The 89,653-nt window shown below is 65.6% G+C and carries 87 protein-coding genes, 2 tRNA genes and 1 riboswitch; of the genes, 56 read left to right on the forward strand and 33 right to left on the reverse strand.

The genetic code is table 11. The annotated features are described in order from the left end of the window. Positions 1–23 precede the first annotated feature (23 nt). From kynB to kynA, 3 genes are read left to right on the forward strand one after another with little or no spacing between them, the layout of a single operon-like run. Positions 24–674 (forward strand): arylformamidase, encoded by a 651-nt coding sequence (kynB, locus tag AC3WQZ_RS14280; RefSeq protein WP_010813723.1) that lies wholly within the window; start codon positions 24–26, stop codon positions 672–674. 35 nt (positions 675–709) lie between these two features. After that, positions 710–1,966, forward strand: a complete 1,257-nt coding sequence (kynU, locus tag AC3WQZ_RS14285) for a kynureninase (RefSeq protein ID WP_492300759.1) — start codon at positions 710–712, stop codon at positions 1,964–1,966. A 13-nt stretch (positions 1,967–1,979) separates the two neighbouring features. After that, positions 1,980–2,864 carry a tryptophan 2,3-dioxygenase gene (gene kynA, locus AC3WQZ_RS14290; protein WP_439670859.1) on the forward strand — a complete coding sequence of 295 codons (885 nt, stop codon included), beginning with the start codon at positions 1,980–1,982 and terminating at the stop codon, positions 2,862–2,864. Positions 2,865–2,889: 25 nt separating this feature from the next. Here the strand turns inward: kynA and AC3WQZ_RS14295 are convergent, their stop codons facing one another. Continuing rightward, entirely contained in the window at positions 2,890–3,699 is an 810-nt protein-coding gene (locus AC3WQZ_RS14295) for an IclR family transcriptional regulator (RefSeq protein WP_010813726.1), read from the reverse strand. Between the two features lie 248 nt (positions 3,700–3,947). Between AC3WQZ_RS14295 and AC3WQZ_RS14300 the strand changes: the two genes are divergently transcribed. After that, entirely contained in the window at positions 3,948–5,141 is a 1,194-nt protein-coding gene (locus AC3WQZ_RS14300) for an acyl-CoA dehydrogenase (protein ID WP_010813727.1), read from the forward strand. 151 nt (positions 5,142–5,292) lie between these two features. On the opposite strand, the gene AC3WQZ_RS14305 is transcribed toward AC3WQZ_RS14300, so the two are convergent. Next, complete coding sequence (locus AC3WQZ_RS14305; protein ID WP_010813728.1) at positions 5,293–5,931, reverse strand: peroxiredoxin; 639 nt, start codon at positions 5,929–5,931, stop codon at positions 5,293–5,295. A 256-nt stretch (positions 5,932–6,187) separates the two neighbouring features. On the opposite strand from AC3WQZ_RS14305, the gene AC3WQZ_RS14310 reads away from it, so the two are divergent. The 3 genes from AC3WQZ_RS14310 to AC3WQZ_RS14320 all read left to right on the forward strand — a co-directional run bounded on the left by AC3WQZ_RS14310 (position 6,188) and on the right by AC3WQZ_RS14320 (position 7,566). Then, the gene (locus tag AC3WQZ_RS14310; protein WP_010813729.1) at positions 6,188–6,514 is read left to right on the forward strand and encodes an ElaB/YgaM/YqjD family protein; all 327 of its coding nucleotides are present in this window, start codon (positions 6,188–6,190) and stop codon (positions 6,512–6,514) included. A 168-nt stretch (positions 6,515–6,682) separates the two neighbouring features. Further along, entirely contained in the window at positions 6,683–7,063 is a 381-nt protein-coding gene (locus AC3WQZ_RS14315) for a phage holin family protein (protein ID WP_010813730.1), read from the forward strand. Further along, positions 7,060–7,566: a DUF3318 domain-containing protein gene (locus AC3WQZ_RS14320; RefSeq protein WP_492294865.1), complete on the forward strand. Its 507-nt coding sequence runs from the start codon at positions 7,060–7,062 to the stop codon at positions 7,564–7,566. Before AC3WQZ_RS14315 ends, AC3WQZ_RS14320 begins: the two co-directional genes overlap by 4 nt. A gap of 21 nt (positions 7,567–7,587) precedes the next feature. Here the strand turns inward: AC3WQZ_RS14320 and AC3WQZ_RS14325 are convergent, their stop codons facing one another. From AC3WQZ_RS14325 to ybgC, 11 genes are all read right to left on the reverse strand, one after another. Next, the gene (locus AC3WQZ_RS14325) at positions 7,588–10,488 is read right to left on the reverse strand and encodes an EAL domain-containing protein (RefSeq protein ID WP_492298351.1); all 2,901 of its coding nucleotides are present in this window, start codon (positions 10,486–10,488) and stop codon (positions 7,588–7,590) included. 119 nt (positions 10,489–10,607) lie between these two features. Further along, positions 10,608–10,683 (reverse strand) — tRNA-Lys (locus AC3WQZ_RS14330). Between the two features lie 56 nt (positions 10,684–10,739). Then, positions 10,740–11,855, reverse strand: a complete 1,116-nt coding sequence (locus AC3WQZ_RS14335; protein WP_010813733.1) for a YeeE/YedE family protein — start codon at positions 11,853–11,855, stop codon at positions 10,740–10,742. Between the two features lie 26 nt (positions 11,856–11,881). Next, entirely contained in the window at positions 11,882–12,565 is a 684-nt protein-coding gene (gene queC, locus AC3WQZ_RS14340) for a 7-cyano-7-deazaguanine synthase QueC (protein ID WP_011615849.1), read from the reverse strand. 127 nt (positions 12,566–12,692) lie between these two features. Beyond that, a complete protein-coding gene (ybgF, locus tag AC3WQZ_RS14345) occupies positions 12,693–13,451 on the reverse strand; it encodes a tol-pal system protein YbgF (RefSeq protein WP_010813735.1) in 759 nt (252 codons plus the stop codon). Between the two features lie 31 nt (positions 13,452–13,482). Continuing rightward, positions 13,483–13,989: a peptidoglycan-associated lipoprotein Pal gene (gene pal / locus AC3WQZ_RS14350; RefSeq protein WP_010813736.1), complete on the reverse strand. Its 507-nt coding sequence runs from the start codon at positions 13,987–13,989 to the stop codon at positions 13,483–13,485. A gap of 15 nt (positions 13,990–14,004) precedes the next feature. Then, positions 14,005–15,378, reverse strand: coding sequence for a Tol-Pal system beta propeller repeat protein TolB (gene tolB, locus AC3WQZ_RS14355; protein ID WP_010813737.1), 1,374 nt, complete (start codon positions 15,376–15,378; stop codon positions 14,005–14,007). Between the two features lie 208 nt (positions 15,379–15,586). Then, complete coding sequence (gene tolA / locus AC3WQZ_RS14360; protein WP_052181592.1) at positions 15,587–16,603, reverse strand: cell envelope integrity protein TolA; 1,017 nt, start codon at positions 16,601–16,603, stop codon at positions 15,587–15,589. Positions 16,604–16,639: 36 nt separating this feature from the next. Next, entirely contained in the window at positions 16,640–17,083 is a 444-nt protein-coding gene (tolR, locus tag AC3WQZ_RS14365; RefSeq protein WP_010813739.1) for a protein TolR, read from the reverse strand. Between the two features lie 71 nt (positions 17,084–17,154). After that, positions 17,155–17,838 carry a protein TolQ gene (gene tolQ / locus AC3WQZ_RS14370; RefSeq protein ID WP_011615851.1) on the reverse strand — a complete coding sequence of 228 codons (684 nt, stop codon included), beginning with the start codon at positions 17,836–17,838 and terminating at the stop codon, positions 17,155–17,157. Further along, the gene (ybgC, locus tag AC3WQZ_RS14375; protein WP_010813741.1) at positions 17,835–18,239 is read right to left on the reverse strand and encodes a tol-pal system-associated acyl-CoA thioesterase; all 405 of its coding nucleotides are present in this window, start codon (positions 18,237–18,239) and stop codon (positions 17,835–17,837) included. The genes tolQ and ybgC overlap by 4 nt, the downstream gene beginning before the upstream one ends. 155 nt (positions 18,240–18,394) lie before the next feature. Beyond that, positions 18,395–18,540: riboswitch (ZMP/ZTP riboswitch) on the forward strand. A 124-nt stretch (positions 18,541–18,664) separates the two neighbouring features. Between ybgC and glyA the strand changes: the two genes are divergently transcribed. The 16 genes from glyA (at position 18,665) to AC3WQZ_RS14455 (ending at position 34,530) form a co-directional block, all read left to right on the forward strand. Continuing rightward, positions 18,665–19,912, forward strand: coding sequence for a serine hydroxymethyltransferase (gene glyA, locus AC3WQZ_RS14380; RefSeq protein WP_010813742.1), 1,248 nt, complete (start codon positions 18,665–18,667; stop codon positions 19,910–19,912). 156 nt (positions 19,913–20,068) lie between these two features. After that, positions 20,069–20,536, forward strand: coding sequence for a transcriptional regulator NrdR (nrdR, locus tag AC3WQZ_RS14385; RefSeq protein WP_010813743.1), 468 nt, complete (start codon positions 20,069–20,071; stop codon positions 20,534–20,536). 132 nt (positions 20,537–20,668) lie between these two features. Further along, on the forward strand, positions 20,669–21,298 hold the full coding sequence (gene pilV, locus AC3WQZ_RS14390) for a type IV pilus modification protein PilV (RefSeq protein ID WP_011615852.1): 630 nt from the start codon (positions 20,669–20,671) through the stop codon (positions 21,296–21,298). A 1-nt stretch (position 21,299) separates the two neighbouring features. Then, entirely contained in the window at positions 21,300–22,334 is a 1,035-nt protein-coding gene (locus tag AC3WQZ_RS14395) for a PilW family protein (protein WP_492300762.1), read from the forward strand. Next, positions 22,331–22,939, forward strand: a complete 609-nt coding sequence (locus AC3WQZ_RS14400; protein ID WP_492300764.1) for a pilus assembly PilX family protein — start codon at positions 22,331–22,333, stop codon at positions 22,937–22,939. The genes AC3WQZ_RS14395 and AC3WQZ_RS14400 overlap by 4 nt, the downstream gene beginning before the upstream one ends. Before the next feature lie 35 nt (positions 22,940–22,974). Next, positions 22,975–26,832 carry a pilus assembly protein gene (locus AC3WQZ_RS14405; protein ID WP_492300765.1) on the forward strand — a complete coding sequence of 1,286 codons (3,858 nt, stop codon included), beginning with the start codon at positions 22,975–22,977 and terminating at the stop codon, positions 26,830–26,832. Next, complete coding sequence (locus AC3WQZ_RS14410) at positions 26,813–27,268, forward strand: type IV pilin protein (protein WP_492300766.1); 456 nt, start codon at positions 26,813–26,815, stop codon at positions 27,266–27,268. The genes AC3WQZ_RS14405 and AC3WQZ_RS14410 overlap by 20 nt, the downstream gene beginning before the upstream one ends. Continuing rightward, positions 27,259–27,801: a GspH/FimT family pseudopilin gene (locus tag AC3WQZ_RS14415; protein ID WP_010813749.1), complete on the forward strand. Its 543-nt coding sequence runs from the start codon at positions 27,259–27,261 to the stop codon at positions 27,799–27,801. The genes AC3WQZ_RS14410 and AC3WQZ_RS14415 overlap by 10 nt, the downstream gene beginning before the upstream one ends. Positions 27,802–27,929: 128 nt before the next feature. Further along, the gene (locus AC3WQZ_RS14420; protein WP_144062240.1) at positions 27,930–28,322 is read left to right on the forward strand and encodes a type IV pilus modification PilV family protein; all 393 of its coding nucleotides are present in this window, start codon (positions 27,930–27,932) and stop codon (positions 28,320–28,322) included. Further along, complete coding sequence (locus AC3WQZ_RS14425) at positions 28,319–29,224, forward strand: PilW family protein (protein ID WP_010813751.1); 906 nt, start codon at positions 28,319–28,321, stop codon at positions 29,222–29,224. The genes AC3WQZ_RS14420 and AC3WQZ_RS14425 overlap by 4 nt, the downstream gene beginning before the upstream one ends. Beyond that, positions 29,218–29,823, forward strand: coding sequence for a pilus assembly protein (locus tag AC3WQZ_RS14430; protein ID WP_439668128.1), 606 nt, complete (start codon positions 29,218–29,220; stop codon positions 29,821–29,823). The genes AC3WQZ_RS14425 and AC3WQZ_RS14430 overlap by 7 nt, the downstream gene beginning before the upstream one ends. A 323-nt stretch (positions 29,824–30,146) precedes the next feature. Continuing rightward, a complete protein-coding gene (locus AC3WQZ_RS14435) occupies positions 30,147–31,670 on the forward strand; it encodes a pilus assembly protein (RefSeq protein ID WP_492300768.1) in 1,524 nt (507 codons plus the stop codon). Further along, positions 31,667–32,125 carry a type IV pilin protein gene (locus tag AC3WQZ_RS14440; RefSeq protein WP_492300769.1) on the forward strand — a complete coding sequence of 153 codons (459 nt, stop codon included), beginning with the start codon at positions 31,667–31,669 and terminating at the stop codon, positions 32,123–32,125. The genes AC3WQZ_RS14435 and AC3WQZ_RS14440 overlap by 4 nt, the downstream gene beginning before the upstream one ends. Positions 32,126–32,132: 7 nt before the next feature. Beyond that, positions 32,133–32,681 carry a GspH/FimT family pseudopilin gene (locus AC3WQZ_RS14445; RefSeq protein WP_454751179.1) on the forward strand — a complete coding sequence of 183 codons (549 nt, stop codon included), beginning with the start codon at positions 32,133–32,135 and terminating at the stop codon, positions 32,679–32,681. A 52-nt stretch (positions 32,682–32,733) separates the two neighbouring features. Then, complete coding sequence (gene ribD / locus AC3WQZ_RS14450) at positions 32,734–33,849, forward strand: bifunctional diaminohydroxyphosphoribosylaminopyrimidine deaminase/5-amino-6-(5-phosphoribosylamino)uracil reductase RibD (RefSeq protein ID WP_010813756.1); 1,116 nt, start codon at positions 32,734–32,736, stop codon at positions 33,847–33,849. 60 nt (positions 33,850–33,909) lie between these two features. Further along, positions 33,910–34,530 (forward strand): riboflavin synthase, encoded by a 621-nt coding sequence (locus tag AC3WQZ_RS14455; RefSeq protein WP_010813757.1) that lies wholly within the window; start codon positions 33,910–33,912, stop codon positions 34,528–34,530. A 9-nt stretch (positions 34,531–34,539) separates the two neighbouring features. Here AC3WQZ_RS14455 and AC3WQZ_RS14460 read toward each other — a convergent pair whose 3' ends face one another. Further along, the gene (locus AC3WQZ_RS14460) at positions 34,540–34,782 is read right to left on the reverse strand and encodes a hypothetical protein (RefSeq protein ID WP_010813758.1); all 243 of its coding nucleotides are present in this window, start codon (positions 34,780–34,782) and stop codon (positions 34,540–34,542) included. A 468-nt stretch (positions 34,783–35,250) separates the two neighbouring features. Here AC3WQZ_RS14460 and AC3WQZ_RS14465 point away from each other — a divergent pair, with 468 nt between their 5' ends. The 7 genes from AC3WQZ_RS14465 (at position 35,251) to AC3WQZ_RS14495 (ending at position 40,224) form a co-directional block, all read left to right on the forward strand. Beyond that, entirely contained in the window at positions 35,251–35,547 is a 297-nt protein-coding gene (locus tag AC3WQZ_RS14465) for a hypothetical protein (protein WP_010813759.1), read from the forward strand. Between the two features lie 13 nt (positions 35,548–35,560). Further along, complete coding sequence (locus AC3WQZ_RS14470; protein WP_492300770.1) at positions 35,561–36,154, forward strand: hypothetical protein; 594 nt, start codon at positions 35,561–35,563, stop codon at positions 36,152–36,154. Continuing rightward, complete coding sequence (locus AC3WQZ_RS14475) at positions 36,151–36,396, forward strand: hypothetical protein (protein ID WP_010813761.1); 246 nt, start codon at positions 36,151–36,153, stop codon at positions 36,394–36,396. The genes AC3WQZ_RS14470 and AC3WQZ_RS14475 overlap by 4 nt, the downstream gene beginning before the upstream one ends. Before the next feature lie 294 nt (positions 36,397–36,690). Continuing rightward, on the forward strand, positions 36,691–37,800 hold the full coding sequence (gene ribBA, locus AC3WQZ_RS14480; protein ID WP_010813762.1) for a bifunctional 3,4-dihydroxy-2-butanone-4-phosphate synthase/GTP cyclohydrolase II: 1,110 nt from the start codon (positions 36,691–36,693) through the stop codon (positions 37,798–37,800). Positions 37,801–37,872: 72 nt separating this feature from the next. Beyond that, on the forward strand, positions 37,873–38,373 hold the full coding sequence (gene ribH / locus AC3WQZ_RS14485) for a 6,7-dimethyl-8-ribityllumazine synthase (protein WP_010813763.1): 501 nt from the start codon (positions 37,873–37,875) through the stop codon (positions 38,371–38,373). Beyond that, a complete protein-coding gene (nusB, locus tag AC3WQZ_RS14490) occupies positions 38,366–38,884 on the forward strand; it encodes a transcription antitermination factor NusB (RefSeq protein WP_010813764.1) in 519 nt (172 codons plus the stop codon). Before ribH ends, nusB begins: the two co-directional genes overlap by 8 nt. A gap of 158 nt (positions 38,885–39,042) precedes the next feature. Next, positions 39,043–40,224 carry a pyridoxal phosphate-dependent aminotransferase gene (locus AC3WQZ_RS14495; RefSeq protein WP_492300771.1) on the forward strand — a complete coding sequence of 394 codons (1,182 nt, stop codon included), beginning with the start codon at positions 39,043–39,045 and terminating at the stop codon, positions 40,222–40,224. Positions 40,225–40,304: 80 nt separating this feature from the next. Here AC3WQZ_RS14495 and AC3WQZ_RS14500 read toward each other — a convergent pair whose 3' ends face one another. Next, positions 40,305–41,363: a lytic transglycosylase domain-containing protein gene (locus AC3WQZ_RS14500; protein WP_011615864.1), complete on the reverse strand. Its 1,059-nt coding sequence runs from the start codon at positions 41,361–41,363 to the stop codon at positions 40,305–40,307. A 337-nt stretch (positions 41,364–41,700) separates the two neighbouring features. Here AC3WQZ_RS14500 and AC3WQZ_RS14505 point away from each other — a divergent pair, with 337 nt between their 5' ends. From AC3WQZ_RS14505 to AC3WQZ_RS14515, 3 genes are all read left to right on the forward strand, one after another. Next, positions 41,701–41,937: a hypothetical protein gene (locus tag AC3WQZ_RS14505; RefSeq protein WP_143010644.1), complete on the forward strand. Its 237-nt coding sequence runs from the start codon at positions 41,701–41,703 to the stop codon at positions 41,935–41,937. Between the two features lie 74 nt (positions 41,938–42,011). Next, the gene (ubiD, locus tag AC3WQZ_RS14510) at positions 42,012–43,541 is read left to right on the forward strand and encodes a 4-hydroxy-3-polyprenylbenzoate decarboxylase (RefSeq protein WP_010813767.1); all 1,530 of its coding nucleotides are present in this window, start codon (positions 42,012–42,014) and stop codon (positions 43,539–43,541) included. Between the two features lie 108 nt (positions 43,542–43,649). Next, on the forward strand, positions 43,650–45,674 hold the full coding sequence (locus tag AC3WQZ_RS14515; protein WP_492300773.1) for an acetoacetate--CoA ligase: 2,025 nt from the start codon (positions 43,650–43,652) through the stop codon (positions 45,672–45,674). Positions 45,675–45,695: 21 nt separating this feature from the next. Here AC3WQZ_RS14515 and AC3WQZ_RS14520 read toward each other — a convergent pair whose 3' ends face one another. After that, positions 45,696–46,349 carry a glutathione S-transferase family protein gene (locus AC3WQZ_RS14520; RefSeq protein WP_010813769.1) on the reverse strand — a complete coding sequence of 218 codons (654 nt, stop codon included), beginning with the start codon at positions 46,347–46,349 and terminating at the stop codon, positions 45,696–45,698. Between the two features lie 250 nt (positions 46,350–46,599). Here AC3WQZ_RS14520 and AC3WQZ_RS14525 point away from each other — a divergent pair, with 250 nt between their 5' ends. Continuing rightward, positions 46,600–47,814 (forward strand): polyhydroxyalkanoate depolymerase, encoded by a 1,215-nt coding sequence (locus AC3WQZ_RS14525; RefSeq protein WP_010813770.1) that lies wholly within the window; start codon positions 46,600–46,602, stop codon positions 47,812–47,814. An 84-nt stretch (positions 47,815–47,898) separates the two neighbouring features. Then, the gene (locus AC3WQZ_RS14530) at positions 47,899–48,801 is read left to right on the forward strand and encodes an aldose epimerase family protein (RefSeq protein ID WP_492300774.1); all 903 of its coding nucleotides are present in this window, start codon (positions 47,899–47,901) and stop codon (positions 48,799–48,801) included. Positions 48,802–48,816: 15 nt separating this feature from the next. Here the strand turns inward: AC3WQZ_RS14530 and AC3WQZ_RS14535 are convergent, their stop codons facing one another. The 3 genes from AC3WQZ_RS14535 to AC3WQZ_RS14545 form a co-directional block, all read right to left on the reverse strand. Then, a complete protein-coding gene (locus AC3WQZ_RS14535; RefSeq protein WP_492300775.1) occupies positions 48,817–49,194 on the reverse strand; it encodes a DUF5594 family protein in 378 nt (125 codons plus the stop codon). A gap of 86 nt (positions 49,195–49,280) precedes the next feature. Further along, positions 49,281–50,393: a CoA transferase gene (locus AC3WQZ_RS14540; RefSeq protein ID WP_454751184.1), complete on the reverse strand. Its 1,113-nt coding sequence runs from the start codon at positions 50,391–50,393 to the stop codon at positions 49,281–49,283. A gap of 8 nt (positions 50,394–50,401) precedes the next feature. Then, entirely contained in the window at positions 50,402–51,391 is a 990-nt protein-coding gene (locus AC3WQZ_RS14545) for a tripartite tricarboxylate transporter substrate binding protein (RefSeq protein WP_011615869.1), read from the reverse strand. A 90-nt stretch (positions 51,392–51,481) separates the two neighbouring features. Here AC3WQZ_RS14545 and AC3WQZ_RS14550 point away from each other — a divergent pair, with 90 nt between their 5' ends. The 4 genes from AC3WQZ_RS14550 to trmB all read left to right on the forward strand — a co-directional run bounded on the left by AC3WQZ_RS14550 (position 51,482) and on the right by trmB (position 54,476). Then, positions 51,482–52,480 carry a LysR family transcriptional regulator gene (locus AC3WQZ_RS14550; protein ID WP_454751186.1) on the forward strand — a complete coding sequence of 333 codons (999 nt, stop codon included), beginning with the start codon at positions 51,482–51,484 and terminating at the stop codon, positions 52,478–52,480. Between the two features lie 107 nt (positions 52,481–52,587). Beyond that, entirely contained in the window at positions 52,588–53,448 is an 861-nt protein-coding gene (locus AC3WQZ_RS14555; protein ID WP_492300777.1) for a transglutaminase-like domain-containing protein, read from the forward strand. A gap of 98 nt (positions 53,449–53,546) precedes the next feature. Then, positions 53,547–53,621, forward strand: a tRNA-Gly gene (locus tag AC3WQZ_RS14560). A gap of 66 nt (positions 53,622–53,687) precedes the next feature. After that, positions 53,688–54,476: a tRNA (guanosine(46)-N7)-methyltransferase TrmB gene (gene trmB, locus AC3WQZ_RS14565; protein WP_439670902.1), complete on the forward strand. Its 789-nt coding sequence runs from the start codon at positions 53,688–53,690 to the stop codon at positions 54,474–54,476. Positions 54,477–54,545: 69 nt separating this feature from the next. Here the strand turns inward: trmB and AC3WQZ_RS14570 are convergent, their stop codons facing one another. From AC3WQZ_RS14570 to AC3WQZ_RS14580, 3 genes are all read right to left on the reverse strand, one after another. Then, positions 54,546–55,427, reverse strand: coding sequence for an undecaprenyl-diphosphate phosphatase (locus tag AC3WQZ_RS14570; protein ID WP_010813778.1), 882 nt, complete (start codon positions 55,425–55,427; stop codon positions 54,546–54,548). Between the two features lie 78 nt (positions 55,428–55,505). Further along, positions 55,506–56,066 (reverse strand): DUF1439 domain-containing protein, encoded by a 561-nt coding sequence (locus AC3WQZ_RS14575; protein WP_010813779.1) that lies wholly within the window; start codon positions 56,064–56,066, stop codon positions 55,506–55,508. A gap of 41 nt (positions 56,067–56,107) precedes the next feature. After that, a complete protein-coding gene (locus AC3WQZ_RS14580) occupies positions 56,108–56,413 on the reverse strand; it encodes a hypothetical protein (RefSeq protein WP_037023570.1) in 306 nt (101 codons plus the stop codon). A gap of 276 nt (positions 56,414–56,689) precedes the next feature. Between AC3WQZ_RS14580 and AC3WQZ_RS14585 the strand changes: the two genes are divergently transcribed. The 6 genes from AC3WQZ_RS14585 (at position 56,690) to AC3WQZ_RS14610 (ending at position 64,574) form a co-directional block, all read left to right on the forward strand. Beyond that, a complete protein-coding gene (locus AC3WQZ_RS14585) occupies positions 56,690–57,505 on the forward strand; it encodes a TetR/AcrR family transcriptional regulator (protein ID WP_010813781.1) in 816 nt (271 codons plus the stop codon). A 2-nt stretch (positions 57,506–57,507) separates the two neighbouring features. Next, a complete protein-coding gene (locus AC3WQZ_RS14590) occupies positions 57,508–58,620 on the forward strand; it encodes an efflux RND transporter periplasmic adaptor subunit (RefSeq protein WP_010813782.1) in 1,113 nt (370 codons plus the stop codon). Positions 58,621–58,631: 11 nt separating this feature from the next. Next, entirely contained in the window at positions 58,632–61,877 is a 3,246-nt protein-coding gene (locus tag AC3WQZ_RS14595; protein WP_492300779.1) for an efflux RND transporter permease subunit, read from the forward strand. A 113-nt stretch (positions 61,878–61,990) separates the two neighbouring features. Then, positions 61,991–62,644 carry a protein-L-isoaspartate O-methyltransferase family protein gene (locus AC3WQZ_RS14600; protein WP_010813784.1) on the forward strand — a complete coding sequence of 218 codons (654 nt, stop codon included), beginning with the start codon at positions 61,991–61,993 and terminating at the stop codon, positions 62,642–62,644. A gap of 13 nt (positions 62,645–62,657) precedes the next feature. Beyond that, the gene (locus AC3WQZ_RS14605) at positions 62,658–62,981 is read left to right on the forward strand and encodes a rhodanese-like domain-containing protein (RefSeq protein WP_492292790.1); all 324 of its coding nucleotides are present in this window, start codon (positions 62,658–62,660) and stop codon (positions 62,979–62,981) included. Positions 62,982–63,056: 75 nt separating this feature from the next. Then, a complete protein-coding gene (locus AC3WQZ_RS14610) occupies positions 63,057–64,574 on the forward strand; it encodes a TolC family outer membrane protein (RefSeq protein ID WP_492300781.1) in 1,518 nt (505 codons plus the stop codon). A gap of 67 nt (positions 64,575–64,641) precedes the next feature. Here AC3WQZ_RS14610 and AC3WQZ_RS14615 read toward each other — a convergent pair whose 3' ends face one another. After that, positions 64,642–65,466 (reverse strand): META and DUF4377 domain-containing protein, encoded by an 825-nt coding sequence (locus AC3WQZ_RS14615; RefSeq protein WP_492300782.1) that lies wholly within the window; start codon positions 65,464–65,466, stop codon positions 64,642–64,644. A 356-nt stretch (positions 65,467–65,822) separates the two neighbouring features. Here AC3WQZ_RS14615 and AC3WQZ_RS14620 point away from each other — a divergent pair, with 356 nt between their 5' ends. Beyond that, a complete protein-coding gene (locus AC3WQZ_RS14620) occupies positions 65,823–67,112 on the forward strand; it encodes an O-antigen ligase family protein (protein ID WP_492300784.1) in 1,290 nt (429 codons plus the stop codon). Next, a complete protein-coding gene (locus AC3WQZ_RS14625; RefSeq protein WP_037023568.1) occupies positions 67,109–68,200 on the forward strand; it encodes a glycosyltransferase family 4 protein in 1,092 nt (363 codons plus the stop codon). Before AC3WQZ_RS14620 ends, AC3WQZ_RS14625 begins: the two co-directional genes overlap by 4 nt. A gap of 8 nt (positions 68,201–68,208) precedes the next feature. Here AC3WQZ_RS14625 and waaA read toward each other — a convergent pair whose 3' ends face one another. From waaA to AC3WQZ_RS14640, 3 genes are read right to left on the reverse strand one after another with little or no spacing between them, the layout of a single operon-like run. Further along, positions 68,209–69,498 carry a lipid IV(A) 3-deoxy-D-manno-octulosonic acid transferase gene (gene waaA / locus AC3WQZ_RS14630; RefSeq protein WP_010813790.1) on the reverse strand — a complete coding sequence of 430 codons (1,290 nt, stop codon included), beginning with the start codon at positions 69,496–69,498 and terminating at the stop codon, positions 68,209–68,211. Beyond that, the gene (waaC, locus tag AC3WQZ_RS14635; protein WP_010813791.1) at positions 69,498–70,604 is read right to left on the reverse strand and encodes a lipopolysaccharide heptosyltransferase I; all 1,107 of its coding nucleotides are present in this window, start codon (positions 70,602–70,604) and stop codon (positions 69,498–69,500) included. Before waaC ends, waaA begins: the two co-directional genes overlap by 1 nt. After that, positions 70,585–71,970, reverse strand: a complete 1,386-nt coding sequence (locus AC3WQZ_RS14640) for a phosphomannomutase/phosphoglucomutase (RefSeq protein ID WP_010813792.1) — start codon at positions 71,968–71,970, stop codon at positions 70,585–70,587. Before AC3WQZ_RS14640 ends, waaC begins: the two co-directional genes overlap by 20 nt. A gap of 413 nt (positions 71,971–72,383) precedes the next feature. On the opposite strand from AC3WQZ_RS14640, the gene AC3WQZ_RS14645 reads away from it, so the two are divergent. Genes AC3WQZ_RS14645 through AC3WQZ_RS14655 form a run of 3 tightly spaced genes read left to right on the forward strand, consistent with a single transcriptional unit; the run spans position 72,384 to position 76,086 of the window. Continuing rightward, on the forward strand, positions 72,384–73,700 hold the full coding sequence (locus AC3WQZ_RS14645; RefSeq protein WP_035816666.1) for a sugar transferase: 1,317 nt from the start codon (positions 72,384–72,386) through the stop codon (positions 73,698–73,700). Positions 73,701–73,732: 32 nt separating this feature from the next. After that, a complete protein-coding gene (locus tag AC3WQZ_RS14650; RefSeq protein WP_037023649.1) occupies positions 73,733–74,866 on the forward strand; it encodes a glycosyltransferase in 1,134 nt (377 codons plus the stop codon). Beyond that, positions 74,851–76,086: an oligosaccharide flippase family protein gene (locus AC3WQZ_RS14655; RefSeq protein WP_037023566.1), complete on the forward strand. Its 1,236-nt coding sequence runs from the start codon at positions 74,851–74,853 to the stop codon at positions 76,084–76,086. Before AC3WQZ_RS14650 ends, AC3WQZ_RS14655 begins: the two co-directional genes overlap by 16 nt. Positions 76,087–76,257: 171 nt before the next feature. Here the strand turns inward: AC3WQZ_RS14655 and AC3WQZ_RS14660 are convergent, their stop codons facing one another. After that, entirely contained in the window at positions 76,258–77,325 is a 1,068-nt protein-coding gene (locus tag AC3WQZ_RS14660; protein WP_010813796.1) for a glycosyl transferase, read from the reverse strand. Positions 77,326–77,523: 198 nt separating this feature from the next. On the opposite strand from AC3WQZ_RS14660, the gene AC3WQZ_RS14665 reads away from it, so the two are divergent. The 6 genes from AC3WQZ_RS14665 to AC3WQZ_RS14690 are packed head-to-tail and all read left to right on the forward strand — an operon-like array spanning position 77,524 to position 83,999. Next, positions 77,524–78,573 (forward strand): glycosyltransferase family 4 protein, encoded by a 1,050-nt coding sequence (locus AC3WQZ_RS14665; RefSeq protein WP_168163306.1) that lies wholly within the window; start codon positions 77,524–77,526, stop codon positions 78,571–78,573. Beyond that, positions 78,570–79,730 carry a glycosyltransferase gene (locus AC3WQZ_RS14670; protein WP_010813798.1) on the forward strand — a complete coding sequence of 387 codons (1,161 nt, stop codon included), beginning with the start codon at positions 78,570–78,572 and terminating at the stop codon, positions 79,728–79,730. The genes AC3WQZ_RS14665 and AC3WQZ_RS14670 overlap by 4 nt, the downstream gene beginning before the upstream one ends. Then, positions 79,727–80,551 (forward strand): glycosyltransferase family 2 protein, encoded by an 825-nt coding sequence (locus tag AC3WQZ_RS14675; RefSeq protein ID WP_081645101.1) that lies wholly within the window; start codon positions 79,727–79,729, stop codon positions 80,549–80,551. Before AC3WQZ_RS14670 ends, AC3WQZ_RS14675 begins: the two co-directional genes overlap by 4 nt. After that, on the forward strand, positions 80,542–81,777 hold the full coding sequence (locus AC3WQZ_RS14680) for an oligosaccharide flippase family protein (RefSeq protein WP_010813800.1): 1,236 nt from the start codon (positions 80,542–80,544) through the stop codon (positions 81,775–81,777). Before AC3WQZ_RS14675 ends, AC3WQZ_RS14680 begins: the two co-directional genes overlap by 10 nt. Further along, positions 81,770–83,119 (forward strand): O-antigen polysaccharide polymerase Wzy, encoded by a 1,350-nt coding sequence (gene wzy / locus AC3WQZ_RS14685; protein WP_010813801.1) that lies wholly within the window; start codon positions 81,770–81,772, stop codon positions 83,117–83,119. The genes AC3WQZ_RS14680 and wzy overlap by 8 nt, the downstream gene beginning before the upstream one ends. Beyond that, complete coding sequence (locus AC3WQZ_RS14690; protein ID WP_010813802.1) at positions 83,100–83,999, forward strand: glycosyltransferase family 2 protein; 900 nt, start codon at positions 83,100–83,102, stop codon at positions 83,997–83,999. Before wzy ends, AC3WQZ_RS14690 begins: the two co-directional genes overlap by 20 nt. A gap of 13 nt (positions 84,000–84,012) precedes the next feature. Here the strand turns inward: AC3WQZ_RS14690 and AC3WQZ_RS14695 are convergent, their stop codons facing one another. From AC3WQZ_RS14695 to AC3WQZ_RS14720, 6 genes are all read right to left on the reverse strand, one after another. Beyond that, positions 84,013–84,888 carry a glycosyltransferase family 2 protein gene (locus AC3WQZ_RS14695; protein WP_081645100.1) on the reverse strand — a complete coding sequence of 292 codons (876 nt, stop codon included), beginning with the start codon at positions 84,886–84,888 and terminating at the stop codon, positions 84,013–84,015. Next, positions 84,888–85,916 (reverse strand): glycosyltransferase family 2 protein, encoded by a 1,029-nt coding sequence (locus AC3WQZ_RS14700; protein ID WP_010813805.1) that lies wholly within the window; start codon positions 85,914–85,916, stop codon positions 84,888–84,890. The genes AC3WQZ_RS14695 and AC3WQZ_RS14700 overlap by 1 nt, the downstream gene beginning before the upstream one ends. Before the next feature lie 123 nt (positions 85,917–86,039). After that, positions 86,040–86,984 (reverse strand): glycosyltransferase family 2 protein, encoded by a 945-nt coding sequence (locus AC3WQZ_RS14705; RefSeq protein ID WP_168163305.1) that lies wholly within the window; start codon positions 86,982–86,984, stop codon positions 86,040–86,042. 2 nt (positions 86,985–86,986) lie between these two features. Next, entirely contained in the window at positions 86,987–88,042 is a 1,056-nt protein-coding gene (locus tag AC3WQZ_RS14710; RefSeq protein ID WP_010813808.1) for a glycosyltransferase family 2 protein, read from the reverse strand. Positions 88,043–88,172: 130 nt separating this feature from the next. Next, positions 88,173–89,039 (reverse strand): alpha-1,2-fucosyltransferase, encoded by an 867-nt coding sequence (locus AC3WQZ_RS14715; protein WP_010813809.1) that lies wholly within the window; start codon positions 89,037–89,039, stop codon positions 88,173–88,175. Next, positions 89,036–89,653 (reverse strand): FkbM family methyltransferase (locus AC3WQZ_RS14720; protein WP_492300788.1); only part of this gene is annotated, 618 nt, incomplete at its 5' end. The genes AC3WQZ_RS14720 and AC3WQZ_RS14715, both read right to left, overlap by 4 nt.

An 89,653-nucleotide genomic window follows, 5' to 3' on the forward strand; every position in this document is an offset into this window, starting at 1 on the left:
TTGCAACGGCGCCGCGCACCCTTATGACCGCCCCCAATCAAGACCCGCGCCGGCTGTGGGACATCAGCCCGCCGCTCTCCCCCGCCACCCCGGTCTGGCCCGGCGACACGCCGTTCCAGCAGCAGCCGGCCTGGCAGATGGACGAGCACTGCCCGGTGAATGTCGGCCGCATCACGCTGTCGCCGCACACTGGCGCGCACGCCGACGCACCGCTGCACTACGCCGCCGACGGCGCGCCGATCGGCGCCGTGCCGCTCACGCCCTACCTCGGCACCTGCCGCGTGATCCATTGCATCGGCGCCTCGCCGGTGGTCGAGCCGCGCCATATCGAACACGCGCTGGCCGGCCTGCCGCCGCGCGTGCTGCTGCGCACCTACCGGCAGGCGCCGCTGGCGCAGTGGGACCCGCACTTCTGCGCAGTCGCGGCCGAGACCATCGCGCTGCTGGCCGCGCACGGCGTGCAGCTGGTGGGCATCGACACACCGTCGCTGGACCCGCAGGAATCCAAGACCATGGACGCGCACAACGCCGTGCGCAGGCACGGGCTCGCCATCCTGGAAGGCATCGTGCTGGATGAGGTCGATGCCGGCGACTACGAACTGATCGCGCTGCCGCTGCGCTTTGCCGGGCTCGACGCCAGCCCGGTGCGCGCGGTGCTGCGCAGCCTCGACTGAATCATTCCCGAACAACCCCTGGCCAATCCCACGACATGACGACATTTGACCGCGAGCACTGTATCCGGCTCGACCAGCAAGACCCGCTGCGCCCGCTGCGCGACCAGTTCGCTCTGCCCGAGGGCGTGATCTACCTCGACGGCAACTCGCTGGGCGCGCGCCCGCGCGCCGCCGCCGCTCGCGCCGCCCAGGTGGTGGCCGAGGAATGGGGCGAGGGCCTGATCCGCAGCTGGAACACCGCCGGCTGGTTCGAGCTGCCGCAGCGGCTGGGCAACAAGCTGGCCCCGCTGGTCGGCGCCGGCCAGGATGAGGTGGTGGTGACCGATACCACTTCGATCAACCTGTTCAAGGTGCTGGCCGCGGCGCTGCGCGTGCAGCAGACACGCGACCCGGCGCGCAAGGTGATCGTGTCGGAGGCCAGCAACTTCCCCACCGACCTGTACATCGCGCAAGGCCTGGCCGACCTGCTGCAGCAGGGCTATTCGCTGCGCCTGGTCAATTCGCCGGCCGAGATCGACGCCGCCGTCGGCGCCGACACCGCCGTGCTGATGCTCACGCACGTCAACTACAAGACCGGCGAGATGCTGGACATGGCCTCGCTGACCGAACTCGCCCACGCCCGCGGCGCGCTCACGGTGTGGGACCTGTGCCACTCCGCCGGCGCGGTGCCGGTCAACCTGAAGGCGGCCGGGGCCGACTACGCCATCGGCTGCACCTACAAGTACCTGAACGGCGGCCCGGGTTCGCCCGCCTTCGTGTGGGTCGCGCCGGCGCTGCGCGATGCCTTCTGGCAGCCGCTGTCGGGTTGGTGGGGCCATGCCGCGCCGTTCGCGATGGATCCGCAGTATCGCCCGGTGGAAGGCGTGCGCCGCTTCCTGTGCGGCACGCAGCCTGTGACCTCGCTGGCGATGGTCGAATGCGGCCTGGACATCTTCGCCCAGACCAATGTGCAGGTGCTGCGCGCCAAGTCACTGCTGCTGACCGACCTGTTCATCGAACTGGTGGAGGCGCGCTGCGGCCACCACCCGCTGACGCTGGTCACGCCGCGCAAGCACGCGCGCCGCGGCAGCCAGGTCAGCCTGGAGCACCCGGACGGCTATGCGCTGGTGCAGGCCCTGATCGAGCGCGGCGTGATCGGCGATTACCGCGAGCCGCGCATCGCCCGCTTCGGCTTCACGCCGCTGTACACCAGCTTCGCCGAGGTGTGGGATGCTGTGGAAATCCTGCGCGACGTGCTGGACAGCGGCGCCTATCGCGACGCGCGCTTCCAGACGCGCGGCCAGGTGACCTGATCGGGAGCGCATCATGAGTGAATTCAAGGGATGCCCCTTCTCCGGCGCTGCCAGCGAGGCAGGCACGAAAGCACAGGGCGAGGGCTGGCACGGCGCGCAGATGGACTTCGCCAAGGACATGAGCTATGGCGACTATCTCGGCCTGGACCAGATCCTGAGCGCGCAGCATCCGCTGTCGCCGGACCACAACGAGATGCTGTTTATCGTGCAGCACCAGACCACCGAGCTGTGGATGAAGCTGATGCTGCACGAGCTGCGCGCCGCGCGCGAGTCGGTCAAGGCCGACAGCCTGCCGCCGGCGTTCAAGATGCTGACGCGGGTGTCGCGCATCATGGACCAGCTGGTGCAGGCGTGGAACGTGCTGGCGACGATGACGCCGCCGGAGTATTCCGCGATGCGGCCTTACCTGGGGATGTCGTCGGGCTTCCAGTCGTTCCAGTATCGCGAGATCGAGTTCATTCTCGGCAACAAGAACGCGGCCATGCTGAAACCGCATGCGCACCGGCCGGAGCACCTGGCCTTGGTGGAGACCGCGCTGAAGACGCCGTCGCTTTATGACGAGGCGATCCGGCTGATGGCGCGGCGTGGTTTTGCGGTCGATGCGGATTGCGTGGAGCGCGACTGGACCCAGCCGACTGCGTACAACGCCTCGGTCGAGGCGGCGTGGCTGGAGATCTATCGCAATCCGTCGGCGCACTGGGAACTGTACGAGCTCGGCGAGAAGTTCGTGGACCTGGAGGATTCGTTCCGCCAGTGGCGCTTCCGCCATGTGACCACGGTCGAACGCGTGATCGGCTTCAAGCGCGGCACCGGCGGCACCGAGGGCGTCAGCTACCTGCGCAAGATGCTGGACGTGGTGCTGTTCCCGGAACTGTGGAAGCTGCGCACGGACCTGTAACGCCTGCGCGCGTCGGACCTGGCCGTCACCCCGCCGGGTCCGACAACCTTGCCGCCAGCGCCCGCAACGCCGGCGCCAGCGTCTGGTGGAACACCGACTCATCCACCGCCCCATAGGAGGCACTGCAACTCAGCATGTGCAGCTCCTTCTCCCCCACCGGCCGGAACGCCACCGCACACGCATGGATGGCCGGATGCCAGTCGCGGAACGACGCCGCATAGCCGCGCTGCTGCGCCTCGGCCAGGGCCGCGCGCGTGGCCGTCTCCTGCTGCTTCCACTGCTCCGGAAAAGCCTGGCTGAACTCAGCCATGACCCGCTCGCGCCGCGCCGCCGGCAGCGCGGCCAGGTATGCCCGCCCCATCGAACTGGACACCAGCGACAGCCGCGAGCCCACGCCCAGCCCCAGCATCACGCCCGCATCGTTGCGGATCGATTCCAGGTAGATCACTTCCATGCGCTCGCGCTTGCCCAGCGAGACCGAGACCCCGTATGACTGCGCGAACGCCAACATATGCGGCCGCGCCAGCGACACCACGTCCGACGCCGACAGGTAGGCATAGCCCAGCGCCAGCACGCCGGCATCCAGCGCGTACTTGCCCAGGCTTTCGTCATAGCGCAGGTAACCGAGCTGCACCAGCGTGCCGGCCAGCCGGCTCACCGTGGCCTTGGGGAAGCCGGTGCGGCGCACGAAGTCCTGGTTGCCGAGCATTGCCTCGCCGGTGCGGAAGCAGCGCATCAGCTCCAGCCCGCGCGCCAGCGCGGTGACGAAGTTGGGATCGCTGTCGCGCACCGGCGCGGGCGGCGTGGCATCGGGAGAAAGTGGCGGACTGGTCAAGGCGGCTCCTCTCAGGTCGGCGGTTGTCCGCTCATCGCACAAAGGCATGGGTGTCGGGGGGTTTTGCCTGTTGCACGGCAAAACCATTGCGATATACTAATTCAACGGAACACAGTTCCGCAATGCGGAACCATAAAAACCCTCCGCGAAGATCACCGAACCCGTCATGATTCCCGGAAGCGCCGGTGCGGCAAGCGACCATTCGCCCCGCCCCCGATGCTTCCCCCGCGCTACCGAAGGAGACCTGCATGGCTGCCAACGCCGAATTCCACTGGGCCGACCCCCTGCTGCTGGACCAGCAACTGACCGCCGACGAGCGCATGGTGCGCGACGCCGCCGCGGCGTACTGCCAGGACAAGCTGATGCCGCGCGTGCTGCAGTCGTTCCGCAACGAGAAGACCGACGTGGAGATCTTCCGCGAGATGGGCGAACTGGGCCTGCTCGGCCCCACCATCCCGGAGCAATACGGCGGCCCGGGCCTGAACTACGTCAGCTACGGCCTGATCGCGCGTGAAGTCGAGCGCGTCGATTCGGGCTACCGCTCGATGATGAGCGTGCAGTCGTCGCTGGTGATGGTGCCGATCTTTGAATTCGGCACCGAAGCGCAGAAGCAGAAGTACCTGCCCAAGCTGGCCACCGGCGAATGGATCGGCTGCTTCGGCCTGACCGAGCCGAACCACGGCTCCGACCCGGGCTCGATGGTCACTCGCGCCAAGAAGGTCGACGGCGGCTATGAGCTGACCGGCGCCAAGATGTGGATCACCAACTCGCCGATCGCCGACGTGTTCGTGGTCTGGGCCAAGCTGCAAGGCGACGACGGCAAGGAAGCGATCCGCGGCTTTATCCTCGAAAAGGGCTGGAAGGGCCTGTCGGCACCTGCCATCCACGGCAAGGTCGGCCTGCGCACCTCGATCACCGGCGAAATCGTGCTGGACCAGGTGTTCGTGCCGGAAGAGAACATCATGCCGGGCGTGAGCGGCCTGAAGGGCCCGTTCACGTGCCTGAACTCGGCCCGCTACGGCATCGCCTGGGGCGCGCTGGGCGCCGCCGAATTCTGCTGGCACACCGCGCGCCAGTACACCCTGGACCGCAAGCAGTTCGGCCGCCCGCTGGCCGCCACGCAGCTGGTGCAGAAGAAGCTGGCCGACATGCAGACCGAGATCACGCTCGGCCTGCAAGGCTGCCTGCGCCTGGGCCGCATGAAGGACGAAGGCACCGCCGCGGTGGAAATCACCTCGATCATGAAGCGCAACTCGTGCGGCAAGTCGCTCGACATCGCCCGCGTGGCGCGCGACATGCTGGGCGGCAACGGCATCTCGGATGAGTTCGGCGTGATCCGCCACGTGGTGAACCTGGAGGTGGTCAACACCTATGAAGGCACCCACGACATCCACGCGCTGATCCTGGGCCGCGCCCAGACCGGCCTGCAGGCCTTCTTCTGATCGTCATCCGCGACTTGCGCACAGGCTCTCCGCAGTAAAAAGGCCCGGCTGTAAGGCCGGGCCAAGCACACTACCAAGGAGACGACGAGGCTGCCCCCGTCGATAAAACACCTGTCCTGCACGCCGGCCCCGCCTTCACGCGGGGCCGCGTTCATTTGTTGGGTTGGGGCGTCAGGCGCAGGTACGGACGCACCGCCTGGTAGCCCTTGGGGAATTTCTCGCGGATCACCGCCTCGTCCTTCAGCGAGGGCACGATCACCACGTCGTCGCCGTCCTGCCAGTTGCCCGGCGTGGCCACGCTGTGGTTGTCGGTCAGCTGCAGCGAGTCGATCACGCGCAGGATCTCGTTGAAATTGCGCCCGGTGCTGGCCGGATAGGTGATGATCAGCCGCACCTTCTTCTTCGGGTCGATGATGAACAGCGAGCGCACCGTCAGGGTCTCGTTCGCGTTCGGGTGGATCATGTCGTAGAGTTGCGACACCTTGCGGTCGCCATCGGCCAGGATCGGGAAGTTGACCGTGGTCGACTGAGTCTCGTTGATATCCTGGATCCAGCCGCGGTGCGAGTCCACGTTGTCCACCGACAACGCGATCGCCTTGACGCCGCGGCGTGCGAATTCATCCTTCAGCTTCGCGGTCAGGCCCAGCTCGGTGGTGCACACCGGGGTGTAGTCGGCCGGGTGCGAGAACAGCACGCCCCAGCTGTCGCCAAGCCACGCATGGAAGCGGATGCGGCCTTCGCTCGAATCCTGCTCGAAGTCCGGGGCGATATCGCCAAGACGCAAAGCCATGTTCTGTTCTCCTGATTTCGGGGTGGAACCAGAGTATCCGGATTGATATCCAACCCAAACGAATATAAAGTCACTACAAAATCACTCGAAGTCATAAAGACATTTTGTGACATTGATCACGCGTGCTTTCCGGCATGCTTGCGATACCAGGCACTGCAGAGTCGCGCTTGCTGGCGTGTAGCCTTGAAACCACCGCCGCCCGCCACATATGCTAAGTATCAGACCGACAAATGCCGTTAGCCTCGGAGCGTAGAAAATGTCAGAATCCGCACAAACCGAACCAACCGCCCGCAAACAGGAGAAACTGATGAGCGATGTCAAGACCGTTCTGTCCGACGCCGAGGAACTGCTGAAGCAAGCCGCCTCGACCACCGGGGAAAAGGCCGCCGAACTGCGCGAGCGTGGCATGGGCCTGCTCAAGCAAGCCAAGGAAAAGGCCCAGGACCTGCAAGACGCCGTCGTGACCAAGAGCAAGGCCGCGGCACGCGCCACCGACGACTACGTGCATGACCACCCGTGGCGCGCCGTGGGCGTGGCGGCCGGCGTAGGCCTGCTGATCGGTCTGCTGCTGAACCGCAAGTAAGCGATTCCAACCCGGCGCGGCATGCTGGTGCCGCGCCTGAGCGGCAACCCGGTCATCGGGTTGCCAGTGGCCGGGGCTGGCGGCACGCCATGGCGCCAAACCCGGCCCCGCCTGCTGGAAAGGCGCGTACGGCCTCGCCGTCGCGCCGCTCTTTCACGCCGGAGCCGCATGAGCGAATCCCCCCCTTCCCCCAAGTTCCTCGAATCCGTGCGCAACCTGGCCGGCTCGCTGGTGGCAATGATCCAGACCCGCCTCGAACTCGCCAGCGTGGAGCTTGCCGAGGAACGCACGCGCCTGATGAAGGTCGCGCTGCTGGCCTGCTTCGGCCTGGTGTTCTTTGGCATCGGGCTGGTCACCCTGACCGGGCTGATCGCCATCCTGTTCTGGGACACCTACCGCTGGCAGGCACTGGGCGCACTGACGGTCCTTTATCTGGTGCTGTGCGCGATTTGCCTCGCGTACGCACGCAACCTGGTGCGCAACGCCCCGCCGATGCTGGAGGCCACGCTCGCCGAAATCGACAAAGACCGGGAGATCCTGCGCCGATGAGCCCCCTGGAACCCGACCACAGCACTACCGGACACGACCGCCGCGATCACCCGCGGCGGGCCCGGTTCACGCAAGAGGTGCGCCTGCCGCTGGCGGTGCGCAAGGAACTGCTGCTGACCCGCGCCGCGCTGGAACGCTACGACTGCCTGCAGGCCCTGCATGAGGTGCGGGGTGGCGCGCACCGCCTGGGCACTATTGGCCATTGGCTGCCGCGCATCGCCCGTCCGGGGTCGTGGATGAAAGTGGTCGGCATGACCAAGGACTACCCGCTGCTGAGCACCGTATTGACGCTGGCGCTGCCGCTGGTCAAGCGCACGCCGGTGCTGCGCTGGACCTGGAAGCTGTCCAAGGTCGGCCTGGCAGCCGGCGCCGCCTACTGGGTGTACAACACCTGGCGCGAGGCCAGGCACCAGGCCGTGCCACCGGCAACCGCGCCGACGCCTGCGCCGGCCGGCACCCCGCCCGGCGCCGATACCGGCTTCCGCGATCCGCTCGTTCCCTGACCCGCCGCCGCGCCTGGCGGCTCAGCCCGCCAGCGCCAGCGCCGGCCGGTCACCGGCCTTGGGATCCGCCGGGGCAAACGGCACCGGCGAAGCAATGTGGTAGCCCTGCACCAGGTCCACGCCCAGCTCGCGCAGCCGTTCGAGCATGGCCTCGCCCTCAACGAATTCCGCAATGGTCTGCTTGCCCATGGCGTGGCCGATGCGCTGGATCACCTCCACCATCACCAGGTTGACCGGGTCGGCCAGCATGTCGCGCACGAAGCTGCCGTCGATCTTCAGGTAGGCCGCCGGCAGGTGCTTGAGATAGGTGAACGACGACATGCCCGCGCCGAAGTCATCCAGCGCAAACTTGCAGCCCAGCTGCTGCAACTGCAGGATGAACGCGCCGGCCTGTGCCAGGTTGGAGATCGCCGCGGTTTCCGTGATCTCGAAGCAGATGCCGTCCAGCGCGATGCCGAAGCGCTGCGCCTGCTCGCGCACGAAATCGGGAAACTGGAGGTCCGCCAGCGACGAGCCTGACAGGTTGATCGCGCAGGTGGCAATCTCCGCCTGCCGTCCCGCCAGGGTGCCAAACGCGGTCTCGACCACCCAGCGGTCGATCATCGGCATCAGGTTGTAGCGCTCGCAGGCCGGCACGAAGGCCATCGGCGGCACCAGCCGGCCGCGTTCATCGACCATGCGCAGCAGCAGTTCCACATGACGGCCCGTCTGCGGCAGTGCGCCATCGTGCGCCGGCACGATCTCCTGCGAGTACAGGCAGAAGCGGCCAGCCGCCAGCGCCGCATGCACGCGGCTGACCCACTCCATCTCGCCGTGGCGCGCCTGCACCACGCTGTCCAGCGGATGGTAGACCTGCACACGGTTGCGCCCGCCCTCCTTGGCCACATAGCAGGCCGCGTCGGCCGCGCTCAGCGCCTCGGCGACGTTGACGGTCTGGCGATCCAGCGTCACCAGGCCGATGCTGACACCCAGCGTGAAGGTGCGCTGGCGATGCGCAAAGCGGAAACAGGCAATGGCGTGGCGCAAGGCCTCGGCCACGCGTTCGCCGTCGGCGTGGCCGCATTGCTCCAGCAGCACGCCGAACTCGTCGCCGCCCAGCCGGGCCAGCGTGTCGCTGAGGCGCAGCTGGCTGCGCATGACCTCAGCCATCTGCCGGATCAGTTCGTCGCCGGCGGCATGGCCGCAAGTGTCGTTGACCACCTTGAACTGGTCCAGGTCCAGGTACATCAGCGTATGGGTAGTGCCCTGCACCCGTGCCCGCGTGATCGCCGCGTCCAGCCGGCGCTCGAACTCGGCGCGGTTGACCAGGCCGGTCAGCGCATCGTGGCTGGCCTCGTACGCGAGCCGCGCCGCATGGGCGCGTTCCTGGCTGATATCGTGCAGCACCACCACCACGCCGATGGCCTGCGCGGCACGGTCGCGGATCAGCGCCACCGATGGCTTGACCGCCAGCGCCTGTCCGGGCAGCCCGGACACATCGCGCTGCACCAGCTGCGCCGACCGGCTGCGCCAGCGCTGCCGCAACGCCAGCGTGACAATATCGGGCAGCGGCGCCAGGCTTTCCTCGTCACGCAGCACGCACACGCTGCTCAGCGGCAGGCCGCGGGCGTCGGCTTCGCGCCAGCCGGTCAGGGCCTCGGCCGCGGGATTGAGCGATTCCACGCGCCCCCACACATCGGCTGTCACCACCGCGTCGCCGATGGCCTGCAGCGTGACCTGGGCGCGCTCCTTCTCGGCAAAGAGCTGGGTCTCGTAGCGCTTGTGGTCGGAAATATCCGTGAGCGACCCCGCCATGCGCGCGCGCCGGCGCCCCGCCCCGCGCACCAGCCGGCCGCGGGCGCGCACCCACAGGTAATCGCCGGCGCGGTTGCGCAGGCGGAATTCGGCGTCGTAGGGCTCGCCGCTGCGCAGGTGGTGGGCCAGCTTGGCCTCGAAGGCTGCCAGCTCGGAAGGATGCAGCAGGCCCAGCACGGTTTCGCGCGCATGCGGCAGTTCGGCGTCCTGGTAGCCCAGCATCTGCGCGCAGCGCGGCGAGAAGTACAGCTCGCCGCGGCCGAGATGCCAGTCCCACAGGCCGTCGTTGCTGCCCTCCACCGCCAGCTGCAGCTGCTCTTCGCGCTGCGCCAGCGCCTCGCGCAGCCGGCGCTCGCGCCGCAGCGGCGCCACCGACAGCAGGATCGCCGACATCAGCAGCGCGGCCGCCATCACCGCGCTGCCGGTGGTCAGCAGCCGCGTCACGCGGCGCGAGGCCTGGCCCAGATGGCCCGAAAAGGCCCGCTCCAGCGGCGTCAGCCTGGCGTCGATCTGCACAATATTGCGCAGCACCGGCGCCACGCACTCATCCCCGCAGCCGGGCTGGCTGGTCAGCCGGCGCAGGGTCAGTGCCTGTTCGTGCAGCGCAGAGATCTCGATGTCGCCCGCGGCCCACACGCGGATCGCGGCATCGACCTCCTGGATATGGCGGAAATTCCGGTAGAGCCGCACCATCCGCGCAATGTCTTCGGGGTGGTTGCCGCCGGCAAGCAGCCCTTCATGGATGCGCTCCAGGTCAGGCTCGTCGCGGTCGAGCTCCAGGCGCGCGCGGTGGTCGCCCAGCGGGATCGCGATCGACTCCAGGTATGCCTCGAAATCCGCCGGATCGCGATCCTCGCCGTAGCGCAGCAGGTGCAGCACGGCATTCTTCTGGCCCCTGGACCACTGGCTCTCGCCCGCGACAAAGGCGCGCGCGGCCGACAACAGGTCCAGGCTGGCGATGCTGAACAACGCCAGCGCAACGACCACCGGTACGAACGGCCAGATAATGCGCAGCACGTGCCCGCTGGCCGGCAAGGAAACGCCTGCTTGCCGCATAGGGTCTTGTTGGTGGGCCGTGTCTCGCGGCCGTTCTGATGGACCGCGGTCAACACGCCGCGGCTGGCCCATTGTGCTGCGCAGGCAGGCCTAAGTCTCTACCTCGAACTAGTTAAAGGCCTCCCCCGTTAGCGGGGCATGCCAGACGCAAAAAAGGGCCTGTGGCTTGCGCCACAGGCCCCTCGTAATACTGGTGGGTCGTGCGTGACTCGAACACGCGACCAACGGATTAAAAGTCCGCTGCTCTACCGACTGAGCTAACGACCCGAAAAAACAGAACCGCGATTATAGGGATGCGGTTCTCGATGTGTCAAGCACGCTCCTCAGGCCATGCGCTCCAGACGCCATATCTGGTAGCGGAATGCCAGCACTGCACCGGCCAGGATACCCGCCAGCGCGATAAACGAGCCAAGCGCCAGGGTCGACACACCCGACAGGCCCTGCCCGACCGTGCAGCCCAGCGCGGTCACGCCGCCCGCACCCATCAGGATGCCGCCGACCATATGGTTGGCGACGTCCTCGGCATTGCCGAAGCCTTCCCAGCGGAACGTGCGCGTGGCCAGGGCATAGGCCGCCGCGCCGGCGATCACGCCGAACACGCTGACGATGCCGACCGTCACCACCTTGCTCTTGTCGCTGAACATCATCAGCCAGTCGAGCGTGTAGGCATAGGGTGCGACAAAGCTCAGGCTTTCCATGCGGCCGCTGTTGGTCGAGACGAACAGTTCCTCAAGCGTATTGGGGTCTTCGGCTACATAGCCGAGGTGGCCCGAGACATACCACATTGCCACGATGATCAGCCCGACGCCGATGCCGCCAAGCAGGTTGTCGAACGAGCGGAAGCCGCGGCCCGCCAGCGCCCACAGCACCAGCACGCCGCCCAGCGCCAGGCCCAGGCCCAGCTGCAGCGCGCCGCGCGCGAGCCCCGTGCCCTGCGCCAGCATGGACGGCAGGTCTTGCGTAGTGGGCAGCGTCAGCGCCACCGCATCGACGGTATTCACTCGCACCACGCCGAACAGCCCGCGCAGCGTCATGTAGGCCGACAGGCCCAGGAAGACAAAGACCACCAGCGACTTCAGGTTGCCTGCGCCGATACGCACCAGCGTCTTGCTGCCGCAGCCCGACGCCAGCACCATGCCGAAGCCGAACATCAGCCCGCCGGCCAGCGCCGACAGCCAGCCCAGCTTGCTGGCGGTGTAGATGGTCTTGGTAGGGTCGATCGCGCCGGTCCAGGCGAGCACGCCGGTGCCGATCATGGCCACGCCGATCGCCAGCACCCACATGCGCATGCGGCTCCAGTCGCCCATGTTGACGATGTCAGAGACCGCGCCCATGGTGCAGAAGTGCGTGCGCTGCAGCACGGCGCCAAACAGGAAGGTCAGGATGAACGTGCTCAGCAGCACGGTGCGCGAGAGCGCGGCGAGGTCGATTTCAGGCATGTAGGGGCGTGGACGTCGGCTTGTGATCAGGCAGCGGCCTGGTAGCGGGTGGGATCGGGCACACCGGCGGCTTCAAAGCCGGCCCGGCGGATGCGGCACGAATCGCACACGCCGCAGGCGCGGCCGTCGTCGTCGGCCTGGTAGCACGACACCGTCAGGCTGTAGTCCACCCCCAGCGCGATGCCGGCACGGATGATCTCGCCCTTGGTCATGTCGATGATGGGCGCATGCACGCGGAAGCGGTCGCCCTCGACCCCGGCCTTGGTGGCGAGGTTGGCCAGCGTCTCATAGGCCGCAACGTATTCCGGGCGGCAGTCCGGGTAACCGGAGTAGTCGACCGCGTTGGCGCCGAAGAACAGGTCGCGCCCGCCGACGGCCTCGGCCCAGCCGAGCGCCAGCGACAGCATGATGGTGTTGCGCGCCGGCACGTAGGTGACCGGGATGCCGTCGGAAGCGCCGTCGGTCGGCACCGCCAGCGCGTCGTCGGTCAGCGCCGAGCCGCCGAAGCGGCGCAGGTCCAGGTCGATGATCTCGTGGCGGGTGGCGCCCAGCGCAGCCGCCACGCGCCTGGCGGCTTCCAGCTCAGAGGAGTGGCGCTGGCCATAGCGCATCGACAGCGCATAGGTCTCGAAGCCCTGGGCGCGGGCCATGGCGAGTACGGTGGCGGAGTCTAGTCCGCCGGACAGCAGGACGATGGCGCGTTTGGTCATGATGGGAAGCGCGCCGCCTCGGCGCGCAAAAGATTCAGGCGAATCGGGTATTTTAGCGCGACCCAAGAAAAAGGCCCGCCGAAGCGGGCCTTGCAGACAGGACCGGGCAAGCCGGCCGCTTCCGGTGTTATTTCAACGTCTTCAGCCGGTTGCTGGCCGCCTGAGCGCCTTCGGTGCCCGGATACTTGGCCACCACCTGCTCCAGCGTCTTGCGCGCGGCCGCCTTCTGGCCGGACTCGAGCTGGTTGTTGGCGACCGCGATCATCGCGTCCGGCACCTTGGGATGCGTCGGGTTGTTATTGATCATCGTCTGCAGCACCGAGGTGGAGCCCTTGTAGTCGCGCTGCGCATACAGCGAGTTGCCGAGCCAGTACTGCGCCAGCGGCACGTACGGGCTCTGCGGGTACTTCTTGACGAAAGCCGAGAACGAACTCCCGGCGCTCTTGAAGTCGCCCGCCTGGAACTGCTTGAGCGCGGCATCGTATTCGGGCTTTTCGCCCGGCTGCGACAGGCCTTCGCGGCCTTCGACCGTAACCTGCTGCGGCTCGAATTTCTTCAGGCGCGCGTCCAGGTCGGCGTAGTAGTCCTTCTGCTGCTTCTGCAGCGTGTCCACCGTGTTCTGCAGCACTTCGTTCTGGCCGCGCAGCCGCGCCACTTCCTGGCGCAGGCCCTCGAGCTGGTTCTGCATGTCGAGCGTGGTGCGGCTGTTCTGCTCGATGCGCTGCGTCGCGGTCGCCTGGAAACCGTTGAACTGGTCGCGCAGGCTGATGACCGCCTTGCGCGCCTCGTCATCATCGAACACTCCGGCATGCGCCTGCGACAGCGGCAGCATGCCGCCGCCGGCGACGGCGGCGAGCCACAACAGGGTGGAAACGCGTGCTTTCATGAAAGGCAGTCCAGAGATCAGAGATCAGAGATCAGTAGTTGATGTCCGCGCGGCGGTTTTCGGCCCACGAGGCTTCATCATGGCCGGTGGCCTTGGGCTTTTCCTTGCCCAGGCTGACGGCTTCCATCTGGCCGTCGGGCACGCCCATCGAAGCCAGCGAGCGGCGCACGGCTTCGGCGCGCTTCTGGCCCAGCGCCAGGTTGTACTCGCTGGTGCCGCGTTCGTCGGTGTTGCCCTGGATCAGGATCTTGCGGCCCTTGTTCGAGCCCAGGTACTTGGCGTGCTCGCCCAGCATGCCCTGGTAGTCGGACTTGACCGTGTAGCTGTCGAAGTCGAAGTACACGCTGCGCTTGGCCAGCGGGCTGTTCGGATCGTTGAGCGGATCGGCGGCCGTGACCGGGGTCACTGCGCGCGGATCGGCACCGGTGCCCGCGCCGGCACCGGCTTTGGCGGTGTCGTCCAGCTTGACGCCGGAACTGCAGGCGCCAAGGGCCAGCAGTGCGGCAACGGCAAGGGTTTTGCTCATCAGTTGGGGCATGGTGAATGACTCCTGTTATTGCATGAAAGGACCCCAGGACGGCTCGCGAACATCGCCGGACTGGAGGGACAGAACCTGCCGGGTACGCCCGTCAGTGGAAACCGCCGCCAGCACCGCGCGACCGCCCACGCGGGTGGCATAGAGGATGTACTTGCCGTTGGCGGCAAAGCTGGGCGCTTCGTCGTTGGCCGTATCGGTCAGCGACGTCACGTCGCCGTTGCTCAGGTCCTGCAGCTGCAGCTTGAAGCCGCCCGCGCGCGAGATGTACGCCAGGTACTTGCCGTCCGGCGAAACCCGCGGGCTGACGTTGTAGCTGCCCTTGAAGGTGACACGTTGCGCACCGCCACCTTCCTCGCCGGAAGCGGGCATGCGGTAGACCTGCGGCGCACCGCCGCGGTCGCTGGTGAAGTAGATGCTCTTGCCGTCCGGAGAATACTGCGGCTCGGTGTCGATGGCGCTGCTGCGCGAGAGGCGGCGGATGCCGGAACCGTCGGCATTGACCTGGTAGACCTGGGTATTGCCGTCTCGCGACAGCGCCAGCGCCAGGTGCCGGCCATCAGGCGACCACGACGGCGCGCTGTTGTTGCCCTTCTGGTTCGACACCAGGGTGCGCTTGCCGCTGGCCAGGTCGTGCACATACACCACCGGCTTCTTGGCCTCGAACGAAACATAGGCCACGCGCGCGCCGTCCGGCGACCACGACGGCGAGATGATCGGCTCGTTGCTGGTCAGCGCCACCTGCGCGTTCTGGCCATCGGAGTCGGAAATCAGCAGCTGGTAGCGGCCGCCGACCTTCGACACGTAGGACAGGCGCGTGGCAAACACGCCGCGCTCGCCGAGCAGCTTTTCATAGATGTAGTCGGCGATCTTGTGCGCGGTCACGCGCAGCTGGGACTGGTTGACGGTAAAGGCCAGCCCGCCCAGGCTCTGGCCCTTGACGGTGTCGTACAGGCGGAAGCGGACCTCATACTTGCCGCCGGCGGCCGGGGTCACGCTGCCGGCGACGAAGGCATCGGCGCCGCGCGACTTCCAGCTGCCCAGGTCGACATTGGCGGATTCCGCCACCGTGGCGCCGCCCGGATCGACATTGCGCAAGCGCCCGCTGCGCGCCAGGTCGGCGCGGATGATCGCGGTCAGGTTCTGCGGGGCCTGGGCCTCGCCCTGGAAGTTGGCGGTCGCAACCGGGATCTGGCTGGAGCCGACCCCGGAGATCTCAACGTTGAGTTGCGCGTGCGCGGCGCCGGCTGCCATCGTCATCGCCGCGGCCAGCCAGGCCATCAGCGCGCGGCGGCCGGCCAGCGGATGCCGGCCGATGGCGCGTTGGGATTCGGGTTGGGTTGCGTTGTGCCGCCTCGCGGACAGCCAGTTGGGGGCCCAAAGCTTTCGCATGCTGCTCCTCAGTCGATTTCAAGTTTCGTCGGGCACGGCAGGCAATCGGCAACACGGGCAAATGCGGCATTGCAGCGCGTGGCGCATGCCCCGTCTGCATGCGTATCGCACCCTGCCGGCCGCGTCAGGCAACCTGTCATGCTAGCGCTGGGACCAAGACCCGGCCATGAAGGTTGCATTATGTTGCAAATCATGCCGCCCAGGCCACTCAGTCCTTCGGACGGAAGGTAATGGTGAAGCTGGCCGGCGCCTTGCCGTTCTCATCACGCGGCAGCGGGTCGGAACGTTCCACCGCGCGCAGCACGGCATTATCCCAGCCCGAGTTGCCGCTGGACTTGGACAGCCGCGCCGACAGCAGCGAACCATCCGGCGCCAGCTGCACCGACACCACCGCGGTCGGGTTGCCCGGCACGTCCTCGCCAAAGACGATATTCGGCTTGACGCGGCGGCGCACGCGGTCGGCATAGCCCGGCGACGCCTTGCCACCGCCGCCGGCACCCGCGCCGGCCGTACTGCCCACGCCGCCGCCGCCCGCGCCGGAGCCGCCGGCCAGCGCCTGCAGGCGCGCCAGCTCGCTCTTGCGCTGGGCATTGGCCGCAGCCTCGCGCTTGGCCTTGGCGTCGGCATCCGCCTTGGCCTTGGCCTTGTTCTCGGCGTCAGCCTTGGCCTTGGCGTCCGCCTGGGCCTTGGCCCTGGCGTCCGCTTCCTTGCGTTCTGCTTCCTTGCGCTCGGCCTGTTCCTTGCGCTGCTGTTCCTGCTGCGCTGCCTTCTTCTTCGCGTCGTCCTTGCGCTGGGCTTCCTTGCGCTCGGCCTCGCGCTGCTCCGCTTCCTTGCGCGCGGCTTCCTTGCGTTCCGCCTCTTTGCGCTCGGCTTCCTTGCGGGCAGCCGCCTGCTTGCGCTCGGCCTCTTCGCGCGCCGCCGCCTCGGCACGGCGCTTCTGGCGTTCCAGCGCGATGTCGGCGTCGTCCTCGACCTTGCTCTTCACCTCGGGCAGCGGCGGGGCCGGGCGCGGCTGCACCACCGGCTCCGGCGGCGGGGGCGCGGTGGCGGCCGGAATCTCTTCCCACAGCTCGGCCTCGGCGCCGACGGGGGTGCTGCTCTGCAAGCGCACGCCGTAGTACAGCACGACAGCCAGCAGCATGTGCATGAAGAGCGCGAACAGGAAGGAACGCAGGGTTCCCCGCTCCTTGACCGGCTGGTAGGGATAGGCGGCGACGGTCTTCATCAGGCGCAACGGCAATCAGATAGGCGCTTCAATGCGTCAGGAGGTCTTGGACTTGACCATCAGGCCGACGCGCTTGACGCCGTCGGCTTTCAGGATCGACATCACGTCCAGCACCGCCTCATACTTGACCGCGCGGTCGGCGGCAATCACCACCGGCTGGTCGGGATTCTCGTTCTGGCGCTGGTGCACGAAGTCGAGCAGGCCCTGCTTGTCGAGCTTGCGCTCGAAGGCATTGCCGGCGCTGTCCTTGCCGCGCGCGGTCAGCTGGCCACTCTCGTGCACGGTGACTACGATCGGCGGCGCCTTCTGCTGCGGCGTGGCGTTGGCCACGGTGGGCAGGTCGACGGTGGCGGGGCTCACGATCGGCGCCGCCACCATGAAGATGACCAGCAGCACGAGCATGACGTCGATGTACGGCACGACATTGATGTCGGCGCTGGCCCGGCGGCGCGAGCCGCCACGGCGCTGAATGGCTGCCATTGCAGGACTCCTGGAAACGCCGGCCCGGGCTTGCGCCCGGACCGTCTGGATTAGATTCGATACGTGTGCGGTTAGCGTGCCTGCCGTTGCAGGATGTTCAGGAACTCTTCCATGAAGCTCTCGAACCGGATCGCCAGGCGGTCGATCTCCGTGGCATAGCGGTTGTAGGCGATCACAGCGGGAATGGCAGCGAACAGGCCGATCGCGGTCGCCACCAGCGCCTCGGCAATACCGGGGGCCACCGATGCGAGCGTCGCCTGCTGCACATTCGACAGGCCGCGGAAAGCGTTCATGATCCCCCAGACCGTGCCGAACAGGCCGATATACGGGCTCACCGAACCCACCGACGCCAGGAACGGCAGATGCGATTCCAGCACATCCATCTCGCGCTGGTAGGCCGCGCGCATCGCGCGCCGGGCCGCATCGAGCAGCGCGCCGGCTTCGTTGCCGCGCTCGCGCGCCTTCAGGAACTCGCCCATGCCGGATTCAAAGATCCGCTCCAGCGCGCCGGTGTTGTGGCGGTTGTTGACGGCACTGTTATATAGCGCCTGCAGGTCGCCGCCGGCCCAGAAGTCGCGTTCGAACCCCTCGGTCTGGGTGCGCGCCGAGCGCAGCGCCAGGTGCTTGCGGAAGATATAGGTCCACGAAAACAGCGACATGACGAGCAACAGCGCCATGACGGCCTGTGCCAGCAGGCTGGCGTGGAGCACCAGCGTTACGATCGACATGTCTTGCGTGACGGTCACGGGATTCATCGTGCGGACTTGATGGTAGCTAGAACGGGGTCGGGAATCGGGGCGGGACGGAAAGTGCTTCGATCGACACACCCAACACGGATCGCGCCAGAGGCCAGCATCAGCTCGCCACGCCAGGCTTCCTGGGTGAACTGGACCGACGCCGGGCCGACCCGGTCGATGCGCGTGCGGATCTCGAGCTGGTCATCCAGCCGGGCGGGCGCATTGTAGTCCACTGCCGTGCTGCGGACGATAAAGACCACGCCCGCCTCGTCGGCGAGCGATTGCTGCTCGATGCCGAGCGCACGCAGCCACTCGGTGCGGGCGCGCTCGAAGAACTTCAGGTAGTTGGCGTAGAACACTACGCCGCCCGCGTCGGTGTCTTCCCAGTACACCCGCAGGGTCCAGACAAAGTTTGTCATGGCCGCAATTGTAACGGAGAGCGATAGCGGTTTCGTGTAAACCCGCATGACGACTTTGCAACAGCAAGTTGCTGGCCAGCCCTTGCCAGCGCTTGCCTGGCGGGGCCGACGGCTTGCGGCGGGCGCCCGCCTCGCGCTACACTGCGCGCAACCATTCCATCTTGCGCGACTGGCGAAGTCAGTGGGCACTACCACGAGGAAGCGCAAGTTCTCTGGCGTGACGTTCATTACGCGTTCGCGTAACGTTCAGCACGCCTAGGCGTGAAGTTGCTTGCGCCTGCCGCTCGCCTGGGCAGCGAATGGGAAGCAGGGTGCGCCCTGCACCGACGGTTAGAAGCCGCCGGTGCTGGTCGCCGCTAGCCTTCCCCGCGCGCCCTACCCCCGATGCGTGAATCGGATTCCCTATTTTTCAGACGAGTTTCGCCATGTTCGAACGCAGCCGTTTTACGATCGACCAGATCGACCCCGAGGTCTTTGCCGCCATCCAGCAGGAGAACCAGCGCCAGGAAGACCACATCGAGCTGATCGCCTCCGAGAACTACACCTCGCCGGCCGTGATGGCCGCCCAGGGTTCGCAGCTGACCAACAAGTACGCCGAGGGCTATCCCGGCAAGCGCTACTACGGCGGTTGCGAGTACGTCGACGTCGTCGAGCAGCTGGCCATTGACCGCGTCAAGCAGCTGTTCGGCGCCGAAGCCGCCAACGTGCAACCCAACTCGGGCTCGCAGGCCAACCAGGGCGTGTACTTCGCCGTGCTCAAGCCGGGCGACACCATCATGGGCATGAGCCTGGCCGAAGGCGGCCACCTGACCCACGGCATGGCCCTGAACATGAGCGGCAAGTGGTTCAACGTGGTCAGCTACGGCCTGAACGCCCAGGAAGACATCGACTACGACGCGCTGGAAAAGCTGGCCCAGGAGAAGAAGCCCAAGCTGATCATCGCCGGCGCCTCGGCCTTCGCGCTGCGCATCGACTTCGAGCGCATCAGCAAGGTTGCCAAGTCGATCGGCGCTTACTTCATGGTCGACATGGCCCACTACGCCGGCCTGATCGCCGCGGGTGTCTACCCGAACCCGGTGCCGCACGCCGACTTCGTCACCACCACCACGCACAAGAGCCTGCGCGGCCCGCGCGGCGGCGTGATCCTGATGAAGGCCGAGCACGAGAAGGCCATCAACTCGGCGATCTTCCCCGGCATCCAGGGCGGCCCGCTGATGCACGTAATCGCCGGCAAGGCCGTCGCCTTCAAGGAAGCGCTGACGCCTGAGTTCAAGGAATACCAGCAGCAAGTGGTGAAGAACGCCGCCGTGCTGGCCGAGACCCTGATCGCGCGCGGCCTGCGCATCGTCTCGGGCCGCACCGAAAGCCACGTGATGCTGGTTGACCTGCGCGCCAAGAACATCACCGGCAAGGAAGCCGAGCGCATCCTGGGCGAGGCGCATATCACCGTCAACAAGAACGCCATCCCCAACGATCCGGAAAAGCCGTTCGTGACCTCGGGCATCCGCCTGGGCTCGCCGGCCATGACCACGCGCGGCTTCAAGGAAGAAGAAGCCCGCATCGTCGGCAACCTGATCGCCGATGTACTGGACAACCCGCACGACGCCGCCAATATCGCCAGCGTGCGCGAGCAGGCGGCAGCCCTGACCAAGCGTTTCCCGGTCTACGGCTGATGCATCGAGGCCGCCCATGCGGATTCCGCATGAGCGGCCGGCAGCTCCGCAAGCCGGCGTCCTCGGGCACTGGCTTGCGGGCCTCGCCAACCCGCCCCGCCTCCGCAGAACGACAACACGGACAAGGCGACGGGGTTCAACTGAAGGTGGTCCGGCATGAAATGCCCCTTTTGCGGTCATTCCAATACCCAGGTACTCGACACGCGCATGTCGGAAGACGGCGATGCCGTGCGCCGGCGCCGCCGCTGCGAAGCCTGCGACCGCCGCTTCACCACCTATGAGCGGATCGAGCTGTTCTTCCCCGCCATCGTCAAGAAAAACGGCTCGCGCGTGGACTACACCCGCGCCAAGCTGAAGGATTCCATGCGCCTGGCGCTGCGCAAGCGCCCGGTCTCGGCCGAAGCCATCGACGAAGCCATCACCCGCATCGAAGAAAAACTGCTGGCACTGGGAGAGAAAGAAATCCCCAGCAGCCAGGTCGGCGAACTGGTGATGCGCGAATTGCGCAAGCTCGACAAGATCGCGTATATCCGCTTTGCTTCGGTGTACCGGAGCTTTGAGGACGTGTCGGAATTCCGCGACGTGCTGGATGAGTTTGCGGCGTCCACCCCCCGGAAGGGGTAGCAAAAGTAACAAAATCGTTGTTTAATCCCCGTTGCATTTCCGCAAGGCCCGCTGTCGCATATTAAAAGGGCCCGGGATTGCAGACCAAAAAAAGAAGTTAACGAAGTCGGACGTCTTTTGACGGGGGTCAGAATGGGTCAACGCTGCCGCGGGGCAGCCGGCTTTGCCATGCTCGAAGCATTGGTGGCAATTGTCGTTCTGGCGGTTGGCGTGCTCGGCGTCGCCAGCCTGCTGCTGAATTCATCCCGCTTCACGCAACAAGCTTCCTACGACACCACTGCCATGCAGCTGGCCACCGAGATGGCCGAGCGCATGCGTGCCAATCCGGCCGTCTCGCAAACCGGCGCGGCGGCGGAAGCCATCATCCCGAACCGCTACTTCATCGACACTGCCACCGGGCAGCCGCCCGCGCTCACGGCAGCAAACAGCCCGTACGCGATCGCCTGCCCGGGCACGGCGGCCGGGTGCGCGCAGCAACTGGCGGATTTCGATGTCGCCGAGTTCTGGGAGCGTGTCAGCACAGGCCTGCCTGGCGGACGCGCCGTGATTTGCCGGGACATGGTCGCCTACGACCAGGCCACCGGCTTCTCATGGGGATGCACGCCATCGGCCACTGGCCGCGCGGACGACGCACCGATTGTCATCAAGATCGGCTGGATCTCCCGGCTTGCCGCCAGAACCGTCGCGGCACGGGTCGACATGTCCGACATGGGCACGCGCCCCCAGGTGGTCATCGTGGCCACGCAGGGCACGGTTAACTGACATGCGGAACGCCAGGACGTATCTCAACGCCGGCCGGCATCGTCAACTGGGGCTGTCGCTGGTGGAGCTGATGGTGGCGATGACGCTGAGCCTGCTCCTGATCATGGCTGCCGCGGCGCTCTACCTGACCGGACGAGCCAACTACAACAGCATCGATGACACCACTGCGCTGGATGAGAAAGGCCGCTTTGCGGTGGATACCGTGGTTCGGATCGTGCGCCAGGCCGCGTGGAGCAACTATGCGGGCAACAGCGCCGCGGCCTCTCCCGGCGCCAGCGGGCCTCCCGCGCCCAGCCCCGGAGGCGTCATGCTCACCACCACGAGCCTGTCGCCGACCATCAGCGGCCTCGACAGCTGCGGCGCCCCCGCGCAAGATCTCGGCAATCCGGCGCAAAACCTCGCGTGTCCGGCCCAAGCGGGTGCCGTGAACAAGAGCGATGTGCTGCAGGTCCGCTTCTTCGGCTCCGGCACGCAGCAGGACCGCACCGTCCCGGACAACAGCATGATCGACTGCTCCGGCAATGGCGTCGCCGAGCCGCAGGCCTGGGAAGACGCAGACCTAGCGCGCGGCATGGCGGTCTTCTATGTCAGCAACGATGCCGGCGGCATGCCTCAGCTGATGTGCGGCTATCGTCCACGGGACGCCGCCAACAAGGAAATCCTCACGGCCGGCACGGCGTACCAGGCTGTTTCGCTGATCTCAGGCGTTGAAGTCTTCCAGGTGCTTTACGGCATGGATACGAATTTCGACCAGACCCCGGACCGCTTCCTGTCGGCCACCGAGGTGCTGGCCCTGCCCACCACCTGGCAGAACGTCGTCGCCATAAAGATTGCCATGGTGCTGATGGGCGATACCGCCAGCGCATCGCCTCAGGATCCGCCAACCTTGCGCCTGTTCGGGCGCCTGTTCCCGGGCTCGCCGGGCAACGACACATCCTTCACGCCGGCCACGCAACTGCAGCGCATGCGACGCCTGTACACCGTCACCGTACAGCTCCGGAACATGGCCACCTGCACCACCTGCTCGCCGACATGAACGCCCGCACCGCGCACCCCAACCCGCGTGGCATCGCGCTGATCACCGCCCTGGTGATGCTGCTGATCATCAGCGTCATCGCCATCGCCGGTGCCCGGCTGGCCATTGGCAGCAAGCGCATGGCATCGAACCAGCGCGACCGGGACCTGGCTCAGCAAGCGGCCGAGGCAGCCTTGCTGGATGCGGAAATCGACATCCAGGGTGTTTCCGCCCCAACCAGCCGGTCGGCCATCTTCTCCGGCACCACGATGAATGTGCTGCCGTTCGTGGCGGGTTGCAATACGGGCGTGACAGGCGCCTCACCCTTCCAGGGATTGTGCAACCCGGTGCTCGACGGCACGCCGAACTGGCTTGCCGTTGACTTCAGCCAGACGGGCGCCAACGCACGCACCACCGCCTACGGCACCTTCACCGGCCGCAGGTTCCCGACCGCGACAGGCGGGCTGCTGCCTGCCGCCCTGCCGCGCTACATCATCGAGCCGATCAGCGACATGTCGCCAGGCGCGAGCGAGGGCGCATACATCTTCCGCGTCACGGCCGTCGGCTTTGGCGCTAACCCGGCGACCCGGGTCATGTTGCAGTCGTACTACCGGAAGGGGGAATGAATGGCAACGTCCATGCCTGTCGCGGAGCACGGCAAATGAGCCGGATCCGGAAATTCATTTTCGCGGCAATGGCTGCGCTTCTCAGCCTGCCCGCCGGCCCGCTGCTTGCCGCAACGGAACAGAGCAGCCTCGCGACCGTCAAGCTCGCGCAGGCGCCGCTGTACGGCCGCAACCAGAATATCCATCCCAACCTGCTGCTGACGCTCTCGGTGGAGTTCCCCACGGTGGGGGCAGCCTATCGCTCCGGCACGTATTCGCCGACCACGGAATACATTGGCTACTTCAATCCGCGCAAGTGCTACAACTACAGCGGAAGCGCCAGCAATGGCTATTTTGTCATTGCCGGCGACGCCAACACGGCCGATCACACATGCACGGGCCAGTTCAGCGGCAACTTCATGAACTGGGCCACGGCCTCGGCCATCGATATGCTGCGCTACGCGCTGACCGGGGGCGACCGCGTCGTCGACTCCGCCACACAGACCATCCTGCAACGTGCCGTGCTGCAGGAGAGTTTTTTCAACAGCAACTCCTACTTCCCCCGCAAGACCTACGACAAGGCGTCCTCGGTCACGCCTTTCAGCAGCAGGACCTTGTACATCACCTCATGTGGCAACAAGGTGTTCTTTGGGGACAGCACCGAGTCCGGCGCCAGCTGCTCGAGCCCCGGCAAGTACAGGAACCAGGGCACCTACCTGGTACGGGTGCAAGTCTGCGATGCAAGCGAAGCCAGGTCCCGCACCGATCTCTGCAAGCTGTATCGCACCGGGTACAAGCCGGTTGGCGAAATGCAGCGCAATGCAGACAAGGTCCGCTTTGGCGCGTTTGGCTACCTGAACGACAGCGCCAATACCCGTTATGGCGGTGTCTTGCGGGCGCCCCTGAAGTATGTGGGGCCGAACACCGTCGACAGCAATTTCAACCAAGCCAGCAACCTGCGCCGGGAATGGGATGACGACGGCGTATTCATCCAGAACCCCGAGAGCGCGTCAGAGAACATCAGCGGCGTCATCAATTACCTGAATCAGTTCGGGCGTTCCGGCGCCTACAAGTCATTGGATCCGGTCGGCGAACTCTACTACGAGAGCATCCGCTACCTGCAAGGCCGGCAACCAACGCCCGAAGCCATCGACAACGCCAGCGCCTACAAGGATGGATTTCCGGTCTACACACAATGGACAGACCCCATCCTTGCCAGTTGCCAGAAGAACTACGTCCTTGCCATTGCCGATATCAATACGCACTGGGACCGCTACATTCCCGGCAACACCAGGACGACTTACCTCTCCGGTGGCAAGCCGGTCTCTGCCAACGACTCGGCCCGGCCGGCGGACGCGATATCGAAATACAGCAAGTACAGCTTCGATGTCACGACCTGGACGCAGGCGGTGGCCGATCTCGAGAGTTCGGGAACATCCGGCAACAGCCGCCCCGACACCTCGCTCGCCAACCTGGCTGGCGCCGACACCGGCTCCAGCGGCCACGGCACCTACTATATGGCCGGCGTCGCGTATTGGGCCCATACCTACGGCTTCCGCCCCGATATGCCGGAATTGCGCGTCACCACGTTCAGCATCGACGTCAATGAGAACGGGAACGGCAGCGTCGGCGACGAACAGCGCCGCAGCCAGATGTACCTGGCGGCAAAATACGGCGGCTTTGACGACCAGAATGGTGATGGCAATCCGTTCCGCACCAAGGGGGCCAGCGGCGCCACCGTCACCAGCAATGCCGAATGGGAATCGTCGGGCGGATCCGACGTCCCCGCCAACTGGTTCCTGGCCGGGCAGCCGGCCGCCATGATCGCTTCCATCAAGAAGGTCTTCGCGCAAATCGTCAACGCGGCCGGCACATTGTCTGGCGTGGCACTGACCTCTTCCCAGGTGGCGAGCGACACCCTCTTGTTCACTCCCGGATTCGACCAGCGATGGAACGGGCGCCTTTCGGCACTGGCGGTGACCAATGATCCCGACACCGGCGTTCAGATCTCCAGTACCGAAACCTGGGAGGCCGGCAAGGTGCTGACTGCCCGCACCGCCGCCCGCAATCTGCTGACCTGGGTCCCGTCGGGCACGGCCGACAATGCAGGAACCGGCGCGGGTGCGGGCGCCACCTTCGAATGGAAATCCCTCAACGCCGCGCAGAAGGCCGCACTGAAGCTCGCGCCGACAGAGACTGACACCGTGGCCCAGAGCCGGCTCAGCTATCTGCGTGGCGAGCGCAGCCAGGAGCAATCCACCGGCAGCACGGGGACCATGCGCTTGCGCGACTCACTGCTGGGCGACATCGTCAACTCGGGCCCCGTCTACATGGCGGCCCCGTCCAGCACCATCGCCGAAAGCGACTACACCGCCTTCTACAAGGCCCACAGCCAGCGTACCGCCGCAGTTTACATCGGCGCCAACGATGGCATGCTCCACGCCTTCAATGCGGCCAATGGCTCTGAACTGTTTGCCTACGTGCCAAACGCAGTGTTCGCCAACCTGGTCCAGCTGACCTCGCCGAGCTATATCCATCGGCCGTACGTGGACGCCACGCCTGCCGTGGCGGAAGCCCGGGTCGGCAACGCCTGGCAGACCGTGCTGGTCTCTGGCATGGGTGGCGGCGCGCAAGGCCTCTTTGCGCTGAATGTCAGCGATCCCGCCAGCGTCGGATCCGGCAATGTCTTGTGGGAGTTCACGGACAAGGATGATGCCGACATGGGCAACGTCATGTCGCCGCCCCAGATCGTCAAGCTGTTTGCCGGCAAGGACTCCGACAACAAGCCTGTGTACAGGTGGTTTGCCATGACGGGCAACGGCCTGAATGCCAACGATGCGGATGGCGCGAGCAATCCGGCCGCGCCTTCGGTGCTGTTCATCGTGGCACTGGACAAGCCGGCCGGGACGCCGTGGCAACTGGGCGTCAATTACTGGAAGATCTCGATGGCGGCGGACGTCACCGCCGGCATTGCCAACGGGCTGAGCTCGCCGGCGCTGGTGCGGCTTACCGACGGGCAGACCGTCGCCGCCTACGCCGGCGACCTCCAGGGCCGCCTCTGGAAGTTCATCCTGAATGGCGGCCCATCCACCTGGAACGCTGCCGGGGCCCTGCCCTACTACGGCGGCGGCAACTACGGCCGGCCGCTGTTCCAGGCCCGCGATGCCAGCGGAAAGCCGCAACCGATCACGGTCCAGCCCAAATGGGTCTACGCGCCCGGCGGCTACATGGTGGTGTTCGGCACCGGGAAGTACCTGGAGCCTGCCGACACCATCACCACCGGCACGCTGACCCGGAACGCCATGTACGGCATCTACGATGCGGGAGGCTCCCAGTCGATCGCAGACCGCAGCATGCTGAACCCGGTCACCCTGACCCGTAACAGCAAGGGCGCTTACGAATATTCGTCACGCAGCTATAGCCTCGGCTCAAAGACTGGGCAGAAGGCGGGGTGGTACTTTGATTTCCCGGGCAACGGAGAACGCCAGGTCACCGCACTCGTGCCAGCCTACGGAAAGATCTGGTTCAACTCGCTGATGACCGGCGATGATCTTTGCGGCGCCTCCAGCAACAGCGGCCGCTATCAGATCAATGCGCTGACCGGCATGCCCGCCACGGGGACATCGACCGGCGATCTCTCCACCTTCGGCATCCTGGGTGCGCCAGTGCTGATCCAGACCAAGACCACGGTCGATCCACAACGCAATGCCGTCGGCCAGATCACTACGCTGAAGTTCATCGACGTGTTCTCGTTCGGCGCATCGGGTGGCGGCCGCAGCGCAGGCGCGTCGTTGTCCAGCAGGCCGCTTGTGTCCGGCAACACAGCCACCGACGGGGGGCACCCCACCACCGGGCGCCTTGGCTGGCGCGAGATTCGCAATTTCGGAGCCGCAAATGAAGCGCTGCCACCGTGACTGGCGTCGCCACGCCAGCGGCTTCACGCTGATGGAGATGCTGATTGCCATCGCCATCCTTGGCATCCTCGCTGGCATTGCGTATCCCAACTACGTCGAACATGTTGCCCGCGGGCGCCGCACCGAAGCCAAGGCTGCATTGATGACGGCCATGCAAGCGCTGGAGCGTCGTTACGCACAGGCCAACTCCTACGTCGACCCCGCCGACAGCACGCGCGCCTGGCGCGGCTTCCCGCAAGCCTCGGAAAGCGGCAACTACGCGATTGCATCCGGCGCGTGCGCAGGGCTGGCATTCAACGAATGCGTGCAGGTCAGCGCCACGCCCACGATCGCCGACAACCGCTGTGGCACGCTGCTGCTGCGCAGCACCGGCGAGCGCGGCGTGCTGATCAACCATGTCGCCGCCTTCGCGAACCTGCCCCAGGGATGCTGGTGATGCGCCCTCAAGCCCCCCGACCCCAGACCGGATTCACGCTGATCGAACTGCTGGTCACGCTGGTCGTGCTGGTCATCCTCGCCGGCATGGCGGCACCCGCCTACACCTCCTTCATTCAGCGCAACACGCTTGCCACTGAAGCAGACGCGCTGGCTTCGTCGCTTTCCCTGGCACGGGCCAGTGCGCTATCGCGCAATAGCTGGGTCACCGTGGCGCCCGTCAGCAATGACTGGCGCAACGGCTGGACTGTCTGCCTGAACCCAAATCGAAACGCGGACTGCACGGGCCAAGCCGTGCTGGTTCAGCATGTCCCCTCCGCCCAGGGATTGACCGTAGCATTCTCCAGCACGCCGCAGTCGGGGGTCCTCTCCTACTCGCCCGTAGGCTATACCCGCACGCTGGCAGATGCGATGCAGTCTGCCCAGGTGCTGATGGGACTGGGCACCGGCAACCAGAAGCTCATCGATATCAGCCAGTTGGGCAGGGTCCGCGTATGCGCGCCCGTGCCGACACAAGCCACGGTGTGTCAGTAGGCGAGGCTGCCTGGTCGCTGTTCCCGGGAAGACCGAAACAACATTCCGCAAATCCTCCACGCTTAGGCACGTATTCGCCTGCTCGCGACAGCTAGTCTGACGGTCCCTGCCAGTCTCGGTGACCGCCCATGCCGGATCTTCGCAAGCCAGCACATCCACCTGCCCGCCCGCGCCGCAGACCGCGTTGCGCCGGCCGCCCCGCGGGATTCGCGCTGCATGAAACGCTGTGCGCGCTGATCGTGCTTGGTGCCGGGCTGATGCCAATGATGGGGCTGGCGCCGAAGGCGCTGGCCCAGCTGCGCGAACTCGACGCGCTGGCCCGGTCCGCCCGCCTTGCCGTGGAGATGGCTGAGCTGGATACAGCGCAGCCGGCACTGCAAAGCGGGCGACCAGACCTCTGGTCGAGCCGGTGCGGGAACAACCCGGCGTTTCCGTGCCCGGAAGATTCGCCACTGATCATGGCAGGACGGCTTGGCGGGCAGGCCGGCATACCCGCGATCGCCTTGTGGATGCAGCCATGAGGCGGGACGCATCCAGGGCATTCTCGCTGGTCGAGCTGCTGGTCGGACTGATACTCGGCCTGATCGTCACCGCGGCAGCCGTTGCGGCATTCCATGCCACTCGTACCGCCTACCTCACCGCCACCGACCGCATCCTGCTCGAAGAGCGCGGCCAGCGCGCCCTGACGATCATCGCCGCGCTGCTGCGCCAGTCCGGCTGGCCCGGCGAGCCCCTTCCCGCCACCTCCTACCCTGCGCCGCCGGCCGTCAGCGGCGCCGACGACTGCGGTCAGCCTGCCATCGGTGCGGTGCCGTCCTGCGGCAGGGCTGGCGTCGGCCGCAGCGATGCGCTGCTGGTCCGCTTCAGCGGCAGCGGCCTGCCGGCTGCGCCGTCGCAGCCGGATGAAACCATGACCGACTGCAGCGGCTACGCCGTCGCCGCGCGCGTGGCCGGTGCTGACGCGCACAGTGGCTACGTCGCAGCCAACCTGATCTATGTCGCGGCGGGCAGCGATGGCGTGCCGCAACTGCTGTGCCGCTACCCGGCACGCCGCGGTGGCGTGATCGACGGCACTGGCTGGACCTCCGGCGCGCTGGTCCGCGGCGTTGAATCACTGCAAGTGCGCTACGGCCTGGATACGGACGGCGACGGCCGGGCCGACCGCTTCGAGACGGCATCCGCGATCCACTCGCTGGATGAATCCGCCTGGCATCGCGTGGTGGCCGTGCAGATTGCCATTGCCGTGCGCGGCGAGCGCCCGGGTTCGGCAGCGGCAAGCCCGGGCAAAGACGCCGACCCACCCGGCACCGCCGCCGGCGATCTGGCGCCGGTGCCGCCGTCGCAGGCCGGCACCGCCCGCCGTGTCTTCGCCACCACGGTGCGGCTGCGCAATGCGCCACGCTGCCAGGAAACGCTGTGCTAGCCCGCCGCCTTCCATGTCGCCACAATGCAGGCGCCGTCACGCTGCTGCTCTGCGCCACGATGCTGCTGCTGGTAGTGCTGACCGCTGCCGGCACGCTGCACATGCTGCTGTCCGCGCGGCAACTTGCCGTCATGCAGCTCGAACGCGAAATCGCATTCCGGGCCGCCGAGGTCGCGTTGCTTGATGCCGAGTCGGACCTGCTTGCGGCCGCCATATCGCAAGACATGATGGGCCGGCTCGGCATCTGGCCGGCACCGGGACACTGCGGCAGCGGCCAGCAGGCTGGCGTGTGCCGGCCAGCGGTGACGGGCCCACCCGTGTGGCAGCCCTGGCTGCTGGCCGACACCAGCGCGGACGCCGTCGGCGTGCCATTCGGCCGCTTCTCGGGTGCGACGCTGCCGGTGCTGCCCGCGGGTGCCGCCGGCACGCGCGAACTGCCGCGGTATGTCGCCGAGATCCTGGACGAAGCACCGTCCGGCTACAGCACTCCGGATGCCCCTTCCGCCACCACACCGGCACCACGGATCCGGATCACGGCCATCGGCTTCGGCCGCAGCCGTGCCGTACGTGCCGTGCTACAGAGCGTGATCCAGCCGTGAATCGCCTCGTTGCCGTTGCCTCCGCCTGCCTGGCCATCGCCATTGCACCAGCGTCTGCCGCCACCGGATCCGAAGCAGGTCGGCTGCCCCTGGCTTACCGGACCACGGCGGGCGCATATCCATGGACCGGGCGCTTGTTCGCTGTCGGCTGGCAAGGACCGGCGCCAGTGCTGTCGCCTTATCTATGGGAAGCCGGCACGAGCCTCGACCATCGGCCGGTTGGATCGCGTCGCATATTCACGTCGTCAGCGCCGCCGCAGCGCGTCATCGCGCTGCAATGGGCTGCCATCGATGCCGCCTTCCGGAATACGGATAGCGCGGACATGCTGGGCCGCCTTGACCGCGCTCACCTCGAATGGCTGCGCGGCGACCGCACCGAGGCCGGCCTGCGCCAGCGCGACACGCGACTCGGCAATGCCGCAGGCGCGCGCGTGCGGGTGGTTGCGCCTCCGGCCTGGGCGCCTGGCAAACCCGGGCATGCCGGCTTTCGCGCGCGCTACAGCCTGCGCCCGCACGTCGTCTGGCTGGGCACCAACGACGGTCTGCTGCATGCGTTCAATGCCGTGACCGGCGAGGAGCGCGCCGCCTATCTGCCCGGCGTGCTGTTGCCCTATGCCGCCGCCACGCCGGCGAACGACGCGCCGCTGGCGCCCGCGCCCTGCCCTCGCCCCGAAGCGCAGGATGTGACGATCCATGGCGAGTGGCGCACGGTCGTGCTGTGCGGCATCCCTGGCAGCGCCAGGACCGGCAACCCCGCAGCGGCATTCGCGCTCGACGTCTCGGATCCCGACGGTCCGATGCCTTTTGCATTGCTGTGGGAGATCGCCGCCACGGACACATTGCCACTATCCGCACGCGGCCCGGTGCGTGCCGCCGGCATTCCTGGCCAGGACGGATTGCGCTGGTACGCAGTCGTGACGCTGGCTGCCGCGACCCATGACAAGTCGGAGGCAGCGCGCTCCGGCCTTGCGCTGCTGCCATTGGACAAGCCCGCCGGGGCGGCATGGGCCGGGCAGTACGCCGTCCGCACCTTGCCATTGCCGGAACGCGACTGCCTGGGCCGGCCGGCAACCGGCAACCTGGTGGCGGCCAGCGTGCTGTCCGACATGACAGGCACGGCACGCGCTGCCTATGCGACAGACGATGCCGGCCAGCTATGGCGCTTCCCGCTCGCGGAGGCGCCTCAGCCGGGCGGTGCGCCCGCCGTGTCATGCCTCCACCGGATGCAGACGTCGGCGCAGCCGCTCATGCCCGAAGCGCCCGTGCTGCTCGGAGCGCCGACTGCGCCGGTCGTGGTCTATGGCACGGGCAACGAACTTGCAGCGGTGCCCGACCTGTCGTCCACGCGCGCCGCCACGGCGGTCCCGTTGGTGGAAGTCGCGGCGCAGGCCGCAGATGGCGGGCACACCCTGCGCGCGCAGCCAGCCGGCGCCGGCGATGCCGGCTGGCATCTGACCCTGCCCCATGCCGGCGAACAGGTGGTGGAGGTCCAGCCGGTCTTCCCCGGCCATCTGCTGTTCGTGACGCGCACGCCCGATGGCGCGCAACGCAGCTACCTGGTGCTGGCGGCGACCGGGGAATCGGTCAGCCAGAGCGGAACCGGCGAACGCCTGCACATGGCCACCGGCCAGTTGCTGGCTCCAGGCGCCAGCGTGTTCGTGACCGTTGCCGAATTGCCCGCCGCACCGGCGCAGCCGGGACGCACCGCGCGCCAGGCTTACGAGCTGTCGCTGTGGGCTGTCGATGGCAACACGGTCACGCGGGTGTCGCAAACCATGGCCAGCCGGCGCACCGGGCGCCTGCGCTGGCGCGAGATCGCCGGACCGGTACGGGAGGATTTGCCATGACTACCGCGGCGCCTGCCTCCCGGCCCCGGGCCGGGTTCAGCCTGGTCGAGCTTGCGGTTGCGTTGGCCGTCCTCGCCATCCTCGCGGCCATCGCCGTGCCCGCATGGCACGGCCACCTGATGCGGGGATGGCGGGCGCAGGCGCGTACCGCGCTGACCGAGGGAATGCTGCAACTGGAGCGCCACGCCGTCGGCGCCATGACGTTTGCCACCGAACCCGGTGCCGAAGTGGCCGCCGGGGAATGGCCACTATCCGTACCGGCCACCGGCACCGTGCGTCATGTCGTGACAGCCGCGGCATGCCCGCAGGCCGGCCTGGATACCTGTGTTGAATTGCGAGCCGTCCCGCAGCGGCCCGACCCGGAGTGCGGCGTGCTGATCCTGCGCAGCACCGGACAGTGGCTGACGCTGCCCGAAGGTGAAGCCGTGCCACGGCCGCTTCCGTCCCATTGCTGAAGGCACGATGAACAGCCACGCTCCCCGCCGCCACCATGGCCTGACTCTGGCCGAGCTGCTCGCCGGCCTGGCCATCCTGGCACTGCTGGCGGCGGCATCCTATCCGGTGTTCGGCGGCCTGCTCGCCCGGCAACAGGTCACACTGGCGGCCGACCGGCTGGCGGCATCGCTGGCGCTGGCGCGGGCCACCGCACTGGCGCGCCGCCTCGAGGTGACGCTGCAGCCGCTGCCGGGCGAGGCGACGCTGGGCCCTGGCTGGCAACTGGTCGCGGCAGACGGCGCCCCGGATCGCCGCGCGGTGCTGGCCGTGGTCGAACCGGGCATGCCCTGCCTGTGGGTGACGCTGCGCCAGACCGCCCGCGGCACGAATGTGCTGAAATTCCTGCCTGTGGGATACTCTCGTTCTGAGCAGGGCGGTTTCCAGGCCGCTACTTTCACGCTCGGCTGCCGTGGCGAGCAGCGGCAAGTCAGGCTGGGCGCGCAGGGACGTATCCGACTCTGCACCCCCGGCCGCGACGCTGACTGCGATGCGACGGAGTCCTCCGGACCACCATAACCCGGCAGCCCTGTATTCCAGATCGCTGCGCCAGGGCAAACGCAACCGCCGAATGTTTTCCGATACCGACCACGCCGCCATGCAACAGGCCCTCGCGCTCGCCGCGCGGGGCATGTTCATCACCACGCCCAACCCGCGCGTCGGCTGCGTGCTCGTCAAGGATGGCCAGGTCATCGGCCAGGGGTTCACCCAGCCGGCCGGACAGGACCATGCCGAGATCCAGGCGATGAAGGACGCGCTGGCGCGCGGGCTGGACCCGGCCGGCTCCACCGCCTATGTCACGCTGGAGCCGTGCAGCCATTTCGGACGCACGCCGCCGTGCGCCGATGCGCTGGTGCGCGCGGGCGTAGCGCGCGTGGTAGCGGCCATGGAGGATCCCAACCCGTCGGTATCCGGGCGCGGCCTGCAGCGGTTGCGCGAGGCCGGCGTGGACGTGCGCTGCGGCCTGCTGGAGAAGGAAGCGCGCGACCTGAATATCGGCTTCGTCTCGCGCATGACGCGCGGGCTGCCGTGGGTGCGCATCAAGGTGGCGGCATCGATGGATGGTGGCACCGCGCTGCATGACGGCACCAGCCAGTGGATCACCGGCCAGGCCGCGCGCGACGACGGCCATGCCTGGCGCGCACGTGCGTGCGCGATCCTCACCGGCATCGGCACCGTGCGCGACGACAACCCCGCGCTGACGGTGCGGGCCATCGCCACGCCGCGCCAGCCCCAGCGGGTGCTGGTCGATTCGCGGCTGGAGGTCCCGCTGGACGCGCAGATCCTGACGCCGGACACCGGCCAGTTCGCCAAGCCGGTGCTGGTGTTCTGCGCGGTGGAGGACCGCGAACGCCAGCGCGCACTGGAAGGCCGCGGCGCCGAAGTCGTGGTCCTGCCCAACCCGCACGGCAAGGTCGAGTTGCGCCGCATGCTGGAAGAACTCGGCCGGCGCGGCATCAATGAGCTGCACGTGGAAGCCGGCTTCAAGCTCAACGGTTCGCTGGTGCGCGAGCATTGCGCCGACGAGCTGCTGATCTACCTCGCACCCAAGCTGCTGGGCGATGCCCAGGGCATGTTCAACTTGCCGCCGCTGGCGCGGCTGCAGGACGCCGCACAGTTCCGCTGGCATGAGATCCGGCAGATCGGCGACGACCTGCGCCTGATTGCCCGGCGCAACGACGCGTAGCGCGCCACCCATCGGCACCGCGTATCCAGATTCCAAATACCCAAAGCAGAAGACACCACCATGTTTACAGGCATTGTCGCGGCAGTCGGCCGCATTGATTCCGTAACCCCGCTGGGCGCCGCCGATGCCGGCGTGCGCTTGCATATCGCCGCGGGCGGGCTGGACCTGTCGGACGTCATCATCGGCGACAGCATTGCCATCCAGGGCGCCTGCATGACCGTGATCGCCATGGCGCCCGACAGTTTCGACGTCGAGGTCTCGCGCGAGTCGCTGGACAAGACCGTGGGGCTGGAGAGCACCGGCCGCGTCAACCTGGAAAAGGCACTGCGCCTGGCCGACCGCCTGGGCGGCCACCTGGTGTCCGGGCACGTCGACGGCCTGGGCGAAGTCGTGCACTTCGCGCCGGTGGGCGAATCGCATGAACTGCGCATCCGCGCCCCGCGCGAGCTGGCACGCTACCTGGCCTACAAGGGCTCGGTCGTGGTCAACGGGGTGTCGCTGACCGTCAACCGCGTCAATGACGAAGCCGACGGCTGCGTGTTCTCCATCAACCTGATCCCCCACACCGTGGAAGTCACCACGCTGCAGGAACTCAAGCCGGGCGCGCGCGTGAACCTGGAGATCGACCTGATCGCCCGCTATGTGGAGCGGATGCTGTCGACCGCGCAGGCCCCCGCGTAATCCCGCGGGCTACCTGCCCTCGTCAGGCACGTTATAGGTCTCGCGCAGCTTGTCGGTGAAGGGACGCAGCGCTTCCACGCAGGCGCTGCTGTTGCCGCCCTCCATCGTGGACAGGCTCCAGTTGCAGCCGCCGGCGTCCGGCGCGTGCCAGACCACATCGCCAAAGCAGGCGCCTTCGCAGGCGGCGAACTTCGACTGCTCGGCGCGTACCAGGGCACGCAGTTCGGCCTTGTTCTTGATCTGCCTCGACATGGTTGTCTCCCTTTGTTGTACAAAGTCCGCGGGCGCGATCAGGCTGCCGCCCTGATTTGAAGTCCGAGCCGCCGCTTGCCAGCGCGGCGGCATTCAGGGCGGGGCGTGCCCTTTTGTCGCGAGCATACGCTGACAAACCCCTCCTGTGGCAATTTGCTTGCACCGCCGCCCCCCCTGGGAGGCGCGCCGCGCGGGGCCTGGCAGCTTTGTTGTAAGTCAGCTGGTGCCTGCAGCGCCCGAGGCCTAGAATGGTTAAGCAGCGCTTGCAGTCCATGTATGCCCACAGGCGCTCGCCACTCGTTCCCGGGCCTCCCCCCTCGACAACGTCTAGCACCGGTGACTGCTGAAGTCACTCACGGGGACCACCTGGACCTTCATGCTCCCCTGCCCGCCGCGCCGCGCGCTCGTCCGCGAGCTGGCGCTCCCGCCGTTTCTTTCAACTGCCGGCCGGATTGTTGCCCGGCACCCATGAAGGAACTCACTGTGCCCGACCCCACCGCCAGAATCCTGTATCAGCGACTTCCGGCCACGCGCCTGCTGCGTGACCGGCATCCCACTGCGCCGATGCGCGCGCGCCTGGGCTTTGTGCGCCTGGCCGCGACCCACCTGCACCGTGCCGCCACGCTACTGATCGACTGGGACCAGGCCGTGGGCAACGGATGGCCGCGGCTGCAGCCGCCGTCCTCCCCCCTGGCGAAGACATTCCGGCGCCCAGGCGCCCGGCGTTTCGCAGGCTTTCCGTGGTCCAGCGGCAAATGGACCTGACACCAAGCGAGGCATGACCATGCTCACCCTGTTGTATTTCCGGCTGAACGACATTGCCGCGGCAAGGCGCGCGCACGCGCAGCTTGGCGAGCTGGCCGCGACTCCCGCACGCATCGACGGGCCATGGTTCTTCCAGCGCGACGACCAGCCGGCCGAAGGCCTGCCCTCGCCCCACGCGGCACAGGTCACCTATCGCAATGAAGTCGCGGCAGCCGGCATGGCCGCCGGCGCAGTGCTGGTGGCCTGGCTCGTGTTCCGCTACGGCACGCCGGCCAACGCGGCCACGGGCTTCATGGCCTACCTCGGCGGCATGGCGCTGGGCGCCGTGATCGGCCGGTGGCTGGGCAGCGTGATCGGCGCCGGGATCATGCGCGCCGGCCTGAGGCGGCAGAAGCGGCAAATGACCGCAGGCCAGCTGATGATGATCTGCGCGTGCGACCCGCACGCAAAGGGGCGGCTCTGCGAGATCGCCCAGGATGCCGGCGCCGCCGCCATCGACCCACAGGATGGCCGGCTGCCCCTGCGCGGCTGGCTGACAGACCGCCACTGGCCCGCATGGCTTGCAGGCCATGGCCAGCGCGCTGTCCCACACAGGAAACAAGCATGAGCGAGAGTTTTTTCTATCAGCATTGCCACGTTGTCGTGACACTGGCCGAGGTCACCTTCGGCAAGTGGGAATGGACCTATGCGCTGGATGCGCATGCCAGGTTCACCAAACCCAACGCCGGCTTCCTCACGCGCGAGCTCGCGCTGGCTGACGCGACCCGCGCGGCCAGGGCGCGCATCGCCAGGACCTCGCGGCTGCGCGCCGCAGGCCACGACCGCACCGCGCTGGCCGCCGCCGCATAGCCCCGGCCGAGCCAGGCGCCGGCACCCTGCCGGCAACGGGGCGGCCCATGCAGCACCGCGCTCCTTACCCGCTTCAGGCAGGCGCCGCACTTTCCGGCGCCGTCGCCTCACGCCTTGCCTGCCTTGGCGTACAATACCCGGCTTGACTGGGCAACCTGCCGGGCGTATATGGCCTGGCCGGCCCGGCCCGACGCCCCGCCTCAGTCCGGCCGCTTTCAACCGCGGCCATGTTTCCTGCCCCAGCTATTCGCCGGTTTTTCGCTCGATTCGCCCCAATTTGCCGTTCAGCACGCCATGAAAATCGCCCGTACCGAAGACATCATTGCCGACATCCGCGCCGGCCGCATGGTCATCCTCGTCGATGAGGAAGACCGCGAGAATGAAGGCGATCTGGTGCTGGCTGCCGATTTCGTCACACCGGAAGCGATCAACTTCATGGCCAAGCACGGCCGCGGGCTGATCTGCCTGACCCTGACCGCCGAGCGCTGCCGCCAGCTGGACCTGCACCCGATGGTCAGCCGCAACGGCACCCAGCACGGCACCAACTTCACCGTGTCGATCGAGGCTGCCGAGGGCGTGACCACCGGCATTTCCGCCGCCGACCGCGCCCGCACCGTGCAGGCCGCCGTCGCCCGCGACGCCAGGCCGGCCGACCTGGTCCAGCCCGGCCATATCTTCCCGCTGACGGCCCAGCCCGGCGGCGTGCTGATCCGCGCCGGCCATACCGAGGCCGGCTGCGACCTGGGCGCGCTGGCAGGCCTGACGCCGGCGGCCGTGATCTGCGAGATCATGAAGGACGACGGCACCATGGCGCGCCTGCCGGACCTGATCGAGTTCGCGCAGGAACATGACCTGAAGATCGGCACCATTGCCGACCTGATCCACTACCGCAGCCGCACCGAGAGCATTATCGAGCGTGTGGGCGAGCGCGCCATGCAGACGCCCTACGGCACCTTCCACAGCATCGCCTACCGCGACAAGCCCACCGGCCAGGCGCACCTGGCGCTGGTCAAGGGTTCGCCCGCGCCGGACCAGGAAACGCTGGTGCGCGTGCACGAGCCCTTCTCGGTGCTGGACCTGCTGGAAGTGAAGTGCACCACGCATTCCTGGAGCATTCCGGCGGCAATGAAAGCCATCGCCGAGGCCGACAGCGGCGTGATCGTGCTGCTTAACTGCGGCGACTCGGCCGACCAGCTGTTCACGCAGTTCAGCGCGCTGGACGCGCCGCAGTCGCGCCCGCGCCGCAAGCCGGACCTGCGCACCTACGGCATGGGCGCGCAGATCCTGAAGGATGTTGGCGTGGGCAGGATGCGCGTGCTGGCGTCGCCGCAGCGCATGCCCAGCATGACCGGCTTCGACCTCGAGGTCACCGGCTACCAACCCATGAACGGCCAGGCCGACTGAGCCTGCGCCACCCGGACACCCCGGCAGCGCGCACCAGCGCCGTTGCCGCCCCGAAAACTGGAGAACTGAACAATGGATCACGGCTTCTACCCCAGCAACCTCGACGGTGAAGGCCTGCGTATCGGCATCGTGCAGGCCCGCTTCAACGAGCCGGTCTGCGCCGAACTGCTCGAAGCCTGCGTGGCCGAGCTGGAAAAGCTCGGCGTCGAGGGCGAAGACACCCTGGTGGTGACCGTCCCCGGCGCGCTGGAAATCCCGCTGGCGCTGCAGAAGATGTGCGAGAGCGGCCAGTTCGACGCCCTGGTCGCCCTGGGCGCCGTGGTGCGCGGCGAGACCTACCACTTCGAGCTGGTCTCGAACGAGTCGGGCGCCGGCATCACCCGCGTCGGCCTGGACTTCAATGTGCCGATCGCCAATGGCATCCTGACCGTGGATACTGACGAGCAGGCCCACGCCCGCACGCGCGAGAAGGGCCGCGACTGCGCCCGCGCCGCGGTGGAGATGGCCAACCTGGTCGCCGCGCTCGATTCGCTGCGCGGCCAGGAAGATGAAGACGAGGACGACGATGAGTGATACGTCGAACACCCCCGACAACGACGGCGGCAAGACAGCCGGCGGCAAGCCCGCCGCGGCCCGCACCGAGGCGAAGGCACCGCCCAAGAGCGCGCGCCGCCGCTCGCGCGAGCTGGCTCTGCAAGGGCTGTATCAGTGGCTGCTGAACCGTAATGACATCGGGGCGATCCAGGCTCACCTGCATGATGCGCAAGGTTTCAACAAGGCCGACCGCGAGCACTTCGACGCGCTCCTCAACGGCGCCGTACGCGAGGAAGCCCGCCTGACCGCCGCCTTCGAGCCGTTCCTGGACCGCAAGGTCGAAGAACTGTCGCCGGTCGAGCGCGCCGCCCTGCTGGTCGGCAGCTATGAGCTGGTGCACTGCCTCGACATCCCGTACAAGGTCGTGATCAACGAAGCCGTCGAGCTGACCAAGACCTTTGGCGGCGTCGAGGGCTACAAGTACGTCAACGGCGTACTGGACAAGCTTGCCGCCCAGGTGCGCGCGGCCGAGGTCGCGGCGCGCCGCTGAGTTGCCAGCTGAGTTGCCAGCTGAGCCGCCCGCGGGCCGGCCCACGCCATCACGGCTGGCTTGCGCCGGCAGTGATGAAGACGACACCCGCCCCGGCGGGTGTTTTCATTCCTACCTATCCTCTTGCTGAACGGGCCCCGGGCCCGTCCCGGACCACCATGGACATGCAGCACCTGGCCACCGCCTCCCGCCTCGCCAATATCGAAGCCTTCCACGTGATGGAACTGGCCAAGCAGGCCGCCGCGCTGGAACGCGCCGGCCGCCATATCGTGCACATGGGTATCGGCGAGCCGGACTTTACCGCCGCCGAGCCGGTGGTGCGCGCGGCCGAAGCCGCCATGCGCCGCGGCGTGACCCAGTACACCGGTGCGCTCGGCATCCATCCGCTGCGCGAGGCCATCGCGGGCTATTACAAGACGGCCTACGGGCTGGATATCCCGGCCCGGCGCGTGATCGTCACGGCCGGCGCCTCGGGCGCGCTGCTGCTGGCGTGCGCGGTGCTGGTCGAGATCGGCGCCGAGGTGCTGATGCCCGACCCCAGCTACCCCTGCAACCGGCACTTCGTCGCCGCCTTCGACGGCGCCGCGCGCATGATCCCGAGCGGCCCGGCCGAGCGCTTCCAGCTGACCGCCGCGCAGGTCGAGGCCAACTGGGGCGAGCAGACCTGCGGCGTGCTGCTGGCATCGCCTTCCAACCCCACCGGCACCTCGATCCTGCCCGACGAGCTCGCCCGCATCCTGCAGGCCGTGCGCGCGCGCAACGGCTTTGCCATCCTCGACGAGATCTACCAGGGCCTGTCCTATGACGCGCCGCCGGTCTCGGCACTGAGCCTGGACGAGAACGTGGTCACGGTGAACAGCTTCTCCAAGTACTTCAACATGACGGGCTGGCGCCTGGGCTGGCTGGTGGTGCCGGAGGCGCTGGTGGAAGCCTTCGAGAAGGTCGCGCAGAACCTGTTCATCTGCGCGTCGGCCGTGGCGCAGTACGCCGCGCTGGCCTGCTTCACCCCCGAGGCCCTGGCGATCTACGACGAGCGCAAGGCCGAGTTCCGCCGCCGCCGCGACCTGATCGTGCCGGCACTGGAGTCCCTTGGCCTGCGCGTGCCGGTGCGCCCCGACGGCGCCTTCTATGTCTACGCCGACTGCCGCGGCGTCAACCACCCCGCCGCCGGCGATGCCGACCGGCTGACGCAGGCGATGCTGCACGATGCGGGCGTGGTCATGGTGCCGGGGCAGGATTTCGGCCCGCATACGGCGAAGGACTACATCCGGATCTCGTACGCGACCTCGCGCGAGAATATCGAGGAGGCGATGGCGCGCCTCGGCAAGCTGTTCCGCTGACCGGCCTCTGCCGCGGCTGAAGCAGGCAAAAGAAAAGCACCCCGCGGGGTGCTTTTCTGATTGGCGGTACCGTTGCACGCTCAGGCGTTGTGCGGACCGTTGTTCGCTTCCAGTTTCTCGGTCGGGGCCAGCTGCTCGGCCGGGGCCTTGACCTCGACCGGCTTGTCGGCGTTGGCGGGCGCGTTGCGCACGCCCAGCAGCTGGCGCAGGCGGGCACGCTCGGCCAGCACCTTGGCGCCGTAGCCGCCATCGGTAGCCGTGGTGGCACCGACGTAGTACTTCAGGCCGCCTTCGATCGAGCCGGCGCGGGCGATGCAGTCCTTGAGCACCAGCGCGCCGATCTTGATATTGGCATACGGGTTCAGTGCCGCGGCAACGCCGCCGACGGCCTCGTACTTGTCCTGGTGGACCTTGGTCATGACCTGCATCAGGCCCTGCGCGCCCACGCCGCTTTCGGCGTACGGGTTGAAGCTGGACTCGATCGCGATCACGCCCAGGATCAGCAGCGGGTCGATGCCGACCTCGCGGCCGGTCAGGTAGGCCGCCTTCACCAGCTGCGCGGTGGCCTGCGCCGCCACGCGGTACTTGCGGGCGATATAGTCGGCGACGGCCGCCTGCTCGCGCGCGCTGCCCAGCGTGGCGGTGCTGCGGGCGTCTTGCGCCACGCGCGTGACCGGGATCCGCGCGGCGAGGTGCGCGACCGACGGCACCTTGGCGGATGCCGCCAGGGTCCATTCGTCCACGCCCGACACCGTCGGCAGGCCGGCCTTGCCAAAGGCAAGCTTGGCCGCGGCGACGTCCGCCGAATGCGGCGGCACGGCAGTGCTGGCCACGGCAGGCGCGGCCGGCATGGCGGCGCCAACCAGCACCGCGGGTGCCTCGTCACCCGCCAGCAGCGCGGCCAGCGTGGTGCGCCACTCCTGGCTCAGCGACAGCGACACGGCCGAAACGACCGCGACCACGCCCAGGCTGTTCAGCGCGTACTTCAGCGTTGTGCGGCCACCGCGCAACGCGCGGCCCGCGACCGGATGCGCAAGACGGACCTGCAATGCCCGACTCACTCCGGGTACCGGCTGTCGGAGACGGACCTGCAAGGCCCGCCCGATGCCGGGAAGATGAAGGGTTTTCCAACCGCTCATGCTTACCTCCATCCGTTGCCCGCTTCGCGCGCCCGACTGCGGCACGCGCCCGATCTCAACGTACTCAAGTAAGGATGCCGCGCCGTCCAGCAGTGACGACCAAGCATCTGTTGGCAGGCGCTCCCCGTGCGCCCAACTGGAAACAGGCTACGCTCTGGGGGAGCGCACCCTGCCACGACTAAACTCACTACGCTCCGGCAAGTCGCCGGAGGCGACCGGTCGGCCCGCCTTGCTTCGGGTCCATACATCGGTCCTTGCTGGAGGGACTTTCTGGCACATTTTCTTTATGTGCACCCCTTGACATAGGGGGAAAATCCATGTTGCGACGCAACACTCCATGGAGCAAGACCGGATTGTAGGAACGGTGTTATATCCCGTCAAGAATAATAACTTCGGTTTCTACTACTTACAGTTATTTGTAACAATGATTGCCATGTCGCCACCGGATCACCCGATTGCCCGCAAACGCAGGCCTGGCCTTGGCTGGTCGCTCGGAAAAGTACGCTGTCAGCGACAAAAAACTTACAATTTGCGCGGCTTGGCTTTGATGATTTTTTTGCCGCGGCGCCGGTGAATGTGTATCGTCACCGACTTCGACGCCGCCTTGCAGAGGCTTTCCCCCAGCCCCGCACCACAACAGAATTCACTATGCAATACAAAGACTTGCGCGATTTCATCGGCCAACTCGAAGGCATGGGCGAGCTGCGGCGCAGCGCCCGGCCGGTTGCGCCCAACCTGGAAATGACCGAAGTCTGCGACCGGCTGCTGCGCGCTGGAGGCCCCGCGGTCCTTTTTGAGAAACCTTCCGGAGCCAGCACCGATGGAGGTATCTATAGCGTCCCCGTACTGGCCAATCTGTTCGGCACGACACACAGAGTCGCACTTGGCATGGGCGCCGAATCGATGGAGGACCTGCGCGACATCGGCCGGGTCTTGTCAGCATTGAAGGAACCGGAACCGCCGCGCGGCCTTCGCGAGGCCGGCAAGCTGTTCACGCTGGCCAAATCTGTGTGGGATATGGCACCAAAGCGCGTCAGCAGCCCGGCCTGCCAGGAGGTGGTGTGGGAAGGCAACGACGTCGACCTGGCGCGCCTGCCGATCCAGACCTGCTGGCCCGGCGACGCCGCGCCGCTGATCACCTGGGGCCTGGTGGTGACCAAGGGCCCGCACAAGAAGCGCCAGAACCTTGGCATCTACCGCCAGCAGGTGATCGGCCGCAACCAGGTCATCATGCGCTGGCTGGCGCACCGCGGCGGCGCGCTGGATTTCCGCGAGCATGCGCTGGCCAATCCCGGCAAGCCCTTCCCGATCGCGGTGGCGCTGGGCGCGGACCCCGCCACCATCCTGGGCGCGGTGACGCCGGTGCCCGATACGCTGTCCGAGTACCAGTTCGCCGGCCTGCTGCGCGGCAGCCGCACCGCGCTGGCCGGCTGCCTCACGCCGACGCTGTCCGAGCTGAGCGTGCCCGCGTCGGCCGAGATCGTGCTCGAAGGCCATATCCAGCCCGACCCGAACCACCCGTCCGGCTACCAGCATGCGCTGGAAGGCCCGTTCGGCGACCACACCGGCTATTACAACGAGCAGGACTGGTTCCCGGTGTTCACCATCGACCGCATCACCATGCGGCGCGACCCGATCTACCACTCCACCTACACCGGCAAGCCGCCCGATGAGCCGGCGGTGCTGGGCGTGGCGCTGAACGAGGTGTTCGTGCCGCTGCTGCAGAAGCAGTTCCCGGAGATCACCGACTTCTACCTGCCGCCCGAGGGCTGCAGCTACCGCATGGCGCTGGTGCGCATGAAGAAGCAGTACGCCGGCCATGCCAAGCGCGTGATGTTCGGCGTGTGGAGCTTCCTGCGGCAGTTCATGTATACGAAGTTCATCGTGGTGGTCGATGACGATGTCGACGTGCGCGACTGGAAGGAAGTGATCTGGGCCATCACCACACGGGTCGACCCCAGCCGCGACACGGTGCTGGTCGACAACACGCCGATCGATTACCTGGACTTCGCCTCGCCGGTGTCGGGCCTGGGTTCCAAGATGGGCATCGACGCGACCGACAAGTGGCCGGGCGAGACCACGCGCGAATGGGGCACGCCGATCTCCATGGATGCCGCGGTCAAGGCGAAGGTCGATACCATGTGGGAAAGCCTGTTCGAGCGTCCGGCCGGCAACTGAATCTAAGGGCCGTTATCATTGCAGGCTGATGCCGGCTGCCGCCACACGAGCCCGGCATACCCATCGCCACCATCCGATGCCCGCGACAGACGGGCCCGAGGAGGAGACATGAGCACCCCCGCCCCTCTGACCGAAGGGAATCTGATGTGGACGCCGTCCGCGGCGTTCCGCGACAGCAGCCAGATCGCCGCCTTCATGCGCTGGCTGCGCGCCGAGCGCAGCCTGGCCTTTGACGACTACGACAGCCTGTGGCAGTGGTCGGTCACCGAGCTGGAAGCCTTCTGGGATGCCGTGCGCGCGTATTTCGACGTGCATTTCGACACGCCCGCCACGCAGGTGCTGGACCGCCACACCATGCCGGGCGCACGCTGGTTCGAAGGCGCGACGCTGAACTACGTGCAGCAGGTATTCCGCCATGCCGGCATTGGCAGCGCCCGCCAGCGCGCCGCGATCCGTTACGCCGGCGAAGCGCAGCCGCTGGCCGAAGTGAGCTGGGACACCCTCGAAGCCCAGGTCGCGTCGCTGGCGCATGCGCTGCGCCAGATGGGTGTGCAGCGCGGCGACCGTGTCGCCGGCTACCTGCCCAATATCCCCGCCACCATCGTCGCCTTCCTCGCCACCGCCAGCCTCGGCGCGGTGTGGTCGGGCTGCGCGCCCGACATGGGCCAGGTGGCAGTGATCGACCGCTTCCGCCAGATCGAGCCCAAGGTGCTGATAGCAGTCGATGGCTACCGCTATGGCGGCAAGGTCTACGACCGCGCCCCGGTGGTGGCAGACCTGGTCGCCACCCTCCCCTCGCTGACCGATCTCGTGCTCGTTCCACAGGTCGGCAGCAATGCGGCGCCGCCCGCCGGCGTGCGCACCCATGCCTGGCAGGAGGTGCTGGCGCACGACGTGCCGCTGGCGATCGAGCCGGTGCCGTTCGACCACCCGCTGTGGATCGTCTATTCGTCCGGCACCACCGGCATGCCCAAGCCGATCGTGCATGGCCATGGCGGCATCGTCATCGAGCAGCTCAAGCTGATGGCCTTCCATAACAACCTGGGCCCGGACGATGTCTTCCACTGGTACAGCAGCAGCGGCTGGATCATGTGGAACGCGCAGGTGGCCGGGCTGCTGCTGGGCACCACCATCGCACTGTATGACGGCAACCCGGCTTTTCCGGATGCCGGCGTGCTGTGGCGCTTCGTCGACGATGCCGGCGTGACCATGTTCGGCGCCGGCGCGGCCTTCTTCACCAACTGCATGAAGGCGGGCATCGAGCCGGCGCGCATCGCCGACGTGTCGCGCCTGCGCGGGCTCGGCTCGACCGGCTCGCCGCTGCCGGTCGAGGCCTACGACTGGATCTACCGCCATGTGCGCGAAGACATCTGGCTGGTGCCGATGTCGGGCGGCACCGACTTTGCCGGCTCGTTCGTCGCCGGCTGCCCGCTGCTGCCGGTCTATTCCGGCGAGATGCAGTGCCGCTGCCTGGGCGCCAGGGTGGAGGCCTTCGACGACCACGGCCAGCCGCTGCTCGACGCGGTGGGCGAACTGGTCTGCACCGAGCCGATGCCGTCGATGCCGCTCTACCTGTGGGGCGACACCGACGGCAAGCGCTATCGCGACAGCTATTTCGACACCTATCCCGGCGTCTGGCGGCATGGCGACTGGATCAAGATCACAAGGCGCGGCGGCGCTGTGATCTACGGGCGCTCGGACGCCACCATCAACCGCCACGGCATCCGCATGGGCACCAGCGAGCTGTACCGCGTGGTGGAAGACCTGCCGGAGGTGCTCGACAGCATGGTGGTCGACCTGGAATACCTGGGCCGCGAATCCTATATGCCGCTGTTCGTGGTGCTGCGCGAAGGCCTGGTGCTGGATGATGCGCTGCGCGATACCCTGCGCGCGCGCATCCGCGACGCGCTGTCCTCGCGCCACGTGCCCAACGAGATCGTGCAGGCGCCCGGCGTGCCGCGCACGCTGTCGGGCAAGAAGATGGAGGTGCCGATCAAGAAGCTGCTGCTCGGCCATGCGCCGCAGGGCATCGCCAACCGCGATGCGATGGCCAACCCGGACACGCTCGACTGGTACTTCGACTACGCCGCACGCTTCCTGGCTGCGCGGCAAGCCGAATCGGCCACGGCGTAGCGTCAGCGCCGGCGGCGGCCGCTAGAACTCCACATCCAGCTCGCTGATTTCGTCGGGTTCCTCGCGCGCCGCCGCGATCCACTCCTGCAGTTCCGGCATCGACAGGATCTGCTTGCAGTAGGCAACCGGCACGGGATCGAGCATCACGCCATAGGTGACAAAGCGCGTCACCACCGGCGCGTACATGGCGTCGGCCATGGTGCGCGTGCCGAACAGGTATGGCCCGCCGTAGCGCGTCAGGCATTCGGTCCAGATCGCCGTGACGCGATCGATGTCCGCCTGCGCACGCGACCACACCTTCATCCCGGGGAAATGCCCCTTCAGGTTCATCGGCAGCGCCGAACGCATCGCGGCGAACCCGGAATGCATCTCGCCGCAGATGGCACGGCAGTGGGCACGCGCGGCGCGGTCTTCCGGCAGCAGGCCAGCCTTGGGGTGGATTTCATTCAGGTATTCGGCGATTGCCAGCGTGTCCCACACCGTTACGCCGTGGTGGCGCAGGCACGGCACCAGGATCGACGGGGACAGCAGCAGGATTTCCGCACGCGCCGCGGCGTCGTCCGGCGGCACCAGCACTTCTTCGAATTCCAGGCCGGCAAAGCGCGCCAGCAGCCAGCCGCGCAGCGACCATGAGGAATAGGTCTTGCTGCTGATGGTGAGTGTGGTCTTGGACATCGCGCCTCCTTTACTGCTTGTTGCCGCTAATGGCCGCGCACCTATGCAGTGCATCCGGCAGGCACCAGTCTGAAGCCGCTGCGCGCAACGCGCCGCGAAGCGGCGCCATGCCCATGCGCCAGGCGCATGCCTCGCTACTTGCGCGGCATTGTCCGCCCGCTCACAGCACAATGCGCAAGGCGCGTGCCAGGCATAAACTGATGGCATGCATATTGCGGCTCGCAAGAACCAGAATAGCGGGGACCGAGCCATGCTGTACCACGCCTACCAGATCTACGCGGACATGATACTGCCGGCCTGCACGCTGGCGGAGCTGGCTGCCGCGACGCTGGCGGCAAATCCCAGGTCCGGTGGTTTCGACGCGGTGCCCCGCCTGCGTGCCGCCTGCGAGCTCATCGCACTGGTGCGGCTCACGCACCACCGGCCGGCCTTCGGCATCGACCACGCAACCGTCGGCGGTCAGCCGGTGCCGGTCACCGAGGAAGTCGTCGCGCGCACGCCGTTCTGCTCGCTGCTGCACTTCCGCCGCCATGGCATCGTCGGCCAGCCGCGCGTGCTGCTGGTGGCGCCGATGTCCGGCCACTTCGCCACGCTGCTGCGCGGCACGGTCCAGACCATGCTGGCCGACCATGACGTCTATCTCACCGACTGGCACAACCCCCGCGACATTCCGTTGCTGGCCGGGCGCTTCGGCTTCGATGAATTCGTGCAGCACCTGATCGGCTTCCTGCAGACGCTGGGCGGCGGCACGCATCTGGTGGCGATTTGCCAGCCTGCCGTGGCAGCGCTGGCGGCAGCGGCACTCATGGCCGAGGACGGGGATCCCGCCCAGCCGCCCAGCCTGACGCTGATGGCCGGCCCCATCGACGCGCGCGTCAATCCGACCAAGGTCAACGCGCTGGCCATGAGCCAACCCCTCGAATGGTTCGAGCGCACCTTGATCGGCATGGTGCCGCTGCGCTTTGCCGGCGCGATGCGGCGCGTCTACCCGGGCCACGTGCAGCTGCTGGCCTTCATGAGCATGAACCCGGAGCGGCACGAACAGGCGCTGCGCGAGCTCTACGCCCTGCGCGAGCGCGGCGAGCACGACAAGGCCGATGCCATCCGCGACTTCTACATCGAGTACTTCGCCACCATGGACCTGACCGCGGAGTTCTACCTGGAAACCGTCAGCCTGGTATTCCAGCGCTTCCTGCTGGCCCAGGGCCTGCTTGACGTGAGCGGACGCCGTGTCCGCACGCGCGCCATCCACCGCACCGCCCTGCTCACCGTGGAGGGTGAACGCGACGATATCTGCGCCATCGGCCAGACCGTGGCGGCGCAGGACCTGTGCTCCAGCCTGCGCCCCTACATGCGCATGCATCATGTGCAGACCGGGGTCGGGCACTATGGCGTGTTCAACGGCAGGCGGTGGGAGACGCAGGTGTACCCGCTGGTGCGCAACACCATCTACACCAGCAGCTAAGCCGGCAGCCGCCAGCGCGCTGGCCTCGCTTATCATGGCAGCTGCGCCGGGCGGCACGCGAACGGCGCGGCACCAACGATCAACATGCCATTGCTACCGACACAAGACTTCCAGGGCCAGCCGCTGGTCCGGATCGGCGATGCCGACACGTTCCTGCTGCTCGCCCCGCAACACGGCGGGCGGCTGGTCCGCTGGGTGCACCGCGGACAGGACATCCTCTACTGGCCGGACGCTGCCGACTGGTCCCGCCCGGCCAAGGTCCGCGGCGGCAACCCGCTGCTGTTTCCGTTTATCGGCCGGCATTTTGCCAATGGCAATCCGGGCCAGTGGCGCGACGGACAAGGGACCATGCGCACGCTGGCGCAGCACGGCTTTGCGCGCGACCTGCCCTTCGACGTCAGCGCCATCGACGCGCAAGCCGCGATCACGATGACGCTGCGCGACAGCGATGCAACGCGGGCCGGCTACCCCTTTGCCTTTGTCTTCGACGCCATCTACCGCTTGCTGCCCGACGGCCTCGAAGTCACGCTGCGCACCATCAATACCGGCGCGCAACGCCTGCCCTGCTATCCCGGCCACCATTTCTATTTCGCGCTGCCGCACGCGCAACGTGGCGCCGCGTCGCTGGCATTGCCGGGCACGGACCGCATGCGCCAGCTACCCGATGGCAGCCCCGGGCCCGCAGAGCGGGGCGAGACGACTTACTGGCTGGACGACGCACGCCTGCAGGACACGTTCCACGTCTTTCGCGACAGCCCGTCCGCCGCGCTGGCGATGCCGGACCGCCGCGTCACGTTCGAACTCGACCTTGCCGGCAGCGCGCCATGGCATGCCGTGACGACCTGGTCCGAAAACGAAACCTCCGACTTCTATTGCGTGGAACCGTGGGTAGGCCTGCCCGACGCGATCCACCACGGTCAGGGGCTGCGCTGGATCGAGCCGGGGCAAACGGAAAGCGCGATATGCCGGCTGTGGGTGGCTGGCTGAGTCAGTGCACCCGGCTCAGCGCTCGAAATCCAGTCCGCCGATCAGGATCGCCGGGTCAGCCTGCGACAGCGAGCGGAAATCGATCCCGCGCGGCTCCTGCCAGGCGCGCAGCTTTGCCGGCAGCGCCGCCAGGTAACCGGCAAAGCGCACCTCGCCACCGGCCGCGAACAAGCGCTGCACCTCCAGTCCATCCCACGCCAGCGTGATATCCAGCGCATAAGGGTGGCGCCGCAGGTCCGGCGGGCCATCCCCGGTTACGCGCAGGCGCGGCGGCCAGCCGGGGGCTTCGGCGGGCAGGGTGTGGAGTTGCACGCGCCGGTCATGCTGGCCAATCGCGGCGGCGATGCGCGGCAGGCATTCCGCTTCAAAGCGGGCGAAGAAATCGGTGGTCAAGGTGGCGGCGTCCTGACGTTGCGAGTTGGAGCGATGGCGGCACACAGCCGTGCGCCATCGTGCCAGCAACTATACGCCGCCGGGTGTCATACCGGGCGGTAGACCTGGAAGCCCAGCCCCGGCGACAGCACCTCGGTCTCCCCTTCCTGCAGCGCCACCGGCCGCAGGCTGCCATTAGCCATCGACTCCCCCGCAAACTCAGCGATATTGCGCAGGCGGGCCGCCGGGATCCCCAGCGCGCTGAGGCGCAATTCGAGATCCTCCGCGGTGCCCGCCGCCACTGCGCCCGCAATCGCCCGCTTGAGCGCGGCCGGATCGAGCGAGCGCACGAAGGCAGGCAAGGCGCCCGCATCCAGCGGCGTCTCGAACAAGGCCGGATCTTGCGCAAGCCCGCCCAGCCCGAGTGCGTCAAGCAGCGCCAGCAACTGCTTCGGCGTATTCGCGCCGATCGCCAGCCAGCCATCCTGCGTGCGGAAGAAATCGGCCGACGGGCTGCCCGAATAGCCCTGGTTGCCCTGCCGCGCCGGCACGCCGCCGGTGGTCATGGCATCGCACGTCATCGGATACATCAGTTGCAGGCCGGCGGTGGCCATCGAGACATCGAGCAGCATGCCCCGCCCCGTGCGTTCGCTCTCGCGCACGCCGGCCAGGATGGCAAAGGCGGCCAGCATGCCGGTGGCCGAGTCGATCACCGGGAAGCCGGTCTTCATCGGCGGATCGCCCTCGGTGCCGGCCATCCAGGCCATGCCGGTGGCGGCCTGCACCACGTGGTCGTAGGCAGGCCGGCCATGCCACTGCGCCGCGCCGCGGCCAAAGCCCGAGATGCTGCAATAGACCACGCGCGGATTGCGCGCGCGCACCGCCTCGTAGCCCAGCCCGAAGCGCTCGAGCACGCCCGGCCGCAGGTTGTCGACGAAGACATCGCAGCGGCCGGCCAGTTCCAGCGCGTGTTCGCGCCCTGCCTCATCCGACAGGTCGAGCGCCAGCGACGACTTGCCCGCATTGAGCGCGACAAAGGCGGCATGCCCCTTGCCCGCGCGGCGCATCACGTCGCCACCGCCGGCGCTCTCGACCTTGGTGATCCGCGCCCCCAACTGCGCCAGCAGGAAGGTGGCAAACGGCCCGGCGATCACGTGCGAGAAATCCAGCACGGTGATGCCGGCCAGCGGGGCAAAGTCCGGTTGTGGAGTGAGGGTCATGGGATAGCCTATTCGATGGTGATGCGGTTCTTGTCGATAACCTGGCGGATGCGGGTGGTCTCATCGGCCACCAGCCGCGAGAAGGCTTCAGGCGTGGGCGTCGGCGCAAGCACCGCGCCCATCTCGGCATAGCGCCGGCGCAGGCCGGGATCGCCCAGCGCCTGCAGCACCGCGGCATGCAGCCGCGCCACGATCGGCGCGGGCAGATGCGGCGGCGCCCAGATGCCGCTCCATGCGTCGAGATCGAGATCCTTGCGGCCCAGCGCCTCATTCAGCGTGGGCACCTGCGGCAGCACCGCGGCGCGGCTGGCCGAGGTCACCGCCAGGGCCCGCACCTTGCCGCTGGCGATCTGCGGAATCGCCGTCGCCGCCACCGGGAAGCCGAACTGCGTGTCGCCCTTTATCAGCGATGGCACGATCTCGACCGAGCCCTTGTACGGCACATGCACCACGTCGATGCCGGTGGCCGACGCAAACGCCGCGCCCGACACATGCGCGGCCGAGCCGATCCCGCCCGAGGCGTAGTTCAGCGTGCCCGGCGCGCGCCGCGCCGCGGCGACCAGGTCGGCCACGTTCCGGTACGGCGAGCCGGCGCTGACCACCAGCACCGCCGGACTGACGCCGACGCGGATGATGTGGGTGAACGCCATCGGGTCGAACTTCGCGCCGGGCTGCAGCAGCTTCTGCGTGACATGGGTCGAGGCACCCAGCATCAGCGTGTAGCCATCCGCCGGCTGCTGCGCGACAAACTCCGCGGCCAGGATGCCGCCTGCACCGACCTTGTTCTCGACCACCACCGGCTGGCCAAGCTCTCGCGCCAGCAACTCAGCCAGCTTGCGGGTCTGGATATCCGGACCGCCGCCGGCGGCGTAGGGCACCACCAGCCGGATCGGGCGGTTGGGATAGGGACTGGCCGCACCGGCCCTGCCCAGCGCGGCAGCGGCCGGCAGCGCCAGCAGGGACTTCAGCAGCAGGCGGCGCCCGACGTTGGCATGCATCGCATGTCTCCTCCATGGTTTGCCCCGATTGTCCGGCGCCGGGCCATTCGAAACAATTATCCAGTCTTGATGGAACCATCACATTTTGTTATGAGTCCCGCCTCCCCTACGCGCGCCAGCGCCGCCACGCCGTCTCCCAACCGGATTGACCGGCTGCGCATCCGGCACCTGCGCCTGCTCGACCTGGTGGCGCGCAGCGGCTCGCTGACCGCGGCCGGCGAAGCGCTGCATATCAGCCAGCCCGCCGTCACCAAGATGCTGCAGGAACTGGAGTACGCCTTCGGCTGCAGGCTGATCGAACGCACCACGCGCGGCGGACGGCTGAGTGCCGCGGGCGAACGCGCGCTGGAGCGGCTGCGCGTGGTGCTGGGCGTGATCGACGCCGCCGGCGAGGCGCTGCAGGCGCGCCCGGAAGTGCCGCTGGTCCGGCTGGGCATGCTGCCGCTGGTGGGCGTGGACGTGCTGCCGCAGGCGGTCGCGCTGCTGCGGGCCCAGGACGCGCTGCCGCGGCTGGCAGTGCGCGAACATAGCGTCGGCGGCCTGACCGCAATGCTCTGCGAAGGCGAACTCGACTGCATCGTGGGCCGGCTGCAGAAAGACGACACCGACCAGCTCAAGGCCAGGGTCCACATCACCCCGCTGCGCGATGAATACCTGGCCGTGGTCTGCGCCCCCGCCCACGCGCTGGCGCGGCGCCGCGAGGTCGCGCTGGCGGACCTGCATGAAGGTCCCTGGATCCTGCCGCCGCGCGGCACCCACACGCGCGACGTGTTCGAGCAGCCATTCCTCGACGCCGGCCAGCTGCCGCCCGTTCCGCATATCGAATCGGCCTCGTTCCACAGCAACCTGGCCATGACCGCCGCGGGCGGCTTCCTGACGGTGGCGCCGGCCACGGCGCTGTCCCACTACCAGGCCATGTCGATGGTGCGGGAAGTGCGGCTGCGCACCCCGTTTGCATCGGGCCGGCTGGTCTTCATCACCCCGGCGCAGATCGAGGCGCCGCCCGCCGTGATCCGGTTGCGCGAAGCCCTCGAAGCGGTGACAAGGCAGGACACCGGCGCGCCGCCGGCACGCGCGCGGCGCCGCTGACAGGTCACGGTCTGGCTGCCGCACTACACTGGCAATGGATGCACCGCCATTTCCGGCCCCAGGGAACCGGCCGCCTTTCCACGGCCCCAGCCAGTGCTGACCACCCGATGAACCGCCTCAGGTACGCAGTAAGCCTGTCCTATGAAGTCATGGATCCCATGGCGGACTTCCTGCTCAATATCGAAGCCGCCCGCACGCCCCGGCAGTCCGTCGTCTCGGAGCAGCTGACGCTGCCGCCCGGCCTCGAGATCGCCCGCTACACCGATCCCGTGCTGGCCAACCGGCTGCTCAGGCTGCGCGCACCCCAGGGCCCCCTCGGCATCCGCTATGAGGCGATCATCGACATCGATCACTACCTGGAAGACGGCGACAGGTTGTCAGAAGTGCCCGTTGCCGAGTTGCCCTTCGATGTCCTGCCCTACCTGGCACCAAGCCGCTACTGCGAATCCGACCGCCTGATGGAATTCGCCAGCCGCGAGTTCGGCGGCATGCTGCGGGGCTATGTGCGCGTCTACGCCATCCGCGAGTGGGTGCGCAATCATGTGCGCTTCCTGTCGCGGTCCACCAACGAACGCACCTCGGCTGCCGACACAATCGTGGAACGCACCGGCGTCTGCAGGGATTTCGCCCACCTGATGATCGCCCTGTGCCGCGCGCTGAGCATCCCGGCACGCATGTCCAGCAGCCTCGACTACGGCGCGGACGCAGACATGGGCGGGCCGGATTTCCACGCGGTGGTGGAGGTCTACCTGTCGCACCGCTGGTACCTGCTGGATCCTTCGGGCATCTCGATCCCCACCGGCCTGCTTCGCATCGGCACCGGCCGGGATGCCGCGGACATACCGTTTGCGGCCATCTTCGGCCAGGTAAGGTCGGAGCGGCCCGCGGTGGAAATCGAGCCGTTGACGGATGCGGCGGCTGGCATCGGGATGCCGGTGTTTACGCCGCAGGCGATTTCTACGTGGTAGCGGATCCGGACGTTAGTGCTCGCACAGGCACTTATTTTGCCCGTACCGCAGCTGGCAGCTTGCGTCCTCGCCAGAAATCCGCATAGAATCGCGGGTTCGCGGGCGTCGTATAATGGCTATTACCTTAGCTTCCCAAGCTAAAGACGTGGGTTCGATTCCCATCGCCCGCTCCACTTCCAGTCGAGACAAGCCGCCTTTGCCACCATTACGGTGATCTGCCCGGCGGCTTTTTTGTTGCCATGCTTCCCCAAGACCCCAGCACCGAACCGACGCCGGCTGACGACGCCGCGCCGGTAGACAGCGCCGGACAAGCGTCCGCCCCCTCTCCTGCCGATCCTGAAGGCGTTGCGCATCCGCGCCGGATCCGTTCGTTCGTGCGCCGCGCGGGGCGGACCTCGACCGGGCAGCAGCGTGCCATCGACGAAGTCGGGCCGCGCATGATGGTGCCGTACGCACCGCAGCCACTGGACTGGGAGGCAACATTTGGCCGCAAGGCGCCGTCGATCCTTGAGATCGGCTTCGGCATGGGTGAGACCACCGCGCATATCGCCGGCCTGCGGCCGCAAGACAACTTCCTGGGCTGCGAGGTGCATGAGCCCGGCGTGGGCGCGCTGCTCAAGCTGATCGACGAGCGCGGCCTGGCCAATGTGCGGATCCTCCAGCACGATGCGGTGGAGGTGATCGCGCATATGCTGACCGATGACTGCCTGGACGGCGTGCATATCTACTTCCCGGACCCCTGGCACAAGAAGCGCCACAACAAGCGCCGGCTGGTGCAGCCGCCGCTGGTGAAGGTGCTGGCCGCGCGGCTGAAGCCGGGCGGCTATATCCACTGCGCGACCGACTGGGAAGAGTACGCGCATCAGATGCTGGAAGTGCTGTCGGGAGAGCCGTTGCTGGAGAACACCTCGACCGCTGCGGACGGATTTGCCGAGCGGCCCGATTACCGGCCCGTGACCAAGTTCGAGCGGCGCGGCGTGCGCCTCGGGCATGGCGTGTGGGACGTGGTCTTTCGCAAGCGCGCCTGAGCGCTGGCGACGGAGAAACAAAAAAGCGTGGCACCTGCCACGCTTTTTTGTTGCCTGCGGCAATCCCGCTCAGGCGTGCCAGGACACCAGGCCGGAGTACGCGGTCAACAGCACCACGATGCCGAAGGCGATACGGTACCAGGCAAACGGCTTGAAATCATGCGTGGCGACGAAACGCAGCAGCCAGCGCACGCACAGGAAGGCGGACAGGAAGGCAAAGACGAAGCCCACCGCGAAGATGCCGAGGTCGTCCCCGTTCAGCAGCGCGCGCGCCTTGTACAGCTCGTAGACGGTGGCGCCGAAGATCACCGGGATCGCCAGGAAGAACGAGAACTCGGTGGCCACCTGCCGCGACAGCCCGAACAGCATGCCGCCGATGATGGTGGCGCCCGAGCGCGAGGTGCCCGGCACCAGCGCGAAGCATTGCGCCAGGCCGACCTTGAGGGCATCGCGCCAGTTCAGGTCATCGACCGATTCAATCCGCGGCGCGCCGGCCTTGGCGGCCTCCAGCAGCGCATTGCCCTGCGGATGCGAGACCGTGCCGCGGCGCGCGTCGCGCCATTCGGCCAGCAGGATCACCACGCCGCCGACGATAAAGGCCAGCGCCACCGAGATCGGGTTGAACAGGTGGGCCTTGATCCATTTGCCGAAGATAAAGGCCAGCACGATGGCCGGCACCGAGGCGATCACCACGTTGGCGGCAAAGCGTTGCGCGAGCGGCTCGGCGCGCAGGCCGCGCACCACGTTGCCGATGCGCGCGCGGAATTCCCAGCATACCGCCAGGATCGCGCCGAACTGGATCACGATTTCGAAGATCTTGCCCTTCTCGTCGTTGAAGTCGAGCAGCTGGCCGGCCAGGATCAGGTGGCCGGTGCTGGAGATGGGGAGAAACTCGGTCAGTCCTTCGACGATGCCGAGTATCACGGCTTTCAGGGCAAGTGCGATTTCCATGCGGAACGGAGAAACGTGGTCATGGGCGTTGCCCGGCATGCGCGCCGGACCGCCTGGATTGTTGTATGAGCGCCCCGGTCACGGGCGGTTGATCTTGACGTTGATGCCGTCTGGCAAAACGGTGATTGTACCGGGTGCCACATTCGTGCCGGCAACCCGCAGCTGGTCTTCGCGGAAGGTATAGAGCGGATAGTCCTGCAGCAGCTGCTCGGCCAGGATGCCGCCCAGCGCGTTGAGCTGGCGCGAAAACTGCGCGGGCATGCCCTGCACGTCGAAGCGCTGCACCTCGGGGTCCTGCAGCACCACCGAGCGCGTGGGTTCGTCATAGCGCAGGCCGCTGTCCAGCGCAAAACGCCCTGACAGGGCCCGGCTGAAGAACAGCTTGTTGTCGATCATGGCGTCAAACTGCACGTTGACGCGGTTGCGCGCCGGGTCCAGCGTCAGCTGCGGGTTGGTCAGCTGGATGTCGAACAACTCCATATAGCGCTTGTTGAACGGAAACTTGCGCTCCAGCGCCGCCTGCAGCTGGCTTTGCGAGAAGGTGTATTCGTTGCGGAAGGCGCCGCAGGCGGCCAGGCCCACGGCCAGCGTGGCCGCGGCTGCCGCGGCAAGCCAGCGCCGTCGGGAAGTCCGGATCATATTGCCTCCGATTGCGGGATAGTCAGGTGGCGTACCAGGCGTCATGCGAGCGGACCGGGCCGCCCGGGCCCGGCCTGCGGCGCGGTCAGGATTTCCAGCCGGGTCAGCCAGTGCAGCGCGGCTTCGCGCGAATCGCCGCACATCTCGGCCGACGGCTTCAGGCCGCCGCAGAACGCAGGCCGGTCCGGGCTGCCGAATACCGCGCAGCGCATATCCGGCAGCAGCTGCGCGCACGGCTCGCCCGCCGGCTTGCCGGCGGGCATGCCGGGTAGCGGCGAGGCAATCGACGGGGCGATGCAGCAGGCGCCGCAGCCCGCGCGGCAGGAAAGGTCTGACCGGCAGCTCATGACGATGGTTCAGGATGTGCAATGGACAGCCGCAAAGCGGCCGGCACAAAACGGACATTGTGCCCGAAGGGCCGCTGTCGTCCTGTAAGAAAAGGAAAACGCCGTAAACCGCGCCCGGGCGCCGCCGGAAAAAGCGGACAACAAGCCACACGCGGCAAATCAGCCTCAGTGCCGCCTCGGTGTGTTCCCGAGGGTCGCCGGCCTGCGCTTGACCCCCTCATGGCGCTCATCTACATTACTGACCCACAAGTTATTAACTTTCTGAGCCGCCCCCACGTGCCCCGCAGCACCCGCAAGACATCCGTGAAAACGCCCGCCGATCCGCACAAGGACGCCGACACCCCGCGCTGGAGCCGGCGCAAGGCCGCCCGCCCGCAAGAGCTGGTGGCGGCCGCGCTCGACCTCTTCGTTGAGCGCGGGTATGCGGCCACGCGGCTGGAAGACGTGGCCGCGGCGGCCGGCGTGTCCAAGGGCACGGTCTATCTTTACTTTGCCAACAAGGAAGAGCTGTTCAAGTCGGTGGTGCGCGAGAACCTGGTGCCGGCACTGGCGCGCGGCTCGGACCTGGTCGACGCCTACGACGGCAGCACGCCCGAGCTGTTGCGCGAGCTGCTGCGCGGCTGGTGGGGCCTGATCGGCGCCACGCCGGTGGCGGGGCTGACCAAGCTGATCATGGCCGAGTCGGCCAACTTCCCGGACATCGCCCGTTTCTATAACCAGGAAGTGATGATGCCGGGCGACGAGTTGTTCGCCAAGGTGCTGGCCCGCGGCGTGGCGCGCGGCGAATTCCGCGCGATGCCGGCCAACCCCACCACGACGCTGGTCTGTGCGCCGCTGGTGTTCCTGATGCTGTGGCAGCGCGCGCTGCGCGCCACCGCCGAGAAGGACATCGACCCCGAGGCCTTCCTGGACGGCCTGCTGGACACGCTGCTGTTCGGGCTCACCACCGGCGATGCCCGCAATCGCCCGCTGCCGCCGCAGACCGGCCCCTATATCTGGGAACGCATCCGCGACGACATGCTGGCGCAACGCGCCGCCGCCATGGAAGCCGACGCCGAGCCCGATCCCCCTGCGCCGCGACCCGGCCCCTGAACATGAAGCGCAAGACCCTGCTGATCACCGCCGCCTGCATCGCCATCGCGCTGACCGCCACGGTCGCCGTGCGCAAGGCCGGCAGCGCGCGTCAGCCGCAGGCGCCGGCCCAGGCCGCCGTCAACGTGGTGGAATTCCTGCAGACCGACCTGGTCAGCGTGGCGCGCCAGGACCTGCGGGTGTCGCTGCCGCTGTCGGGCAGCCTGCGTGCGCTGAACCAGGCCTCGGTCAAGGCCAAGGTCTCCGGCGAGGTCAAGGCGGTGCTGGTACGTGAGGGCGAGCCGGTGCGCGCCGGCCAGGTGATCGTGCGCATCGATCCCACCGAGTACGAGGCCAGGGTAGCGCAGGCGCGCGGCCAGATGCTGGCCACGCGCGGGCAGTTCGAGAACTCGCGCCAGACCTGGGAGCGCAACCGCGAGCTGGTCGGCAAGGGCTTTATCTCCAGGACCGCGTTCGACAAGTACCAGGCCGACCTGGACGTTGCCCGCGCCAACCTTGACGCGGCCCAGGGCGGCCTGGCGGTGGCGCAGAAGGCGCTGGCCGACACCGTGGTCAAGGCCCCGCTCGACGGCATGGTGGCCGCGCGCACGGTGCAGCCGGGCGAGAAGGTCTCGCCGGATACGCGCCTGGTCGACGTGGTCGACCTGCGCGTGCTGGAACTGGAAGCGCCGATTCCGATGGCGGACGTGGCGCGCGCCGCGGTCGGCCAGCCGGTGGCGCTGGACGTGGAAGGCGCCGGCCGCTTCACCGGCAAGCTGGTGCGCATCAACCCGGCAGTCAGCCAGGGCACGCGCAGCATCATGGTCTATATCCGCGTCGAGAATGCAGACCAGACGCTGCGCGCCGGCATGTTCGCGCGCGGCGCGCTGGTGCTGGGCGAGCGTGCCGGCGTAGTGGCGGTGCCGTCCTCGGCGGTGCGCACGGAAGGCGAGCGCGCCTTTGTCTATGCCATCGACAAGGACACCCTGGCCGAGCGCCCGGTGCAGCTTGGCATCCGCGACGAGGCCAGCGGCATGGTGGAGATCGTCTCGGGGCTGGACGCGGGCACCGAGATCGTCCGCAACAACCTCGGCACGCTGCGCAGCGGCAGCCAGGTCAAGCGCGTCAAGGCATAAGGGCCCGCGCCATGTGGTTCACGCGCCTGTCGATCCGCAACCCGGTGCTGGCCACCATGATGATGATGGCCTTCATCGTGGTGGGGCTGTTCTCTTACCAGCGGCTGCCGGTCGACCAGTTCCCCGACATCACCTTCCCGGTGGTGGTGGTGCAGACGGAATATCCCGGCGCCGCGCCGGAGTCGGTGGAGTCCGACGTCACGCGCAAGGTCGAGGAGATCGTCAACACCATCTCCGGCATCGACGAGATCTTCTCGCATTCGTACCAGGGCACTTCGGTCGTCGTCATCAAGTTCGACCTGAGCGTCGACGTCGGCCAGGCCGCGCAGGACGTACGCGACAAGATCGCGCTGATCCGCCCGCAGTTCCGCGACGAGGTGAAAGAGCCGCGCGTGCTGCGCTATGACCCGTCCGATGCGCCGATCTTCTATCTCTCGGTCTCCAACGCACCGGGCGCCACCCGCAGCCAGCGCGAGCTGACCACCATCGCCGACCAGATCGTGCGCAAGCGGCTGGAGACGGTGCGCGGCGTGGGCGCCATCAATATCGTGGGCGGCACCAAGCGCGAGGTCGAGATCCGCATCCGGCCGGCGCAGCTCGAGGCGCTGGGGATCGGCGTGGACCAGGTCATGAACGCCATCCGCAACGAGAACCAGGAACTGCCCGCGGGCGAGCTGCGTTCCTCGGCCACGGAAACGGTGGTGCAGATCAAGGGCCGCGTGCCCACCCCCGACGCGTTCCGCCAGATCATCGTCGCGCGCCGCGCCGGACAGCCGGTCACGCTGGGCGAGATTGCCGATGTGCGCGACGGCCAGGAAGAGCAGGAAAGCCTGGCGCTGCTGGACGGCAAGCGCGCCCTGTTCCTGTCGGTGGTGAAGGCGCGGGGACAGAACACGGTCGATACCGTCGACGGCCTGGTGCGCATGACCGAGGAAACACGCAAGCTGGTGCCGGCCGGGGTGCAGCTGAATGTGGTCAACGACACCGCGCGCGGCATCCGCAGCAGCGTCAAGGAGGTGCGATCGACGCTGCTGGAAGGCGCCTTCCTGACGGTGGCGATCGTATTCCTGTTCCTGGGCTCCTGGCGCAGCACGGTGATCACCGGCCTGACGCTGCCGATCGCGCTGATCGGCACCTTCGGCGTGATGTATATGTGCGGCTTCACGCTCAACGTGATCACGCTGATGGCGCTGTCGCTGTGCGTGGGCCTGCTGATCGACGATGCCATCGTGGTGCGCGAGAACATCGTGCGCCACAACCTGATGGGCAAGGACCACCGCAGCGCGGCGCTGGACGGCACCAACGAGATTGGGCTGGCGGTGCTGGCCACCACCTTCTCGATCGTGGCGGTGTTCCTGCCGGTGGGCTTCATGGGCGGCATCATCGGGCGCTTCTTCCACCAGTTCGGCATCACCGTGGTGGCGGCGGTGCTGATCTCGATGTTCGTCTCGTTCACGCTGGACCCGATGCTGTCGTCGGTCTGGCATGACCCGGACCTGCACGGCACCGGCAACAAGAAGAGCTGGTACGGGCGCACGGTGGGGCGGTTGCTGGACTGGTTCTCGGCAAAGATGGACAAGCTTGGCAACGGCTACGCCGGCATGCTGGGCTGGGCGCTGAAGCACCGGCTGGCCACCGCCATCATCGCCGCGGTAACCTTCTTCGGCAGCTTTGCGCTGGTGCCGCTGATCGGCACGGAATTCGTGCCCAATGCCGACCTGGGCGAGACCCAGGTGGGCTTCACCACGCCGGTCGGCACCTCGATCGAAGTCACCGAAGCCAAGGTGCGGCAGGTGGAAGCCGCGCTCAAATCGTTCCCCGAAGTGGCCTACACCTACGCCACCATCAACTCGGGCAATGCCTCGGGCCGCAACAATGCGCTGGTGTCGGTGCGCCTGACCGAGCGGCGCTCGCGCCAGCTGTCCACCGCGCAGCTCAACCCGCTGATCCGGCAGCGCCTGGCGGGCATTGCCGGCATCACGCTGACGATGGTGGGCATGCCCGACGGCGCCGGCGGCCAGAAGGCGATCCAGGTATCGATCCAGGGCGATGACCTGGACGAACTGCGGCGCCTGTCCAGGGAAGCCGGCACGCGCATGAAGGCGATCCGCGGCCTGGCCGACCTGGATTCGAGCATGAAGGACGACCGCCCCACCATCGAGGTGCGCATCCGGCGCGAGCTGGCCTCGGACCTGGGCGTGGGCGTGGCGCAGATCGGCAATGCCCTGCGCCCGCTGCTGGCCGGCGACGCCATCAGCTCATGGCGCGCGCCCGATGACGAGAACTACGACGTGCGCGTGCGCCTGCCCAGGGACGCGCGCACCGGCATGGCCGACCTGAGCGCGCTGATGATCGCCAGCAGCCAGACCAACGCCGACGGCTCGCCCAGGATGGTGCCGCTGCGCCAGATCGCCGAGCTGGCGCCGACCACCGGCGCCAACCAGATCAGCCGGCGCGACCTGAACCGCGAGGTCGAGCTGACCGCCAACGTGGCCGGGCGCTCGGCCGGCGAAGTCGCGCGCGACGTCAAGGCCGCGCTGGACGGCATGAACTGGCCGGCCGGCTACAAGTACCGCTTTGGCGGGTCGACCAAGTCGATGAACGAGTCCTTCGGCTACGCCGTGTCGGCGCTGGCGCTGGCGGTGATCTTCATCTACATGATCCTGGCCTCGCAGTTCGCCAGCTTCTTCCAGCCGATCGCCATCATGACCTCGCTGCCGCTGACGCTGGTCGGCGTGTTCGCGGCGCTGCTGCTGTTCCGCTCGACGCTGAACATGTTCTCGATCATCGGCTTCATCATGCTGATGGGGCTGGTGACCAAGAACGCAATCCTGCTGGTGGACTTCGCCAACCAGGCGCGCCAGGGCCATGTGGACCAGGGTGGAGTTGGCGACGGCCGCCAGCCGCTGTCGCGCGAGGCGGCGCTGGTGGAGGCCGCGCGCGTGCGGCTGCGCCCCATCCTGATGACCACGCTGGCGATGATCTTCGGCATGGTGCCGCTGGCCTTCAGCCTGGGCGAAGGCGCCGAGCAGCGCGCGCCGATGGGCCAGACCGTGATCGGCGGGATCATTACCTCGTCGATCCTGACGCTGGTGGTGGTGCCGGTGATCTATACGTATCTTGATGATTTCGGCGCCTGGCTGCGCCGGCTGTGGCAAGGCAAGCCCGCCAGCGAGCCCGCAGCGCACGCGCAGCCCGCGCCCGGCCGGCAAGCGGCACCGGATCGCCCGGCCCCGGCGGAGGCCAGCGCGGAATGAGCCTGGCGGCGTCTGCAAGGTTAAAATAAAGGGTTTGATAAGACTGTCCGGCCGTGGCACCGCGCGGCCGGCGCACAGACCGACAGCGGTTGGCATTGGTAAGGAATGGCAAGATGGATCTCGAAAAAGCCCGATTCAACATGATCGAACAGCAAATCCGCCCGTGGGACGTGCTGGACCAGGAAATCCTGGACCTGCTGGCGGTAGTCAAGCGGGAGCAGTTCGTCCCGGCCGCGTACGCCTCGCTGGCGTTCGTCGACATGGAGATTCCGCTGCCCGCCGGGCAGAACATGCTGGCGCCGCGCGTGGAAGCCCGCATCCTGCAGGACCTGGCCGTGCGCAAGCATGAGAACGTGCTGGAAATCGGCGCCGGCTCCGGCTACATGGCCGCCCTGCTGGCCAACCGCGCGCGCCACGTGCTGACCGTGGACATCGTGCCCGAGCTGGTCGAGCTGGCCCGCACCAACCTGGCCAACGCGGGCGTCACCAACGTCGACGTGGCCGAAGGCAACGCCGCCGACGGCTGGAGCGCCGCCGCGCCCTACGACGTGATCTGCATCTCGGGCTCGCTGCCGGCGATTCCGCAGTCGATCCTGTCGCAGGTCAAGGTGGGCGGCCGCATCGCCGCCTTCATCGGCGAACTGCCGGTAATGGAAGCGCGCCTGGTCACACGCGTGTCCGAGACCGAATACCAGGTCGTCAACCTGTTCGAAACCGCGGTCAAGCCCCTGCAGGGCGCGGCCCGGCCGTCGCAATTCCAGTTCTGAGGACGGATCCACCATGCAGGTCATCAAAGCGACCGAACTGGCCCAGTGGCTGGCCGATGCCAGCCGCGCCAGACCGGTCCTGCTCGACGTGCGTGAAGGCTGGGAGGTGCAGACCTGCGCCATGCCCGGCATCACCCACATCCCGATGCGGGACATCCCCGCGCGCGCGGCCGAACTCGACGAAGACGCCGACATCGTCTGCATCTGCCACCACGGCGCACGCAGCATGCAGGTGGCGGCCTACCTGGAGCGCCAGGGCTACGGCAAGGTCTACAACCTGACCGGCGGCGTCGACGCCTGGGCCAGCGATGTCGACCCGGCCATGCCGAAGTACTGAAGCGGCAGTCCAGCACAGCAACACCAAGAAGAATCGACTGTAGCCGCGGCCCGCGCCCGGCAACCTGGAGCTTTCATGACGTTTGCGCCCAACGCCCTGCCCGGAGTGATCCGGACACGCCTGGCGATCGCGGTTTCCCTGCTTGCCCCGCTGCTGGCCATGACGCCGGCGGCACCGGCAAGCGCGGCCGACCTGCTGCAGGTCTATCGCGATGCGCAAGCCAATGACGCGCAGTTTGCCAGCGCGCGCTCGCAGCTGCTGGCCACGCGCGAGCGGCTGCCCCAGGGCCGTGCCGGGCTGCTGCCGCAGGTGGTCGGCACCGCGGGCGCCAACCGCACCAAGCTCGACCAGACCGCTTCGCTGCCGGTCGGCGCCGGGGCCAGCGCCTCCGGCACGCGCTTCTTCAACAACAACAACTGGCAGCTGCAACTGAGCCAGCCGCTGTTCCGCTGGGACCGCTGGGAAACCTACAAGCAGGGCGAACTGGCGTCGCTGGCCGGTGAAGTCAGCTTCCACCAGGCCGAGCTCGACCTGATCACGCGCAGCGCGCAGGCCTACTTCGACGTGCTGGCGGCACAGGACAACCTCTACCTGGCACGCGCGCAGAAGAAGGCCATCTCCGAGCAGCTGGAGCAGGCCAAGCGCAATTTCGAAGTCGGCACCGCCACCATCACCGACACCAACGACGCCCAGGCCCGCTACGACCTGGCCACCTCGACCGAAATCGCCGCGCAGAGCGACCTTGAGATCAAGCGCGCCACGCTGCAGCAGATCACCGGCAAGCCCGTCGACGAAGTGCTGGGCCTGCGCCCCGAGGCACCCATCCCCGGCCCGCAGCCGCCCGACGTCAACGCCTGGGCCGCGCAGGCAGAGACCAGCAACCTGCAGGTGAACCTGGCCAGCTACAACCTGGAAACCGCCCAGCGCGAGACCAACAAGGCCAAGGCCGGCCACCTGCCCTCGGTCGACCTGGTGGCCTCGTACGGCTTCACCAACCAGACCGGCAGCGCCACGCAGGCGATCTCCACCCATTACAACGCCTCGCAGATCGGCGTGCAGCTGACCATGCCGATCTTCGCCGGCGGCCAGATCCAGTCGCGCGTGCGCGAGACCCTGGCCCTGGCCGACAAGGCCGCCAGCGACCTGGAATTCGCGCGCCGCAGCGCCGCGCAGACGGCCCGCCAGACCTACTCCGGCGTGTCCAACGGCCTGGCCCAGGTCAAGGCCCTGGAAGCCGCCGAACGCTCGGCCACCAGTGCGGTGGAATCCAACCAGCTCGGCTATGAAGTGGGCGTGCGCATCAATATCGACGTGCTCAACGCCGAAGCGCAACTGTTTTCGACCCGGCGCGACCTGGCCAAGGCCCGCTACGACACCATCATGAACGGCCTGAGGCTGAAGGCCTCCACTGGCGTGCTGCAGGAAGCCGATGTGGTGCAGATCAACACCCTGCTGACCTCTTCGCCGGGCGCGCTGTACAAGCTGCCCGCGCCCGCCCAGGCCGGCGCCAGGGCCCCGGCAAACCCGCGCGCCTCGGTCGAGCGCCCCGGCACGCGGCGCGAAGCCACGCCTGCCGGCGCACCGCGCTCCTGATCCTCCGCAGCACGCCGCAAAGCAAAACGGGCCGCAACTGCGGCCCGTTTGCGTGAATGGCGTCGCACTACTTCGCCCGCGTACGCGACTCCACCTTCAGCAGCTGCCAGCGGATCGACGACGCATCCGCCGGCGGGTTCGGCACCTGGTACTCGCGCACTCGCAGCGTATAGGCCACGCCCGGCTCAAAGTCCAGCCCCTCGATCGGGCCATACCAGAGCTGCCACGGCGCCTCCGGCGATTCGCGCCAGCGGTAGCACGTCATCTTGCCCACGCCCGGGCACTCCACGCGCTGCGAATCGATATAGACCACCTTCTCCACGCCGCCGGCCTCCACGCTCGCACCGCGCCTGCCCACGCCTTCGCGCTCGACAAACTGCAGCAGGTCGCCGCCGGCAGTCTTCCAGATGATCTGCCGGCCCGTGCTGCCCGCCGACGGCTGCGTGCCGACCGTGGCAAACGGCGTCTGCATCGCCTTGAGCAACGCCGATTCCAGTTCCATGCGCGGCGGCGGGCAAGCCATGCGCGTGCCGGCGATGCGGTCGAAGCGGATGCCGGTATCGGTCTTGCCATAGCTGCCGGTAAAGCGGTTGCAGCCACTGGTACCGCTGACCGTGCCCTGCGCGGCATCGATGCCCTCATTGAACTCAAAAATGATGGGCTGGCCGTAGTCGCCGTGCGGGATATCGCGCTGCGCGCCGTCGGGCTGCTGCCAGCGCACCAGTTCCCAGCGGCTGGGGCCGGAGGGTTGGGTCTGGTTGAGGTTGGTGCCGGCGGAGGGGAGGTCAGGCGCCGGCGCGGTCGTGCAGGCCCCGAGCATGGCTGCCACCAGCAAGGCGGCCGCGCTGCGGGCAGCCAGGGAGAAGGAGAACAGGCTGGTACGGCTGTGCATGAAGGACTCCTGTAACAGGCCGCTCAAGACGGCCGCATGGATGCAATCGACAGATCTGACAAAGGGCATGCCGAAAAGTGCACCCTACTGATACATCAGTTTAGCAAGGCGGTTGCGCCAAAGCGCCGGTGAAGCATCGATTGAATCACATACATTCTGTAACGTCCCAACCGGTTCGGCGGGCTAGGATGCGAAACATCAAGAAATCCCACCCTGACCATCCGATATAATTGCCTCGCCCGGCGCAGCAATGTGACCGACAGGCTCCGCTGCCCAACAGGCGGCGACAAAATAATAAGAAGGATGGATCGGCCCGCATCCCGAGTGCACAACCCTTCCTCCGGAAACCTCTCTCCATGCTCTTGATGACGAGATTGCAGAGATCCCAATCGTATGGGGTCGACAAAGCTCTGTACCTGGCCGCCTGTGCCGTTCTGGCAGCGTTCCCTGCGCTGATGTTTGTCAAGCCGACGGTTAGCAACCTCTGCTACGGACTCCTGCTCGGCTGGAGCGCCATCACTCTCGTTGCCGGCGGGCGCGCGGGCCGGGCGGAATGTGGGGAGCTGCTGCGCAGGTACTGGTTCTTCATGCTGGCCATGGCGGCGTTACCGCTGGCAGTGCTGTTGCAGCAACTGCTGTCGGGGGCGGAGGAGCCGCATGTTTCTTACCTTTACCTGCGCTTTGCCTTGTTCATTCCGTTGGTTTTTGGGATGGTACGGCTTGGCAGGGGTGGGATGCGGAGCGTGCAGTGGGGTTTCGTGGTCTGTGCACTCCTTTCCGCGGCCTGGATCCACGAGGCGACAGCTGCCGGTCGCCCAGTTCACGTAGGGTCTTCCAATATCATTCCCCTTAGCAATCTTTCCATGCTGATGGGAATACTCGCCCTGATTTCAATTGGATGGGATCGGCGCAGGGACTATTTGCAATCGGGCCTGAAGCTGCTGGCCGGCTTTGCCGGCCTGTACGCCTCATACATGAGTGGCACGCGTGGCGGCTGGCTCGCCATCCCGGTGCTGGCGATCATTGCGTTGGCAGCATCTCGCAGATTGACTCGCCTACACAAGGCCGCCGCCCTCGCAGGACTGGCCGGTCTTATGACCCTCACCTGGTTCGGCAGCGCCTGGGTGCAGCAGCGCACGACAGAGGTTGTATCCGAACTGTCTCAATTTGATCACCATGTAACACTGGACACGTCGATCGGTATACGGCTACAGCTGTGGCGAGAATCGCTCCAGATGGTGCAGGCCCATCCCTGGACCGGCGTGGGGCCGGAGAACTTCGAGCGGACCCTGCAGACGCTTGCGGCGCAGCATGAGATCTCCCCACTCGCTGCCAGCATGCCGCATTCACACAACGAACTCCTGCATGCTACGGCCACACTCGGCATCCCGGGCCTATTGGCAATCCTTGCTCTGTATCTGGTACCGGCCGCCTTCTTCCTGCGCCATCTTGGCAATGCCGACCGGGGCACGCAGGTTGCCAGCGCCATGGGCCTGGCCCTGTGCTGCGGCTTCATGGTGTTCGGCCTGACCGAGGTCATGTTCGCCACGACCCTGGTCAATGCCTTCTACAGCCTGATCATGGCCGTTTGCTTTGCCTATGTGGTTGCGCGCAAGGACGCATTGCCCGCGCGGGCGGCCAGTTGAGCCAGGACTCACGACGCAACATCTGCTTCCTGACCGGTACCTTGAATGCGATGGCCGGCGCGGAGCGGATGACCGCAACGATCGCCAATGCGCTGGCCGATCTTGGCCATCGTGTCACGATCCTGAGCCTCTGGGATGCTGCCAGCCGGTTCCCTCTGCATCCACGCGTGCGCCATGAAGCGCTGTTCGCGCAACGGCCCTCCTTCAAACGCGCCTATTTCGCCACGGTCGCCGGCATCCGCAGGCACTGCACCGCGCATCGCATCGATGTGCTGGTACAGGTCGACACCATGCTCGAACTCTTCGTGCTGCCTGCCACCCTCGGCCTGGGCCTGCACCATATCGCGTGGGAGCATTGCCACTTCGACGAGGATCTCGGCAAACCGGCGCGCAAGGTGGCACGTCGGCTGGCCGCGCAGTTCTGCCGGCAGGTGGTCGTGCTGACAGAACGGGACCGCCGCCGCTGGCTTGAGGCACTGCGGCCGCGCAGCGAGGTAGTCTGCCTGCCGAATCCGTTGCCATTTCCGATGCCGGCCGAACCCGCGCCACGCATGCAGAAGACCGTGCTGGCCATGGGCCGGCTGGTCCCGGCGAAAGGTTTCGATGTCTTGCTGCGCGCCTGGCAGAAGGTGGTGGAAGCGGAACCGGAATGGCAACTGGTCATCCACGGCGAAGGCGAAGCGCGCGCTGCCCTCACTGCACTGGTCGGCCAGTTGCAACTGCAAGGCCGGGCCAGCCTGCCGGGCATCTGCCAGGATCCGGCGCAGGCCTACGGGCGTGCATCGGTCTTCTGCCTGAGTTCGCGCTATGAGGGATTCGGGCTGGTGCTGATCGAAGCGATGGCCTTTGGCCTGCCGATCGTATCAACCGATTGCGAGACCGGACCCCGCGAACTGCTCACCCCGGGGCAGGATGCGCTGGTGGTTGCCGCGGATGACGCCGATGCGCTGGCCAAGGCGCTGCTGGCGGTGATCCGCCAACCGGAACTGGCGAGCCGCCTTGGCGCCAGTGGCCGCCACAAGGCAAGCCATTTCACGCTGGAACGGCTTGCCTTGCAGTGGGATGCCCTGGTCAAGGCACCAGGGTAAGCGCCGGATCAGCCTTCCAGCGCCGGGGCCAGCGCAGCGAGGGTGCGCACGGTGGCGCCCCGATGCAGACCCGCAAAGGTCTGCGCATGCGCGCGCATATCGGCCAGACGGGCCGGATCGGCCAGCACGATTGCTGCGGTGCGCATCAGCGCATCGGCATTGTCGACGCGCAGGCAAGCGCCCGCGGCAATCGCGTCTTCCGTCGCCTGCGCAAAGTTGAAGGTATGCGGACCGACCAGCACCGGCGTGCCGACCGCGCAGGCCTCGATCAGGTTCTGTCCCCCCAACGGCAACAGGCTGCCACCGATAAAGGCAAGATCCGACGCAGCAAAGTACATCGCCATCTCGCCCATCGAATCGCCCAGCACGATATCGGCAGTCAGCGGCGACTGGATGCCGTCAAGATCCAGTGCACTCCGGCGCTCGACCGAGAACCCCGCACGCGCCGCCATCGCGGCGACTTCATCGAAGCGTTGCGGGTGACGGGGGATCAGCAGCAGAGCGGGACGCGGGACATCGCCCGCCAGTGATTGCCAACGGGAGAACGCGTCGAGCAACATCGGCTCCTCTCCCTCGCGCGTGCTGGCGGCTGCCAGCACCGCACGCGTGCCAATGACCTTGCGCAACTGCTCGCCCAGCGCAACGCCTGCCGGCGCCGGCTGCATATCGAACTTCAGGTTGCCGGTTATCTGCACCGCCGGCACGCCCAACGCCTGAAAGCGCTCGGCATCACCCGCCGTCTGCGCCAGCACGCCCGCAAAATCCCCATACATGACCGCCGCAGCACGCCCAAACCGCGCCGTGCGCCGGAAGCTGCGCGGCGACAGGCGCGCATTGACCAGGAACAACGGCACTCCGGCCTTGCGCGCGCCGCGCACCAGGTTGGGCCACACCTCCGTCTCCATCAGCATGCCCGCCTGCGGCCGGAAGTACCGCATGAAACACCCCACCAGCCATGGCAGGTCATACGGCAGGTAGCACTGCAGGATGCGCGGCTCCTTGCCGAACAGCTGCGCACCGGTCTGGCGGCCGGTCGGCGTCATGTGCGTCAGCAGCAGGCGGTGGTGCGGATAGGCGCCGAGCAGCGCCTCGATCAGCGGCTGCGCGGCGCGGGTCTCGCCCACCGACACGGCGTGGACCCATAGCCATGGACCTTTCCGGGGCAGGCTGCCATATATACCCAGGCGTTCGCCGACATGCTGCAAGTAGCCCGGCTCCTTGCGCGCACGCCAGGCCAGGCGCAGCAGCGCCAGCGGCAGCACCACCACCCACAACATGCTATAGAGCAAACGCAGCATCAGGCAGCCACTCCGCGCACGCGGCAAGCCGCGTCGTAGACCTCATCGACCGATGGCACCACGCCGTCGTCACCGACATTGGCGATGCGCCCGGACCAGTAGCCCTCAGTCTTCCAGCGCCACGTGGCCGTATAGATCTCTACCGTCGGCCGGCACAATGCCGCGGCGATATGGACCAGGCCCGTATCGACCCCGATCACCACCTCGGCCCGGTTGATCAGCCCGAAACCCTGCATCACCGAGAATCGCGGCAACACCCTCGCCTGAGGCACACCGGCAGCGATCTCTTCGGCAGCCTGGCGTTCCTTGTCATTGCCCCACGGCAGCAACATCACCAGCCCCTCATCCGCCAGCCGCCTGCCCAGCGCATGCCAGTTCTGCACCGCCCATTTCTTGCGCGCGCCAGCGGTCGCATGGAAGCACACGGCATAGCGCGCAGGCAGATCGCCCCACAGCGGATCGTCCACATGCAGCGACTGCGCGGCAGGCCCGAAAAACTGCGGCGGCTCCGCCGGCACAAGCCCAGTCAGCGCAGCGCCCAGCAAGCGCGAGCGCCGCACCGAATGCGTCTGGCGCGGCACACGCACCGGATCGGTGTATAGCAGCCGCGCCGCCGGCTCATAGCCGGAGCCCTGCGTGGCATTGCCCAGCCCGATAATCGGCGCACCGGGCGCCCGCGCGGCCACGCGCGCAACCACCGCGGTCTTGAGCAAACCCTGGCTCTCGATCACCGCGTCATAGCGCTCCTGGCGCAGCGCGTCACGCACCTCGCCCACCTCGCGCCAGGTGCCGCCCTGCAGGATGCGCTTGCGCCAGCGCCGCAGCGCAAACGGAATTACCCGGCGCACCTCCGGCAACAGACGGACAAGCTCGACATAGCCCTCTTCCACCACCCAGTCGATCTCGGCGCCCGGCCAGCGCGCGCGCAGATCATGCACCAGCGGCATGTTGTGCACCACGTCACCGAGCGACGACACCTTGACCAGCAGGATGCGCGGCCGTTCCGGCAGTATGAAAGGCACCGCGGCCGGCGTGGGCTGCGCCACACCGGCCGCGTCCGATGATGCCGCCGGCACCGTCGCGCGCTCAGAACGGGAGCTGAGCATCCGGCTTCTCTGCCAGGATCACGCGCTTGAACTCCGCCTGGATACGCGCCAGCGCGGCGTCGTTATCCGCCTCGAAACGCATCACCACCACCGGGGTGGTGTTGGACGGGCGTGCCAGGCCAAAGCCATCGGCATACTCCACGCGCACGCCATCGATGGTGATCACCTCACGCGCCCCTTCGAACTTCGCGTTCGCCTTGATCTGGTCCAGCAGCGTGAACGGCTCACCCTCGGCACACTTGAGCTGCAGTTCCGGCGTGTTGTTGGCATTCGGCAGCGCGTTCAGCACCGCGCTCGGATCCGCGTGGCGCGACAGGATCTCCAGCAGGCGCGCGCCCGTGTACAGGCCATCGTCAAAACCGTACCAGCGATCCTTGAAAAACACGTGGCCGCTCATCTCGCCCGCGATCGGCGCGCCCGTTTCCTTCAGCTTGGCCTTGACCAGCGAATGGCCGGTCTTCCACATCAGCGGCTCACCGCCGTGCTCGCGGATCCAGGGGGCCAGTTTGCCGGTGCATTTCACGTCGTAAATAACCTGCGCGCCCGGATTACGCGACAGGATCTCTTCAGCGAACAGCATCAGTTGCCTGTCCGGGAAAATCACCTGACCGTCCTTGGTCACCACGCCAAGGCGGTCGCCGTCACCGTCGAAGGCCAGGCCAAGCTCGCAGTCCGTCTCGCGCAGGGCCTTCATCAGATCCTGCAGATTCTCGATATGTGCGGGATCAGGGTGGTGGTTCGGGAAATTGCCGTCCACGTCGCAGAACAGCTCAGTCACCTCGCAGCCCAGGCCACGGAACAGGTCACCCACGAAGGCGCCGGCCACGCCGTTGCCGGCATCCAGGGCAATCTTCATCGGACGGGCCAGCTTGACGTCGCCGATGATGCGGTCGAGGTACTTTTGGCGCACATCGACTTGCTTGTAGGTGCCGGCACCGCTGCTGAACTGGCCGGCTTCGATCCGCTGGCGCAGCGCCTGGATCTGCTCGCCATAGATCGCCTTGCCGGCCAGCACCATCTTGAAACCGTTGTAGTCCGGCGGGTTGTGGCTGCCGGTGACCATGATGCCGGAGGTCGGGCGGACGCCGTCGATCTCGATGTTGGTGGCGAAGTAGACCATCGGGGTGGCGACCATGCCGATGTCGATCACGTCCAGGCCGGCGGCGCGCAGGCCTTCTACCAGGCCGGAGATTAGGTCGGGGCCGGAGAGGCGGCCGTCGCGGCCTACGGCGATGGATTTTTCGCCCAGGTCTGCGGCGGCGGTGCCGAAGGAAAGGCCGATGAAGCGGGCAACCTCACGCGTCAGCGTCTTGCCAACGACGCCACGAATGTCATAGGCCTTAAAGATCGAAGAGTCAATTTGCATGAGCATTACGAAAGTTGGATACGTGTCATGAAAGCGTCGAACCGCCAAATCGGCGCAGGGGAGCATTGTGCCGGATTGTGCAACCGCGGTGACCGATAGCGACTCAGGAAGTGCTCCGGACCAAGACGCCGTGGCACCTAATGCACTAGAGTGCACATCGCGGGCTGCGGCTAGGCACGCAGTTATAATCATGCGCCCCGATTGCAGAAATCCCGCCGCTGATTGAAACCACTATGCGTCGCAAGAGCGCTGAAAGCACTACAATTGTGCGCACTCATCCACTCGGCCTAGCCATCATACCTGTTTGCCTGACAAGCCGGTGGCGCAGGAAAAACTGGTTGCAGTTGCAAAACTTTGTAAATCTTTGAAGTGGCGAACTCACGTAACGGGTTGACGTGTGGCTAGATTCACTAATGACGAAAACCAACAGTATGTCCCGCTCCGCCCCGACCGTTCGTGCACGAGGATCCGAGATCATTCGGCGCGCCAGCCGGATGGTGGGCTGGGCGCTGTTAGGCCTAATGTTTCTCGGCCTCGGCATGTTTGCAGTTGAGGAACTGCGCCAGACTGGAATTGTCACCGGGCTGTTCACGCGCACACTAGGCTGGTCTGCAGCCGCGTATCTCGGCGCGTTCGCGCTGATGCTCAGGTCACTGCATTTGCCACCCGTCGAGGGCAACAGCCTTGTCGGGCTGTCCGTGACATTGGCTTTTGTAGCCCTGCTCCTATGTTTCGCCGTTCTGCGACTAGAGTATTCACGCGTGGCGTTGTTGCTCACCTATTTTGGCACACTGGTGTGGACTTGGTTTGGGTACCGCTTGTTTGTCAGGAACTATGTACCCGTGTTTGGATACTCCGATCCCACGACACTCGCGCAACTCGAACAGATCGTGAACATGCCCGGTGCTGCCCTGCCGAGTCCGCACCGGTTCGAACATATCCGGTCCCTGCAGGAAGCCACCGGGTGTGACGCATTGATGGTCGATCGGCACGCCATGGCCGATCCGGAACGCACTCGCACGCTGTCGCGGCTGAAGCTAACACATGTCCGCATGTATTCCGTCGAACGAATCGGCGAGATGCTGACTGGGCGAGTGGGACTCGCGCACATCGATGAGAATTTCCTTGACGACTACGCCAAGCACTATTTTTACGGCTTCCTGAAGCGACTCATCGACATCGTTTCCGTGGTGGCAATGGCACCGCTTGCAGTTCCGGTAGGCGCGCTAGTGGCACTTGCCGTCCGCCTTGAGTCAAAGGGCCCGGCTGTATTCCGTCAAGTGCGTGTCGGTCTATTCGGTCGCCCCTTTGTCATGTTGAAGTTCCGCAGCATGACCACTGAGGAAGATGCTCCTGCGCAGTTCGCGTCGAAGCAAGATCCTCGTGTCACCCGCGTTGGCCGGATCATCCGCAAGTATCGGCTCGACGAGATTCCGCAGCTCTGGAATGTGTTGACCGGTGACATGAGCCTGATCGGGCCTCGGCCGGAACAAGTGCCCATGGTCGAGCAGTTCTCGCAGAGCATTCCCTACTATCCCTATCGCCATCTGGTTCGCCCCGGCCTCTCGGGCTGGGCGCAGGTACAGCAGGGCTATGTAGGCACCCACGAGGAGACGGTCACAAAGCTAAGTTACGACCTGTACTACGTGAAACACTGTTCGTTTGCCTTGGATCTGCTTATTGCAGTCAAGACACTGCGAACCTTACTTACCGGATACGGCGCGCGTTGAACCAGTCCGAGCCATCCGCTCAGCCGGAGTCCTTGCGTATCCTGCTGGTGACAACCGGCCTACGCATGGGCGGTGCTGAACAGCAGGTTGCTGCCCTCGCGAAAGAGTTCATCGCACGAGGCAACAGCGTCGCGCTGATCAGCCTGACTCCGGATTGCGAAGTCCCCATGCCCGACGCGGTAGAGTGCTTGATGCTCGATTTGCGCAAGACACCTCTGTCGATGGTTCATGCGCTATTGAAAGCACGACGCTTTGCACTGGAATGGCGCCCGGACATCGTGAATTCGCATATGTTCCATGCGAATCTGTTTGCGCGGTCACTGTCGCGCATTTGCCGTCTGCCTCCGCTGATCTGCGCGGCACACAGCTTTTCAGAGGGCGGCCGGCTGCGCATGCTCTGTTATCGGCTCACCGATCGCTGGTGTACGCTGACGACGCAGGTCAGCCAGGCCAGTCGCGCAGAGATGATCCGGGCGGGAGCCGTCAGGCCTGACCGTGTTCGCGTGATGTACAACGGGATCGATACGGAGAAATTCAAGCCAGACGTGGCACTACGCGAGCGCACGCGCGCGCAGCTTGGCATTGATTCCCGCGCACATTTGATCCTGACCATAGGACGCCTGGCCGTAGAGAAAGCGCAAGATAGGCTGATCGATGCGTTCCAACGGATGAACCGTTCACAAACTACTCGCCTTTTCGTTGCAGGCGACGGGCCGCAGCGCGCAGCGTTGCAGGAGCGGATATCAAAATACGGACTGCACGATGCCGTCTCGCTGCTGGGGACAAGGCACGATATTCCCGCCCTGTTAAATGCAGCTGATCTTTTCGTACTCTCTTCACGCGTCGAGGGCATGCCTCTAGCGATTGGCGAAGCGCTGGCTTGCGGGCGCCCTGTCGTAGCCACTTCGGCGCCCGGCGTCAAGGAACTAATGGGTGACATTGGCACCATGGTGCCCATTGATGATACCGATGCACTGGCGCTTGCCATGACGCAATCGTTTGCCGCCGAGGCCGGAACCGATGGCCAGCGCGACATGCGCCGCCAACGAATCGTCACGCACTTCGGTATTGCCGCTGCCGCCGATCGCTGGCTATCGCTCTATCGCGAGATGCACTGCGAAGCCTCCGAACACGCACGCTGCACAAGGTCATGCGGCGACGCATAGCTGGCAACGTCGGCTGGATGTTGCTCGATCGCTGCTCGCAAGTGCTGGTGGGCATCGGCATCGTCGCGATACTCGCACGTACCCTCGGCACCGACGGCTTTGCGGCGTTTCAATACGCCCAGTCCCTGGTACTGATCGGGGCGTCCGTCGCGCTGATTTGCGGTAGCGAAGTCGTGGTTCCGCGGCTTGTGGCGCTTGGCGATCTAGCCGCACAACATCGGCTCCTCAAGCACGTATTCCGCCTGCGCCTTCTGGCCGCGTGCTGCGCCTACCTGCTGGTCTGCGGCTTTCTATGGGTATCCCGGCAAGGGGATGCCAGTTGGCAGCCGGCTTTGATCTTGGCTATCACAATCCTGCTTCGCGAACCCTCTGGCGTCGTGATCGCGTGGACGCAGGCCCATACGCGAACCCGGCCAAGTGTGCTGATCAATCTTGCTTCCCTCGCTTTGAAAGCCGGCTCTGTTGCCACGCTTGCCGTGATGGGAATTCATGCCGTCGGCGCCTACGCCGCCGCGTTCGTACTTGAGGCCCTGATGGCCGCTGTCTTACTCGGCACCTTCTATCGCAAATACATGCCACAGGAGGCTGTCGATTACGATGGCCAACTGACGCGTCAGCTGTTCCGCGATGGATCTCTTTTCTGGATCAGCTTTATGCTGATGATGGCGGCACGCAGGGCTGATCAGCTGATACTCAGACCGCACGTACCTTCTGAAGAGTTCGCTGCCTATGCGGCCGCAATGCAGATCGTGGACAACTACACCACGTTGGCCACCATTCTCGCGACTGGCATCGCTCCGCTCTACGTCTATGCACGGGATGCGTCCACGGGCATTCGCAATGTACTGAAGCTGGCGGCCCTCATCACCATCGTGGGGGCTGCCGGCACCGTGCCCCTTACCCTCCTGGCACCATGGATCGTGCATCTGCTGTATGGCGCCGCTTTTGCGGAGGCAAGCTCGCTATTGCGCCTGGCCACCCTTGCCTCGCCGTTGGTGTTTGCCGATGTTGGCTTTACTATCCTGGCAGCTTACCTGCGCAAGCCCCGATGGATCGCCATCAAATGGGGCCTTGCGCTTCTGGCAACAGTTGCTGTCGATCTGACTGCTATTCCCCGATTTGGCGCGAAAGGGGCCATTCTAGGCTACACAGTTGCCAATGTCCTGGCCACGCTTGCGGGCGTCTACATGTGGCTCCACGCGCGAAAGGCGCAGGCATGATCTGCGCACCTGCCAATTTGAACTCAACCAGGCGCCTGCCCATCGCCCTCCAATTCTCGAAGAATTCCTGAAACGCAAAATATTGCAGGCCCTGAGGCAGGCACCGGCGCAGAGACCGCCCACGGCGTTGGAGAGAGGGGGAATTCAGCTTCCATGTGGCTCGCATTGGCACTATCGCGAGCGAAGTCTCCGTATCCATCGGATCACGACCCACGCTCGCTGCATGATCAGCAAGTGAATGCCCGTAAGTAGCAGGAATGCGACGAACAGGATGGACTCCGGCACGCCTTGCTTCCATGCAATCACGCCAATCAGACCGAGGAGGAAGTTGCCCACCAGGAGGAACCAGACTGCCTGCTTGCTATCCAGTCCCGCCCGCAACAGCAGGTGATGCAGGTGGGTGCGATCGGCCGCCAGCGGATTCTTGCCCTGGATTGCTCGACGCAAAACCACTGCCAGCAGATCAATCAAGATCAGCCCGACCACCCAGAGCATAACGGCCGGGGGCACGTAACCGCCACCCGGGTTGTACTCCTTCTGCGACAGCTCCACCGAGAACCAGCTGATCCCGTAGCCCAGCAACAAACTTCCCGCATCGCCCAGGAAAACCAACCGGCGGCGCAGGGGGCTGGGCATGTTGAACAGCAGGAAACCTGCAATGGCGCCACACACCAGAAGGCAGATCCGGTATGCCCCCGGATTGCCAATGTCGTTTGCCAGCCATGCGAACCAGCCGAACACGATAAAGGAAAGTCCCCCTGCCAGGCCATCCATGCCATCGGTCATGTTGATGGCATTGACCACCGCGAGGACAGCAAGAAGGGTCAGCGGAATGCCCCACGCATGAAGAATGACGTCGCGCTTGTTGAGGAGATCGCCCAGCGAGTGTAGATACACCTCGCCCCACGAAGTCATCAGGATTGCGGCTGTGAACTGGAATGCCAGCTTGCTTAGTGGCGGAATGCCATTCAGATCGTCGAACAGGCCAACCAGCGCAAGCAGCGTCAGGCCAATGTACAGCGGCGTGTACTGATCATAGCCGCGCACGAACATCGCCGTGGACACCCAGACCGCGATAAGGATCGCGATACCTCCGACCAGCGGCGTCGAGCCTTCGTGCCGCTTTCTTCCGCCAGGGTGGTCAAGCAAACCTCCGCGGGTGGCCAGTGGGCGCAGGATCAGCACAGCGCCTGCACTCAACAAGGCCGCGATTGCAGGGAGCCAGAATAGTTCAAACATGAAAACTCAAGAGAAATCGTAGCGCCAAGGTCGGGCCGGCATTCGCGTAGAATGTCGGCTTCCCGCCCGTGTCCACGTTCAGCATTGCAGATCGCAGGCGAACGTGCGGCGGCGAGCGGTCATTTGACTTCACATCGTGCCGCCCCGATAGTAGGGCCTGCCCTCCGCGTTGTGCAACCGCACAACCACAGTATTGTCATGCTCTTGCCTATTTTTCTCGTATCGCGTAATGGGGTAAAGAACACGGGCGGCGTCGAGCGCGTCGTACATCTTCTCCAGAGTGACCTCAAACGGCATGGCGCCGAAGTAACCCTGGTCGACGAAGCCATGGTTTTACCACAGTTTCTGTGTGGCAAGCGCCTTGCGCAGTTTGCCTTTCCAATCGCGGCATCGCTGTGGCTATGGGCCAGAAGATTATCTGGTGGCAAGTTCGTGACCATTTCCAACTCCTCGTACACACCGCTCTATCCTGCTGAAGCAGTAATCGTTCACGGTTCCGCGGCTGGTTATATCCGGGCCTTGACTAAGTCGGGCAACCGGTTTCTGGGGATGAGGCTTCTGGCCCGCCTCGAAGGCCTGACAATGCGCTGCGCGCAGCACGTGATCTGCGTCTCGGAAGCCGTCCTCGACCTGTGCATTGGCCACCATGGGATACCCGCAAGGAAATGCCGCGTGGTCCACAATGGCATTGACGCGAGCGTGTTTCATGCCGGGCAGAAATTCACGAACGGCCTCGTGCGGCTGGGCTTTGCGGGACGCCTGGAATATGGCAAGGGGTTGCCTTATCTGATCGAGATAGCGCGCTGGATCGGCACGCAACCCACCATGCGGCTGGTCATCGCAACGACGAGCGACGTGCCGACTACCCTGAAGAATCTCCCCGGCGTCACAATTGTCCCCGGCTTGGCGCCGGACCAGATGTCGACGTTCTACGACATGATCGACATCATGCTGTTGCCCTCCCTCTTCGAAGGGTTCGAGCTTGTCACACTCGAGGCACTGGCTTCGGGCGTCAGTGTACTAGGCACGCGGGTGGGCGCCTGCGATGTGTTCCTGCGGCAAGGCGTGCCCTGGGTCAGCGAACTGCCGACAGACACCAGTGATTTCGTCAGGCAAGCTGCGTCGATTTTTGAGCGTCTGCGACGCAATAGCGACCCCGCTCGCATGCACGCATTCATTGAAGAATCCTTCTCCACCGAGCGCTTCTGCAAGCAGATTCGCGCACAACTGCAATTACGAGATTCGTGAACGTTCTGCTGATATCACCCAATGGGCTTCAGGAGCTTTCCGGAGGCGGCCTCTATCTCCGCTCGCTGGCCCAGGCGCTTTGCGCCGCCCAAGGCGTCGACCAGCTGACAGTCATCTGCAAGGACATGGGCAATGGGGAAATATTCGAGTTCCCTGCCCACTGCAAACGCATTTACCTGAAGAAGAACACGCTCCGGGATGTGGCGGCACGCGTGCGACTGTGCCCCACCTACTTGATGACTTACCGCTCCCTGCTGATGCGCGAAGCGCGCGCCGCGGACGTCACGCTGTTCCACAATTCCCGCCTCGGAAGGCTCATGTCCGACATTCGCAAAAAAGTGCCCGGGAGGACATACGGGATACTGAGCGACAACGTGGAAGCCGAACTGAAGCGCCAGCACATTGGGGGAAATATGTTACGGCAAGTAAGTAATGCGTTGGACACGCGGCTTATTCGCCACGCGGAGGCCCCGTGCCGCTCCGCGGACTTCATGACCTTTATCACTGAGGCCGACCGCACGCTGTTCGACAGCCATTACGGCATGCCCGCGCGCACAGGCATATTGCCCATCTCGCTGTCTCGTGGCGAGCCCGACGCGCAACGCCTGGTGGATTCCGCCGCCCATCCCCAGATTCTGTTCACCGCCCATTTCGGCTTTGCACCAAATCAGACCGCCTTGCATCACTTCGCCGAAGTGGCAAATGCGTTCAAGGAAAGCGCCGATACGCCCGTGCAGTTCGTCGTTGCGGGCGCCCGTGCGGCGGAAATGGCCGCACCCTACCCCTGCCTGCAGGTCATCGACAATCCCGATCCCGACCGGATGTCCGCCGCCTTTGCCTCCGCCGCGGTCTACCTGGCGCCGGTCAGTTGGGGCAGCGGCATGAAGACCAAGGTCGCCGAGGCGTTGTCGTATGGCATCCCGGTGATCTGCATGCCAAACGCTGCGGTAGGCTATGAAGCCATGCTCTCCGACGAGCGATATCGCGAAGCCATTAGCGTCGTTGAAAATGTGCCACAGATGGCACGCACACTTCACAGAATTTTACAAACCCCCGATCAGGGCTCCCTCCGGAATGCTGCATCTGCAGCATTCGATGCCTTATACTCGCAGGCGTCGCAGACTCGGCGGCTGGAACTGCTACTCCTTGCAAAATGATCAAATCGAGCGCGAAAAGACTGGTTAGCATCATTACTCCCGTGCATAACGATGGGAAGTATATTGGCGCGACCGCCATTTCGATTCTGCAGCAGAGCCTCACCGACTTCGAATGGATTTTGGTCGATGATGGCTCGAATGGCGAAACGGCAGTCGTGCTCGCCCGTCTTGCCGCATCTGACGCGCGCATTCGAATCATTACAAATCCGGTGGCATACGGTCCCGCACGCGCGCGCAATATCGGTATCGCGGCCGCATCTGGAGAATATGTCGCATTTCTCGATGCTGATGACATCTGGGATGCAAATAAACTTGAACAGCAGGTCACGTTTATGCGCAACCATGACGTGGATTTCAGCTATCACGACTATATTCCGTTTGAGGACGGCAGTGGCCGCCCATTATCGAAGATTTGCGGGCCGAACCGGCTGACGCTGTTTTCCCATAACGCACGGCGCGGCGTGGGATGCCTGGCAGTAATGCTCAAGCGGAAGATCGCCGGCGACGGGGTGTTTCCGGCCATGCCGCCTGGCCTGGTCGCGGAGGATTTTGCGGCTTGGGCGATCCTCATCAAGGGTGGCCTGCGCGGCGAGCGCCTGCCGAAGACGCTGGCATGGTACCGCGTGCGCAAGCGGTCGTTCTCGTCGAACAAGTTCCGCTCGGCGCATTCAGTCTGGTTCATCATGCGCACGATGGAGGGCTTCGGCAAGGTCACGTCGGCGTTCTTCCTTGCGAGCTTCCTGTTCACAGCGATGACCTCACGGATGGTGGCCCGTGTTTCCAGCCCTTACCAGACACTGGCCGCGCCTCCATGGCATTGAACGCACTGATCTCTGGTCTGGGCGTTCTCCTGAAGTTGCTCTGCGGCCTGGCCGCGAACAAGATCCTGTCCACGCAGTTGGGACCGGCAGCCTTTGGGACATGGGGAAATGTCTTCAGCCTGGCCACGCTCTACACGACGTTCTCGAATGGCGGCATCTCGCAAGGGCTGATCGCGCGGTTGTCCTCACCGACACAGGACGATGCGGCGCGCGCACGGTGGCTGGCCGGCGGGTTGCTGTTTGTGCTTGGTGTGCCCGTGCTGATCGCCGCCTGGCATGCCGGATTCCGGCAACTCGGCGTGGTCAGCGGCGCCAAGGCGCTCGGCCCGCTCGCCGCACTGGCGCTCGGTCTGCTCGCTGCACTGGCGTTGCAGATCCAGGCCACCGTGCTGGCACAAGGGCGGTCGCGGCTGAATGCCATCGTAGTTGCGCTATCGGGTGTCACCGCACTGCTGAGCTACTGGCTGTTCGTCCTGCCTGGTTCGATCCCGAGCGCGGTCCGCGCACTGGTCATCAGCTTTGCCACAACGCTCGCGATCTGGCTGGTGGTGGCCGCCTCCACCCGAACGCACTGGCATGCCGGCATCACCGCCTTGCGCGACGGTTGGCCGGCAGCCCGATCGCTGGCACCCTATGTCGCTATCGCGCTCGCACCGGCCGTCGTCGGCACCGCGGCCGTGATCGCCGTCCGCGAAGTCGTGTCGACGCAGGTCAGCCCGGAAGCGGCCGGCCTCTGGCAAGGCATGTTTCGCATCTCCGACGCCGTCGTCGCCATGGCGCAAGCGGTGGTCAGCTTCGTGCTGCTGCCCGAAGTGTTCCGGAGCGATGCGCCGCGCCAAACGCTAAAAAAACGTCTGGCCGGCTATGCTCTTCTCGTTGTGCTCGGCTTCATCGTTGGCGTAGCAATCCTGTGGCGCGGCGCCGACCTCGTGGTCAAGGTGCTCTACTCCGAGCAGTACGCGGGCATCTCACCCCTGCTCTGGATCGAACTGCTCGGCGATGCCTTCAAGGCCCTGGCAATGCCGTTCGTCGCGTTTTTCATTTATCAAAGGAATCTTCGGTTTTCCTGGGCGCTCGAGTTGACGTTTTCGGTCTGCTTCGTACTGGCCACCTACATACTGACCGGTTTGGCTGGCCTGGCAGGGGCAGCGGTCGCGTACGCCTGTGCGAACCTCGCCCTGCTGATTGTTGCTTTTGTATTGTTTTTTGGAGCCCAGGATGCCTAATTTTTTCTTTCTGGCAACAGTGGCGCTGGTAATTGCCAACCTGATCAGCGGTGCCTACGGCGTACTCGCCTGGCAAGAACCCATTACTACGCTGACATTCTTTGTTTGCATATACCGGGTCAGCAAGGCGTCTTCCAGCCGGTTCAATCCGGCAATGCTGCTTTGCCTGACCACGACGCTCTTCCTGCTCAGCCGTTTCCTGATCACCTATTTCTTTGGCTGGTCCGACTACCGCTACGGCGACTGGTTCCGCATGGGGCCGATGAACGACCATACGGTGGCGCTGTCGCTGTGCGGCATCAGCCTGTTTTTATGCGGCATTGCATTGTCGGCAGGCAAGCTCGGCAACGTCCCGGTGCGCAATGACCAGTCTCTTGGCACCTTCGCATTACGCTCCGGCCTGGCACTGCTGCCCTTTGCGCTTTATCGCGTCTATATCAATATTGACACGTGGCGCAATGGCGACTATCTCGCGCTCTACAAGTACGGTGGTCCGAGCGGCATTCCCTATGCGCTCGGCGGCTGGCTGATTTTCTGTGTCTTTATGTACCTGGCGTCGCGTCCCAAGCAGCGTTCGGCATTCATGGCATATGGCTTCGGGCTGGTGCTTTGCGTACTGGACATGCTCAAGGGGGCGCGTGGTATTCCAATGGCGCAGATCATCGCGCTGACATGGCTGCTGGTCATGACCCAGGAACTCAAGGTTTCGTGGTGGAAAGCTGCTTGCGCCGCCATCGGCCTCGCCATCGTTGCCGATATTGTGGGGCGCGTTAGAGTGGGCATTCCTGTTGCAACAGCAATTTCGTCCGATCCGTTCGAAACACTCTTCGGATTCGCTTACGGGCAGGGTGTCAGCCTGATCTTCATCGAGTCCACGGCTACGCACCTTGTAAGGTTCACACCTGTCGACGGATTGCGCGCGACCTTCGCCACCTTCCTCGACGGCTATCATCGAATGCTAGGTGATCTCGCTGCCGGTCAGACGCTGGAATTCGTCAAGCACACAGCCAGCCTGGCGCATCGCATATCGTTCATCGTCGATCCGAAAATGTACCTCGAAGGCAAGGGCATGGGCGGTTCTGCAGTGGCAGAGTCCCTGCTGTATTCGCGGCTGTTCGGGCCGCTCGTCGCTGGCCTTTTCACCGGCATGTGTTTGCGCCTGCTCCACCGCGTAGCCAGGGCCTCGCCGCTCGGCCTGTTTGTCTTCGCCGCCACGCTGCCCTTTTTCCTCCTGCTGCCGCGTGAAAACCAGTTGCTCTTCGTGGTTCCGATGCTGAAGGCATCGCTGTTTGCTACGATCTTTTACGTCATCGCAAAATTCCATGTCAGACAGCCAGCCTAAGGTGACCGTCGTCGTTCCGACCTACAAGCGCGCTCACCTGCTTGCGGACACGATTCCGTCCTATCTGCAGCCAGAGGTCGCACAACTGGTACTAGTGGACGACTGCTCGCCCGACAATACGCCCGAGGTCGCGAAGGCGCTCATGCAGCGCTACCCGCAGGTCACCTATCTGCGCAACAGTGCAAACGGGAAACAGACCACTTCGAAGAACCGTGGCAAGGCACTGGCGCAGACGGAATTCATCTACTTCGGTGATGACGATTCCATACTGAATCCCGGCGCTTTGGGGATTCTGCTGCAAACAGCAAAGGACACCGCCAGCGATATCGTTGGCGCCTCCGCCCTATACCTGCGCGACGACAAGGACACGGAAGCCGCCGTCATCGAGCGCCGCAAGCTTGCGAGCAAGGCAGACGATGTGGTGAACCTGAGCAGGCTGCGATTCGATTTCGCGGCCAGAATGCCTCAAGCCGTGGAGGTGCCTGTATGCCACGCATCGTTCCTGATTCGGGCGGACGCGGCCAAGGCCATAGACTTCGACACGGGCTACGTCGGCAACTGCTATCGCGAAGAAACCGATTACCTAGTGCGTTGCCGTGCAAGCGGACTCAAGATTTCATATGAGCCCCGCGCATTGCAGATCAACCTGCCTCCGTCTCAGGCCACCGGTGGTGCCCGTGGACGTGGCAGGTTGTCGTATGAGAGTTATGCGCTTTACAACACCGCTCGGTTCTTGCTGAAGAATCAGCAAGCCTTGAAACAGGCGGACCGACGCTGCAATGTCGCGCTTATGCTGGGCTGGTACGTAAGGGGGCGGGTAAGCGCCGCCTTGGCGCGGGCAGCAAGCGGTCTTTCGCGAAAACTCTCCGGACGGTCGTAGCCAGTCACGACGCCTACGATCGCGAAGCGCTTGCCAAGAGCTTCTGGATACGTTCAACAACGCTGGCAGGCACTGGGTCCTCCACACGGCGGAAAGCCAGCCCCTTGTCCATGCCTGGCAGCGCAGCCAGTACGTCCACTGCTGCCTTTACGGCACTGGACAGTGCCGCCAGGACGGCATTGGTCCATTGCTGCCGGTCGATGAACATCCGCAGTTGTGCACGAAGAAGATGTCTTCGCGCGACCAACGTCGACGTCACACTGTAGTTTCCCTGTCGGTACGCCAGCAAGGTCTCGTCAAGGCATGCAAACCTGCTCGCCGTACAGCTACGCAACAGCAGTTCCTGGTCTTCCGCACGCCTGACTTCCGGAACGCGATACCGATGCTTGCGGAACCAGTCCGCCCGGCCCATCCATGTGGGATGCGGCAATGGGATACCGCGCCACGGACGCGCGCAGATCGCCTCATGAGTTTCGCGAAACGGCAGGAATCCGACAATGGACCCATCATTCCGGAATACCGCTGCCCGACACCCTACCAGATCGACTTCGGGGTGTTCCTCCAGAAACTGGTACTGACGCTTCAGTCGCTCCGGAAAGCTCAGGTCGTCTGCATCCATCCGAGCAAGGTAGCGACCGCGGGTCAGATCGACACCCTGATTGAGGCGTGCAGTCAAACCGAGCTGAAAGCCATCCGAGACAAGCCGGATACGTGCGTCGTGCAACCCCAGCACGAGTTGGGCAGTGCTATCCGTGGACCCATCGTCAAGCACTATGAGTTCGAAATCCCCGAAAGTCTGGGCCAGAATGGAACGTACCGCCGGAATAATCGTCCGTTCGCCATTACGCACAGGTAGCAGCACGGTGATCGATGGGATTTGCTCAGACATTACTTGTCGCCGCCATACTCGCCTGCGGGCGGCAGCTTGCGTTGTCGACCCAGTACAAAAAGAACTCCATTCTTGGTCCAGCGTATTGGCGCGCGAACGGGAGCCGGAACCTTCGGATAAATCGCAAAGAAGATGCGCGCGAGACCTTGCAATGTGAGGAGTCGCTTACGGCGATAGCTCGCGATAAGCTGGTCGAAATACACGGCAGGCTCGGGTTGCGCCACCCCGTACTTCAGGAATCCACGACGCGAGCGTATGTGGTACTTCTCGAACAGCCGGTACCATTGCTCCCAGATCTCGGGCTCTTCGGCTACTTTGTGCGCGATCTTTTCGAACAGGATCGAATACTCGTAAAGCTCGATTTGCCCGCTGTCCCGGCATACCTCCGTGACCTGATGCGCCGCGTTCGTCGGCGTGCAAATCAGCGGCCTGGTGCTAAAGGCGAATGGCGTACCGCTCTGGAGGATACGGATATAGAAATCCAGGTCCACCAACCATTTCATCCGTATATCGTATTCGAGCGAGAAAGCGCGACGATAGATCGTGGTACTCGGCGCACCGACGAAATTGCCTGCAAACAGCACCTCCGGCATTGCACGCAGCGCCTGCATTTGGCTCTCGGTGGCTCGATGAACACGCTGATGACCCGTTGCGACATCAATGATCAGCGTCGCACAGAACGCAAACCCAGCATCGGGATGGTCATCGAGTAGCTGCACGAAATCGCCCAGCGCATCCGCATCGGTAAAATTGTCGTCATGATGGAGGATCTTCAGGTAGTCGCCCGAAGCGAGACGCAACGCGGCGTTCCAGTTCTCCGGTGAACCCAGCTGCTTGGCATTTCGCACATATCGCAAGCGCCCGCCGAAATCGAATTCAGAAAGCAATGCTTCCACGGAATCATCGGGCGAATCGTCGGTAACGATCACTTCATAATCAGTAAAACGCTGATCCATTACCGACTGCAGCGTCTGGCGCAGAAAGGCCACCTGCTGATAGGCCGGAATACAGATGGAAACTTTAGGCATAGGCCCCTCTGATAATATCGGTCACACATGATCCACGCATCCATGACCATCTTGCCGGACCCACCGGGAACACACGAGCGCCTTGCCTAGCCCTTTCCTTGATAACGTTACGCATAGCGTCCATCAGACCGTTCTTTCCAACCTGCGGATAATGCCGAGCACGACCCGACGGTAAAGACGGTTCTTCGTTGCACGAGGCGCTTCCGCCGAGGGCGCGGCAAGCGGGGCCACTGCCGTCACAAAATAGTCACGCGCCCAATAGAAGCGACTGAGGAGTCCTTCCTTGGTGCCTTCGACAATTTCCTTTGAGCGGTCCCACATGCGTTTATTCTGCAAGTCCTGCTCGGTCTGCGTTTTGGGGCGCGTCAACGACAAATTACTATTGCGCGGCGCGGTGCTTACGTAGTAACTGCAGGTGAACGCCTCGATCACGGCCGGCTCATGATAGAAACCCAGCCGGATTAGGAAATCCCAGTCCTCGGAACGCGTCAACGCTTCATTGAAAGGCTCTTCTCGCAGTTCGTCATGCAGTCGCGTGCGGTCAATCAGAAAGCTATGGATCGGGATGAAGTTCTCTGTCCACAACGCCTTCAGGGAAAAGCTCTTGCGCACGAAGGGAGTGGTTTCCTGAATGACCTCGAACTGCTCATTCTCCTTCTTCAATACAGTTTGAGCATAGGCCCATGTGCGGCCAGTGTCTTGCAGGACCGTTACAAGGCGCTCCAAGTGATCCGGCTCCAATGCATCATCGTCGTCCAGGAAGCCGACGTAGCGACCCTTCGCCACAGCGATGCCAAGATTGAGATTTCTTGCGCGCTGGTCTTCATTTGTCGGATTGTGCGCCACACGGTATTCGATACTGGGCACCAAGGTGCCGAGGCCGCGGAGGTACTCGAGATATCCCTCGTCGGTGCCTTGGTACACCAATACGACCTCAAGCGGACGATAGCTCGAGCGCCCAACGCTTTCGAGCGCGCGCGCGATTTCGCGATGACGACCTCCAACGCTCCGCACCACTAGCGTTGCCATCTCCTGCCCTGCAAGTCGATTCTCTTGCGGAACTGGCATCTTCAATTCCCCCACATCAACAACCGCTTGATGGCATTGCGGCATCTCCGCTGCACTGCACTGGCCGAGCCTCGCATCGTCCTGGCCAGATCCGCCGACGGCGGAGGCAGATATGACTGCGCCTCCACCACTGCCGATCGGCGATACGATTGCAGACCTGTCTCTGTCAGCACCTTGCGGAATCGCTCTTTTAGAAGATCGTGCAACGCCCGCCCGTCCCAGAAACCCGACGCCGCGTTGGCGGCCTCAAGTTTGGCGAACCAATGCGCAATATCATTGAGATACTCAGGCGTCGCAGCGTACCGTTCGAGGATCAGACTTTCATGCAATTCAGAATCCCGCGTGTCGAGCTCAACACCTGCCTGAGCGAACATCCAGCCTCGCACCTTACGCGACGCCAAATACTGGTGATTGGATTCGCTCGTGCTGACCTGCTTCTTATGCAACCGGTAGTGCAGCAACAGGTCCGGCAGATTGGCGCTACGCACTTCCTGGGTGAAGCGGCTCCACAACCAATAGTCTTCCGCGTGCGGAAATTCGTTGGTGTAAACCAGCTTGCGCTCATCGTAAACAGAGCGGCGAAACATCAGTGCCGGATGTGCCAACGGGCAATAGAACATCAACGCGACACGAATATCGTCGTGCGATGGCGGAAACTGGAATGTATAAGGCGTCGCGATACTGTCGAAGAAGCGGATGGCACCGCCTACGACACCAACGTCGGCATGCTGCTGCAGAAACTCCACCTGCAGTCTGAAGCGGTCCGGCACACAGATGTCATCGGCATCCATGCGCGCGATATAGTCGCCTTTACAGAAACCCAAGGCCTTGTTGAGCGTGTTGACGAGACCAAGGTTCGTTTCATTCTCCACGATCCTGATGCGAGGATCCGCAAATGACCGCGCAATCTCAAGCGTATTGTCCGATGAACCGTCGTCAATGAGTATGACCTCTAAGTTCTCGTAGGTCTGGGCCAGCACGCTTTGCATAGCCTCGGCCAGATGCTGTTGCGCGTTGTACGCTGGCATTACGACGCTGATCAAAGGCTCGCCTTTCATTCAATTTCCGCCCTTTCAGTGAACACTGTCACATCCACCGGTGACGCGTCACTGTTTATTGATTGATCTCTAAAGACTAATTTCACTGCAACGATACATCTCATTGCCGATGCGTTCGATCGAGTCCGTTTCAGAGCTTTGTCCACGTCGGCGGCAGCAGATCTCTCGTATCGTACTTCTCATCGCGAAACCACTGCGCTGGCGCAATCACTACCTTCTTCTCTGACGCATTCAGCCACGCGCCCCACCAGCTGAAAGTGCTGTTGGCAATGATGTGGTGACGGCAGGCTGACATCAGCCGCAAATCCTCATAGTTCCGGGCGGAGTCGTTGTGGCGGACATACCGCGTCTCGTGTCCGAGATGAAGGTTCCCCGCAACCCAGTCCGGGTCGTCGGAGAAAACATAGAACGTCGGTTTCACACCGATGTTTTCCGCTACATACCTGGCAGCCCGCATGTAGTAGTCCAGGGAACATATTCCATGCACGGCATTGGCCGATGCATTGGTCACATAATCACCACGGCGGACGTGAATGGAAACTGCGCCCTCGTCGCCGCCGATACGTGCCAGCCATTCGGCATTTTCCGAAGTGGGCGGGGTGGCAATCTGAAAATCGCGGCGCAATTCCTGTGTCATTTCCGCGAAATAGCTCTCGCTTTGCCAGTACCCGTCAAGGTACGTACCGTCAGGCAGCTTCATGACCTCAGGATCCACAGCGAAACCGCGTTCGCGAAACACGCGCAATTCGGTACCCAGGCCAAAGCGTCGCAATGCCTTGGCCCACCGATTCTCAGCGCGCCCGCTGGGTATCTCGCGGTCTCCGGCCTGCACGGCCTTTAATGCAAAATGGTGCAGCCCGTAGTTGTGCAAGGGATAGTCGGCGAAGCCACTGCTGTCGATCTTCAACGGCACCCCAAGCCGCCGCGCCAGTGCCCGGCCCGCCGCGTACTGGAACATCTGGTTTCCAAGACCACCGATCACTCGCGTGACGATCATTCCTCCAACTCCTTGCTTACCCAGTTTTCCCAAATGAAAGGGAATTGATATGTCACGCGATGCGTTACAGCAAGCCGTTGCTGGATCGCCGCCATCCGTGCTTCCGCGTCAGGCACGAAATCGTGAAACTGAACCTGAAGTCGGCGGATTTTCCGTATAAGGCCCGTGTCGATCAGGTGATCGAGCAGGTCGTACTCGGCGCCCTCGATATTCACCTTCATCAAGTCAACTTGCGATACATCCTCGGCTGAAAACACCTGCTCGGGCGTGACGACGCCAATTTCCACTATGTCTTCGCCCTGCAACTGCATGGACGATGCATCACCGGCAATCGAGATCTGGAACGTGCCCGCACAGCCACCAAGGCCCACCGCATGGAGACGGATCGCGTCGTTCTGCTCGAAACGACGCGCGATCTGCTCCACATACGATGGTACCGGTTCGAAAATGTGAATGTGGCAGCGATACCGTGCGTAGATGTCGCTCGCCCATTGTCCTTCGAACCCACCGACATCGAACACGATCGATTGGGACGTCAATGGGTAATCGACGCGCAGAGTACGGTCGCCATCGGCCGCCACCCATTTCCGGTACGAAATCTCCTTCAATGAAGG

This window comes from Cupriavidus sp. FW305-26, from assembly GCF_058787975.1.

What these genes read in the sequence shown, in the direction of transcription:
- AC3WQZ_RS14700 (WP_010813805.1), bottom strand. Translation starts at nt 85,916, where the DNA reads ATGCCTAAAGTTTCCATCTGTATTCCGGCCTATCAGCAGGTGGCCTTT.
- AC3WQZ_RS14705 (WP_168163305.1), bottom strand. Translation starts at nt 86,984, where the DNA reads ATGCCAGTTCCGCAAGAGAATCGACTTGCAGGGCAGGAGATGGCAACG.
- AC3WQZ_RS14550 (WP_454751186.1), top strand. Translation starts at nt 51,482, where the DNA reads ATGAGTCCCGCCTCCCCTACGCGCGCCAGCGCCGCCACGCCGTCTCCC.
- AC3WQZ_RS14515 (WP_492300773.1), top strand. Translation starts at nt 43,650, where the DNA reads ATGAGCACCCCCGCCCCTCTGACCGAAGGGAATCTGATGTGGACGCCG.
- AC3WQZ_RS14555 (WP_492300777.1), top strand. Translation starts at nt 52,588, where the DNA reads ATGAACCGCCTCAGGTACGCAGTAAGCCTGTCCTATGAAGTCATGGAT.
- ubiD (WP_010813767.1), top strand. Translation starts at nt 42,012, where the DNA reads ATGCAATACAAAGACTTGCGCGATTTCATCGGCCAACTCGAAGGCATG.
- AC3WQZ_RS14435 (WP_492300768.1), top strand. Translation starts at nt 30,147, where the DNA reads ATGCTGGGCCGCCTTGACCGCGCTCACCTCGAATGGCTGCGCGGCGAC.
- AC3WQZ_RS14395 (WP_492300762.1), top strand. Translation starts at nt 21,300, where the DNA reads ATGCGGAACGCCAGGACGTATCTCAACGCCGGCCGGCATCGTCAACTG.
- AC3WQZ_RS14415 (WP_010813749.1), top strand. Translation starts at nt 27,259, where the DNA reads ATGCTGGTGATGCGCCCTCAAGCCCCCCGACCCCAGACCGGATTCACG.
- AC3WQZ_RS14570 (WP_010813778.1), bottom strand. Translation starts at nt 55,427, where the DNA reads ATGGAAATCGCACTTGCCCTGAAAGCCGTGATACTCGGCATCGTCGAA.
- AC3WQZ_RS14615 (WP_492300782.1), bottom strand. Translation starts at nt 65,466, where the DNA reads ATGCACAGCCGTACCAGCCTGTTCTCCTTCTCCCTGGCTGCCCGCAGC.
- AC3WQZ_RS14400 (WP_492300764.1), top strand. Translation starts at nt 22,331, where the DNA reads ATGAACGCCCGCACCGCGCACCCCAACCCGCGTGGCATCGCGCTGATC.
- AC3WQZ_RS14690 (WP_010813802.1), top strand. Translation starts at nt 83,100, where the DNA reads ATGTCAGACAGCCAGCCTAAGGTGACCGTCGTCGTTCCGACCTACAAG.
- AC3WQZ_RS14300 (WP_010813727.1), top strand. Translation starts at nt 3,948, where the DNA reads ATGGCTGCCAACGCCGAATTCCACTGGGCCGACCCCCTGCTGCTGGAC.
- AC3WQZ_RS14445 (WP_454751179.1), top strand. Translation starts at nt 32,133, where the DNA reads ATGAACAGCCACGCTCCCCGCCGCCACCATGGCCTGACTCTGGCCGAG.
- waaC (WP_010813791.1), bottom strand. Translation starts at nt 70,604, where the DNA reads ATGCTCAGCTCCCGTTCTGAGCGCGCGACGGTGCCGGCGGCATCATCG.
- AC3WQZ_RS14580 (WP_037023570.1), bottom strand. Translation starts at nt 56,413, where the DNA reads ATGAGCTGCCGGTCAGACCTTTCCTGCCGCGCGGGCTGCGGCGCCTGC.
- wzy (WP_010813801.1), top strand. Translation starts at nt 81,770, where the DNA reads ATGCCTAATTTTTTCTTTCTGGCAACAGTGGCGCTGGTAATTGCCAAC.
- queC (WP_011615849.1), bottom strand. Translation starts at nt 12,565, where the DNA reads ATGACCAAACGCGCCATCGTCCTGCTGTCCGGCGGACTAGACTCCGCC.
- kynA (WP_439670859.1), top strand. Translation starts at nt 1,980, where the DNA reads ATGAGTGAATTCAAGGGATGCCCCTTCTCCGGCGCTGCCAGCGAGGCA.
- tolB (WP_010813737.1), bottom strand. Translation starts at nt 15,378, where the DNA reads ATGCGAAAGCTTTGGGCCCCCAACTGGCTGTCCGCGAGGCGGCACAAC.
- glyA (WP_010813742.1), top strand. Translation starts at nt 18,665, where the DNA reads ATGTTCGAACGCAGCCGTTTTACGATCGACCAGATCGACCCCGAGGTC.
- AC3WQZ_RS14500 (WP_011615864.1), bottom strand. Translation starts at nt 41,363, where the DNA reads ATGAGCGGTTGGAAAACCCTTCATCTTCCCGGCATCGGGCGGGCCTTG.
- AC3WQZ_RS14325 (WP_492298351.1), bottom strand. Translation starts at nt 10,488, where the DNA reads ATGGGCCAGCCGCGGCGTGTTGACCGCGGTCCATCAGAACGGCCGCGA.
- AC3WQZ_RS14540 (WP_454751184.1), bottom strand. Translation starts at nt 50,393, where the DNA reads ATGACCCTCACTCCACAACCGGACTTTGCCCCGCTGGCCGGCATCACC.
- AC3WQZ_RS14590 (WP_010813782.1), top strand. Translation starts at nt 57,508, where the DNA reads ATGAAGCGCAAGACCCTGCTGATCACCGCCGCCTGCATCGCCATCGCG.
- AC3WQZ_RS14455 (WP_010813757.1), top strand. Translation starts at nt 33,910, where the DNA reads ATGTTTACAGGCATTGTCGCGGCAGTCGGCCGCATTGATTCCGTAACC.
- AC3WQZ_RS14315 (WP_010813730.1), top strand. Translation starts at nt 6,683, where the DNA reads ATGAGCGAATCCCCCCCTTCCCCCAAGTTCCTCGAATCCGTGCGCAAC.
- AC3WQZ_RS14675 (WP_081645101.1), top strand. Translation starts at nt 79,727, where the DNA reads ATGATCAAATCGAGCGCGAAAAGACTGGTTAGCATCATTACTCCCGTG.
- tolA (WP_052181592.1), bottom strand. Translation starts at nt 16,603, where the DNA reads ATGAAGACCGTCGCCGCCTATCCCTACCAGCCGGTCAAGGAGCGGGGA.
- AC3WQZ_RS14680 (WP_010813800.1), top strand. Translation starts at nt 80,542, where the DNA reads ATGGCATTGAACGCACTGATCTCTGGTCTGGGCGTTCTCCTGAAGTTG.
- AC3WQZ_RS14405 (WP_492300765.1), top strand. Translation starts at nt 22,975, where the DNA reads ATGAGCCGGATCCGGAAATTCATTTTCGCGGCAATGGCTGCGCTTCTC.
- AC3WQZ_RS14465 (WP_010813759.1), top strand. Translation starts at nt 35,251, where the DNA reads ATGAAGGAACTCACTGTGCCCGACCCCACCGCCAGAATCCTGTATCAG.
- AC3WQZ_RS14610 (WP_492300781.1), top strand. Translation starts at nt 63,057, where the DNA reads ATGACGTTTGCGCCCAACGCCCTGCCCGGAGTGATCCGGACACGCCTG.
- AC3WQZ_RS14595 (WP_492300779.1), top strand. Translation starts at nt 58,632, where the DNA reads ATGTGGTTCACGCGCCTGTCGATCCGCAACCCGGTGCTGGCCACCATG.
- AC3WQZ_RS14425 (WP_010813751.1), top strand. Translation starts at nt 28,319, where the DNA reads ATGAGGCGGGACGCATCCAGGGCATTCTCGCTGGTCGAGCTGCTGGTC.
- AC3WQZ_RS14715 (WP_010813809.1), bottom strand. Translation starts at nt 89,039, where the DNA reads ATGATCGTCACGCGAGTGATCGGTGGTCTTGGAAACCAGATGTTCCAG.
- kynB (WP_010813723.1), top strand. Translation starts at nt 24, where the DNA reads ATGACCGCCCCCAATCAAGACCCGCGCCGGCTGTGGGACATCAGCCCG.
- waaA (WP_010813790.1), bottom strand. Translation starts at nt 69,498, where the DNA reads ATGCTGCGTTTGCTCTATAGCATGTTGTGGGTGGTGGTGCTGCCGCTG.
- AC3WQZ_RS14335 (WP_010813733.1), bottom strand. Translation starts at nt 11,855, where the DNA reads ATGCCTGAAATCGACCTCGCCGCGCTCTCGCGCACCGTGCTGCTGAGC.
- AC3WQZ_RS14605 (WP_492292790.1), top strand. Translation starts at nt 62,658, where the DNA reads ATGCAGGTCATCAAAGCGACCGAACTGGCCCAGTGGCTGGCCGATGCC.
- AC3WQZ_RS14440 (WP_492300769.1), top strand. Translation starts at nt 31,667, where the DNA reads ATGACTACCGCGGCGCCTGCCTCCCGGCCCCGGGCCGGGTTCAGCCTG.
- AC3WQZ_RS14600 (WP_010813784.1), top strand. Translation starts at nt 61,991, where the DNA reads ATGGATCTCGAAAAAGCCCGATTCAACATGATCGAACAGCAAATCCGC.
- ribBA (WP_010813762.1), top strand. Translation starts at nt 36,691, where the DNA reads ATGAAAATCGCCCGTACCGAAGACATCATTGCCGACATCCGCGCCGGC.
- nusB (WP_010813764.1), top strand. Translation starts at nt 38,366, where the DNA reads ATGAGTGATACGTCGAACACCCCCGACAACGACGGCGGCAAGACAGCC.
- AC3WQZ_RS14305 (WP_010813728.1), bottom strand. Translation starts at nt 5,931, where the DNA reads ATGGCTTTGCGTCTTGGCGATATCGCCCCGGACTTCGAGCAGGATTCG.
- AC3WQZ_RS14695 (WP_081645100.1), bottom strand. Translation starts at nt 84,888, where the DNA reads ATGTCTGAGCAAATCCCATCGATCACCGTGCTGCTACCTGTGCGTAAT.
- pilV (WP_011615852.1), top strand. Translation starts at nt 20,669, where the DNA reads ATGGGTCAACGCTGCCGCGGGGCAGCCGGCTTTGCCATGCTCGAAGCA.
- AC3WQZ_RS14320 (WP_492294865.1), top strand. Translation starts at nt 7,060, where the DNA reads ATGAGCCCCCTGGAACCCGACCACAGCACTACCGGACACGACCGCCGC.
- AC3WQZ_RS14410 (WP_492300766.1), top strand. Translation starts at nt 26,813, where the DNA reads ATGAAGCGCTGCCACCGTGACTGGCGTCGCCACGCCAGCGGCTTCACG.
- ribD (WP_010813756.1), top strand. Translation starts at nt 32,734, where the DNA reads ATGTTTTCCGATACCGACCACGCCGCCATGCAACAGGCCCTCGCGCTC.
- tolR (WP_010813739.1), bottom strand. Translation starts at nt 17,083, where the DNA reads ATGGCAGCCATTCAGCGCCGTGGCGGCTCGCGCCGCCGGGCCAGCGCC.
- tolQ (WP_011615851.1), bottom strand. Translation starts at nt 17,838, where the DNA reads ATGAATCCCGTGACCGTCACGCAAGACATGTCGATCGTAACGCTGGTG.
- AC3WQZ_RS14470 (WP_492300770.1), top strand. Translation starts at nt 35,561, where the DNA reads ATGACCATGCTCACCCTGTTGTATTTCCGGCTGAACGACATTGCCGCG.
- AC3WQZ_RS14665 (WP_168163306.1), top strand. Translation starts at nt 77,524, where the DNA reads ATGCTCTTGCCTATTTTTCTCGTATCGCGTAATGGGGTAAAGAACACG.
- ribH (WP_010813763.1), top strand. Translation starts at nt 37,873, where the DNA reads ATGGATCACGGCTTCTACCCCAGCAACCTCGACGGTGAAGGCCTGCGT.
- ybgF (WP_010813735.1), bottom strand. Translation starts at nt 13,451, where the DNA reads ATGAAAGCACGCGTTTCCACCCTGTTGTGGCTCGCCGCCGTCGCCGGC.
- AC3WQZ_RS14530 (WP_492300774.1), top strand. Translation starts at nt 47,899, where the DNA reads ATGCCATTGCTACCGACACAAGACTTCCAGGGCCAGCCGCTGGTCCGG.
- nrdR (WP_010813743.1), top strand. Translation starts at nt 20,069, where the DNA reads ATGAAATGCCCCTTTTGCGGTCATTCCAATACCCAGGTACTCGACACG.
- AC3WQZ_RS14460 (WP_010813758.1), bottom strand. Translation starts at nt 34,782, where the DNA reads ATGTCGAGGCAGATCAAGAACAAGGCCGAACTGCGTGCCCTGGTACGC.
- ybgC (WP_010813741.1), bottom strand. Translation starts at nt 18,239, where the DNA reads ATGACAAACTTTGTCTGGACCCTGCGGGTGTACTGGGAAGACACCGAC.
- AC3WQZ_RS14505 (WP_143010644.1), top strand. Translation starts at nt 41,701, where the DNA reads ATGGAGCAAGACCGGATTGTAGGAACGGTGTTATATCCCGTCAAGAAT.
- AC3WQZ_RS14645 (WP_035816666.1), top strand. Translation starts at nt 72,384, where the DNA reads ATGACGAAAACCAACAGTATGTCCCGCTCCGCCCCGACCGTTCGTGCA.
- AC3WQZ_RS14620 (WP_492300784.1), top strand. Translation starts at nt 65,823, where the DNA reads ATGCTCTTGATGACGAGATTGCAGAGATCCCAATCGTATGGGGTCGAC.
- AC3WQZ_RS14525 (WP_010813770.1), top strand. Translation starts at nt 46,600, where the DNA reads ATGCTGTACCACGCCTACCAGATCTACGCGGACATGATACTGCCGGCC.
- kynU (WP_492300759.1), top strand. Translation starts at nt 710, where the DNA reads ATGACGACATTTGACCGCGAGCACTGTATCCGGCTCGACCAGCAAGAC.
- AC3WQZ_RS14660 (WP_010813796.1), bottom strand. Translation starts at nt 77,325, where the DNA reads ATGTTTGAACTATTCTGGCTCCCTGCAATCGCGGCCTTGTTGAGTGCA.
- AC3WQZ_RS14520 (WP_010813769.1), bottom strand. Translation starts at nt 46,349, where the DNA reads ATGTCCAAGACCACACTCACCATCAGCAGCAAGACCTATTCCTCATGG.
- AC3WQZ_RS14575 (WP_010813779.1), bottom strand. Translation starts at nt 56,066, where the DNA reads ATGATCCGGACTTCCCGACGGCGCTGGCTTGCCGCGGCAGCCGCGGCC.
- AC3WQZ_RS14710 (WP_010813808.1), bottom strand. Translation starts at nt 88,042, where the DNA reads ATGAAAGGCGAGCCTTTGATCAGCGTCGTAATGCCAGCGTACAACGCG.
- AC3WQZ_RS14310 (WP_010813729.1), top strand. Translation starts at nt 6,188, where the DNA reads ATGTCAGAATCCGCACAAACCGAACCAACCGCCCGCAAACAGGAGAAA.
- AC3WQZ_RS14475 (WP_010813761.1), top strand. Translation starts at nt 36,151, where the DNA reads ATGAGCGAGAGTTTTTTCTATCAGCATTGCCACGTTGTCGTGACACTG.
- AC3WQZ_RS14495 (WP_492300771.1), top strand. Translation starts at nt 39,043, where the DNA reads ATGGACATGCAGCACCTGGCCACCGCCTCCCGCCTCGCCAATATCGAA.
- pal (WP_010813736.1), bottom strand. Translation starts at nt 13,989, where the DNA reads ATGCCCCAACTGATGAGCAAAACCCTTGCCGTTGCCGCACTGCTGGCC.
- AC3WQZ_RS14640 (WP_010813792.1), bottom strand. Translation starts at nt 71,970, where the DNA reads ATGCAAATTGACTCTTCGATCTTTAAGGCCTATGACATTCGTGGCGTC.
- trmB (WP_439670902.1), top strand. Translation starts at nt 53,688, where the DNA reads ATGCTTCCCCAAGACCCCAGCACCGAACCGACGCCGGCTGACGACGCC.
- AC3WQZ_RS14545 (WP_011615869.1), bottom strand. Translation starts at nt 51,391, where the DNA reads ATGCATGCCAACGTCGGGCGCCGCCTGCTGCTGAAGTCCCTGCTGGCG.
- AC3WQZ_RS14420 (WP_144062240.1), top strand. Translation starts at nt 27,930, where the DNA reads ATGCCGGATCTTCGCAAGCCAGCACATCCACCTGCCCGCCCGCGCCGC.
- AC3WQZ_RS14655 (WP_037023566.1), top strand. Translation starts at nt 74,851, where the DNA reads ATGCGGCGACGCATAGCTGGCAACGTCGGCTGGATGTTGCTCGATCGC.